Below are 90827 nucleotides of genomic sequence, written 5' to 3' on the forward strand. Positions count from 1 at the left end.
GTGCTGGACGATGGTGCGACTTCCCTCTCCGCGAGGAGAGGGTGCCCGGCAGGGCGGGTGAGGCGGGCGATGTGGACATCTGCGGACTGGCGCCGCTGTTGCCAATCTCCAGGCGCGGCGTTTGCCCGCCTCATCCGGCGCTGCGCGCCACCTTCTCCTCACGGAGAAGGAAGGGTGTTGTGATTTTCGCCTACCTCAGCAGCTTCTCCTCACGGAGCATGAAGTGCGTAGAGCCTGTGCTGGACGATGGTGCGACTTCCCTCTCCGCGAGGAGAGGGTGCCCGGCAGGGCGGGTGAGGCGGGCGATGTGGACGTTTCAGGGCTGGCGCCGCTGTCGCTAATCGCCGACCTGGGCGTTTGCCCGCCTCATCCGGCGCTGCGCGCCACCTTCTCCTCACGGAGAAGGATAACGTTGCGCTTGTGAGGATTGGCGCCAGTCACCCCAACTCCAAAGCCCCCTCCACCAGCAATCTCGACCGGGTCAGCCCCCCGCTTCCGGCCGCCTGCTCCGGTTCAGGGTTGGGTCCGGGAGTTCGCCTTTGACCGGGCGGTCCGGCTGAGCCGGGCGCTGGGCTGCCGGTCCGCGCCCTCGACCGGCTTGATCTGCGACCGCTCCGCTGTCGGTGTCGGTATAGCCGGATGCGCCCGTGCCGGCGCTCGCCCCCCGGCCACGACCGGCCGGATCCGCCATTGCACCACTGTCCTGATCGGAAAAACCCTGTGCGCCGGTGCCGCCTGATCCACGGCCATTCCCGGCCGGATCTGCGGCGGCGCCGCTGTCACTATCGGTCAAGCCGGAGCCGCCTGCGCGCGCGCCGCCGCTGCGTCCATACCCGGCCTGATCCGCATAGGCCCCGCCATCCGAGTCCGATACGCCAGTATAGGTTTGTGCTGTAGCGCTACCGCCGATCAGTGCGCCGGCACCCGCCCCCAATACACCGCCGGTCACCTGCGTCAGAAATGAGCGGCGACTGAGTGTGCCCTTGCAAGCCATGCTATTCCCCCTCCAAGACAAGATCCGGCTCACCGGAGCAAGCCCATTCCTCATTCCTAGTTCGATCGGGCGAGACCGGCAAGCAGCCCCTGTCCGGACGCCTGGCGCAATGGCTGTCTACCCCAGCAGCCAGAGCCAGAACGGGATCGTGATGAAGCAGAACAGTGTCGACGCCGTGATGTCGCCGGCGGAATAGGGGGCGTCGCCGCCCATTTGCTGGGCCAGGACATAGGCCGAGCCGGCGCCGGGGGAGGATCCGGTGAGCAGGAGGATGGTGAGGGGGATGCCGTCCAGGCCCATGGCGCGGCCGACACCGTAGAAGACCAGCGGCCCGATCATCAGCTTGAGGAAGATGGACAGGGCCAGCAGGCGCGGCCGTGCGCGCAGGGTCGTGAAATTGAGGCCCGCGCCGACCGAGAGCAGGATCAGCGGCAGGGCGGCCTGGCCCAGCAGGGACAGCGTGTCGGTGATGGCGCCGGGCATCGGGATATGGGCGAGATTGACCACCCCGCCGGCAACCGAGCCGAGGATGAGCGGATTGGTGACGATGCGGTAGAGGATGGAGCGCCAATTGGGGGCGGCGCCTTCGCCCCACACCGCCAGTGCCGCGACGCATTCGATATTCACCAGCGGGATGGAGACGACCATCACCAGCGCGACGAGGATTTCGCCCTGGTCGCCGAACAGCGCGATGCCGAGCGCCAGGATCAGCATCCCGTTCCAGCGGCACACCGCCTGGACGACGCTGGTATAGGTCGGGTCGGGGATTTTCAGGGCCGGTTTGAGTGCCAGCATGATGACGGCCATCGCCAGGAAGCCGAGCACCGAGGCGATCAGGAAGGGGCCGAGCGTGATCGATGAGAGGTCGGCGCGGGCGATGGCGGTGAAGAGCAGGGCCGGGGAGAGGCCAAGATAGGCCAGGCGCGAGACCGGTCCCCAGCTATTGTCCGGCAACAGGCCGGAGCGGCGCAAGAGCCAGCCGATTGCAATGACGCCAAAGATCGGGAAAAGGGCGGTCAGGATCGGATCCATGGCTCAGATATGCTCCAGCCGGTCGAGGACACTGCGCAATATATTGGCGGCAGCATGGGCATCGATCACCTGTTTGCGGCGATCCCTGCGCATGCCGGCGGAAATCAGCGCTTCGGTCGCCTCGAAGGTGGACAGGCGCTCATCCTGGAAGATGATCGGGATATCGCGCAGCCCCAGGAGATTGCGCGCCAGCGCCCGGCTCGACTGGGCCCTCGCGCCTTCGGTGCCGTCCATATTGTAAGGCAGGCCGATCACCAGACCGACGGCCTTGCGCTCGTCATAGAGCTGGAAGATTCGCGCGGCATCCGCTGTGAATTTGGTGCGCTGGATGGTTTCCACCGGTGTGGCGAGACCGCGCGTGGCCCCGCATGACGCGACGCCGATCGTCTTGGAGCCCGGATCGAGCGCAAGGAGCGGGCCTTGCGGGAGTTCGGAAAGGTCAATCAGCGCCATGGGGTCGAGATGCTCCGAGTGTGGTTTGCCGTCAAGCTTTCTTGCACCTGCGAAGGCGTATTGCTACTCAGTCGGCTTCGATTATCCGGAGCTGATTTTAATGTCCGTCACCGCTGATGATGTGCGCCGCATTGCCCGGCTCGCACGCCTTGCCGAACCGAAAGACCGTATCGACACGCTGGTCGGCGAGTTGAACGGGATTCTCGCCTGGATCGAACAGCTCGACGAGGTCGATATCGAAGGCGTCGAGCCGATGACGACGCCGGTCAAATTCCCGCTGCCGCAGCGCGCGGATGTCGTCAATGATGGCGGTGTGCGCGACAAGGTGCTGGCCAATGCGCCCAGTAGTGAAGACGGGTTTTTCGTTGTGCCCAAGAGCGTGGAATAGAGACCATGAGCGATCTCCTCAAACTCTCCCTTGCCGATGTCACCGCCAAGCTGCGGGCGCGCGAAGTTTCCGCGACCGAGCTGGCCACCGAAGCACTCGCCGCCTGTCAGTCGGCCCAGGGCGCGTTGAATGCCTTCACGGCGTTTGACGAAGCCAAGACGATGGCGATGGCGAAGGCCTCCGACGAGCGCCTGGCGCGCGGCGAGGGCGGTCTGCTTGAAGGCGCGCCGCTGGCGATCAAGGATTTGTTCGCGGTCGAAGGCGTTTCCACGACGGCCTCCTCGAATATCCTCAAGGGTTTCAAACCGCCCTATGAGAGCTCGGTCACCCGGTCCTGGTGGAATCAGGGCGGCGTCTTCCTGTGCAAGACCTCGATGGACGAATTTGCGATGGGCTCGTCCAACGAGACCTCCAATACCGGCCCGGTCAATAATCCCTGGAAGGGCGCCAAGGGCGAGATGCTCACGCCAGGCGGTTCCTCGGGTGGCTCTGCGACGGCGGTTGCGGCTGACCTTTGCTTTGGCGCCACCGGCACCGATACCGGCGGCTCGATCCGCCAGCCGGCCAGCTTCACCGGCACGGTCGGCGTGAAGGGCACTTATGGCCGCACATCGCGCTGGGGCGCGATTGCCTTTGCCTCCTCGCTCGATCATCCCGGTCCCTTTGCCAAGACGGTCAAGGATGGCGCCATGCTGCTGCAGGCGATGTCCGGCCATGATCCCAAGGATTCGACGTCCCTGCCCAATGCCGTGCCCGATTTCGTCGCCGCCTGTGGCCGCTCGGTCAAGGGCCTGCGCATTGGCGTGCCCAAGGAATATCGCGTCGACGGCATGCCGGATGAAATCGAGAAAGCCTGGCAGCAGGGCATTGAATGGCTCAAGGCTGCCGGCTGCGAGATCGTCGATATCTCCTTGCCGCACACCAAATACGCCCTGCCGGCCTATTACATCGTCGCGCCGGCAGAGGCCTCGTCCAATCTGGCTCGCTATGACGGCATGCGCTATGGCAATCGCGTCGAGGGCAAGGATCTGACCGAGACCTATGAGAAGACCCGCGCCGCCGGTTTTGGCAACGAGGTCCAGCGCCGTATCATGATCGGCACCTATGTGCTCTCGGCCGGCTATTATGACGCCTATTATCTGCGCGCCCTGAAAGTGCGCACGCGCATCCTGCAGGATTTCGATCAGGCGTTTGAAAAAGTCGATGCCATCCTGACGCCCTCGGCGCCGTCGGCGGCTTTCCCGCTGGGGTCCAAGTCGAATGACCCGATCGCGATGTATCTCAATGACGTCTTCACCGTGACCGCCAATCTGGCCGGTGTGCCCGCCATGTCGGTGCCCGCCGGGCTCGACAAGGATGGCCTGCCGCTGGGGCTGCAGATCATCACCAAGGCGCTCGACGAGGAGACCATGTTCACAGTCGGTGCGGCGCTCGAGGATGCGGCGGGCTTTACGGCCAAGCCGGCCAAGTGGTGGTAGGGCGATGAGCGACGAGATTCCTGTCGGAACGCCCGAGGAAACACCGGCAGCCAAGCCCAAGAGCGTGATGGATCGCATCATGTTCGCGGTGATCGCCCTGATGTGCGCGATGTTCGGCCTGCCGATGGTGTATTCCAGCGGTACGGTCGTCGGCGCGATGTTCGCCGGGACGATGCCGAGCCTGTGGACCATCGCGCTGGCACCGATCGGGCTGGCGCTGGTCTATGCCGCGATCCGCCTGACCATGGTGGCGCTGGCACCCGACAAGCGCGCGCCATGAGCCCGGCGCCGGCACCGGCAGGGGTCAAGCTGATCCGCCCGGCGATCTATGCCGGCGTGCTGGTCTGTCTGGTGGGTGCGGCGCTGGTCGCCGGCAAGCTGGAGCTTGGTCTGCCATTGGTGGTCGAGATCATCCTGCTGGCGGTCGGCGTGGCGATATTGGCGTTCGGCCTGCTGGCCTCGCTGTCCTGGCGCGGCCTGCAGGCGGCGATGGCGAATGAGGCGGCGGGAATTGCGCCGCCGCCTTTTGATGACGATGAAGATGATGCGGACGACTAGTTCGTCCGGACTTGTGGATGTGGGCGATAATCCGGATGGCGTTGACGCGCATCCGAGAAGGCTTTGAAGAGGCAGACCGACATGAGTGAACACACCTATCGCATCACCGGGTCCACCGGCGAGTGGGACGTCGTGATGGGGCTTGAAGTCCATGCCCAGGTCGTTTCCAATTCGAAGCTCTTCTCCGGCGCCTCGACGGCTTTCGGTGCCGACCCCAATACCCAGGTCTCGCTGGTCGATGCGGCGATGCCGGGCATGCTGCCGGTGATCAATCACGCCATCGTCGAACAGGCGGTTAAGACCGGGCTGGGGCTGAACGCGCAGATCAATCTCTTCTCGCGCTTTGACCGCAAGAATTACTTCTATCCCGATCTGCCGCAGGGTTATCAGATCTCGCAATTCGAGTTCCCGATCGTTGGCGAGGGCGAGCTGGAATGCGAACGCGATGATGGCTCGCGCTTCACGGTCGGGATTGAACGCCTGCACCTGGAACAGGATGCCGGCAAGTCGATCCATGATCTTGATCCAAGCTCGACCTATGTCGATCTCAACCGCTCCGGCGTCGCGCTGATGGAGATCGTCTCCAAACCGCATATCCGCACCCCCGACGAGGCCTCGGCCTATGTCTCCAAACTGCGCTCCATCCTGCGCTATCTGGGCACATGCGGCGGCGATATGGAAAAGGGGCAGCTGCGCGCCGACGTCAATGTCTCGGTCTGCCGGCCCGGCGGCTATGAGAAATTCCGCGAAACCGGTGATTTCAGTCATCTCGGCACGCGTTGCGAGATCAAGAATGTCAATTCCCTGCGCTTCATCCGCCAGGCGATCGAATTCGAGGCCCAGCGCCAGGTCGATCTGATCGAGGATGGCGGCACGGTGATCCAGCAGACGCGTCTGTTCGATGCCGGCACCGGCGAAACCCGCGCCATGCGCTCCAAGGAAGAAGCGCATGATTACCGCTACTTCCCCGATCCCGATCTGTTGCCGCTGGAGCTGCAGCAGTCCTGGGTCGACGAGATCAGGAGCAATCTGCCTGAATTGCCCGACGAGAAGCGCCATCGCCTGGTGAAAGATCTCGGCCTGTCCGATTACGACGCGTCCGTGCTGGTCGCTGACAAGGACCGCGCCGATTATTTCGAGGCCGTCGCGGCGGGCCGCGATGCCCAGCTGGCCTCGTCCTGGGTCAATAATGAGCTGTTCGGCCGCCTGAACAAGGAAGGCCTCGCCATCACCGAGAGCCCGGTTTCTGCCGAGCAACTCGGTCAGCTCGTCGCCCTGATCAGTGACGACACCATCTCCGGCAAGATCGCCAAGGATGTGTTCGAAATCCTGTGGGATGAGGGCGGTGATCCGGCGCAAATCGTCGAGTCGCGCGGCATGAAACAGGTCACCGATACCGGCGCCATCGAAGCCGTGATTGACCAGCTCATCGCCGAAAATCCCGACCAGGCCGCCCAGGTCAAGGAAAAGCCCAAGACGATGGGCTGGTTCGTCGGCCAGGTGATGAAGGCGATGCAGGGCAAGGCCAACCCGCAAGCGGTGAATGAGATTTTGGCGAAGAAGCTGCTGGGATAATTCCCTCTCCGTGAGGAGAGGGTGCCCGAAGGGCGGGTGAGGCGGGCCTGCGCAGCCTCTCAGGCCTGGCACCGCTCCCGCTAATCACCAACGTCGGGATTGCCCGCCTCATCCGCCCCGGATCAAGTCCGGGGCACCTTCTCCTCACGGAGAAGGAAGGGCGCCGGGTATTTCGCGAACTGCTGTGAGCTTTCCCTCTCCGTGAGGAGAGGGTGCCCGGCAGGGCGGGTGAGGCGGGCTATGTGGACATCTGCGCACTGGCCCCCACCGGCCCAATAATGCTATCGCTACGTCAACGAAGCCCGGAAAAACACTCATGATGCAGACACAGGATGACTCGGCGCTGGACGATATCGTGCCGGTCGAGGTCTTGCAGGAGCACCTGCTGGCGGTCTGGCACTGGTTTCTCCAGGCCATCCTCAATCTCGATATCGCGTTGCAGATCGGGCTGATCGCGGCGGCGATTATTCCGGCTTTGATGTTCGGGCCGCGTTTGCGGCGCCTGGTGGAGCATCATACCTCCACACGTATCCGCAGCGGTCTGGCGCGGCGCCTGCTCTCGGCGGCGCTGGCACTGGCGACGCCGCTGGCCCTGCTGATGGTGCTGGCGACCATCCGCATCGTGCTGGGCAGTCTGGAGCGGCCCTACGGGCTGATCGACGCGGCGATGAGCCTGATGTCGGCGTGGCTGGTGGTCCGCGCCGTGACCCTGATCATTCGCTCGAGATTCTGGTCGAGTGTCGCCTTCTACATCATCTGGCCGGTCGCGGCGCTTGATGTTTTCGGCCTGCTCGATGATGTCGTCATTCAATTGCAGGCGCTGGCCATCCCGCTGGGCGAGACGGCGGAGGGGGCGCCGGTCGATCTCAGCCTGTTCGATATCCTGCGCACGGTGATCTATTTCGCCGCCCTGTTCTGGCTCGCCTCGCTGGCCGGGCGGGCCGTCAATGCCCAGCTGGAAAAGGCCGAGGAGATCTCACCGGCCTTCCGCGCGCTGATCGCCAAGGTTCTCGGATTCGTCCTGCCGGTCGCGGCCCTGCTGATCGCGCTGCAGCTGACCGGCTTCAATATCGCGACGCTGGCCATCTTCTCCGGTGCGGTCGGTATCGGTGTCGGCCTGGGCCTGCAAAAGACGGTCGCCAACTTCGCCGCCGGCTTCACCCTGCTGGCCGACAAATCGATCAAGCCCGGGGACGCGCTCGAGATTGACGGCACGTTTGGCTGGGTCACCGAGATGCAGTCGCGCTATGTCTCGATCCGCACCCGGGACGGCACGGAAATGCTGATCCCCAATGAGCGCTTCATCGTCGAGGGTGTCATCAACTGGTCGAAATCCGACCGCGCCGTGCGCGTTCACGCCCCGTTCGGCGTCAGCTATGGCACTGACGACATCGAACAGGTCCAGCGCGTCGCCATCGAGGCGGCCCAGAGCGTCGAGCGGGTGATCGCTGACAAGACGCCGGTGTGCAATCTGATGGCCTATGGTGCCAGCTCGGTCGATTTCGACCTGCGCTTCTGGATCACCGATCCGGAAAACGGGCTCTCCAATGTCCGCAGCGCCGTCAATATCGCCCTGTGGAAGGCCTTCCACGCCCACGGCATCGAATTCCCTTTCCCGCAGCTGGACATTCACGTCAAGGAATTGCGGCGCAGCCCTGCCAGTGCTGGGATCGCGCCGCCGGAATAGCGGCCACAGGCCCCGGCTAGTCCTCTGCCTCACCCTCATCCGGGCTCAGCGCGGTGAGATAGCGCTGGACGCCGCTATGGGCGTCGATCATCTCGCGGAAACGCATCTTGACGACGGCATTGATGACGGCGTCCCAGGCGGCGCGCTCGGCATCCTCATCATCCTGGATGCGGCCATCCTCCTCATGCAGGAAGTGCAGGCGGCCGAACTGGCGGTAGGGCCATTCGGGCAGGGCCTTGATCGCGTCCTCGACCAGCATCAGCTTCTTGGCTTCGTCGAGCCGTTTCTCACCGTCCAGCCATTGCCGGATATCCGGGCCGCCGGGCAGGTAGGGCACCGGATCGAGCGCGTTCTGGAACCGGTCGGTGCGTGCCAGCAGGCCGTCCCTGTCATAGCAATCGATGAAATCCTGGTCGGCCGTCATCGGCGCGGCGAAACTGCACACCTCGATGCGGCGGTCGGGATATTGCTCCCGGATCAGTGTCGCGCCCAGACAGGCCATCGCGCCGCCCTTGGAATGGCCGGTAATCCGGATAGCGCTGGCCGAACCGGCATTGAGGGTTTCCAGGGTCTCGAGCAGATCCCGGGCCAGGCTTGAGACGGCAATCCCGAAGGCGCTGGCCACCTGGCCATAGTCGCGCTCGCCGACGGTCCACGGCATCGGTACGGTCTGGGCGTCGTGCAGCCAGTCAGCAGCCCAGCGCCAGAAAATCATGTCTTCCGGCGGCAGGGTACCGCGAAACGTCACCAGCAGGCCGTCATCATCGGTACGGCAGACGAAGCCGGCATGCACATCATGAATGCCGCTGACAAAGACCAGTGGCCGCGTGCCCTTCTGCATGCCGGCCTCTTCGAGCAGAGGCAGGCTTGAGCCGAGCCGGCGGTCCGAGATCATGTAGGCCGCATTGCAGGCATTGATCAGCCGACGTGGCCAGGGATTGCCGCCCAGCGCGTCCAGCACCGGATCGATCAGCTCGCTGGCGGCACTTTTGATGTCATCGAGGATCGGACTGTCGGACGGCGGCATAGGCGGGGCGAACTCGCGTTGTCAGTGGAGCAGGGCTAGAGCAGGCCAATCTCGCGCAGGCGCTGATTGAGGAAATCATTGGCCCGCATGGCGTCCGGGTATTTGTCGGGATGCTCGGCGCTGGCGCAGCCGGGCAGGGTCTCGATCATGTAATCGGGCCGGTAGTGCAGGAAGAAGGGCATGGAATAGCGTGAATGCCCGGTGCGCGCGCCGACCGGATTGATGACGCGGTGCTGGGTCGAGGGCAGGAGATCATTGGTCGAGCGCGCCAGCATGTCGCCCATATTGACGACGAGACAGCCGGCGGGCGGATTCATGTCGATCCATTGCCCCGAGCGTGTTTTCACCTGCAGGCCGGGCTCTTCGGCACCGAGCAGCAGGGTGATGGTGTTGATATCGCCGTGGGCTTCGGCGCGGATCGAGCCGCCCGGATCACCGGCGACGGGCGGGTAATGCAAGAGCCGCATCACCGAATTGCCGTCCTTCACCGTGTCGTCGAAGAAGTTGTCCGCGAGGCCGAGATCGAGCGCGATAGCGCTGAGCACGCGCCGGCCCAGCGTATCGAAATCCTGGTAGAGGCCGTGCACGCTCTCCTGCCAGCCTTCGACCTCGGCCGGAACCAGGTTCGGCGCCATATCGGCTTCGTATTTATGGCCCTTCGGCAGATCGCGCCCGACATGCCAGAATTCCTTCAGATCGACATGTTTGGCGTCCTTGGCGATTTCCTTGCCGAACGGCGTATAGCCCCGCGCGCCGCCGCCGCCCGGGATGAAGTATTGCTGTTTCACCGCCTCGGGCAGGGCAAAGAATTCCGCCGCTTTGGCATAGGCGCGGTCAATCCGGGCCGGGTCGAGACCATGGTCGGAGATGGCGGCAAAGCCGAATTCGCGAAAGCTCCGTCCCAGCTCGGCTGCGAAGCCTTGCGGGTCGCTGGCCTGGCGGGCCATGGAGACCGGTGTGAAGCGCGAGAGGATTTCATTGGCGGACATGATGATCGGACCTGTTCTGGTGTGGCGACGGGAATAGGACTTTGCTGCCCGCCTGCCAAGCAGTCAGCAGCAAGTGACGCGCTCGTGATCACAGCCCCGCTTGAAAGCACGGGCTTCCTCACCATCTCCCTGTCCTGAGGAATACCCGCAACCTGTCACGATGGAGACCCGCCATGTCCGCGCCGATCGAACTCTATTACTGGCCAACCCCGAATGGCTGGAAAATCTCCATCGCCCTTGAGGAGATGGGCTTGGCCTATGATCTCAAGCCGGTGAATATCGGTGCCGGCGAGCAGTTCGAGCCGGCCTTTCTCAAGATCAGCCCCAATAACCGCATGCCGGCCATCATCGATCCCGATGGTCCCGATGGCGAACCGATCTCGATCTTTGAGAGCGGCGCCATCCTGCAATATCTCGGGCGCAAGTCCGGTCAATTCTATCCCGCCAATCCGCGCGCCCGCGCCGAAGTCGAGCAATGGCTGTTCTGGCAGATGGGCGGGCTGGGTCCGATGGCCGGTCAGGCGCACCATTTCCGTACCTATGCCAAGGCGATCGAGCCCGATGAGAGCAAGCTGGAATATGGCAAAAAGCGTTACACCAACGAGGTCAACCGCCTTTATGGCGTCATCGAACGCGCGCTTTCGGACGGGCGCGACTATATCGCCGGCGAGTATTCCATCGCCGATATGGCGATCTGGCCGTGGATCCTGCCGGAAGGCCAGGGCCAGGATCTCGCTGATTTCCCACGTCTGTCGGCCTGGATGGAGCGGGTCGGTGCGCGGCCGGCCGTCAGGACGGGCCGGGCGCTCCATCAGGAATCGCGCCGGGCGCTCGACGAGGACAGCGCCGACGGCAAGATAGCGCGTGATCTGCTATTCGGCCAGAAGGCGCGCGTCTGAGGCCCGTGACCGAGGTTTTGCGGCGCGCGAATTCGCCTTGCACGCGTAAGGGCTTGCGTCTGCGGGTGGGACATTCAATGCTGCGGCGGGGAAGCAAGGGGGCAGGCCCATGGCTGACGTCTCTGACGCGGTTCGATCCGACACGCCTGAAATCGAAACCCGGCCCCGCAACGGGCTGACCGGGGCGGAGAGCGTGCGGCTGGCGGCGACCGATGCCTGCCGTGCAGAGACCTGTTCGCCCTGGGAGGCCTCGCCACCCGGCCTCGGGGTCTGGTTGCTCTGGCGCGCGCTGTTCAAGGGCTTCAGGCCCGCCTGGCTGCTTGCATCGCTGGCGGTTTCGGCCTGGTTTGGCGCCCAGGTCGTGATCGAAAGCGGCGGCATCGCCGCGATGACGCGCACGGCCGCCGATCTCGAAACCCGCATTCAATCCGCGCTGGCGGCCTCGGTGCCCGAGGGCGTTGAGGCGCAGGATTACTGGGTCGACCGCATGTCCGAGGCGCTCGATGGCGATGCACGCCGGCGCGCAGATCTTGATCGCTTCCGGGCCTGGGCGGTGATTGGTCCCGACCTGATCGGGCGTGACCGGCTGGCGCTGGAACATTTGGCGGGCCCCGCCGGGCCCGAGGCCCTCAATGCCCGCCTGATCTCTGCCCCGCCCTGGGTGCGAGCCGACACACTGGCGAGCGGCTATAACGAGTTGATCGGCAGTGCGGCGGCACAGCGGCTCGATCCACCGCAACTCGTCTTTGCACCGCCAGCCCTGCTGGCGCGTCAGGATGCGGCACAATTCCATTGGTCGATCGCCGAGCACAGTGCCAATGCCTTCTTCAGCGGCCAGCGCAGCGGTCAGTTCGAGCTGACCATGGTGCCCGGACTTGTCGTCGGCCGGGGCGGCGATACCCGGCTGTATGGTGGGGTGCGGCAGCTCTTCATGCAGGCTTGCGCCGCGTCGCCCGGCATTGACGGCTGTGAGACCGGCATGGTTCCGGCCCAGGATTTCGATCCGGTTCGCTATGCCCTGGCGGCGCTCGAAGCCGGCCTCGTTGATCTCAACCTGCCCGACAGCGTCGTGCATGACGGTGCCGAGGTGCTGCAGGCGGCGCGCGAAGCCGGTCGCCTGCAGCCACAGCTCGAGGCGCAATTGCGCGACTGGGTGGAGACGCTCCTGCCACCGGCGGAGATTTCCGGCGCCTTGCAGGCATTGGAATTGCGGGCGGATTTTGCCTTTTCGGCGCCGAGCCAGGCGAGCCGGCAGCTCGCCGGACAAGTGGAGCGACGCTCCGGCGCCGAGGCGGCGGCGCTGTCACGCCTGCTCGGTGACCTGGCCCGGATCCGGCGTGCCTCATCGGTCATGACAGCGATCCGCGTCGTGTCCTCGATCGGCGACCTTAACCAAGCCGACTATCTTGTGCGTATCTCGAACACCGCTGGCGACCGACTTCTGGCGCTGCATTTCGCGTTGGGTGACGGGGTGTATCAATTGCTGGATTCACCCGAAGGCCACCCCCGCGCAAGTGCCCGGTCCGTCAATCTGGCCTATGCCGGCCTGCTCTCTGCGGCGATTGTCGTGTTTTTGACCCTGCTGCGGCTGGCGACTTCGCCCGAGGTGAGGAGGGCGAGTCGCCTGACAGCGCTGGACGCGCGGGTTTCGCGTTTATTCCTTGGTAGGAAAACCTAACCGATTTAAAGGCTTATGGCGTATTTTTCCTGAATCCTCTTAACCTTAAAGCAATTCTCTTTGCGCAGGATCGGTCTCGTTCGAAAGGCATTCGGACAGGATGGTGGCGCGGATGACAGATCCATAAGGATCGCATCCGCCGGTGTTACAGGGGAATGATCATGGCGTTTACCGACGTTGAAACCGCACAAGTGCATGAAGCCGTTACCAGCGACCCGACAGGCGAAGATCTGTGCAAGCTGGGTATTCTGTACTCAACTGGCCAGGGCGGCGAAGTCGATTATGTCGAAGCCCATAAATGGTTCAATCTCGCGGCCCTGATGGGCTCCGAGCCGGCGAAATACTATCGCCAGGAAATCTCCGACCAGATGTCGACGTTTGAAGTCGCCAGCGCGCAGCGTGCCGCTCGCGAATGGCTCTCGACGCGCCACTAGTCACGCCACCAGACTGTCTGAAGGGTCGGCGGGTGAAACCCATCCGCTGACCGCCCCGACAGTTTACCGGCGTGGCTGATGGCCCGGGGTTCGGGACGGATGTCCCGAGGCGTCAGTTATTATTGATCGCGTTGGCGATTGCGTAGGACATGGCCTGGTCGAGCGGCAGGATCGAATTCACATATTGCTCGATGAAGACATTGATCTCGGCCACTGTGGTCCGGGGCACGAAGACAATATCATTGCGGCGCAGCTGCAGCGCGTCGGCGCCATCGCGTCCGCGTAGCGCGTCTCGCAGATTGACGGTGCGCAGCATCAGGCCGCCGCCGGCTCCACGGCGCAGGATCGCGACCTCGCGCGATGCCGTATCCCGAAACCCGCCCGCCAGCATCACCGCCTCAAGCGCCCCGATCGGGCTGGGCAGGGCGATCAGGCCGGGCGAATTGACCTCTCCACCGACGATAATGTTCTGCGGCCCCAGTGTGGCGCGTCGAACTTCGACGATTGGCGAGACCAGGACATTGCGTGCATAGGCGTCAGCGATGACGGTCGCGATCTCGTAATCGGTCTTGTTGGCGACCATCACATTCGCGAGCATGGGAAGATTGATGCGGCCATCAGGGCCGATCTCGGCCGTGCTCGACAATTCCGGTGCCGAATGCACCGTGACATCGACGCTGTCGCCCGGAAAGAAGCGGTATTCCGGGTCGCTATCCTGCCAGGCAAGGAAATGTTGCCCGCCCCATTGCGCGGCGTCAGCCGCCGGCGCAGGCGCCCGGGTGGCACAGGCACCGAGCCCGAATGAAGCCGCAAGGCACAGGCCCAGACTGATCGCACGCATAATTATCCCTCGGATTCGCTGACGAGCTGATTTCAGACCCGTTTGGATAAGAAAAAATTAAGCGCGACGAGGCCTTTATGGAGGCATGACACGTGATCAGGATATTGCTGGCTCGACCGAGGGCCGGGTGACCGGGCTTGGCTCGGGTGCCCGCGGTGATCTTGACCTGTTCGATGTTATTGCCCTGGCATGGTCGGAGAAGGGTTTTATCGCCCTGATTTTCGCGCTTGTGTTTGCCGTCGGGGTGGCGCTCTCGCTGACCATGCTCAAGCCGAGCTATGAGGCGCGCTCGAGCCTGATGATTCTCCAGGATGACAATCCAACGCCGGCCACGGCCGGTTCCGGTGGTGCGTTTACGCTCGCCCAGGTGATGCAGTCGGAGAGCCAGTTGCTCAGCTCGGCGACGGTTCTGCGGCGGGCCCTGGCCGAAATAGGCCCGGATATGGTGCTCGGTACCGGTGCGGGCGGCGATGCCGGGACTTCGGCCCTGCGCGCCATGTCCAATTCCTTCTCGCTGTCACGTGAACCCAATTCAACCGCGATCAATGCCAGCTATACCGCGGACACCGCTGAGCGTTCGGCCCTGGTCCTGAATGCGATCATCGACGCCTATCTGGACTATCGTGAGGAAGTCCTGATCGAAACCGGTGTGCGCGGCCTGTCCGTCCGGCGCGAACAGGCCAATGCCGCCGTCGAGGAAGCCCAGGCAGCGCGGGATGCTTTCCTGTTGCGCCATGATTTGTCGAATTTCGAGATTGAACAACAGACCACCGATGCGCTCGTTGGCAATCTGACCGACCGGGTCAATACGTCCAGCGCCAACCGGGACTCCGCACTTGCCGGCGCCCTGGCGATACGCGAACGCCTTCGCAGCGTTCCGGAGAACATTGAACTTTATGTCGAAAATGGCGTCGATGCGGTTCTGCTCGATCGCCAGTCCGAGCGCGCGAGGCTGTTGGCCCGTTATCAGCCCGGCGCCCCGGCCGTTATTGCGCTGGACCGCGAGATCGCGGCGATCGAGGCTTTTCTGGCCAGCGGCGCTTCGGATGGGCGCGGCCAGAGCCGCACGGGACCCAATCCGGTCCGGCAATCGCTCGAGACCGATCTGGCGACCCGCGAGGCCAATGCCCGGGCCGAAGCGTCCATGCTGGCCGCGCTGGAGCAGCAATTGCGCGTCAATCGCGATGAGGCCGCCCGCCTGCGCCAGCTCGAGCCGGAATTTACCCGGCTTGAACAAAATGTGGTGGCCGCCGAGGAAGCCGCCGCGATCGTCGCCGGCCAGGAAGCAACCGCGTCGGCCCGCCGTTCCTCGACTTTGGGCGGTGCGGATGCGGTCCGCCTGATTGACCGCGCCATGCCGCCCTTGCAGGCCAAGTCGATGAAGAAGCTGGGCCTGATCGCGGCCTTCGTGCTGGCCGCCGGCGTCGCGTTGTTCGCCGGGCTGATGCGCGGTTATTGGCGTGTCTATATCGCCGCCGGCGGGATGCCCGCGACGCGCGCTGCGCCGCAAACCCGGCCCGCAGCCACTCCTGAGCCCGAGGCCGTGGCTCCGCGCCATCCGGCCAATGACTTGCCGGCTGATATTCCGATCCTGGCGCGCGTCGCAGAACGCACCGCGTAAGCAGCGCGTTAACCGTGTTGGCCGCAATCTGATGCGATTGCCAATGGAATCAGGCCGGACGCGACCCCGCTCATGAATTTGACAGCCGAATTGTCCCAGCTGATTGATCAGCTTGAACCGATCGCCCGGCCGGGCGGGCAGGGCCGTGCCCTGATGGTGATGGGCTCACGACCCGGTGCCGGTGCCTCCACGGTGGCACGTGAACTGGCCCGGCTGGCGGCCTTGCGCTCGCAGCGCGGTGTCTGGCTCTACGATCTCGATTTCGCCGCAAATGCGCAATCGCGCGCCGCCCGTGTTCAGGGCCCGGCGTTTGATGCGGCGCTGGGACGCGACCCGTTCTGGGCGCTCCAGACCGGCACTGGCCGGGCGCGCATCGTCGCGCGCCAGTCGGTCGTCGCCAATCTTTTCGTGACCGAGTTGCAGACTGAGCCGGGTGCGCTCCAGGGCGTGGCCCTGCGCGCGGCGCCCGATTACTGGACAGCCGTGCGCCAGTCGATTGATCTGGCGATCATTGATGCGCCGAGCCAGTCCACCGCACCGCTCAACCTGGCCGCCGATCTCGATGGCGTGATCCTGGTGGCCGATGCGCGCGATCCCAATGGAGCCGGTTTGCTGGCGCGGCGCGCCGCGATCGAGGCGAGGGGCGGTGTCGTGGCCGGCCTGATCCTCAACCGGACGGAACCTATCCAGAGCGCAGCATGAGCCCGATCGCCGCCCGCGAACCTCTCTTTCTGAGCGTGTTGCGGCAGGCGCCCGGATTGCGCTCGGTGCGCGTCGTCGAGGCCGGATTTACGGTTCTCGGTCTGTTTCTCTTCTCCCAGGCCCTGATCGGGCCGCTGTTTGCGCCGTCCGGTAGCGAGGAAACATCGGTTATTCTGCGGCTGATGTGGTTGCCCGTCTATGCGGTCACCCTCGTTCTGATGCTGGCACGGCCGGGCCCGATCTTGCGAACCCTGAGCGGCAATGTCCTGATCCTGCTCCTGGTCGGTCTGATGGCTGTGTCGGTGCTGTGGTCGGTCGCGCCGGACGTGACGGTCAGACGGTCCTTCGCCCTGGCGATGAGCACTTGTTTCGGCCTCTGGATGGCATCGCGCTGGAGCTGGCGCGAGATGATCCTGTTGATCGCCTCGACCTTTGTCTTGCTGGCGCTTGCCAGTGCAATGATGGCCTTGGCTGTCCCTTCAATGGGTGTCGACCATGAGGTTCACTTCGGCGCCTGGAAGGGTGTGTTCTGGGAGAAAAACACCCTCGGCGCAGTGATGGCCTGGGGCGCTGTCAGCGGCTATGCCGCCAGTCGGGTCGATCCAAAACACTGGCTTTTCTGGATGGGATGCGCGGTGATGTGCGTTGCTCTCGTTCTGCTCTCCACTTCCAAGACTGCCCTCTTGTCCTGCCTGCTCGGAACCGGCATCGCAGTCGGGATCGCCCTGTGCCGGCGCGGTTTCGGCTTTGCGTCCCTGATGATGTTTCTGGGGCTGACGGGCGGCATCACCATTGGGATGATCCTGCTGGTCGCACCGGTTGAGGCGCTGCAGGCGCTTGGCCGCGACGCGACGCTGACGGGGCGGACCGATATCTGGGGTGTCCTGATCGAGGAAATCCGCAGCGTGCCCTGGACCGGCTATGGCTATCGCGCTTTCTGGGTCGCCGATAACGGGCCGGTCTTCTGGGTTCGCCAGGCGACGAACTGGGATGTGCCTACGGCCCATAATGGCTGGATCGAGATCGCATTGGCGATCGGCATACCCGGCGTAATTCTGACCGCCCTGGTCTATCTGCAGGCCTTCCTGCGCGGGATTGGACGGATATTCCGCGGCCCGGAAACCTATTGGGCGCTGGCCTTTGTCGCCATGCTTTTTCTGGTCAGCATCAGCGAGAGCAATCTGGTACAGCAGAACTCGCTGGGCTGGGTCCTGTTCGTGGCAACCTCCGCCAAACTGGCCGAGCGACGCGCCCGGTCGGCGAGCCCTTAGGCCTGCCCGGTCCGGATCCTATCCAGACCGGTCTCCGCACTCATACCATTGCCTGTCAGGCGGCCGCGCTTTCGGCGTCCTGCGCTGCGGCTGTGCCGGACTGGCCATAGAATTTGGGCTCCAGCCCTTTGAACCAGAACACTTTGCCCGCGCCCTGAACGGCCTTGTCGAGCGCCTTGACCGCAAAGGCCCGGCGCAGCGGAAGGCTCAGCAGGGCGAGCGGCGCGAAGACCAGGATCTGGCCAAGACCGACAGCCATCCAGAACGCAATCCCGGCCCGATTGACGGCGTCAGCCCGGGCGCAGTTCTGCGTTGCGCCCTGGCCAAAGGCGAAGCTGCGCGAGAGCAGGTGTGACCAGTTGGTCCGCGCCTCGCCGACCACTTCGACGGCCTTGGCGCGCGCCGACCAGCCGAAGCGGGCTCCCTGCGCGGCGAGCAGGGCGAAGAAGGCGTCATCCTCGCCGCCGATCTGGTTGAGCGCCGGATCGAAGGGCTGATCGGGAAGGTTGAAGGCCTCGCGATCAATCAGGGAATTGCCACTGCCGAAGGGCTCCTCGAGCAGGGTGTCCGTGGCCGGGCCGGTGCGCGAATAGAGGCGCGTGGCGAGCTGACCAGGCAGGCTCGCCGGTGCGCTGACTTCGGCGCGCAAGGGACCGAAAACCACGTCTGCTTCGAGCGTGCGGGCGGTGTCCATCAGGGCTTTGAGCCAGTCAACGCTGGCAACTTCGTCATCATCGAGCAGGGCGATAAAGCGACCGCTGGCGGCGGCAAAGCCGGCATTGCGGGCATTGGAAACGCCCGGCCGCGGCTCGTGCACATAGATGACCGGGCAACGCGCGACGGCATTGGCATTGGCGGCAATCGCGCGTGCGGACGCCTCCGGCGAATTGTCGACGATGATGATTTCATCGGGCCGGTGCGATTGCGCCAGCACGCTCTGGACAGCCACGCGCAGGCCTTCCGGCCGGCGAAAAGTCGGGATCATCACGGAAATACTCATGCGGGGTCTCCAATCTCTGCCATCGCTGCGGCAACCGTCAGCACGCGGGCGCCACTGCGCTCGACGGCGCCGCAAACCCCTTCGAGCTGGGCGGGCGTACAGCCCCACTGGGTTGGTTCGTCCTGCACATCATGCAGGTAGAAGATCAGCCATCCCGGATGTTCGACCAGGCCTTCAGCCGCGTCGACCGCACGGGCAATGCCGGCCTCTCCGCCATCGACGGGAACCGATTTGAGCAGGCTGCGATCGCTCATGCCGCGATTAATCGCGGCGTGGACGCCTCGCAGCGAGGTGAAACGCTTCGCCAGCAAGCGCTTGGCGGCAGGCGTTGTCTCGCCATAGGGATAAGCGAAACTGTCCAGCTTGCCGTCATATCCGAGCGCGCGCAGGGCCTGGTGATTGCGTTCGATATCGGCCAGCAGCGCATCGGCGCCGACGCGCGAGCCGTCGATATGGGTATGGGTGTGACAGCCAATTTCATGACCCGCCGCGACAAGGCGTTGCAGGTCGCCGGCATCGAACATGGCACCGTGATGGGTGCATGTCCCGGCATAGCCGGCCGAGGCGTAATAAGTGCCACGCCAGCCATGGTTTTCCAGGATCGCGGCACCGCTCAAGGCGGCGGATTTCGGGAAATCATCGAAGCTGAAGCTGACGATGGCATGGTCGAGATCGACGCTCAGCGGTGCGCGCGCAGCGAGCCGCGCCCAGCGACGGTTCAGCTTGGAGACCAGGCCTCCACCAGGATTATAGGGCGTGTCCATCAGATCGCCTCCGCGGCCCAGCTGGCGCGCCAGAGTTTGAGCGCCGCGGTGCGCAGCCGCACCGGCAGGCCCTGGCTATTGGCCAGCCGCGCCCACAAACCCCGAAACAGGGCCTGAAAGGGGATGGTGCCGAGCGTGCGCGCGGCGCGGGCGCCGGGCAGCACCGCCAGATGCGGGTGCTTTTCCAGCAGCCGGGCATAATTGACGGCGCCATCGCGGAATTTCTGCAGCAGGGATTCGCTGGTCTGCAAGCCGGCATGGCTGGCCGGATTGTCAAAATGGATCAGATTATGGTTGCGCGCCGCACGCACGGCCCAGTCAACATCCTCAAAGCCCCAGCCGGTGAAGCCGGTGTCGAACGGCACGCCGCGCATCACACTGGCGCGCACCAGAAGATTGCTCGAGCAATAGGCGGTGGGACCGATCAGGGCGCGAGCCGCCGCGTCTTTCTCGTCGCTGGTGCGGGCGAGAACTGCGTGCAGATGATAGCGCTGGTCTTCAGGCTCGGCCGTCTCATAGCCGCCGAAGGCCGCGTCGAAATCATCCAGCTCGATGCGCTCGAGATAGGCATCGAGAAAGCCGTCATCGCCCGGCTGCATGTCGGCATCGAGATAGAGCAGCCAGCGCCCGCGTGCCTGGCGGGCCAGCAGATTGCGTCCGGCCGAGCGGCCAATATTTTCTGCCGCAGTCAGGAGCCGGGCCGGGGCGCTCAGCGCCCGGACTGTGCGCGATACGGCTTCGTTGAGACCCGGATCGGGACAGCCGTCATCGAGCAGAAGGATCTCGATATCGCGGCGCACGCCGATCAACGGGTTGAGCGCGGCGGCGAGGGCCGTCGGATCATCACCATAGAAGGGCACCAGAATGGACAGGACGGTGCGGTCGGATCGCTGCCAGGCGGTATTGGCCAGTTCGCTAAATGACGTCTGTGTTGTGTCGGTCATGATGGGGCCCCCGCCGGTTTCATCAGTGCACGTGCATCGGCCAGCCAGCTGCGGCAGTCCGCGATATTGAAAGCCAGCGCGCTGGCGACATAGACAATCGCGCCGGTCATCGCCTGGGCGACAAGCATCAACCATGCCGAACCGAGGACCGGCAGCGCGTAGACAGCCGCTGCCATGATCCCGGTCGCCGCAGCGGCCTTGATCCAGTCAGTCCAGGGCAGGGGCAGCGGGAAATGTTTGCGGCCCAGCCAGGCGCAGATGAGCAGGGCAATGAAATAGGCGATCACGGTCGCGGCTGCGGCGCCGGCAATGCCAAACATCGGTATGAAGACCAGGTTGAGCCCGAGATTGAGCACGGCCGCCCCCGCCATGATGGCCGCCATGCTGGCGGTGCGGCGCTTCAACGTGAAGGCTTCGTGGAAATAATAGGTCATCATCCCCTTCATCAGGCCCGACAGGGCAATCCAGGGCATGATAAGGGCGGCCTGTTCGCGCAGGCTCTCACCAATGATGATCGTGGTCAGCGGCACGGCGACCAATGCCAGCCCGGCGGCGGCGGGGAAGGCGATCAGGGCCATCAGCCCGGCCGCACGGCCGGCCACGTCGCGGGCGGCTTCGGGGCCCTGGCTTTCCAGCGCCTTGATCGTTAGCGGCCAGACGGCGGCGCCAAACCAGATGAAGATGACATCGAGCAGCCGGTCGGCGAGACCGTAACCGGCCGCATACATGCCGACTGCGCCCTGGCCGAGGAAGGCGGCGATCAGGAATCGGTCGCCCACCGAGAGCAATTCCTCGAACACGAGCGACGCCGAGACCGGCGCGCCATAGCGGGCATAGACCTGGGCGCGCACGATCTGGCGCCGGCCCCTGGCGGCGCGGCGCAGCATGACAGGCAGGTCGACGATCAGGGCGATCGCGGCGGCGATGGCCGAGCCCATGAAAATCCCGGCAGCCCCGAGGTCCGTCGTGAAAATAATCCCGACGCCAATGATAAAGCCGCCCATCAGATAACCGGCCTCCAGAGCGGAGAACCGCGCGACCTCGCCAGCGGCGCGGTGCGTCACCAGACCGATCTGCATCAGGGCACGCAGCAGCAGCGCCATGGCCGCGAAAGCCAGAACGGTTTTCAGACGTGCATCGAACGGCAGAAAAACCAGCGCCGCGACAATCAAGACTGTGCCGGCCAGCGCCATCATCAGGAACAGGCCATAGGCCGTGGCCAGATGGTCGCCGAGGCGGCGGCGCGCTTCAGCACGGGCGTGGAAACGGGCGATCGCGGCTTCCAGCCAGGTGAATGTCGTGATGTGAAACAGCGAGAGGGCGGCCAGCGCCAGCGCGTACTGACCATAATCATCCGCCGATAACAGACGTGTGAAAATCGCCACGCCGCCGAAGCCGACAATCACCTGGGTCAGTTGTACGGGAAGATATCCCAGAAGATGCCGTCCAAGCATGAAACGCTCCGCTCGCCTGTAACGCGAAGCTTGCAAGATGAGTGCCGCGTGAAAGGTGATTGTCGCGGCTTTCGCACGCGTTCACCCCGCGATAAGGGCTGGTGCGGTATCAAGGCTATGGCGACGGTCCAGCGGGGCCGGAAGTACAAGCGGAATCAAGTCTATGGATATTGGATCAAAACGACCCAGTGAATTGTCTCCCGCCGAGAAACAGGCCTGGAGGGCCTTTGTCGCGGCCGATGAGGCGCTGGCCAGTCCGTATTTCGCGTTTGAATTCGCGGAATGTTGCGAAGAGGCCCGCGATGACACGCGTGTGCTTGTGATACGCAAGGCGGGACAGATCATTGGATTTCTACCCCTGCACACGGGCAAGCTGGGTTATGCGCGGCCGCTGGCGGGGCCGATGGGTGATGTGCAGGGACTGATTGTCGAACCGGGTGTCGACATCGATTTGCGAGCCGTGCTGCGGCGGGCGGGCCTTCCGCTGTTTGCCTTTCATTCCGCATTGGCGAGCCAGAAAGTCTTCCACGACAATGCCGACGAATTCTGCGGCTCATGGATGATTGATCTCTCCGAGGGATTCGACGCCTGGGAAGCGCGCCGCGGCCAGGTCGTTCCCAAGGCCATGCGGACCTTGCGCTCTCGCCGCCGCAAGCTGGACGAGCTGGAGGGCGGCCATCGCTATGTGATGGAAGACAGCAATCCGGAAGTCTTCGACCGGATGCTCGAATGGAAACGGCAACAATACGACTCAACCCATGTTTTCAACGTGTTTTCCGTTGACTGGACCCGCGATCTCCTCAAAGCCGTGCTGCGCCGCAAGGGCGAGTTTTTCTCGGGCAGTTGTTCATCGCTCTATGTCGGTGACGAGCTGGTGTCGGTCCATATCGGGATGGAGAGCGATCGGCTCTCGCATTACTGGTTTCCGGCCTATCACGCCGATTACGCCCGCTTGAGCGCCGGTGTGCTCCTGCTCACCGAGGCCGCGCGTGCGGCGGCCGCCAAGGGACATCTGGCAGTCGAGCTCGGTCCGGGCGATTTTCAGTTCAAGCGCGATCTGTCGAGTTTTCAGGTCGGTCTGGCGAGCGGTTGTATCGCCCACAAGTCATTGCTGTGCGCAACCCGCGATGCTGGCCAGGCGTTGACCCGGGCTGCGGAATCCTCACCGCTTGGCCCGATCCGGCACTGGCCGGGCAAGCTGATGCGCAAGATTGACCGGCTCAGCGGGTTCTACGCGCTGTGACCGGCCCGAGCCGCCGATCTCTCATCGCCGCTGCCGGGCTCGCTTCGCTCGGTCTGCCCGGGTGCGCCCGGGCCCGGACCAATCGGCTGGAATTATGGAATAACCACACCGGGCCGCATTTGCGCGGGGCTGTGCTGGCGCAAAGACGGGTCTTTCCGGAACTCGACGGCCCGGAATTTCTCGGCTCCGGCGCGGTCGGCGTCCCGGTCACCGATGCATCCCTGCGTGAGCTCGCTGCCAGCGGTGCCAATCTGGTTGTCCTGTCCCATCCCGGGACGGTCGCCGAATGGGCACCCTATGTGCCCGATCTGGCGGTTGAGGATCATCTCAACGACATGGTTCGGCGCTGCGAACTGGCCGGCCTGTATGTCGTGATCGGGTTTCGCACCGGGCCCGGGCGCAGCGAATTCACCTTCCATCGCGGCGGCGCCGATGGCTGGTTTCCCGCTTCAATGATCAATGATGATGTCTGGGTCTCGACCGAGGCCCAGGATGGCTGGGACATGATGTGGCGGCGCACGGCAAGCCGTTTTCGCGACCGCGCCAATGTCGCCGGCTATCTCCTGATGGTCGAGCCGAATGCCAACCAGGCCGCGCCGGGACCCGATGGCGGCGATCTCGATCAATGGGACCCGGCTCTCCTGGCGCAACAGGTCGCCGGCACCCCGGCCGACTGGCCGGCGCTGGCCCGGCGCCTGGCCGCGGTTATCCGCGAGCATGACACTGACACGCCCATCCTGATCAATCCGGACGGTTACGGGCATAGCAGTTTTGCCGGGCTGCTGGACCTCAACAGTGCGCCGGGCCTGGTGCTGGCCCTGCATGATTACTCACCGCGCGCCTATACACACCAGGGTCGCGGCGCCAATCTCGGCTTCGACCGCGGCGAGGCTGAATTCATGCCGCCTGACGCTGCGCGGTGGATGATGGGTGAGTTCGGGGTCGCACGCTGGGCGCCTGATGCGCCGCGCTATCTGCGCCGGCGGGCAGCGTCGCTGGAGCGGGCCGGAGCGGGCTGGGCGATGTTTCGCTGGGATAGCGGCTGGCGCCTCTATGAGGACCGCGAAAACATGTTCAATCCGGTTTACGGCGCCGATCCTGACGCGGTCAGCCCGGCGGCGGATGCGCCCATGTTGACGGCATTGCAGGATTTGTGGCGCCGCAACCGGATGCGCCCGCAATCACTGTTGCGGCGCTAGGCTGCCCCGTTTTCGCCGGGTCATACCGTGCAGGCGGCCACCCCTATCCATCGTCGCGCATTCGCTCTCGCCGCAACTGGACGGCGCCAGCCCGGTCAGACGCTAGCGAATATTGAGTTTGTCGCCGAGCAGGGCAGGCAGGGTCCGCAGCATGATCATCAGGTCGAACCAGAAATCGGCGCGCGCAATATAATCGACATCCCACTGGATCCGCTCGCGTGCGGCTTCCGGTGAATGCAGGGGCCCACGCGAGCCATTGACCTGGGCCCAGCCGGTAATGCCCGGCTTGACGCGGTGACGGTGGGCATATTCGGCCACCAGTTTGGAGGTCTCGGTGCCGCCCGTGCGCATGCCCGGAGCGTGCGGACGCGGACCGACCAGCGACATCTCGCCGCCGAGCACATTCCACAATTGCGGCAATTCATCCAGGCTGGTGCGACGCAGAAAACCTCCAAGCCGGGTGACCCTTGGGTCATCAAATTCGACCTGGCGCACGGTCTGGGTCTGGCGGTCCGGCGAGTGTCGCATGGACCGGAATTTGTAGACAGTGATCATGCGGCCGTTAAAGCCTTCGCGCTGCTGGCGGAAGATGGCCGGGCCGGGGCTTTCCAGCCGGACGGCGATGCCGATGATCAGCATGAGCGGCAAAAGGCCCATGAACATCAGCGAGGCGAATACCAGATCCTGAAGGCGTTTGGCGATCATGTGACCGACGCGTTCCTCAAACCCGCTCATCCGTGCCGCCTGCACGCCGACCACATCTTCAAGGCTGGTCGTGTCGGGGTCGAAATGATCGAGGTCGAGCAACAGGCAGACCGGTTGCGGCAGGGCGCGCAGCTTGCCGAGCAGAATCCGCACGCGATCTTGCGCCTTGGGCGTCACGGTCAGGATGATCCGGTCGACATCGGGCAGAGTGCCCCATTTGAACAGGTCATCCGTATCGCCCAGATAGGGTGTGCCGGCGAGTTGCGACGGGCTCCGTGCCTTGCGGTCGTCGAAAATGCCGACGACATTGACCGTGCCCGAGCCCTTGTTTGCGGCGATCAGCTTGCGCGCATTGGGCGTCGCGCCAACCAGCACGACATTGCGCGCCAGCCGTCCGGCCTTGGCCCAATGCTCGATGAAGCCGGCATAGATAATGTGCAGGATTGTGACGGCCGCCGTCGCGGTGATGGCAAATCCGGCGACCAGGTCGACGGTGCGCGGTGCGGTCAGATGCGCCAGTGCGATGATCGCCGCGCCGCTCAGCCCGACGGCGATGAAGGCGGTCAATACGCGATAGACGACGATGCCGCGCGGATCGACGCGGTAGAGTTTGAACATCAGCAGCAGGGCGGGGGTCAGGGCCGCGAAAGCGGCCAGCGGCAATAATTCGCCCGATGGCACCTGGTTCACGGCGCCGCCGGAAATGGCAAAGGCGCCGGCCGTACTGATGATGGCGATGGCAAGAATATCGATCGTCTGCATCAGATGACCGAGCGCCTTGCGGTTGACGCGGTGTTGCGGCGCCCGGGCCTTGGCCCGCATATGGGCGCGGGTGAGGGCGGCCGCATCGGCCATTGCCGGGCGGACATTATCGGTCATATCATTGGCCGGTCCGCTCTGCGGCTGACGTCGTGAACTGGAATATTCCAAGGCCTAACCCCTTATTCGATCCGGGCAAGCTAGCGCATTGAACACAATATTCCGTTGAGAAGCGTGGTTAGCGGAGTCTTGATGCGCGGCTCGCTGGACAGAATCCGCACTGGCATTTTGTTGCGTTGCAGCATAGAAGCCCGGTCTGGCATGCGCGCGGTCACGCGCCGATACCGAATGGATACATCTGATGAACCGATCTCCCCTCGCCGTGTTCGCGGAACGCGTGTCCGCAACCATTCTCAATCGCGGTGCCGGGCCGGACCTGAATCCAACCCGGATCCGGATCGAGCTTCTGGCGGGTCTGACGGTTGCATTGGCGCTCGTACCTGAAGCGGTGGCCTTTGCCTTTGTCGCTGGCGTGCCGCCGCTGGCCGGGCTCTATGCCGCCTTTATCGTCGGCCTGATCACGGCCGTTTTCGGTGGCCGTCCGGGAATGATTTCCGGTGCGACCGGTGCACTTGCCGTGGTTATCGTGCATCTCGTCGCGACACACGGGATTGAATATCTGTTCGCGACCGTCGTGTTGATGGGCCTGATCCAGGTCACGGCCGGCGTTCTGCGCCTGGGCAAGTTCATCCGAATGGTCCCGCACCCGGTGATGCTCGGCTTCGTCAATGGCCTGGCGATCGTGATTTTCCTGGCCCAGCTCGACCAGTTCAAGATTATCAATGAGAGCGGCGAACATGTCTGGATGACCGGCATGCCCCTGATCCTCACCCTCGGACTGGTGGTGCTGACCATGTGCATCATCCAGTTCTGGCCAAAAATCTCCAAATCCATTCCGGCACCGCTGGTGGCGATCGGGATCGTGGCGGCGCTGGTGATCGGCTTCAATATCCCGGTTTCGCGGGTCGGCGATCTCGCCTCGATCGCGGGCGGCCTGCCGCAATTCCACATTCCGGAAATGCCGCTCACTCTGGAATCGCTCCAGGTGATCCTGCCCTACGCCTTCATCCTAGCCGCGATCGGTCTGATCGAGAGCCTGCTGACGCTTAACCTGGTGGGCGAGATTACCGGCCAGCGTGGCGGGGCCTCACGCGAATGCGTGGCCCAGGGCGCGGCCAATATCGTCACCGGTTTTTTCGGCGGCATGGGCGGCTGTGCGATGATCGGCCAGTCGATGATCAATGTGAAATCGGGCGGCCGCCTGCGTCTGTCGGGCATTTCCGCCGCGCTCTTCCTGCTTGTTTTCATCCTGTTCGGCTCGGGCCTGATCGAGCAGATCCCGCTCGCCGCCCTGGTCGGCGTGATGTTCATGGTCGTGATCGGCACTTTCGCCTGGCAGAGCATTCTCGTGCTGCGCCGTATCCCGCGCAATGACGCCTTCATCATCCTGCTGGTCACCGGCGTGACGGTGTATAGCGATCTGGCGATCGCTGTGATCGTCGGCGTGATCGTCTCGGCGCTCTTCTATGCCTGGAATGCGGCCTCGCGCATCCATGCTATCACCGAGATCAACGAGGCCGGCGCCAAGGTCTACAAGGTTGAAGGTCCGCTCTTTTTCGGGTCATCGACCGGTTTCATGGAGCTCTTCGATGTTGCGGGCGATCCGCAGCGCGTCATCGTCGACTTCAACGAATCGCGCATTGTCGACCAGTCGGCCCTGCAGGCGATCGAAGATCTCGCGGCCAAGTATGATGCCGCCGGCAAACAGCTGGAATTGCGCCATCTCAGTCATGATTGCCATCAGCTTCTGACCCGTGCCGGTCAGTTGATGGTCGATGCCGATGATGACCCGGAATATGCGCTGGCGGTGGATTACCAGGTCCGTCTTGGCCGTATGGGTGGCGCCCACTAGCAGGGCTCAATCGCGGCGCTGGCCGGCGCCCACTCACGTTACAAAACCGTTAGTTTGTCGCTTTGGCCGCGGCACTCTACTCTCCCCCATAATCTTTGGACTCATTGGGGAGCGTAATATGAGCCGATACCTTCTGGCACTCGCTGCATCGACCATTCTGTGTACTTCGCCTGGCCTGGCCTGGCAGGATGGCGAGGCCGCTGACGACGCGGCTCCCGCCGGATGGGATGTCGCCAATCCCGGCCTCGACATGCGCCAGGTGCCGCTCAATGTCACAGAAGGCACGTGGATGAGCCTCGATGTCAGCCCGGACGGGCAGACCATCGCCTTCGATCTGCTCGGCGATATTTACACCATCCCGGTGGCCGGCGGCGAAGCGACGAATATCGCGTCCGGCATGCCCTGGGAAATCCAGCCGCGCTTCTCGCCGGATGGCAGCCAGATCGCCTTCACTTCCGATCGCGGGGGCGGCGATAATATCTGGATCATGAATGCAGACGGGTCAGATGCCGCAGCGCTGACCGATGAGAGCTTCCGCCTCCTCAATAATCCGACCTGGCATCCCAATGGCCGCTATATCGCGGCGCGCAAGCATTTCACCACCCAGCGTTCGGCCGGTGTGGGCGAAATCTGGATGTATCATGTTCTCGGCGGCGGCGGCGTCCAGCTGGTCGAGCGGCCCAATGAGAGCTTCCAGAAGGAACTCGGCGAACCGATGTTTTCGCCGGATGGGCGTTATGTCTATTACACAATGAATGTGACGCCGGGTAACAGCTTCATCTATGCCCAGGACTCCAACACCAATCTGTTCGATATCCTGCGCTATGACCTGGAAACCGGCGAGACTTCCACGGCCGTTTCCGGTGCCGGCGGCGCGGTGCGCCCGACGCCATCGCCGGACGGGCGCTATATGGCCTTCGTGCGCCGTGAGCGCATTCAGTCGACACTGTATATCAAGGATTTGCACAGCGGGGAGGAACGCCGTCTGGTCGGCAATCTCGACCAGGACATGCAGGAGACCTGGGGCGTCACGGGCATGTATCCGAATATGGACTGGATGCCTGACAGCCAGTCCATCGTCTATTGGGCCGGTGGCCAGATTCATCGCGTCGACCTGGCCAGCGGCACGGTCAGCGACATCCCGTTTTCCGTCAATGATACGCGCGATATCGTCGATCCACCGCGTCCGCAGGTCGAAGTCGCACCGGCAAGCTTCGAAACCCGCATGCCGCGCTTTGCCACGGCCTCGCCCGATGGCAGCCAGATCGTGTTTGAAAGCCTCGGCCAGCTCTGGGTGCGCGCTGCCGCGGGTGATGCGGCACCGCGCCGTCTGACCAATAATAATGGTGATCGCCGCGAGCTCTTCCCGAGCTGGTCGGCCGATGGCCGTTCCATCGTCTTCGCGACCTGGGATGACCAGGCGCTCGGCTCGATCCGCACCATTTCGGCGCGTGGTGGCCGTGAGACGGTTGTCACATCCGAGCCGGGTCATTATCGCCGGCCGCGCTTCTCGCCCGATGGCAATACCATCGTGTTTGAGAAAGGTTCGGGCGGCTATCTGACGGCGGCGGAATGGTCCGAAGCGCCGGGCGTCTACACCATTCCGGCACGCGGCGGCGCCATGTCGCTGGTGACGGACAGCGGCTCGAGTCCGCAATTCGCCCATCGCAATGACCGGGTGTTTGTCACGCGCGGCGGTGATGGTGCCTCACTGGTCTCGATGGATTTGAACGGAGCCAATGAGCGTATTCACGCCACCGGTGAGCTGGTGACGGAATATGAAGTGTCGCCAACCGGCGATCACGTCGCCTTCCGGCAGAATTACGATGTCTTCGTCACCCCGCTTCTGCCCGGCCCGCAAGCGGTCGGCGGCAGCCGGACCAGCGGCGCCCTGCCGACCTCCGAACTGTCGGGCAATGGCGGAACCTATTTCCACTGGAGCGATGGTGGTCAGCAGGTCAACTGGACGATGGGTCCGGTCTTCTATTCGGCCCGGATCGAGGATTTCCGTCCCAATCCGAATGCCGGCGAGGGCGAGGGTTATACTCCGCCGACAGAAGGCGTGAATCTCTCCATGACGGTCACCGCCGACCAACCCACCGGCATCACGGCCCTGGTCGGCGCGCGCATCATCACCATGGCCGGTGAAGATGGCGGCGTGATCGAGAACGGCACGATCCTGATCGACGGCAATCGCATCAGTGCGGTCGGCGCCGACATCGAAGTGCCCGAAGGCGCACGCGTGGTCGATGTTGCCGGGCGCACCATCACGCCGGGCTTCATCGATTCCCATGCGCATGGTCCGCAAGGCACGGATGATCTCATTCCCGAGCAGAACTGGTCGGAGATCGCCCATCTCGCCTTCGGCGTCACCACGACGCACAACCCGTCGAGCCGCGCCAGCCAGATCTTCTCGGCCAGCGAATACCAGCGTGCCGGCCGGCTGCTGGCACCGCGCATCTATTCCAGTGGCGAGATCGTCTATGGCGCCCGTGCGCCCTCGGTCTATGCCGAGATCAATAGTCTCGATGATGCCGAGCAGCATGTCTTCCGCCTCGCGGCGCAGGGCGCGCATTCGATCAAGAACTACAACCAGCCACGCCGCGACCAGCGCCAGCAAGTCGTGGCTGCGGGCATGGAGGCCAACCTGCTGGTCGTGCCCGAAGGTGGGTCCAATTATCATATGGACATGTCGCTGATCGCCGATGGCAATTCCTCGCTGGAGCACAACCTGCCGGTTTCGATGATCTATGATGACGTTATCAGCCTGTTCTCCCAGACTCATGTCGCCTATTCGCCGACCCTGGTGGTCAGCTATGGCGGTCTGGCCGGGGACCCTTACTGGCGCCAGGCGACGGATGTCTGGCTGCATCCGATCCTGTCGCGGCATGTGCCGCCGACCATTCTGCAAGCCAATAATGTTCGCCGCACCACAGCGCCGGAATCGGACTTTGTCGATGATGACAATGCCCGGGTCTCGCATCTCCTGATGCAGGCCGGGGTCGATGTCGTAATCGGGGCTCATGGCCAGGAAGAAGGCCTGGCGTCGCATTGGGAAATGTGGTCGCTGGCGCGTGGCGGATGGTCGCCGCTCGAGGCCTTGCAGGCCGCGACGGTGATGCCGGCCCGCCATCTCGGCTTCGACGCTGATATCGGTTCGCTCGAGGTCGGCAAGCTCGCCGATCTGGTCATCATGCGCGCCAATCCGCTCGATGATATCGGCAATACCGACGAGATCGATTTCGTGATGCTCAACGGGCGGCTCTATGATGCTGCGACGATGAATGAGACCGTCACGGGCGATCATGACCGCCAGCCCTATTTCTGGGAGTAGGTCCTTGCGGTATTGAATGAGAAGGGGCGCTCCGACGGGGCGCCCCTTTTTTGTGCGCTTGCGGCTGCGCCGCGCTGGGATAGACTTGCGGCCAAAGGGGAAATCTCATGAAACTGTCGAAGTTCTGGGGCCGGATTGTCATGGCCGTCACTCTGCTGGTGATCGCGGCCACCTTGGTCAATATGGGGTCGCAATATCTCAGCCTGCAGGTTTTCACGCGGCAGGCTTTCGAGGTCGCCGAAACCTATTCGGTTCGCATTGTGCGCGACGAGTTTGGCGTGCCGCAGATATATGGCACCACTGATCCCGATACCGCCTTCGGTCTCGGCTATGCCCAGGCCGAGGATGACTGGGCGACCTTGCAAACCACGCTGGTGGCTGCGCGTGGACGTCTGGCGCGCTATGCCGGAGCGGACGCCGCGCCGACGGATTACATCGTGCAGCTGCTGCGCATTCGTGAACTGGTCGAGGCGCGCTATGAGAGCGACCTGTCGCCGGCGACGCGTGCGCTCGTCGAAGCCTATGCCGACGGGCTCAACCTGTATGCCGCCGAACACCCCCGGCACACATGGTCCGACGAACTGCCGGTGCGCGGACAGGATATCGTCGCCGGCTTCGTCCTGCGCACGCCCTTCATGTACGGGCTCGACGCTGATCTGGCCGAACTGTTCGAGGATGAGCGTCAGCGCACCGTGTCGATGGGCTCCAGCGAGACCGCGTTTCAACTGATCGAGGGCGAGCGTCTGCCGTTCGGCTCCAACGCCTTCGCCATTGCGCCCTCGCGCTCGGCGGATGGCGCCACGCGCCTCTTGATCAATTCGCACCAGCCCTTCGAGGGGCCGGTCGCCTGGTATGAGGCCCGCCTTCACTCCGAGGAGGGCTGGGACATGGCCGGCGCAACCTTCCCCGGGGCACCGCTCATCCTGCACGGTTTCAATCCCGATCTCGGCTGGGCGCATACGGTCAATAAACCGGACCTGTCAGACATTTACGTGCTGGAGACCGAAGGTGATCGCTATCGGCTCGATGGCGAATGGCTCGATCTCGAGCACAGCACGGCGCGCCTGACGATCGGGATTTTCGGACCGATTCGCTGGACGGTGACGCGTGACATGTGGTGGTCGCGTCATGGCCCGGTCGTGCGCACCGATCATGGTGATTACGCCATCCGCTATTCCGGCATGGATCAAATCGGCCAGGTCGAGCAATGGTATGCGATGAACCGCGCCACGGATTTCGACAGCTGGATGGCGGCGATGGAGATCAATGCCATCTCCTCGCTCAACGCCGTCTATGCCGATCGCGAAGGCCATATCGCCTATGTCTATAATGCCCGCATGCCGGTGCGCGAGGAAGGCTATGACTGGCTGCAATACCTGCCGGGAGACCGCTCCGAACTGATCTGGGATGAATATTTGCCGCTCACCGCCATGCCGATCTATGCCGATCCGCGGAGTGGTTGGCTGCTCTCGGCCAATCAGACACCCTTTGATGCCACCGAACAGGCCGACAATATCGACGCGGCCGGCTATTCTCCCACATTCGGCATTCAGCCACGCTATTCCAACCGCGCCTGGCGCGGACTGGACCTCTTGCGGGCACAGGGCCGGATCAGCCGTGCAAGCTTGCTGGAGATCAAGTTCGACAAGGTCTACGCGGCCCAATCACCGGTCGCGCGCCTGGTCGACGAACTTCTGGCTGCCGATTTCTCCGCCGATCAGGATCTGGCCCGGGCGCAGGCCGTTCTGGCGCGCTGGGACTTATCGACCGATACCGCCAATCGCGAGGCGGCACTGGGCGTGCTGGTCGCGGTGCGCTGTATCGGCAACCTTCATACCGATGATCCCTGGTTGATGGATCCGGTCGAGGCCTTGCGCGAAGCGTCTGCCGATCTCATCGCGCATCATGGCCGGCTCGACCCGCAATGGGGCGAGATCAACCGGCTGGTTCGCGGTGAGCTCAATATCCCGATCGGCGGCGGACCGGATGTGCTGCGGGCGATCTATGCCGGCTCGCCTGATCTCGACGAGAATGGCCAGCTGAGAGCGGCGGCCGGCGATACCTCGATCATGCTGGTGGAATGGCTCGCCGATGGTTCACTCGACGCCTCGGCCATCATCCAGTATGGCGCCGCCACGCTGAACGAGAGCTCGCCGCATTATGCCGACCAGGCACCGCTTTTCGCGGCCGAGCAATGGCGCACACTCGATCTGTCGATCCGCGAGGGTGGTTACCGGCCCGGCGAGCCGCACTGAAGCCGGCGCGCGCTGTCAGCGGGTCTCGCTGAACTCGGCCATCAGCGTCGGCATGTCCTCCATGGGCGGAAAGGCCTCGAAGCTGTGGCGGGCCGGCGTCGTCGCCCAGGTCAGCTTGTCCTGCGTCATGGTCTCGATGAAGGGGGTGAACCAGCTGGTATCGTCAAACATTGTCGGGCGGACATTGACGAAATACTCCAATCCGGTGATGCGGGTGAAGATCCATGTCAGGCAGCTTGGGCAGAACTGGTGGTCCAGTTGACCGTCACCGAGACCGCCGCGTTGGGTCCGGCCTTGGGTGACGGCAAAGCCTTGTGGCGGCACCATCGCCGTCAGTGAGAAAGCGCTGGCGCTCATTTTCTGACAGCCGGTGCAGTGACAGGCCGCTGTCATCAGGGGCGCCGCGCTGATTGTGACATGCACCGCGCCGCATCGGCAGGCGCCATGAAGCGGCAATTTGGGTGTGGTCATGGCTCTCGTCCCGCAATGGTGTGGCTTGTTGTGCCGTTCTACACAGCGTGGCCAGGCCATTCCATCTGAAAATAGAGGGGCCGCCGCCTGTCGGCCGGTGAGGTGGTGCAGACACAGGGGTCCCGAACGTAAATCCCGGGCCGGCCTGGCGGTGAGTGTGGCGATCTATTCGTCCGTGACGAGCACATAGCGGCGATTGAGCGGCTGCACCGGGCGGAAGCTCTCGGGGTGGCGGGTCTCGAAGGTCTCGATCTGCCCCGGCGTCGCCGTGACCGGATGGGTCAATACGGTCCAGGAAACGATCTCGCTGCAGGGCGGCGTCGTCAGTGAGCCCTGATAGCGGAAGGATTCGCGGTCGACGGGCAGAAACTCATTGAGGTGCAGGCGCGCGGCAATGCCCGGCGAGGCATGGCTGTCGGCAGGCATGGCGGCCCACACCGAGTCGAGGGTCGCCAGCGCATCGCCGCGCTCGACCATCACGCCGATCACGGCGAGGTCGCCGGCTTCGGACTGGTGTACGAAATGCACTTCCATCGGCGCCTGGCGGCCATTGATCCTGTGTTCGCTGGCGGCATGGAAATGGAATTGCAGCAAGTTGTAGAAACGCCCGCCGATGGTCACCCCGCCGGCATTCTCGACGCCCACCTGCACGGTGTGACCATTATCGACCACGATGCCGGCGGTCTCATCGGCCCACTCGATCATGGCGGGCGCGAAATTCGCCTGAAGGGCATTGGTGAGATTGATCGGGGATTGTTGCTGGCCGGCGGCGCAGACGGCCCAGTCGGGATTCATCGCCTGCCAGTGCTGTGGCCCTTCATGGCCGTCATAACCCCAATGCTGGGCGTGGGCAGGGGCGGCGGCGCAGAGGGCGGCGGCGAGTGGAATCCAGATACGGTTCACGGGTGATCTCCTGATCCTGGGCGGGGCGGACATGGCGGCCGGGCGGCTGTCTGTTCGCCCGCCAAATTGCACGCGTGATTATGGAGCGACCCTTAACGCTTCGCCATCGGCGTCGCGATCGGCCGTCCAGACCGGATATTTCTGCATCACGCCGGTAAAGATCGCCGAGGCCAGATGCGCGGCGAGCCAGGCTTGCAGATGCGGCAGGGCCTGTTGTGCAAACCACTCACGGTCGGTGTGCGCGAACTGGCGCACGAAGGGGAAGATGGCCGCATCGGCCAGGCTCATCTCCGCGCCGCACAGACAGGGCGAGCGCGCCAGACGCGCCTCTAGTCCGGTCAGGATTTCCAGCCCGCGGGCGCGGTTTTCCAGCGCGCCCTCATCGGGATAGCGGTTGGGGTATTTATAGCGGTCCAGCGCCGCCTTGAACGGCCCGTCATTGATGGCCACCAGCTCGAACATCGCCTCACCGGGCGCCAGCCAGCCACGCGGGTCATTGCGGTCCAGCGCCCAGCGCATGATGTCGAGGCTTTCCGCGATCACCTGGCCGTCGGGCAGGACCAGAACCGGCACCGTGCCCTTGGGCGAGGCGGCGAGCATTTGTGCCGGCTTGTCGCGCAGCAGGACTTCGCGATGCTCGACTTGTGTCTCGCTCGCGGCCAGCGCCAGCCGGGCCCGCATCGCATAGGGGCAGCGGCGGAAGGAATAGAGGATGGGGAGGCGCGCGCTCACCTGGTCTCGCTTTCGCTGGCATCGTCTTGATACACGCGTCCGAGATGTTTCTCGCCGCGCTTCGCCGCCAGTTGTGACTGGCGATGACGTTCGGCAAAGCGCTCACGGTCGGCAGCGGTCATGCGGTCATGGCAATGCGGGCAGGAGACGCCCGGCACGAATTTCTCCGAGCGCAGATCCTCCGGCCCGAGCGGTTCGCGGCAGCCATGACAGAGCGTGTGGGTGCCTTGCTCCAGCCCGTGCACGACGGCGACGCGGCGATCAAACACGAAGCATTCGCCGCGCCACAGGCTCTCCTCCGCGGGCACGGTCTCGAGATATTTCAGAATGCCGCCCTTGAGATGGAAGACCTCGTCTATCCCCTCCGCCTTGACGAAACTGGTCGCCTTCTCGCAGCGAATGCCGCCGGTGCAATACATCGCGACGCGGGCATTGGGACGGCCCTGGCGGAATTGCCGGAACCATTCGGGGAATTCGCGAAAGCTCACCGTCTGCGGGTTCACCGCGCCCTCGAACTGGCCGATCCGCACCTCGTAATCATTGCGCGTATCAATCGTGACGACATCGGGCGAAGCGATCAGGTCATTCCACTCGCCCGGATCGACATAGGAGCCGACCAGTGCATTGGGATCGACGCCGGGAATGCCCATCGTCACGATTTCGCGCTTGAGCCGGACTTTCAGGCGCAGGAAGGGCTGGTCTTCCGCCCAGCTCTCCTTGTGTTCAAGATCGCCGCAGCCGGGCAGGGAGCGGATCGCATCAAGCATGGTGGCGATCCCGGCGGCGGGGCCGGCAATGGTACCGTTAATGCCTTCGGAGGCCAGCAGGATCGTGCCGGTGATCGCATTCGCCTCGCCGACCTGTTTGAGCGTCGCCTGCAGGGCGTCGAGCCCGGCCAGCGGGGTGAATTTATACAGGGCGGCGACGGTAAAGCGGGGCATGGGGGCAATCCGGTATGATTTGGCCTTGCTATAGCAAGTTTGGGCGCCTGGGCGGAGTCTCAAGCTGCGCTTCGGGTCCTTGAATCCCTGTACCATCACCCGGGACCATGATCGCCATGCGGTGCGATTGCGAGCTGAGGACGTGTGCGATCAAGGTCTTGGCGTTTCATGAGACGATATGTATATGGTTCATATATAAATCGTAGAGGGGTGCCGCAATGGGTATCGTGAATATTGATGATGATTTGCACGATCAGCTGCGCCGGGCGAGCAAGGTCTCGTGCCGTTCGATCAACGCGCAGGCCGCCTACTGGATCAAGATCGGTATGCTGTGTGAGGCCAATCCGTCGCTCGGCTTCACCGAAATCATGAAGCGCGAAATGCACGCCGCCGGTGTTGAGACCCACCCTTTGACCCAGAGTGCCGCATGACCAAAACGTCCGAGGAACTGGCCTTGATGGCTGAGTCCGGCCGCTTGCTCGCGTCCGTCTTCGCACTGCTGGATCGAACCGCTCTGGCGGGCCTGTCTACCCTGCAGGTCGATGAACTGGTCGAGGATTATATTGTCCACGACCTTGAGGCGCGGCCCGCAAGCCTGGGGCAGTATGGCTATCAATTCGTGTTGAACGCCTCTGTAAACCAGGTGGTCTGCCATGGCGTTCCCTCGCAATCAGACGTCCTTCGGGAGGGTGATATTGTCAATTTCGACATCACGCTCGAGAAGAACGGCTATATCGCGGATTCCAGCAAGACCTATCTCGTTGGCGCGGTGAAACCGGCCGCGCGCCGGTTGGTCAAGACGACCTATGATGCGATGTGGAAGGGCATTGAGGCGGTGAGGCCGGGCGCGCATCTGGGTGATATCGGCTGGGCGATCGAGCGCCATGCCAAGCGCAATGGCTACTCCGTCGTGCGCGAATATTGCGGTCACGGTATTGGCCGGGACATGCATGAGGAGCCGCAAATTCTTCATTTCGGCAAGCCTGGAACAGGTCTCGCCCTGCGTGAGGGCATGGTGTTCACCATCGAGCCGATGCTCAATCATGGCCGACGCTATGTGCGGACCGAGCCCGACGGCTGGACAGTGGTGACGAAGGATGGCTCGCTATCAGCGCAGTTCGAGCACACGGTCGCCGTGACAGCGAGCGGTGTTTCGGTGCTGACGCTGCGTCCAGAGGAAAAGGCGCGCATGGCCAGCTAGGCCGTCCTCATCGCCAAGCCCGGCTCAGTCGTAAATCGAGACGATCGTGCCAACCAGCTTGTAAATCGGCTGATTGCCGCCGGGGTGATCCGGGGTGAAGGCATCGCAATAGCTATACCCGGCGCCCCCGCCCATTCCCCATCGCATGGAGCCGGTGCCGCCGGCCACGCTGCAGATGTGCAGCTCCCGGTCCCCGTACGCGCTATAGCCACCGGACAGCGCGTCGGTGTGCCAGTCAGGCCGGGCCCGCCCCCCCATCTCGATCCAATGCGTGGAATGACCCGGCGTTGGAACCAGAAACTCAATCCGGGTCGAAGCGGCCGGGAAAACCTCGCGTCCGGAATCGTCAGCCAGGCAATTCGTGCCGTCGAACCATCCGAGAAAATAGCTCCCGCGGGAGGCCTGGTTGCCCCGATTATCGGTGGCGCGGCACAGGGGGCGGTCCGTCCGGCCCTGAGGGGTTACCGCATCGGCCGGCGCCGTGCTCTGGCGGACCCAAATATATTCGTCCTGGGCCTGGGCGGCGGCACTCAGGGCGCAGGCCCCCAGGGCGGCGGTTGCGAGTGACAGCGCGATGGCACGCAGGCGCGAGGGTCCGGGGCGGTTCGGGGTCATAAGGTCTCCTGATGTCAATGAAAACAGGGCCACACAAGTGGCGCGCGACCTAGACCCGGCATTGGTAAGTCAAACTGATGTGTATGGCGAACGGAATCGCAAAAACTGACATCCGGATTTCCTGTGGTCAGCGGCAGAGCCGGGCTGAACGGCCCGCGCTTGACCTATTCGGAAATCGGCCTGACCTCTTCGGAAACCGGAATGATGATGTCGGTCAGGACGTAGATCTGACCCGCAGTCTCCTCTTCCCACGGCGGCGTGGCGGCACACCGGGTAAGGTCCGCGGTCCCACCGGCACTCGCCGTTGCCCAACGGATCGAACCGGTGACCCCGTCCTGACTGCAGATCACCAGGTCTTCGCCGTGACGGCGGCCGCCGAGCAGCGCTTCGGGTGGTGCGGTGGTCAGGTCCCCGGCGGGCAAGGGGATCCAGTACGGGAAATGGCCAGGCGCCGGCATCAGAAACTCCCGCTCGCTGTGAGCTTCGGTCGAGACGGTCTCAACCCGGCAGTCCGTGCCATCAAACCATCCGAGCCATTGGGTGTCGTGGTCCGGGTGGCCGGGTTGATCAAGGGTGATGCGGCATAGCGGGTGCTCCGGGAAATCCAGCGCGCCCACGGTCCCGAGCGGCGGCAGGCTCTGGCTGATCCAGATATAGCTGTCCTCGGCCTGGGCGGCGGCGCTCAATGTGATGCCCGCGAAAGCGGCGGTGGCGAGCGAGAGCGCTGCTGTGCGCAGGCGGGGGGGTGTGGGGCGGTGAGGGGGCATGCGGTCTCCTGATTGAACGAAGCTGGCGGGTCGTACAATCGTGCGCGTCCTTGCGCTCGGCCGCGATGGCGTAGATGTCCCCAAACTGCGCATCAGCCGAGCGTGTCTGTTGCGGCCTTGCGCTGACGGCCCAGCACATAGACCGGCAGTCCGGCCAGCAGCAGCACCATGCCCCAGAACATCACGTCCAGCCCTGACCCGTAAATGGCGAAGGCGGCATAGAGCGTGGCCAATATGGCGATGATTGCCCAGGAGCGGGCCGAGGCCCATGAATGGCGCAGCTCGGCCAGGGCGCTGACCAGCAAGGGGGCGAGCACCGTCACGGTGCTCATCATCAGCAGAAATTCGAAGGTATCGATCAAACTGCCCGAAAAATTCGCGAGCAATAATGCCGAACCCAAAATCAGCGACACCAGCAGGGAAAGCTGTGGCGCGCCGCCGGAATTGCGCTTGGCGAAGGCTTTGGGGGCGAGCTTGTCGATGGCGACGGCCATGGGCAATTGCCCGGCGATGAAGATCAGCCCGTTCAGGCAGCCGGCGGTCGAGATCAGGGCGCCGACGGCGATCATTTTCGGAGCCCAGGGGCCCAGTCCGGCCGCAGCGTCTGCGAAGGGTGAGGTCGAGTCGGCGAGGTCAGCGGCGGGCACCAGCATCATCACTGCGGCGGTCGAGGCGATATAGACAATGGCAACGGTGATGGTGCCGGCCATGGTGGCGCGCGGGATGGTCTTTTGTGGATCGCGCACATCGCCAGCCGGTATGGTGGCGCATTCGAGGCCGGAAAAGGCCCACATGGTCAATAATGCCGTGGTGGCGAGCACCGATATGAAGGGCGTGCCCGATGGATTGAGTTCCGGCAGATTCTCGACCCGGCCGGCGACGGCGCCGAAGCCGATGATCGCCAGGATGGGCAGGAGTTTGAGCAAGGTCATCGCGATCTGCACCAGACTGGCTTCGCGCACCCCGCGCAAGGAGACCAGACCAAGCAGCCAGATCAGCCCGAGGGCGACGCCGGCCTGGGCCATTGGCGCCTGGCTGAGTTCGGGAAAGAAGACCGCGAGATAGCCGACAAAGGCGATGGCGACGGTTGGAATGGCGATCCAGTAGGAGGCCCAATATCCCCAGATGACGAGAAAACCGGGCAGGTCCCCAAAGGCTTCACGGGCATAGACATAGGGGCCGCCGGAACGTGTGGTGCGCAGGGCCAGCCGGCTCATCACAAGGGCGAGCAGGATGGAACCCGCTGCCGTGAGAATCCAGCCGCTGAAGCCCATCAGGCCGTAGGGCGCCATCACCGAGGGCAGGAGAAATATCCCCGAGCCGATCATCACGCCGACGGTGAGCGACTAGGCGCCCCAGAAGCCGATTCTGCGCGGCGGCGTTACCTCGTCTGTCGCATGGCTCATGAGTTTATTCCCCCGTGGCGCGGGTATAGGCTCCGCGCAGCAAATTCTGCCAATGCCAGACCCCGGCCTCCTGGCTGGGCGACAGCCGCCCCGGGCTGTAGGCCCCGCTATTCAGCCCGTGCTGGACACGTTCGCAAATCAGCCGGTCTTCTTCCTGGATCTCGTCGGAGAAGGCGTCATCGGCCTTCGCCATGCCCTCAAGGCCCGGCGCGTAGTAGAAATCGAACTCGATCCGGCAATGCGATGGCCCGTCGGGTACGACGCGATTGGTCTGCATCCGGCCGGGCAGGATATTCAGCATCGTGTTGGGATAGATAAAGAAATACAGCGCCTCTCCCTCGGCATAGAGACCATCGGGGTCGCTCACCGGTGCGCGTTGCAGCGACCAGAAGTCCGCCAGTTCGGTGCGGTATTGCGGATAGCTGACAACACCGCTCAATCCGGGATGCACGAAGGGCAGGTGATAACCCTCCAGGTAATTGTCGACATAGGTCTTCCAGTTGGCGGCGACCTTGTAGATGCGGCTGTGATGATGGCGCATGCCGGCCAGATCACAGGGCGCGGTGAGGGCGTCGATGCCGGCCATGACCGTGTCGAAATCCGGTCCGTTTCGGCCGGCGCGGGCAAACACCATGCCCTGCCACTGGCGCAGCTCGATCGGCGCCAGACGGATGCCGTCGCGATCAAAACCGGCGGCATCCTGCATTTCCGGCGCGGTCCGCAATTGACCATCCAGATCATAGGTCCAGCCGTGATAGGCGCAGCGCAAGCGTTTCGCGCCCTTGCCGTCGCAGGTCGCCAGTGGTCCGGCACGATGGCGGCAGACATTGACGAAACCATTGAGCACGCCGTCGGCAGCGCGCACGATCAGCACCGGGACGCGGCCAATCTCGCGCACGACATGATCGCCCGGCTGCGCCACATCCGTGGCCGGGCACAGGACTTGCCAACCCGGTTCGAGAACCGCCGCCTGATCGACCCCCAGCCAGTGCGCGCCCGAATAGAAGTCCGGAGCGAGGGCGGAGGCTTGATCAAGCGCCTGCGGCTGCAGGCGCGGGTCCGTGGGGCTGGGTGAAATTCCATCGCTCATTGCAGGACGTTAGGGCGGCCCACCTGTGGCGGCAAGGGTTTTGACGATGTCGCCCGGGCGACCCGGGCTTTCGGGGTTGGTCTGACCGCCGCTCTATTCCGCCACCACCGACACATCCACGCCGGCTTCTTGCGCCTGGGCTTCGAGCTGTTTCGACATCCAGTTGGGGGTCTTGGTGAAACGGCCCAGCGTGGCATAGGCGATCGGGACGACGAAGAGGGTGAAGAGGGTCGCCACGGTGACGCCGGTGAAGATGACGATACCGATGGTGATGCGGCTTTCCGCGCCGGGTCCAGACGCGATCACCAGCGGGAAGGCACCGATCGCGGTCGAGATGCCGGTCATCAGGATCGGCCGGAATCGCGTGGTCGCGGAGTCCAGCGTCGCCTCGAGCAGGTCCTGGCCTTCCTCGCGCAGCTGATTGGCAAACTCGACGATCAAAATGCCATTCTTGGCGGCCAGACCGATCAGGATGACCAGCCCGATTTGCGAGTAGATATTGAGGCTGGATCCGACCAGTTCGAGCCCGAACAGGCCACCGACCACGGCCAGCGGCACGGTCAGCATGATGACGAGCGGCTGGATCAGGCTCTCGAATTGTGCCGCCAGCACCAGGAAGACAATCAACAGCGCCATGCCGAAGGCAAACAGCATCGCCGAATTGGCGTTGAGGAATTCCTTGGCGCCGCCGAGATAGCTGGTCGACAGGCCTGGTGCGAGTTCACGCGCCGACCATTCATCGAGCCAGGCGACGGCATCGCCCAGCGTGTAACCATCGGCGAGGGTGGCCGAGACGGTGATCGAGCGCTGCCGGTCGACCCGGTTGCGCGAGGAGGCTTCGCCAACTTCGCGCACGCTGACCAGGTTGGACAGCGGGATGAGCTGGCCGCCGCGTCCGGAGACATAGAGCGATTCCAGATCGCCGGCGCTGGAACGGTCTTCGCGCCGGTTCTCCATGATCACATTATAGGCCTCACCGCGATCAATGAACTGGCCGACCCGGCGCGAGCCGAGATGGGTTTGCAGGGTCTGGCCAATCGCGGCGATGGAGACATCGAGCGCGGCCGCGCGCTCGCGGTCGATATCGACCACCAGACGCGGGCTGTTGGGCTGATAATCCTTGCGCGCCCGGACCAGATTGGGATTGCCATCCGTGATCGCGGCAAGCAGGCGTTCGGCCTCGGCATCGAGGGCTTCATATTCCGGGCCCTGCAGCACGAACTGGATATCGTCGCCGCCGCCACCGCCGCCCAGTGAGGAGCGCATCGAGGCGAAGGCCTGCACGCCGGTCAGCTGGCCAAGGCGGCCATTGATCTCATCGAGGATCTCGCCGCCCGGACGGCGGTCATCCCAATCGACCATCGTGCCGATGACGAAACCGGAATTATAGCCGCCACCACCCCAACCGGGCGAAATGACGAGGGCGCGGCGCAATTCGCCGGCCTCAAGATAGTCCAGCATCACGTCTTCGACGGCGCCGGCCTGCTCGGCCATATAATCAAAGCTCGCGCCTTCCGGACCGCTGAAACGGCCAAAGAAGGAGCCGCGATCTTCCGGCGGCGTCAGTTCCGAGGGCAGGCGGTCGAGCAGCACGCCAGAGCCGGCGAGTGCGACCGCAATCACCGGCAGGACCAGCACGGGCATCTTGATGACGAGTTCGAGGCTGCGGCGATAGCTGTCGCGGGTCGCATTGACGATCTGGTTGACCCATTTGGCCAGTCCGCGCGCCTCGCGCGCCGGGCGCAGGAGTTTGGAGGCCATCATCGGCGACAGGGTCAGTGCCACGAAGGAGGAGAGGATGACGGCGCTGGCAATCGTCAGCGCCAGCTCGGTGAACAGGCGGCCGATAAAGCCAGGCAGGAAGACGAGTGGCACGAAGACCGCGATCAGCACGGCCGTGGTGGCAATGACGGCGAAGAAGACCTGACGTCCGCCGCGCAGGGCTGCCAGGGCCGGACCTTCGCCGAGATCGATCCGGCGCTGGATATTTTCCAGAACGACGATGGAATCATCGACCACCAGGCCGATGGCCAGCACCAGGCCGAGCAGGGTCAGGATATTGATCGAGAATCCGGCCATCGACAGGATGGCAAAGACGCCGATCAGACAGACCGGTACCACGGCGGCCGGGATAATGGCGGCGCGAAAACTGCCGAGGAAGAGATAGATCACCAAGACGACAAGGGTCGCGGCGACCGCCAGGGTGCGCCAGACTTCCTTGATTGATTCCTCGATGAAAACGGTGTCGTCGGAAGCCTTGATCAGCTGCATGCCTTCAGGCAGGCCGGCGGCGATGCGTTCGGCCTGCTCGCTGATGCGTTGGGCGACATCGACCGAATTGGCCTGGCTCTGGCGCACAAAGCCGAGCCCGATCATGTTCTGGCCATTGCCCCTGAACAGGGTGCGCGATTCTTCGGCTTCCAGCACCACGTCGGATATCTCGCCGAGGCGCACGACATGGCCGGCATCGCCGGCGCGAATGGGCAGGCGGGCGAAGCTCTCCGGATTGCCAAACAGGCGTTCAACGCGGACCACGATCTCGGTGTCGGCGGTCTCGACGGAGCCGCCGGGTACTTCAATATTCTGGGCCCGCAGCGCGGTGTCGATATCGGCCACGGTGATCCCGCGCGCCGCCATGGCTTGCGGATTGAGCCAGATTCGCATCGCATAGCGCCGCTGACCACCAATGCGGACCTGGGCGACGCCATCGATGACACTGAATCGATCGAGCAGGACCCGGTCGGCATAGTCGGACAATTCCTCCGAGGTCAGCCGGTCTGACATCAGCGACAGCCACAGGAAGGGCCGGGCATCGCTGTCCTGCTTGCGGACTTCGATCTCCTCGACATCGGGCGGCAGACGATCGACGATGCGCGACACTGCATCACGCACATCATTGGCGGCTGCCTCGATATTACGGCTCAGGGCAAAGGTGATGGAGATGCGCGCATTGCCGTCGCGCGAGGATGAGGTGATGATGTCGACGCCATCAATGCCGGACAATTGATCCTCGATCACCTGGGTGACCCGGTTTTCCACCACTTCGGCATTGGCACCGGGATAGCTGGCCGAGACCGAGACGATGGGCTGATCGACATCGGGCAATTCGCGCAGCGGCAGGGCGCGCAGACCCAGAATACCAAACACCACGATCATCGCGCTGGCGACGAAGGCGAGGACGGGACGGCGAACCGCGACATCGGAGAGCGTCATGGCTGGGTCACCGCTGCCGGGCTGGCGGATCCGCCGCCGCCACTGCCGTATTCGCGGCGTGTTGCGATGCTGACCGGCATGCCCTCGCGCACCCTGTGCACACCTTCAGCGATGATCAGATCGCCGGGCACCAGCCCTGAGGTGACCTCGACGACATCGCCGTCGCGCAGGCCAAGCTCGACGGTCCGCTGACGCACGGTTGCGGTTTCGCCGTCTTCCTCGAGCACATAGACGAAGCTTTCGTCGAGATAGCGCGTGACCGCCGATCCCGGCACGGCGGGGCTGTTGCGGATATCGCGGCGCACTTCGACCACCATCAGCTGGCCCGGCAGGATACGGCCATCGGGATTGTCGATTTCGGCGCGAACGATGACGGCGCGGGCGATGGGATCAACCCGGCTGTCGATCTGGGAAATTGTGCCGAGGAAGACCTGGTCGGGATAGGCATTGGTCGTCGCCTCGATCACCATGCCGGGACGGATCGTGGCAAGGAAGCGTTCGGGCACGGTGAAATCGAGCCGGATGGCGCTGATATCATCCAGCGTGGTAATCGGATCACCCGGGCGGATCAGTTCACCCAGGCTCACTTCACGCAGCCCCACCACACCGGAAAACGGTGCGCGGACGATGCGGTCGGCCAGCTGGGCCTCGATCGAGGCGACCCGCGCCTGGGCCCGGTCGACGGCGGCGCGCGCCTCGTCCTGGCGCTGTTGCGGAACGACGCCGCGGGCGATCAGGTCATTGACCCGCGTCAGGTCGCGATTGGCTTCACGCAAGGTCGTGCGCGCCTCGCGCAGGCCGGCAGCCTCTTCGGTATCGGTCAGCTCGATCAGGATGTCGCCGGCTGAAACCTGCTGGCCACTGTCGAAATTAATCACCGAGATGGTGTCGGAGACTCGCGCCGAGACGATCACACTCTCCCGGGAGCGCGCCGTGCCAAGGGCTTCGACAATGTCCGCGAATTCAAATTGCGCCACGCTGTAGGCCGCGACCGGCACCATAGGGCGCTGCATCCGGCCCTGCTCCGGCCCGCCATCCGTGAGTACACGAAATGCGACGATTCCGGTCATCAGCGCGAAGGCCACCAAGGCTGCAATCAAAAAACTGTAACGGCGCATCAAAAACTCCAGCAGGCGATGTTGCAGCTCAGTCTGGTAAGGGGTCAATGCCTTGCTGGCAATGGGCGCGCTTGCCGCATCTCACAGGTTAGAGCTGGTGGTGTTACGTTCGTTCAGCGTGATCGGATCTCTGCGTCGCAGGAATGAAATGCAATATGACGGGACGCGCCGCCCGGGCCAGCGCCGTGTGACCTGCCCGAGCCCGCATGCCTTTGATCGAGGGCGCGCTGCGCGGGCGTGATGCCGGCCCCGCCTGGCCCTGATCGGTGTGAGCGGCTACCGCTTTGATTTAAGTTCACTTTTCGCAGCAGCTCCCGCCATTGCTTGCGTCTCGGAGAGGTGGGCAGGGCGCTGGAATGGGGCACTAGACCACCGCCCATTGGCGCATCAGATTATGATAGATCCCGGTCAGGCTGTTGAGGCGGGGATCATTGTCGTCATGGTCCTGGCGAAGTTGCTGGATGGTGCGGTCGAGATCGTAGAGCATTTCGCGCCGGGCGCCGTCCTGCACCATGCTCTGGATCCAGAAGAATGAACTGATACGGGCACCGCGCGTGACCGGGGTGACCTGGTGCAGGCTGGTCGCCGGGTAGAGTACAAGATCGCCGGCGGCGAGCTTGACGGGCTGGGCGCCATAGCTGGTTTCGATCACCAGTTCGCCGCCGTCATAATCCTCGGGCTCGGTCAGGAAGAGGGTGGCGGAGAGATCCGTGCGCACGGTCATGTTGGCGCGATCGACATGCATGATGGCGCTGTCGATATGGGCGCCATAAGTGCCGCCGCCGGCATAATTGTTGAACATGGGGGGGTAGATTTTCTGCGGCAGGGCCGCGGAAATGAAGGTCGGGTGGCGGCCGAGAATGCCCACAATGTGATTGCCGAGCGCGATCGCGGTATCGCTGTTCTGGTCGAGTTGGCGATTGCGCTTCACGGCCCGCGAGACCGAACCGGCCGACGCCTTGCCATCAACCCAGTCGGCCGGGTCGAGCCGGTCGCGCAGGGCCTGGACACCAGCCTTGTCGAGCACGTTTTCGATGATGATCAGCATGGCAAAAATCCGGTACGGGCCGCGATGATGCCAGTCATCGGCAAGCCGGCTGCGGGTGTCAACCAGCGCCGGGGCGCTGGCCGACACCCGCCAGGGGTCAGAAGGAGGAGACGAGGGTCAGGCGGACATTGCGGGCATCACCGATATAGGTGAAGGCACCGCTGCGATAAGCCGCCGTGTAGTAATTTTCGTCGGTGAGATTACCGACATTCAGCCGCACGCTCGTCTGCCCGGTGAATTCCCAGGTCGCGAAGGCGTCGAGCACCGTATAGGCGGGGATTTCATAGCTGCCGCCAGCGGAATCGGGCTGACCCGAGAACATTTCGCTGGAATAGGTCATGGCACCACCGAAGGAGAGTTGCGGCGTCGCCTGGTAGCGCAGCTGAAGATAGGCGCTGTTATCGGCAAAATTGCTCAGCGTGCCGCCGATCTGGGAGGCCGTGATCGATTCTGTCACTTCCGACGACATGAAGGCGGCGCCAAACTGGACGGAGAGTTCGTCGGTTATGTTGCCGACAAGACCGAATTCAATCCCGGTGACCTGGTTTTCGCCGGTGTTGAGCGTTCCGAGCGCCTCATAGTCGCTGCCGACATTTTCCATCACATTGGACTTGGTGATCTGGAAGGCTGCCACCGTGAACAAAAGCTGGTCGTCGTAGAAGCTCCACTTGCTGCCGAGCTCGATATTGAGGGTGTCTTCCGGCTCGCTCAGCACGACCTGGTCCGGCGTGCCGCACAGCCCGCCATAACCACAGCTGCCGCCGACATCGGATTCGCCGCCATTGATATTGCTCGACGTCGAGAGGCTCAGATAGATATTGGCATCGTCGGTGACGTCAAAGACCAGACCGATATGGCCATTCCACAATTCGTCAGAATAATCATACGCGGTTGTGGTGCCGGCCCGGGTCAGCCCATTGCTGTAGTCGAAACTGTCGAGGCGCACGCCGGCGAAGAGCGAAAGCTGATCGGTCAGCTCGACCGTGTCCATCGCGTAAAGCGAGAGCGTGTCGACATTATAGTCTGAATCCTGGTCGCCGCGGCTGATATCGCGGCCCATCAGCGTGTTGAGATCGGCGACCGTATCGCCATTGGCGTCGAGAATGCAGTAATTCGGCTGGGCACCGCCGCGGCCGGACGTCACGCAATTGGTCGCCCCGGTATTGGTGATGTCATAGACGCCATTGATAACGCTGAGATCGGAATACTCGACGCCGAACACAAAGCTGTGCGACAGGCCCGCCAATTCGGTATCCCAGAAGGCATTGGCCTGGTTGACGAGATATTCCACTTCCTGCCAGCCCTGATGGGTGCTCAGACCAATGGTCGGCACGCCGGGGGCGAAAGGATCGGTCGCGTCGCGATCCGTGCCGCGTGCGCCGGTCGCGACATAGCCGTTGTCCGTGGTGCCATAGCGCAGCGCATTCTCGATCCGCAGATTATCGGTCGCGTCCCAGCTGGTGCGGAAGGTGAAGACATTGACCGTGGATTCGAGGAAATCCTCGTTCTGCAGATAGACCGGAATATCGTCGACCGGCGCGCCGCCACCGGGAATGATATAGGTCCCCAGATCGGCATCGCCCGAAGCGTCGAGATAATAATAGTCGGCGACGAAGTTCAGCGTGTCGCTGGCCTCGATAGCCAGTGAGAGTGCGGCACCATTGCGCTCACGCTCGGCCGGGCCGCGATCGGGCACTTCCTCATAGGCGTGCAGGAGATTGGCCCGCAGCGCGACCGTGTCACTGAGCGGCATGTTGGAATCAAGTGTGAAACGGCGATAGCCGTCCGTGCCGATGCCCAGCTCCAAATTGTTGAAATCATAGTCCAGGCCGGCCTGTTTGGTGATGGAGTTGATCGCACCGCCGGTCGAGCCGCGCCCGGCGAAGGTCGAGCTTGGCCCTTTGGTGATCTCGATCTGCTCGACCGCGAAGCTTTCGCGGATCGTCATGCCCGGATCGCGCAAACCGTCGACGAAGACATCGCTGCGCGCTTCATGGCCGCGGATGACATAACGGTCGCCGAAGGCATTGCCATTCTCGCCGGTGCCCAGCGTGATGCCCGGCTGACGGTCGAGGGTTTCGCGCAGATCGGTGGTGCCCGCTTCCTGCAACGCGGTCTGGGTCAGAACGCTGATGGTCGCCGGGGTTTCGGCGATGGTTTCGGTACGGCGGCTATCGCCGGAAATGCGGGCCTTGTAGGGCGCGCCGTCTTCCGCATAGGGATTGGTGTCGAGCGTGCGCTCTTCAATCCGCAGCGTGTCGAGCTCAAGCGTGCCTTCCTCGCCCGCCTGCTGCGCCATGGCCTGGCCGCCGAGCAGCATCGCCGATGCGCCCAGTGCCAGCATGGCTTTGGGGCTGCCGGCCTTGGTTGTGGTGGTGTGGCGCAAGCTGACGGGGCGCCGGATGGCGGGGGATGTTCGGGTCATTGGGGTCTCCGGAAAATCAGTTGGTGATGAGTGAAAATTCGATGGGAAGGGTGATGGTGAGCCGTTCAAGGCCCATGGAATCGGGAATGGGTGGCAGCGGACTGGCGCGCTGAAGAACCGCCAGCGCAGCCTGGTCAAGCCCGGCATGGCCGGAGGTTTCCGCCAGTTCGGCCGAGAGGACATGCCCCGCCCGATCAATCGTGAAGCGGACACGGACAACGCCTTCGACATGGGCGCGCATGAGTTCGGGCGGGTAGACGCGATGCTCAACGAGCGCCGCCATCAGGGCGCGGATATAATCGCGTTGCTCGCGCGCCGCGCGGCGGCCTTCGCGGCCGGAACGCGCGCCCTGTCTGGCGGACGGCTCCTGGCTGGTGGCCTCGCTGCTGGCCGGGCCGTCCTGCTGCGCAGTGCCCGGCTCGCTTTGGCCGTCAGTGGCTGTGGCGGCAGGATCTGGTGGCGTCTCGGATTCGGGCAGGGGCTCGACCGCTTCGGTGGGTTCAGGTTCCGGCTCCGGCTCCGGCTCCGGCTCTGGTTCCGGCTCCGGACGCGGTGGCGATGCCGGACGGACCGGTTCGGGGCGCAGCTCGATCACGTCCGGCAGAATCGTGTCGGACACGGCATCGACCGGCATAATCTCCGCCTCGACCGGTTGAGACCGGGGTTCCGGCGCCGGCGCGGGCGGGGTGAAGCGAACCAGATTGACCTGACGCATCGCCGCCGGCGCGGCCGTTTCGGCACCCCCCTGAGGTCCGGCAATACCAGCGGGGGCGGATAGCAGGAGCACGGCCGTCAAACCGGCAACATGCAGCAGGGCTGCGGCAAGCAGGGCGGAGACCTTATCCATCGACGGGTGTCTCGCGCGCGGTGATCAGCAAAACTCCCTGCGATCCCGCGGTCTCATAGGCCCGCAACACCGCGTTGATGCTGGCACCAGGGGTCTCGGAATCGGCGAACAGGACACCACGATCTTCGACCAGTGTTCCAGCAATATCAGCGAGTTCGACCGCGTCGCCGCGAAAAACGAGACGGCCGTCAGCGGCGAGATAGAGCCAGTCGGCAGGGACAAATTCGACATCATCGAAACTGACCGCCTGGCTCGGTGCCATGATCGATTTTTCGATCGGCGATTGCATACTGCCCGCCATCAGGAAAAAGATGAGCAGAAGAAAAACGATATTAATCAAAGGCAAAGCCGCCTCAACCGGCGGCCGGCGCGTCTCATGGCGCGCGATGAAATCGGCCCCGCGACTCATGGCTGTTGCACCGCGTCAGCCAGGCCGAAACTGACATCATGGCCGCGCTCGATCAGGCGGGTCTGAAGGTCGATGGCCTCGCCCAGTGTCGCCGTATCGGCGATGCCGAGGACGACCGGATTGGCCAGGCGCTCCGGCAGGGCAGCCAGTGCCGCATCGCAGGACATTTCGACCTGGCGCAGGCGGCAGGCGCCACCCCCGGCGGCGGTGATGATCCAGTTGTCCTGATTGTCCTGGACGGGCCCCGTTGTCGTCGTCACGACCGTCATCGGAACTTGCTGATACTCGCTGAACTGCACCACAAGCATGAAGAAAATCAACAGGATGAAGACGACATCAATCAGCGGCGTCAGGCCGGTGGCGGGTTTGCGCCGTGTGGTGGATTCGGGGATCATGGCGCCGGCCCTAATTGGCGGAACCGGCGCGCTCGCTGGCGCGCAAGGCGTTGGAAATCCGCGCCAGAAGCGCATTCATCGCGATGCGGGCATTCTCCAGGCCGCGATCAAAATGGTGCCAGGCGATCAGCGCAGGCAAGGCCACGATGAGACCGGCAGCGGTCGTCAACAAAGCCTGCCAGATCCCGCCGGACAGGACGGAAGGGTCAATCTGGCTGCCCGCCATTTCGAGCTGTTTGAAAGCCTCGATCATGCCGAGCACCGTGCCCAGCAAACCCATCAGCGGTGCCGCGCCGGCAATCACTTCGAGCAGGCGCATGCCGGTGCGCAACTCGTTCAATTGCTCGGTTGCAAGAATCGTCAACTCGTCGAGGATATCCTGACGCGGCGTGCCGGCGCGGCGCAGCTTGCTCGCCATTGCCGCCAGCACTTCATAGGGCGCCCGCGCAACATGGCCCTCAGGGCCGAGCGCGGCGGCGAGGAGGGCCTCGGTCCGGCGCGGGGTGAGGGGGAGTTTCGCCGCGGAATGGCGCGCGAAAACATAAAGAATCGCGGCGATCGAGATGACCGATCCGACGGCCAGAATCCAGATCACCCAACCGCCTTGCACCAGCCAAACTGGAACCAGATCCATCGTCATATGCTCGCCCTTAACCTGTGGATTTTGTGAATGCGAATAAGTCGCATTGACGGTCCGGGGTCAAGTCCGGTGTTCAGGGACGATCGCCATTCTGGCAGGACGGACAGGAAGGCAGGCCAATCTCCAATCGGGCTGGCATGGCCGGATCTGCCCTATTTGAGGGCGTAATATCCACCTTCAGGCGGCTCGAACGCCGTCAGCGGCCGTATATCAAACGGTGTCTCGGTCGCGTTGGCGGCCAGAATACGGTCACACCGGAAGACCCGGCACGCCGCTCGGAGCTTGTCGAAGGCCAGCACGTACCAGACTGGATAATTCAGCACGAGATAATGTGCCTCGATCTCGCGCGCGGTCGTTTTGCCGCTCTCGGCCTTGTAGCGGATGCGAATGGCCGTCTGGTCGAGAAAGCCCTGGTGGAGCGGTTGAATGGCACGCAGATCGGCCGCGCCCATGGTGTTCTGGACTGTCGCTGATGCCGTGTATCCGATCAGTATTCTGGACTTCAGCCGCTCCACGCGTTCGCGCCTGTCGGACGAAAAGGACGCGATGAGTTGTCGCCTGATCGAGGCGAGATTGCCGAGAAAGAGCGGCGATTGCATCTGCTCGGCGACCGCGATGCTGATCAGCAGATCGACCGCCTCGGCATAGCTGAGACTTAGTCGCCCGACGCCCCAGTTCCGGGCGATCCGGATACCACCTCCGCGCCCCCGGTCGGTCTCGATGGGGAGGCCTTGCTCGTCGCGCATCAACTGAAGGTCACGCGCGATCGTGCGGTCGCTCACCTGGTGCGCTTCGGCGAGGTCCCGGATCGTGCAAAAGCCCTCCTGCTTGAGCTGGGCGGCCAGAAGCTCGAGGCGTTTCAGGCGGGAATAAGAGTTTGTGCGGGTCACGCAACAAATATGACATAAAATGTCATGATCACCAATAAACCCCTCTGTGCTGCACCAACATATCGAGGCGGGACGCAGCCTGCGTCGCCTCGAGCCCACACAGAGGAAACGCAATGTTCGATCCAACCGACATCCCTGAACCTGTCATCATCCCGGTCAATGGCGTGGAGCTGGAAGTCTTCGAGGCCGGCCGGGAAAACGCCGGAAACCCGATTATCCTGTGTCATGGGTGGCCGGAGCACGCCTATTCCTGGCGGCACCAGATGCCGGCGCTTGCCGCGGCAGGCTATCATGTGATCGTCCCGAACCAGCGCGGCTATGGCCATTCGTCGAGCCCGTCCCGCATCACCGATTATGACATCACGCAATTGTCCGGCGATCTCGTCGGGCTGCTGGATCACTTCGGATACGCCGAGGCGGTCTTTGTTGGCCATGACTGGGGCGCAATGGTCGTGTGGGGGCTGACCCTCTTGCATCCGGCGCGGGTGAAGGCGGTGATCGCCTTGAGCGTGCCCTATATGGACCGGGGCGAGAAACCCTGGGTCGAATTTCTTGAAGACCTCATGGGGTCTGACAATTATTTCGTCCATTTCAACCAGAAACCGGGTGTCGCAGACGCTGTCTTCGATGCCCATGCGCATCGTTTCCTGCGCAATATCTTCCGCAAGAACCAACAGCCCGGTGAGCCGGAGCCGGGGATGGCATTGATCAATCTTGCAAGGCAGGAAACACCCGCGGGCGATCCATTGATGTCCGATAGCGAGCTGGCCGTCTTCGTTGAGGCTTTTGAAGGATCCGGCTTCACGGGGAGCGTCAACTGGTACCGCAATCTCGACCGCAACTGGCACATACTGGCCGATGCGGACCCGATCATCCACCAGCCCGCACTCATGATCTATGGCGATCGGGATGTGGTGCAAAAATCGCAAACCCTGGCGCATTTCGTGCCGAATTCGGATGTCGTGACACTCGATTGTGGCCATTGGATCCAGCAGGAAATGCCGGAGGAAACAACGCAAGCCATGCTGAACTGGCTGCAGCGTCTGCATGCCGGCTAGTTCCCGGTGCGTCTACGGGGCAGGGGCGCTTCAGTTGCCGCCGCGGCGTGGTGTTGGCCGGCGCGCCGGGGTCAGCGCGTTCTGGCCCGGACGAATTTGACGGCGCGTTGGCAATCGGGACCTGTCGACCGGTTCGCCACGCGCCGCGGCCATCAGTGCCTGGAAGGTCTGCGCGAGCCCCGCCTGCGTCACAGCCGAGTTCTCCTGATAGGCCACGGCCCCGATCTGGGCGGCCAGGGCCTCGCACTCCTCGCGCGGGACCGGATCGCTGAACACCCAGCTCGGGTCATGGCGCAGGTCGGCCTTCATGCCGATCAGTATGATCGGGGCCCCGGGCAGGTGGTGGCGAATTTCGGGCAGCCACCTTTGGGTCACGGCCTCAAAACTGCTGCGGTCGGTAAGCGAAAAGCCAAGCCCGACCACGTCCGCACCCGGATAGGATAGCGGACGGACGCGGTCATAGTCTTCGGCGCCGGGCGTGTCGGTCAGTTCCAGCTGCGTCGGCTGGCCCTGATAGACGAGATGGGCGGTCAGGGTATCGAAACCGGTGGCGATGCCCTCAACCGGAAACCGGTTTGTCGTATAGGAAACCAGCATGCTGCTCTTGCCGATATGATGATCGCCGACAAACACCATCTTGATCATGGAGATGCCGGTGCGCGCGGATGCCGGGCGCGGCAGCGCCAGTGTGAGCGCGCTCGCGCCGCCAAAGGCCAGTAAGTCGCGTCGGTTCATTGCAAGCCCCCGGATCTGTTCACAAACGTGATGCTAGCACAGACAAGCCGGTGTTTTCACTATGAAACCGCCCGAAGGATCTGAGACGCCGCGATTGCAGTCCTGTCGCACTGAATGTCGGGCAGTCCAGTCTGGCCTGATAACGCTCGTGCCATGGAATTTTGAATTCCACCTGAAAAGACTCTGCCAGTCTGCCAGTCTGCCAGTCTGCCATTCTGCCATTGCAGGGCGGCAGGCCTGTCTGGACAGGACTGAACGCCGTGACAGGGCCGATGGCCGACTCTGCCAGTCTGTCACCCGCTGCACCGGGCGGCAGCAAGGGCGCTCGGGCGGTGCGGGCGAATTCTTGACGGATCGACGATGTCAAAGAGCGGGTCTGGCGCGATTATAACCGCGCCGGGACAGGGGCGGACAAGGTGCATCTGGATGCGCCATGCTGCGCCACTGATTTCAAACCTCGCCCCGGGACGCGGTCCGGCTTTGCCGGTGCGTGTCCCGACGGGATGCGCGCACCGGCCGAGCCGGGACAGGCACAACGGCATTGGGCCAAACCTCGCAAATGCAGGCCCGGTTTTGGTAAACCCAAATCGGGACACGCACCGGCAAAGCTGGACCATGTCCCGCTCGTGCCAGCGTCATCACCGTTCTGGGAGCGGTCGCGGGTGCGCATGGCTGGATGATCGTGCGCGCTTAGGCCTCACGATGATTTGATTGGGTTACCGCTGGCGCACATGGGCCGCCTCGACGGCCACCACTCGGCGTCGTGAGGACAGGGGATCGTAGCTTGTTTCAGCGGGATCGTGTCTGGATCAGGAACGAAGGTCACTGGCGCGATACGCCCGCGGACACAGCCCGCACAATTCGTCTGTACCCTGACCGGGACACCGTTTTCGTTCGGGGGGTAGTGGCGGAGAGGAAGGGATTCGAACCCTCGGTACGCTTTTGGCGTACACTCCCTTAGCAGGGGAGCGCCTTCGACCACTCGGCCACCTCTCCACTTGCGGGTTTAGAATGCCCGGGCGGGGCTATCAAGCGGGAGTTGCGGCGATTTGCGATCCGATTGCAGGCGCGCGGCGCGTGAAGGCTGCAAGCGCTCGCCTGGCGACGGGGGTGACGGCGGGTCGGACGGCAGGTTTCGGGGCCAGGCGGGGCAGGCATGAAGTCGCAAGCTTTCGATTGACTCGCACGTTTAGGTTGCACACTGTGATGGAGTTCAATCTATGGGTAATGGGGAAATCTTATGATCTCAGGAAAATCGATACTCGTGGCCGGCGTCGCTGCCGCCCTGTCAATGGTGGCTGGACCATCGGCGATTGCCGGTGCTGGTCAAGCGGATGCGTTTCAGGATGTCGCCCAGCCAAGAATGCTCAGCGCGGCCGAGCTTGAGGCTTACCGCACCGGGCAGGTCCAGGGCGTGCCCGATGGGTGCTGGGTGTATTACAACCACTTCACCGGTGAATGCTCTGCCGTGATCTGCATTGCACCCGGCGGGGGCCAGTCGATCCATGAATGCTCCGAGTTCGGCCTCTAGCCGAAGGCGCTGCCAGACCGACAAAAAACACCCGGCTCGATCCTCGAGCCGGGTGTTTTCATTGCCGGTTCTTGATCGCCCGCGCCGGCGCGGGGGATGCAGGTGCACCCGTCCTTGCCGGACCGGGCGGCTCCGCCTGGTGCCCTAGAAAAACGCCTGCAGACCGGTCTGGGCCCGGCCCAGGATCAGGGCGTGGACGTCGTGGGCGCCTTCATAGGTGTTGACGGTTTCCAGATTGACCATGTGGCGCATCACCTGGAATTCTTCCGAAATGCCATTGCCGCCGTGCATGTCGCGGGCCTGGCGGGCGATATCGAGGGCCTTGCCGCAATTATTGCGTTTGACGATCGAGATCATTTCCGGTGCCGCTTTGGCTTCATCCATCAGGCGTCCAACGCGTAGGGAGGCCTGCAGGCCCAGCGCGATCTCGGTCTGCATGTCGGCGAGCTTTTTCTGGTAGAGCTGGGTCTGCGCCAGCGGGCGGCCGAATTGATGGCGGTCGAGCCCGTACTGGCGCGCGGCGTGCCAGCAGAATTCCGCGGCCCCGAGCACACCCCAGGAAATGCCATAGCGGGCGCGATTGAGACAGCCGAACGGGCCTTTCAGGCCGGAGACATTGGGCAGGAGCGCGTCCTCACCCACCTCGACATTATCCATCACGATCTCGCCGGTGATCGAGGCGCGTAGCGAGAGCTTGCCGCCGATCTTGGGGGCGGAGAGGCCTTTCATGCCCTTGTCGAGCACGAAGCCGCGGATCTTGCCGTCATGGGCGTCGGATTTGGCCCAGACGACGAAGACATCGGCGATCGGCGAGTTGGAGATCCACATTTTCGCGCCATTGAGGCGGTAGCCGTCAGCGGTCTTTGTGGCGCGGGTTTTCATGCCGCCGGGATCGGAGCCGGCATCCGGCTCGGTCAGGCCGAAACAGCCGATATATTCACCGCTGGCGAGCTTGGGCAGGTATTTCATCCGTTGCTCTTCGGAGCCATAGGCATAGATCGGATACATCACCAGCGAGGACTGGACCGACATCATCGAACGATAGCCGCTATCGACGCGTTCAACCTCGCGCGCCACCAAGCCGTAGGCGACATAGCCCAGCTCGGCGCCGCCATAGGCTTCCGGAATGGTCGAGCCGAGCAGGCCGAGCGCGCCCATTTCGCGGAAGATTTCCGGATCGGTCTTTTCTTCGCGATAGGCTTCGATCACGCGCGGCTGCAGCTTGTCCCGGGCATAGGCACGGGCGGCATCGCGGACCAGGCGTTCTTCCTCGGTCAGCTGGTCGTCGAGACGGAAGGCATCTTCCCAGTCGAAACGGCCCAGATCGGGTGCATCCTTGGCTTTAAGCGTGGTCATTGGTCTTTAATCCCTGTGCCTGGTGCCGCTCGTACGGCGCTGAAATCCGGCTTTCGCTTCTCCAGGAAGGCGCGATAGCCCTCGTTGAAATCTGCGTGGCTGAAAGCCCCGGCGAACAACGCTTTCGTTGTCTCACTGTCCTGGTTCTGTCCCGCGAGAACGCGGGCAATCATCTGCTTGGTGAATTCGGCCGAATGCGGCGACATGTCCAGTAGTTGATCCATATAATCGCTCACCAGACGGTCCAGCCCCGAGGGCGAGGTGACGCGGCTGGCCAGTCCGCAGGCCAGCGCTTCGGCGGCGTCGAGCGTGCGGGCCGAGAACAACATGTCCTTGGCCATTGCCGCGCCAACGGCATCAACCAGGCGTTTGGTATCGTTGAAGGGATAGATCAACCCCATCTTGGCGGGCGTAATGGCGAAGCGGGCGCTCTCATCGGCAAAGCGCAGATCACAGGCCAGCGCCAGGGCGCAACCGCCGCCGACGCAGGCCCCGCGGATCATGGCGATTGTCGGATGCGGGAAAGCGGCGAGGGCGTCGAGCGCGGCGGCGATCTGGCGCGAGTAGGTTCCGGCGCGCTCGGGCGTCGCGTAAACTTCGGCGAATTCGGAAATATCGGCGCCCGAGGCGAAGGCATTGCCGGCGCCGCGCACGATCAATACGCGGCAGTCACGCGCTGCGGTTTCCAGCAGGCCGGGCAGGGCGGCCCACATCGCCTGGGTAAAGGCATTGCGGGTGTGCGGCCGGTCGAGCAGGAGTTCGGCCACTGCACCGCGGCGCTCCAGGGTCAGGCCTTCAACAGGAGGCTGGGTCATTGCGGGGTCAATTCTCGTTGCGGACCGGCGTGGCGCAGCGAAGCCTTGGTATCGCCGACCAAACCAGCATAAACCTGTGGCCCTGAGTCATAAAAGCGCCGCGCTGCGTTTTGCGTAGCGATGCCGGGGAGGGCGTTATGAACCAACAGACAATCGTCGTGCTGATCACGCTGGTGATCTATAATTTCATTCTGATCGGGGTTGGCGTCTGGGCCAGCAAGCGTAACCGGAATGAATCCGACTTCTTCGTCGCCAGCCAGGGATTGGGGGCCTGGGTTGCGGGCCTGTCCTATGCGGCCTCGACCTCCTCGGCCTGGGTGCTGCTGGGTTTTACCGGCTTCGTTTACGCGACCGGTTTGTCGGCCCTGTGGATGGTGCCGGGGATCTGGGGCGGCTATGTCGCGGTCTGGCTCTGGTTCGGCAAGCGCCTGCGCGAGGAAACCGCCGAGCGCGGCCACGTCACGCTGACCGATTTTCTCGCCGCACAGACCTCCGGCCGGACGCGGGTGCTGATCACCGGTCTGGCCTCGATCCTGATCGTGTTCTGTTTCGTCTTCTATATCGCGGCCCAGTTTGGTGCCGCTGCGGCCGCCTTCGAGACCCAGTTTCCCGTCAACCAGACCGAAGCCGTAATGATCGGCGCGGCGGTGATCCTGATCTATTCCCTGCTCGGCGGTTTCTGGGCCGTCAGCGTCACGGACATGCTGCAAGGCTTCATGATGGTGCTGGTCGCGCTCACCCTGCCAGTGGCGGCCCTGATCGCGGCGGGCGGTCCGGCACAGGTTTTCGCGACCCTCGCGGTCGAAGCGCCGCCGCAATATCTCCAGATTTCCGGTGGCCGCGCCGGCTTCATGCTGGCCGGTTTCGTGCTCGGCGTCTGGGGCGTGGGTATCGGTGCGCTGGGACAGCCGCAACTCATGTCGCGTCTGATGGCCATCAAGGACGAGGCCGCGCGCTATCGCGGCTTCGCCATCGCGATCGTCTGGGCCGTGATCATGTTCACCGGCATGACGGTCCTGGCGCTGGCCGGGCGGGCCCTGGTTGGCGGCGCGGAAAATGGCGAGGATTTATTCTATCTGCTGGCCGGTGATCTCTTGCCGCCGGTTCTGGCCGGGATTGTGCTGGCCGCGGTGCTCTCGGCGGTGATGTCGACGGTCGATTCCATCCTGCTCGTCGCGGCCGCCGCCATCGCCCATGATATGGGCTTGTCGCGCCGTTTCCCGGGCAGCGAGTTGACCGTATCCCGCATCGTCATGCTGGCCATTGCGCTGGTGGCGATCTGGATGACCCTGGCCTTGCCGAGCACGATCTTCGCCCGCGTCCTCTTCGCCTGGGCGGCACTGGGGGCTGCCTTCGGGCCGATCATCATCATGCGGGTCATGCACATCGAGCCAAGCGGCCGGGCCACACTCGCCGCCATGGCGACCGGTTTCGCGCTGACGGTGTTCTTTAACGCCCTCGGTGCCGTCGATCCGGCCGGGCTCGACGGCGTGATGCAGACGCTGGCCGAACTCGCCCGCCTGCCGGGCGACCCGTTCGAGCGCGTTGTGCCCTGGGTGCCGGCGCTGGTGATCCTGTGGCTGGGCCGGCAGCGGAAGGTGTAATTAAATCAAAGGCGGGCGCGGTTTTGGTTCACCGGCATGCGCCTGCCGCGGGGATGTCGGGCTCTGCCCCGCATTTTAGTTCCCGGTCCGGGTGTGGAGTACACCTTAGCCGTCAGGGTTCGCCGGGCCCGAACGGGCAGGCAATCAAGTTTTATCTTGCTACGACAGCCCGAAACGTTAACATAATGACACTATAGTTTTATCGTGTAAGGGGGGTTCCGTGACATTTAAATTCAAACTCTTGACCGCTACAATTTGTAGCGGCCTGATGCTTGCCGGTGCAGCAGCGCCGGCTTTTTCGCAATCCAACGCTTCCGTCGAGCGTGAGCTGGCTGATGCCCAGCGGCGCATTCGCGACCTGGAAAACCAGCTCAATAGCTCGGCTGATTATCCACCCGCGCTGACCGATGGCCAGTGTTTCGCACGCGTTCTCGTGCCGATCTCGACCGAGCCGGTGACGGAATCGATCCTGGTCCAGGCCGAAGCAACCGAAACGGTCGTGATTCCGGCGACCTATGAAACGGTCACCGAGAACGTGCTGCTGGAAGCGGAACGTATCGAGCTTCGGGTGATCCCGGCGACTTACACGACCGTGTATGACACCGTGATCATCGAACCCGAGCGCGTTGAGCGCCGGATTATTCCTGCGACCTATCGCACGGTGACTGAAACCGTCGTTGTCGAGCCGGCCCGGACCGAACGCCGCGTTGTTGACGCCGGCCGCCGTACCGTGACCGAAACGGTTACCCTGCAGGCCGAACGGGTCGAGCGGATTGTGGTGCCAGCGGTTTACGAAAATTATTCCGAACAGGTTCTGGTCCGCGATGCCTACACCACCTGGCAGCCATCGGCACCGCTCTACCAGCGGGCCCGCAGCACTGGTGCTGCAGGCGATGCCTCGTCGCCCGAAGAATTTGCCCGGCGCAATTTTTCGCGCTCGGAGCTGCGTGAACTGCCAACCGGCGAAATCCTCTGCCGCGTCGAAGTTCCTGCGGAATATGAGACCGTTACCCGTCGTCGTCTGGTCCAGGCCGAGCGCGTCGAAGAGCGGGTCATCCCGGCTGTGACCGAACTGGTCGAGCGCAGCGTTCTGGAAACGTCGTATTCCGGCACGGCGACCTCTCCTGGTGGCACACGTGAGGATGCTTATTCCCGCGTGGTCGAGCAGACCATCCCGGCCGTGACCCAGACGGTTACCCGTCAGGTTGTCGATACACCGGAACAGGTGATCGAAGACGTCATCCCGGCTGTCACCCGTCAGGTTCCGCGTCAGGTTGTCGATGTGCCTGAACAGGTGATCGAGGACGTCATTCCTGCTCGTTACGAGTCGGTTCGCGTTCAGCAGGTTGTGGTTCCCGGTCGTACGGAAACCCGCGTTGTGCCTGCGGTTTATGAAACCCGCGTCCGTCAGGTCGTCACCGGCGGCGGCAATCTCGATTGGCGCGAAGTGCTGTGCGAAATCAATGCGACTCCGGAAGCGATCCGTCAGATCCAGCGTGCCCTGCGCGATCGCGGTTATGACCCGGGTCCGATTGACGGCATCATCAATGAGCGCACCTTCTCCGCGCTCGAAGATTACCAGCGTGCCAATAATCTGATCGTTGGTCAGATCACCCGCGAGTCCGTGGAACATCTCGGCGTGCCTTACGCACCGCTGACGGTGAACTTCTACTCGCCTGGCGTCGAATAATACTGGCGGGACCGGTCGGTTTATCCGGCCGGTCCCGGCAAATTAGAGCCTTACATCAACACCGTTTTCATCACCCGACCGGGCCGATGGAGGCGGTGTTTTTGTATGGCGGAACGCTCGGCTTTGGCGGCCGCGCCGCCAGCGCAGCAGCGCGGCAGTCTGCCGTGATAACGGCTGCGCCGGTCACTACAACCCCTGCGGTCAATCCTCACGTCTCCCCGCGCCGGTCGCTGGACCGGCGCATGCGAAACAGCCTACCGCTTGTGGCGTGTTGTCGGGGCTTGGATCTTGCGTAAACTTCTAGTGGCGGCCCTGGCCGTAGTCTCGGGCATGGCGGGCGCACTGCCGGCCGGCGGCCAGGACATTCATATCGTCCATTGTTATCGCGGTGCCTGTCCCGCCGGCACGCCGATCAGCAATGATCTGGTCGTGCGCGAGATCTATGCACTCTCGGCCAATGATGACACCAAGCTGGCTGATTGGGTGGCCTATCGGGTGACGCGCGAAACCATGGGGTCATCAGCGGACCTGAACCGCAATTGGCGGACCGATGAATTCCTCGCCGAGGATGAGACGCTGGAGGCTGGCCGCGGCGCGCGCGATGATTATCAGGGCGCCAACCGGGCGCATGGATATGACCGGGGCCATCAGGCGCCGCTGGCCTCCTTTGCCGGCACACCGTTCTGGCGTTCGACCAATATTTATTCGAACATTACGCCGCAGGGCGCGGCGCTCAACCAGGGGGCCTGGGTCGCGCTGGAAACCGCCGTACGCGATCTCGCCTGGGTGCAGCGCGAGCTCTATGTCCTGACCGGCCCGCTTTATGAGCGTGACATGCCGGGCTTGGCCAATGCCGGTGAAACGCACAGCGTCCCGTCCGCCTACTGGAAGCTGGTGATCGATGCCGCGGGCAATTCCACCGGCTTCCTGTTTGACCAGGAAACGCCGCGCGATGCGGATTATTGCGATCATCGCAGCACGCTTGCCGAGATCGAGCGGCGCTCGGGGCTGGTTCTCATTGGTGAAGGTCTGGCCTGGGCCGGCGGCGATCTGGGCGCGGCGCTGGGTTGTGTTGTCGCCTGAACCAAACGCTGATCGGGGCATGGCTTGCCGGTCCAGCGTGCGCGCTATAGCCTGCACCGCATGACAAGGCGTCCATCCCGTCCTCAGCCTGCCAGCGCAGGGCAGCGAATTACGGACCCGGTCCCGCATTGCGGGCCGGGTTATTCGTGTTTGATCTGAAGGGATGCCTGCCGCGCTCTGGAGCGCAGGCGTCCGCCACCCCGTGGAGCGCCCATGCCAAATCCACCCACACTCCATCTCGTCTGCGGCAAGATCGCAGCGGGAAAGTCCACCCTGTGCCACCAACTGGTCGCGGCACCGGCCACTATTCTGCTCGCCGAAGATGACTGGCTGGCGGGCCTCTATCCCGGCGAAATCACCAGCCTGGACGACTATGTGCGCTGTTCCCGCCGCCTGCGTGGGCTGGTCGGATCGCATGTCTCAGCCCTGCTGCGCGCCGGTGTCAGCGTCGTGCTCGACTTTCCCGCCAATACGCTCGCTTCGCGCAACTGGATGCGGTCCATCATCGAGGAGTCAGGGGCCGGTCATCGGCTGCACCTGATTGAGCTCGACGATGCGACCTGCAAGGCACGGCTGCGGCGCCGAAATGAGGCGGGCGAACACGCCTATCAGGCCAGTGATGCGGAGTTTGACCTGTTCACACGCTATTTTGAGCCGCCGGGACCGAACGAGGGGTTTGATATTGTGGTGCATCCGGGGTGAGCAACGGACCTTTACCTGCGCGAGCCGGGTGAGGGCCGCTGTCCCGATGGCGCGCGCAACTCCCCCTGCGACACCGAGGCCCTTGACGCAGCGGCCGTCCCGTAAGACCAACCACCCATGATCGCTGAACTCGGCCAGGCCGCCCTCATTCTCGCTTTTGTTGTCGCCCTCTTGCAGGCCGTGCTCGGCTTTGCCGGCGTGGCAGTCCGCGACCCGGTTTTTCACGGCTTTTCGCGGGCCGGCGCGCTGGCCCAGTTCGTGCTGGTCGCTTCCGCCTTCGCCTGTCTGACAGCGTTGTTTGTGGTGTCGGATTTTTCCGTGCTTGTGGTGGCCCAGAACTCGCACACGCTGAAGCCCTTCCTCTACAAACTCTCCGGCGTCTGGGGCAATCATGAAGGTTCGATGCTGCTCTGGGCCTTGATCCTGACCGGCTATACGGGGGCGTTGGCCGTGCTGGGGCAACATGTGGCGCCGCGCCTGATCACGCTGACCTTTTCGGTACAATCGCTGATCACCGCGGCCTTTCTCGCCTTCCTGATCTTCACCTCCAACCCCTTCGCGCGGCTGTTTCCGGTGCCGCTTGACGGGGCCGATCTCAACCCTCTGCTCCAGGACCCGGGTCTCGCCTCGCATCCGCCCATGCTCTATGCCGGCTATGTCGGGTTTTCGATCACCTTCTCCTTCGCGGTCGCGGCCCTGATCGAGGGGCGGGTTGATGCGCGCTGGGCGCGGATCGTGCGGCCCTGGGCGCTGACGGCCTGGACCTTCCTGACGGTCGGCATCGCGCTCGGCGCCAGCTGGGCCTATTACGAGCTGGGCTGGGGCGGCTGGTGGGCCTGGGACCCGGTGGAGAACGCCTCGCTCATGCCCTGGCTGGCGGGCACGGCCTTCATCCATTCGCTGCGGGTGATGGAAAAGCGCGACACGCTCAAGGCCTGGACCATATTGCTGGCGCTGCTCACTTTCTCGCTGTCGCTGGCGGGAACTTTCCTGGTCCGTTCCGGTATCATTACCTCCGTCCACGCCTTTGCGGTCGATCCGGAGCGCGGTGTGTTTATTCTTGGCATTCTGGTCCTGGTGATTGGTGGTTCCCTGGTGCTGTACGGCCTGCGCGCCGGCCATCTCAAACCGACCGGCGTGTTTGCGGAGGTCAGCCGCGAAAGCACGCTTCTGGTCAATAATCTCTTCCTCGCCGCAGCCTGCGCCCTGGTCTTTTTCGGTACTTTCTACCCGCTCTTCATCACGACGGTTTCCGACGAGACGATTTCGATCGGCGCACCTTTCTACCACGCCACCTTTATCCCGATGATGGCGGTATTGTTCTTGCTGGTCCCGGTCAGCGGCATGCTGGCCTGGAAACGCGGCAAGCTCGGTCCGATCGCCAAAAAACTCACGCCGGCCTTCATCGCGGCCCTTGTCGCGGGGTTGATCGCGTTGTGGATCGCCGAACGCGAAGCCGTTGCCGGCTCTATCGGCACAGCTCTGGCGGTCTGGGTCGGTCTGGGGATTTTCCTCGATCTGAAGTCGCGGGTGAAACTGTTTGAGGTCGATCTCGCGGCCAGCTGGGCGCGGGCCAGACGCCTGCCGGCCGGGATCTGGGGCATGATCGTGGCCCATTTCGGGCTCGCAGTCCTGATTTTCGCGGTGACCGGCGTCAGTGCCTGGAAGGATGAAGCCAGCGCGTTCCTGATGCCTGGCCAGTCATTTGAGCTGGACGGGTTTTCGATCGAGCTGGTCGATGTCGTGCGCAGTGACCGTGAGAATTTCGTCTCCCAGGCCGGTACGCTCGCGGTTTCGCGCAATGGTCGCGAACTGGGCGAGATGGTCGCCGAGCGGCGCTTCTATCCGGTGCGCGAAATGGCGACCACCGAATCCGCGATCCGCGCCCGGCTTGATGGCGATCTCTACGTCACGATCGGTGAGGGGGTTGAGGGGCGCGGCTGGGCGGTACATGCCTATATCTATCCGCTGGCGGTCTGGCTCTGGATCGGTTCGGCCCTGCTCACACTCGGTGGGTTGCTCGCGCTGGGAGATCGTGGCCGGCGCGCCCTGACATCGCGCGATCTGGCCAAGCGCAAACCCGGCGCAGGCGCCGATGCGGTGACGCCGTGACGGGACGCTGGCTCGCCTTCACCCCCGTGCTCCTGTTCGCCGTGATGGCAGTCTATTTCGGCATGGGCTTGCGCGAGGACCCGGGTGCCATTCCCTCGCAATTGATCGACGAGCCACTGCCGGCTTTTGATTTGCCACCGGTTGCCGGTTCAGCCGAAGGCCTGTCCAATCGTGATCTGGCCGGGCATGTCAGCCTGGTCAATGTGTTTGGTTCCTGGTGTCCGCCCTGTGCGATCGAGCACCCGATGCTGATGCAGATCGCGCGTTCGCAGATCGTGCCGATTTATGGCGTTGACTGGCGCGACACGCCCGAGGCCGGCGCCGCCTGGCTGGCGCGGCATGGCAATCCCTACACGGCCGTTGGTCTTGATCCCGAGAGCCATCTGGCGATCGATCTGGGCATCACCGGCGCGCCGGAGAGTTTTCTGGTCGATGCCAGCGGGCGTGTGCGCTACCGCCATGTCGGTATCATCACGCAGCAGGACTGGGACGAAACCCTCCTGCCGCTGATCCGCGAGCTGGAGGCTTCATGATGCGCGCCCTGATCGCCTGTCTCGCCCTGTTGCTCTCGCCTGTCGCCCTGGCCGCACCATCGCCGGACGAGGCCTATACCGATGCGGCGATGGAACGCCGTGCCCGCGGCCTCTATACGCAATTGCGCTGCGTCGTCTGCCAAAGCCAGAGTATTGACGAGTCCAACGCCTCGCTAGCGCAGGACATGCGTATCGTCGTTCGCGAGCGCCTCGCCGCCGGCGATAGCGATGCCGAGATCCTTGCCTATATGCAGGCACGTTATGGTGACTACGTGCTTATGCTCCCGCCCTTTCAGGCCAATACGCTGGTCTTGTGGGGGCTGCCATTCTTCATCCTGCTCGCGGGCGGCGGTTTGATCATCGTCTATGTCCGGCGCCAGGCGAGGGGGCTGCCCGAGGCCTTGACCCCGGAAGAAGAAGCCGGGCTGGCCGCGCTGATGGATGAGGAGGGCCAGTGATGCTGTGGATCCTGATTGCCGTAATGACCAGCCTGACCGTCATCGTCCTGGTGATGCCCTTCATGCGACGCGATGCTGTGGTCGAACAGGACGGGCTGGGCGCGTTTTCCGGCCAGCTTGAAGAATTGATGCGTGACCGGGAGCTTGGCCTGATCGGCGCTGACGAGGCGCGCGCCGCGGAAATCGATATCAAGCGCCGTCTGCTGGCGGCCTCTGATGACCGGGGCGATGTCGAGAAAGCCAATCCGGTGCTGCGTCAGGTCGCGATCATCACCTGCGGTCTGGGCGGCATCGCAGCGGTGGCGCTCTACATGGCGATCGGGACGCCGGAGCCGGTCATCGCGGTCGAGCCGGAACCGGTCGAAGCGTCCGACGAGATGCGCGCCGTACTGGATCAGGTCGAGGCCCTGGCGGCCCGGTTGGCGGCCAATCCCGACGATGCCCAGGGCTGGGCCGTGCTGGGTCAATCCTATCTCAGCCTCGGCCGCTATGACGAGGCGGCGCAGGCCTTCGATCAGGCAATCGATATCGTTCCGGATTCGGCGTTCCTGTTCGCGTCCCTGGGGCAGGCCCTGTTGTTCGAGGCCAATGGCATGATGACGCCGGCTGCGCGCGAAGCCTTTGCCCGCGCGCTTGATCTCGAGCCGACAGATGTCCGGTCACGTTTCTTCATGGCCGAGGCCCGGTATCAGTCGGGTGAGACCGCCGCCGCGCTGGCGGCCTGGCAGGCCTTGTTGGCCGAAGCGCCACCGGAGGCGAGCTATCGAGGCATGATTGAGGCGCGGCTGGCCGCTATCGCGGCAGAGCCGGGCGAGCCGGAATAATCGGTCCGTTCGTTTCAGGCCGTCCGGCCCGGCTGGTATCGCTGTGAGTGGTGCGCGCCGCGGCGTCAGTACAGATCGCGCTCGTTGAGATCGTCCACCGGGCGGGCCCGGTCATCGCGTGCCCAGCTGACGAACATCGCCATTTGCCGGTCAGCTTCGAGATGGAATTCTTCGGGAAGCTGGGTCGCTTCGGCGACCCGGTCACGGACAGAAGCGGGACATGCGAAGGCCAGCCCCCATGCGACCGCTATAACCGCGACCAAAAAAATACCGTTCTTCATCAACGCCTCCCCAGCCGTGAATCACGTCAAGTGATGGGTTACAGAAGCGTAATAATCGGGGCGGATCCATCCCGAGCATCGATAAATAAGCCCGTTTTTGGACGAATTCCGGCCGAACCAGCCGATAATCGCCGCGCGCAGGGCGGCTGCGCCGACTGCAACCAGTCATATTTGATCGCCGCAATCTTGCCGGCGGCTTTGGAAATGCGAAAGAGTGCCAGTATAACCTGCACGGCCCAGAGGCGCGATTCGAGTGAATGGCTGCGGTATTGCCGGACGGAAACTTAATGGTGGCAGACACGAAAATCGGTGACGCGGCGGGTGAGGCCCAGGCCTACCGGACGGTGCTCGATCTGGTTCACCTGAGTTCAGTCGGCAATTCCGACCACGAACAGGCCATCCTCCAGATATTGGGGCGCGTCAAAACCCATTTCGAATTGCCCCGGGTCGCGGTCTGCCAGATCGCGCCGGACCGATATTCGGTTGAGTATCTCCTGGACGATACCGGTCGGTACAAGGTCGGTGACGCGCCGGAGCTTGCCGGTAGCTGGTGCCAGCTGGTCGTCGATCGCAATCAGACCGTCATGGCGTCGCGCATCGCCGACGAGGTGGCTGACGCCTATCCTGGTCTGTCCGCCAACGGCCCGCAGATTTATGCCGGCGCGCGCATTCTGGTGGATGGCCGTCTGCACGGGACGTTGACTGTCACAGCCGATGAAGCGGTTGAAAAGCGTTTCGATGATGATGACCGAAATGTTCTGGAGACGGCCGCCGCTTTGGTCGGGCACCACGTCTCGCTCCTGCGTGCGGAATCCCGGTTCGACCTCGCGGTGCGCGGATCCAGTGTCGGGCTGTGGGAGTGGAATGTCGCGGATGATTCGGTCTATTGGGCGCCGCGTTGCTTTGAAATAGTCGGGCTGGACCCGGTCGAGCATACGCCCGATGTCAGCGATTTCACAGAATTGCAGCATCCCGATGACCGCGAGGCGCAGGCCGCTGCGATCCGGCAACATCTCAAACATGGAACGCCGTATCAGATCGAGCACCGTATCCGTCACCGGGACGGGCATTATGTCTGGGTTCATTCCCGCGGGCAGGCGGTCTGGAACCGGGCGGGTGTGCCGCAACGCTTCGCGGGCTCGATTGAGGATATTACTGAGCGCAAGCGGGTCGAGGAGGCTTGGCATCGCAGCGAGGAACGCCATGAACTGGCTGTTCGAGGCACCGGCGTCGGGGTGTGGGACTGGGATGTCGGCAGCGGCGTGGTGTACTGGTCCGAGCAGCTCAAGCGGATCCTGGCGCCGGACTTGCCCGAGCCCGAGCTTTCAATCGAAGCGTTCGCCGCGCGGATCCATGATGACGACCGCGAACGGGTGCTCGGCGCGCTGCAACGCCACCTGGCCCATGAAGGCGAATATCGGGCGGAGTATCGCAGCTGCCGCCCCGATGGGAGTTTCATCTGGGTGCACACGCGCGGGCAGGCGGTCTGGAACGAGAATGGCGAGCCGGTTCGCATGGCCGGATCCTGTCACGACATCACCGAGCGCAAGGAATACGAAGTGCGCCTGGCTGAGCAGGCGGAGGAATTGCTGCGGACCAATCGCGAACTGGAGCAATACGCCTCGATTGCCTCGCACGATCTGCAGGAGCCCCTGCGCAAGATCAATAGTTTTGGCGAACTTTTATTGCGTGACTATGCCGACCGGCTCGACGAACGCGGCCATCTCCTGGTCGACCGTATGGTCGACGGGGCACAGCGTTTGCGCGCGTTGATTCAAGACCTTCTCAGTTATTCGCGGTCATCGAACGACGACATGAAAATTGTAGAAGTCGGGTTGGCGGACCTGGTCGCGCGGGTGTCGAGTGACTTCGAGCTTGCGATAGCGGAAACGGACGCGACCATCACCTGCGAGAATGATGTTGTTTTGCGCGGTGACGAAATGCTGTTGCGGCAGCTATTCAATAACCTGATCGGCAATTCATTGAAGTATCGCGGCGATGCGCCGCCGCATGTGCGCATTGCCGCCACGCGGACCGACGATGAGGCTCGCTGGCACCTTACCGTCCGCGATAACGGGATCGGCTTTGCTCCCCGTTATGCCGAGCGCGTTTTCGACATGTTCAAGCGGCTGCATCCGCGCGACGCCTATCCTGGCACCGGAATCGGTCTGGCACTCTGTCAACGGGTCGTCGAACGTCATGATGGCCGGATCTGGGTCGAGAGTGAGCCCGGGGTGGGCTGCTGCTTTCATATCGAGCTGCCGCTATCGCCGGTGGAGGCGCATCCTGCCGCCCTATCCGGCTCCGAAACCGGGGATGGGCGGTAAACCAGGGTTTGACCTTTGCAGTGAGGTTGTCGACATTTCATGCGGCCCGCCCCATGGTGTCGTTATCCGAAATCCAGCAATGAGTTTGACCCTATGAAGCTTGAAAGCCCTGCCGTGACGCGGTCCATGACGATTGTCAGAACTTGGGGTACGCTCAATTGGGCGAGTGTCTTTTCGGTTATTCTCTATCCGGTTCTGGGGGTTGGCCTGCTGGTGACCATGATCATTCTCGGTCTGGCGCTTGAAGGCCTCACCCTGCACTGGTGGTACGCGCCGCTTGGCCTTGGCGTCATGGCGGCGACGATTTTCCTCTGCAATATGGGGATCGGTCCGCTGCACCGGATCTGGCAGCATCGTGCCGGCGAGATCAAATGGCCGGCCCAGGTCATTTTCATGTTCAATTGCATTCTCGCGATGCAGGGTTCGCTCAAGGACTGGGTCAATTATCATTCCCAGCATCACCGGTTTGCCGATAATCCCGGTGACCCGCACAACCCGCTCGAGAGCAAGGTCTGGGCGTGGATGGGCTGGATCCTGTGGCGCGACAGCGCCGATCTGGAGCGGCCCATGCCTATGTGGCTGAAGGAGAACAAGGTTGTCCTGTTCGCCGACCGGTTTCACATCTCGCTGTCGCTGGCGATGCATTTCCTGGTCCCGGGACTGGTCTATCTTGCGGTCGCCCTGGCGGGCGGCTCGCTGATCCTGGTCGCCCTGCTGCATGCCTGCGTCATCATCGGCCGTGGCATCCAGTTCCACGCCACGACACTGGGCGTGAATGTCTTTGGCCATCTCGATACGCCCAAATGGGTCGATTATCTGTTGGCGCTGCTGACCGGCGGCGAGGCCCTGCACGACCATCACCACGAATTTCCACGCAGCGCGCTGCATTTGCCCAAGCGGGGCATCTGGAATCGCATCGTCGACTATAACGGGACCATGCTGCTGGTTCTGCGCCGGCTCGGCCTGGCAAAAAATCTGGAGATTGCCCCTCAATTCGCTTGACCTCGCGCAGGCGAGGGCGGGCAATGGCGGGGATTTCACGCCTAACAAGTTGACGTGAGCGTAAACGTCACGCCGACAAGACAAACAAGGGGAGAGACATGCCGGATCTGGAAACATTTCGCGCCGAGACGCGCACCTGGTTTGAAGCCAATTGCCCGGAGGAAATGCGCCGCCCGATGAAGGGTGAAAACGACGCTGTCTGGGGCGGTCGCAAGGCTGTTTTCGACCTCGAGGCCCAGAAGACCTGGCTTGATCGCATGGCGTCAAAAGGCTGGACGGTGCCGGAATGGCCGGTCGCCTATGGCGGCGGTGGCTTGTCCAAGGCCGAGGCCAAAGTCCTGCGCGAGGAAATGGGGCGCATCAAGGCGCGCTCGCCGCTGATGTCCTTTGGCATCTGGATGCTCGGGCCTGCGCTGCTCAAATATGGCAATGAAGATCAAAAGCTCGAGCATTTGCCGAAGATTGCCCGCGGCGAAATCCGCTGGGCCCAGGGCTATTCCGAACCGAATGCCGGCTCCGACCTGGCAGCCCTGATGACCAAATGCGAGGACAAGGGCGATCACTATCTGGTCAATGGCCAGAAGATCTGGACCTCTTATGCCGATCAGGCTGACTGGATCTTTGTGCTGGTGCGCACCGATTTCTCGGCCAAGAAGCATGAAGGCATCAGCTTCATCCTGGTCGACATGGACCAGCCCGGCGTCACCACCAAGCCGATCAAGCTGATCTCGGGTAAATCACCCTTCTGCGAGACTTTCTTTGACGATGCCCGTGCCGAGAAGAAAAACCTGGTCGGCGAGCTCAACAAGGGCTGGACCATTGCCAAATACCTGCTCACCCACGAGCGCGAAATGATTGGCGGAACCGGTGCCGGTTCCGGTGCGATGCGGCCGATGGGTGATGTCGCCATCCAGCAAGTGGGGCTGAATGAGCATGGCCAGCTGGCTGATCCTGTCCTGCGCACCGATGTCGCGCGCGCCGAGATTGATGGTCTCGCCTTCCTGTCGACGCTGGAGCGCGTCACCGAAGAGGCCAAGTCCGGCCAGGGCGTTGGCTCCAACTCCTCCATGCTGAAATATTACGGCACCGAGCTCAACAAGCGCCGCCTCGAATTGATGATGGACGGATCGGGCCATGACGGGCTGGAATGGGATGGCGATGGCGATGTGGCGCGGCACTGGTTGCGCACCAAGGCCAATTCCATCGAGGGCGGAACCTCCGAGGTTCAGCTCAACATCATCTCGAAACGCATTCTCGACCTGCCGAGCGCCTGAGGGGGAGACACATCATGGCAATGCTGCTGAACGAAGAACAAGGCATGCTCAAGGATGCCGCCAAGGGCTATCTCAAGACCTCGGCGCCCATCGCCCAATTGCGCCAGTTGCGCGATAGCGAAAGCGCTGACGGTTTTGACCGCAAGACTTGGAAAGACATGGCCGAAATGGGCTGGGCCAGCGTGCTGGTGCCCGAAGAACATGGCGGTGTCGCCATGGGTCATGTCGCCGCCGGCGTCATCGCCGAGGAAATGGGCCGTACCCTGACAGCCTCGCCCTTCCTGTCGACCGCGATCCTGGGCGCCACGGCGCTGTCGCGTTTTGGCAGCGAGGCCCAGAAGGCCGAATATCTGCCGCGCCTGGCCGCCGGTGATTTCCTCACCGCCCTGGCCGTCGACGAGACCCACAAGCATAATCCATCGACCGTGACCACGACAGCGCAGCGCTCCGGCAATGGCTTCAAGCTCGACGGGCGCAAATCCTTCGTCGCCGAAGGCCATGTCGCTGACATGTTGATCGTCTCGGCCCGCACGGCCGGCGGCGATGGCGAGCCGGACGGGATAACGCTCTTCCTGGTGCCACGCGAGGCCGCCGGCGTTTCGGTGGAACGCGCCTCGATGATTGATAGCCGCAACTCGGCCGTGATCACGCTCGAGGGCGTGGAAGTCACCGCCGATGCTGTGCTCGGAGATGTCGATGGCGGTTATACGGCGCTGGAAGCCGTGCTCGATGCCGGCCGCGCCGGTCTGGCAGCGGAAATGTCCGGCTCGGCGCAGGAATGCCTGGGCCAGACGCTGGGCTATCTGCGCGAGCGCAAGCAATTCGGTGAGATCATCGGCACATATCAGGCGCTGCAGCACCGCGCGGCGCATCTCTATACCGAGATCGAACTGGGCCGATCCATCGTGCTCAAGGCCCTGCAGACGCTGGATATGGCGCCCGACCATGCCGCGATGATGGTCTCGGCCGCAAAGTCGAAACTGGGCCAGGTCGCCCAGCTCGCCGCCCGCGAGGCAATCCAGATGCATGGCGGGATCGGCATGACCGACGAATACGATATCGGCTTCTTCATCAAGCGCGTCCGCGTCGCCGAAGCGCTGTATGGTGATGCCAATTACCACACCGACAAGTTCGCGCGTTTGCGCAAATACTAAGCCGGTCGAGACCGGGGAGGGTCGATATGGATTACACAGGAAAAGTGGTTGCCATCACGGGCGGAGCCCGCGGTATCGGCCTCGCCATGGCCCAGGCCTTTCATGATCGCGGTGCGAAAATCGCGCTGGCCGATCTGGAGGGAGCCGAAGCGGCGGCCAAGGCGTTTTCGGGCTATGGTGCCCGCGTTGATGTCACCAGAGAGGCTGATATTGCGGCCTTCCTGATCCAGACCGAGGAAAGGCTCGGACCGGTCGATATCTATGTCTCCAATGCCGGAATTTTGCGCACCGACGAACCGAGCTGGGATGCGGCCGGGGCCGATGACAAGGCCTGGCACGACAGTTTCGAGGTCAATGTGATGGGCGCGGTTCGCGGTGCACGTCAGGTCTGGCCGCGGATGAAACCGCGCGGCGGCGGGATTTTTGTGCTCGTGGCATCCGCTGCCGGCCTGCTCGCCCAGATCGGGGCCTCGTCCTACAGCGCCAGCAAGCATGCGGCCGTGGCCTTCGCGGAAAGCCTCGCTGTGGCGCATGGTGATGACGGGCTGCAGGTCGTCTGCGTCTGTCCGCAGGCGGTGCGTACTGACATGCTTGGCGGAAGCGAGGATGGCGGCATTGCCGGCGCAGACGGGATTGTCGAGCCCTCAGCCGTCGCCGAAGCCATGCTGGCGGCAATCGAGAACAAGCATTTTCTGGCCCTGCCGCATCCGAAAGTCGCCGAATATGAAGCCCTGCGGGCTACCCAGCGTGATCGGTGGCTGGGCGGGATGCGCAAGTTTCGACGTATGATGGTCAGTGAACGCGGCAGACCGGTCTAGAATTTCGCAGCGCCTACGCAGCACACCTAACCAGATATTCACGGGAGAGATGAGATGGATTTAGGGATTTCCGAGCGGGTCAAGCCGCTGATCGAGCAGGTTCGGGCCATGGTGCGCGACGAGATCCTGCCGCTTGAGGACGAGTATCACGCCGAAGTTGGCAAGGCCGCCGGCGGGGACCGTTTCACCTTCACCGATCGCCAGATCGAAATTCGCGAGACCCTGAAAGCCAAGGCGCGCGAGCGCGGCCTGTGGAATTTCTGGCTCACCGGCTCGGATCGCGGCTATGGCCTTTCGACACTGGAATATGCCTACCTCGCCGAGGAAATGGGCTGGTCCTTCCTGGCGCCTGAAGTCTTTAACTGCTCCGCGCCGGACACCGGCAATATGGAAGTCATCGAACGCTATGGCTCGACGGCGCAGAAACAGCGTTGGCTCGCCGACTTGCTCGAGGGCAAGAAGCGCTCGGCCTATCTGATGACCGAGCCCGATGTCGCCTCATCCGACGCCACCAATATCGCTTTCTCGGCTGTGCTTGAGGGCGATGAGTGGGTGCTCAATGGCGAGAAATACTGGGCCTCTGGTGCCGGCGATCCACGCTGTGCCGTTTATGTGCTGATGGCGCGGACCGAGGGCGAGGAGGCCGGCCGTCATGGCCGCCACTCGCAATTCCTCGTCGACGCCGCCACACCGGGTATCGAGATGCTGCGCCCGATGACCGTGTTTGGTCATGACGATGCGCCGCACGGGCATATGCATATCCGCTTCACCAATGTGCGCGTGCCGAAAGACACGATCATTCTGGGCCGCGGCAAGGGATTTGAAATCTCCCAGGGCCGGCTTGGACCTGGGCGCATCCATCACTGCATGCGCGCTATCGGCCAGTCGGAGCGGGCGATGGAGTTGATGTGCCGCCGCTCGGTCTCGCGCACCGCATTTGGCCAGAAACTGGCCCGGCTCGGTGCCAATAAGGACATTATCGCTGAACGCCGCATGGCGATCGAACAGGCGCGTCTCCTGTGCCTGAAAGCGGCCTGGATGATGGATCAGGGCGATCCACGCGCGGCCGCGCCCTATATCTCCCAGATCAAGGTCATCGCTCCGCGCGTGGCGCTGGAGACGGTCGATGAGGCGATGCAGATGCATGGCGGTACCGGTGTCTCCCAGGATACGCCACTGGCCGGGATGTGGGTTGCGCTTCGCACCCTGCGCTTCGCCGATGGTCCTGATGCGGTCCATCGCATGGTGATCGCCCGCCAGGAGCTCAAGCGCTACGTCAACGAAGCATTGGAGGGCTGAATGACGGATCGTAAACCGGGCCCGTCACGGGAGCAGGTCGACAAGGTCATCGAGTTTATTGTCGCCAATGAACCCTTGTTCGCTGTCGGCGAGATCGAGAATTTTGGCGTCAGGCAACGCGGCTATGTCAATGCGCCGCCGGATTTGCGCTTTCTCATGGCCGCAGCGATGGAGCACAAGGACAAGCCTGCCGTCGTGTTCGAGGATCAGCGCTGGACCTATGGTGAGCTGATCGGCAAGGCCGTCGCCGTCGCCAATGGCCTGGTCGAGCGCCACGGCGTCACGCCGGGCACGCGGGTCGTGCTGGCGATGCGCAATTGTCCGGAATGGATGGCCTGCTTCCTCGGCATTATTGCGGCGGGCGGTGTCGTCGTGCCAATGAATGGCTGGTGGACCAGCGAAGAGATTGGTTATGGCCTGCGCGATTGCGGCGCCAAGCTGATCATTGCCGGTTCGCGCCAGGCCGAGCGCATGCTGCCGCATCTCAAGCCTCTGGGTCTGACTCTGGTCGGTATCCGTGAGGGCGTTGAGGGCTGTTCGGACAGTTTCGATGGTCTTGTTGCGGCCGGTGCCGGCAAACCGGCGCCGGAGCTGGCGATCAAGCCGGATGATGATTTCGCGATCTTCTACACATCCGGTTCGACCGGCGCGCCGAAAGGCGCCGTCCTCTCGCATGGGGGTGCGGTGACGGCGATCATGTCCTACGCGCTGATCGGCGCCGGGATGAAACATGCCAATGGCGGCGAGGAATTCTTCGGCGAGACGCCGGGCGTGCTCGTCGCGGTTCCGCTCTTCCATTGTACCGGCTCACACGCTGTCTTCATGACCTCGCTCCTGTCGGGCCGCAAAATGGTGCTGATGCGCAAATGGGATGCCGGCGATGCCGTCGACCTGATCGAACGCGAGCAATTGACCAATGTGGTCGGCGTGCCGACCATGTCGCACGAGGTAACGCTGGAAGCGGAACGCCGCGGCACCAAGCTGACGAGCCTGATGGATATGGGGTCTGGCGGCGCCAAGCGTCCTGCAGCCCATGTCGAGCGGCTGGCCAAGGTTTTCCCGCAGGCCTGGTCGAGCTCGGGCTATGGCCTGACCGAAACCAATGCCCTGGGCGCGTATAATAATATGGCCGACTACCAGGCCAGGCCGAACTCGTGCGGCCGGGCCGTTCCAGCTGTGACCGAGATCAAGATCGTGCATGAAGATGGTTCGACCGCACCGACCGGCGAGCCGGGCGAGGTCTGGATCAAATCGCCTTGCCTGTTCAAGGGCTATCTCAATCAGCCGGAAGCCACGGCCGCTGTGCTGACCGAGGATCGCTGGTTCAAGACCGGTGATGTCGGCGTGCTCGATGAGGATGGTTTCCTGTCGATTGTGGACCGGCTCAAGGACATGGTGATCCGCGGCGGCGAGAATATTTCCTGCCTTGAAGTCGAGGGCGCACTGGCGCGCCATCCCGACATTGTCGAGGCCGCCGTGATCGGGATTCCCGATGAGCGGCTGGGCGAGCGCGTTGGTGCGGCAATCCTGCTGCGCGACGGCGCGACGCTGCACAATGATGAGATCGACGACTTCCTCAAACCGCACCTGGCGGCCTTCAAACGTCCGGCGCATTACTGGCGGCTCGACGCGCCGCTGCCACGCGGCGGCACGGGCAAGGTCGACAAGCCAGGTCTGAGAAAACAGCTTTTGAGCGATGGAGACATAGACTGATGGCCACAGTTAAACCCGCCGATCTCGCCAGCCAGGTCGGCACGGAAATCGGTCTGTCCGACTGGATCGAACTCGACCAGTCGCGCATCGACCAGTTCGCCGATGTCACCGAAGACCACCAATTCATCCATCTCGACGCCGAGCGCGCCGCGAAGGAGACCCCGTTCGGCGGCACCATTGCCCATGGCTTCCTCTCGCTCTCCATGCTCTCGCGCATGGCGATGGATATCGCTTTCGTGCTTGAGGGCATGGCGATGGGCATTAATTACGGCTTCGACAAGGTGCGCTTCCTGACCCCGGTCAGCTCCGGCAAGAAGATCCGTGGCCGCTTTGTGCTCGAGGATGCGGTCGAGAAAAGCCCTGGTCAGTGGATGCTGCGTTTCGGCGTTACCGTCGAAATCGAGGGCGAGAAAAAACCGGCCCTGATTGCACAATGGCTGACGATGCAGGTCGTCGCCTGACACCTCTTTTCGGAGACTTGATATGAGTGAAATTCGCTTTGATGGCCGCGTTGCCATCGTGACCGGTGGCGGCAATGGCCTTGGACGCTCCCACGCGCTGGCGCTGGCCTCACGCGGTGCCAAACTGGTCGTCAATGATATGGGCGGATCGGTCGACGGTGTCGGCTCCGGTTCGGCGGCCGAGGACGTCGCTGCGGAGATTCGTTCCGCCGGCGGCGAGGCGATCTCGCACAAAGCCAATGTCACAAAGGAAGACGAAGTCGCCGACATGGTCGCCGAGTCGATGAAGGCCTTCGGCCAGGTCGATATCCTGGTCAATAATGCCGGCATTTTGCGCGACAAGAGCTTCGCCAAGATGGATATGGCAGACTTCAATGCGGTCACATCGGTCCATCTCACAGGCTCGGCGATCTGCACCAAGGCGCTCTGGGATCACATGCGCGAGCGCCAGTATGGCCGCATCGTGATGACCTCGTCCTCGTCGGGCATTTACGGCAATTTCGGTCAGGCCAATTACGGTGCCGCCAAAATGGGCCTGGTCGGCTTCATGAATGTGCTGCACCTGGAAGGCGCCAAATACGGCATCCGCGTCAATGCGCTCTCGCCGACGGCGGCGACACGGATGACCGAGGGCCTGATCCCGGAAGAAGCGCTCAAACTGATGACGGTCGAGAGCGTCAGCGCCGGCCTGGTCTATCTGGTCAGCGATGACGCGCCCTCGCGTCTGGTATTGTGCGCCGGTGCGGGTGGTTTTGCCGCGACACGCGTCTATGAGACCGATGGCATCTATCTGCCGCCAGAGCAGCAAACCCCGGAACATGTCGCCGCCAATATCGATGCCATTATCGATCCGGCCGGCCAGCAGATGTTTGAGCAGGGCGGTCAGCAGACGATGAAATTCCTCGCCAAGGCTGCCGCTCATTTCGGCGTAAAGCTGGGCTGACCCGTGCATCTTTTTGACCAGACCACAGCTCTGAAGCGGACCTCCGGCGATGCGCCCGAGGTCCGTTTCGAGGGCAGGGCGAGCGAGCATTTCAAGAATATGATCGGCCCCTATGGCGGCTGGAGCGCGGCGATACTGGCCAAGGGGCTGATCGAGGCGGCCGGTCCGGAGATGGAGCTTGTCTCGATCACGACCGATTTCCTTGCCGGGGCCCGCGAAGGACCGATTGCGCTGGACGTTGTTTGCGATCGTGGCGGCAGGAATACGCAATTCTGGAATGCTTCGCTGACGGCGCAGGGCGATAAAAATCCGTCCAACCGGGCGATGGGGATTTTGTCGCGCCGCCGCGAGACGGTGGCCTGGACCGAGGGCCAGCGCCCCGACGCCCCGGCGCCGGAGGATTGCGACCGCGCCAACCTGCCCATGGCCTGGTCACGCACGGTGGAAATGCGGCCGACCCGCAGCCCGCCCTTTGCCAAGGGCGATGGCCGCACGGACAGCCTGGCCTGGATCCGGCTCGACCCGGCCCGTCCGCTTGATGCAGTGGCGCTGGTGGCGCTGGCCGATACGCCGACGCCGCGCCTGTTTCATGTCACCGGCGAATTTGGCATGGTCGCGACGGTCTCGATGACCGTCTATCTCCATGCCGGGCCTGAAGATTATGCCGCTGTCGGCACCGACTATATGCTGATCGAAACCCATGCTGCCCGCGGCGGACGTGGTTTCTACGACCAACATGCGCGGATCTGGAGCCGCGACGGGCGCCTGCTGGCCACGACCCAGCAGATCGTCTGGTACAAAACAACCAATGAGGAGTGAGACCCATGCGTGAAGCTGTCATCGTATCCACGGCGCGTACCCCGATCGGCAAGGCCTATCGCGGCGCTTTCAATGCCACCTCCGGCCCGACCCTGGGCGGTCATGCCATTGGCGAGGCGGTCAAACGCTCCGGTGTCGATCCCAATGAGATCGATGATGTTGTCATGGGCTGTGCCATGCAGATGGGCACGACCGGTCGCAATGTCGCCCGCAACAGCCTGATCCGCGCCGGCCTGCCTGACACGGTCGCCGGCATGTCGATGGACCGTCAGTGCGCCTCCGGCATGATGGCGATTGCCACAGCCGCCAAACAGATCATCACCGATGGCATGAAGGTCACCGTCGGCGGCGGGCTGGAGAGCATTTCCCTGGTCCAGACCGACAAGATGACCAAGAATTGGGATGTCGATCCCTGGATCATCGAGAACAAGCCCGAGCTCTACATGTCGATGCTGGAAACCGCCGAAGTGGTGGCCGATCGCTATGGCATCAGCCGCGAGGCCCAGGACGAATACGCGGCCCAGTCGCAGGCCCGTACCCATGCGGCGCAAGCGGCCGGCCGTTTCGACGCCGAGATCGTGCCCTTGCCCTCGATCATGAAGGTGATGAACAAGGAAACCGGCGAAATCGAGGACCGCTCCGTGACGCTGGAAAAGGACGAGGGCAATCGTCCCGGCACCACAGCGGAATCGCTCGCCGGTCTGAAACCCGTCTTCGCCAATGGCATGCGCATCAAGGAAGGCAAATTCATCACCGCCGGCAATGCCTCGCAGCTCTCCGATGGCGCCTCTGCGGCCGTGATGATGGAAGCGAAAGACGCGGAACGTCGCGGCATTGCCCCGCTCGGCATTTATCGCGGCATGGCCGTGGCCGGCACTCATCCCGACGAAATGGGCATTGGCCCGGTCTTCGCAATCCCGAAACTCCTCAAGGCCAATGGCCTGAAAATGAGCGATATCGGGCTGTGGGAGCTGAATGAGGCCTTCGCCGTGCAGGTCATCTATTGCCGCGACAAGCTGGGGATTCCCGATGAATTGCTCAATGTCGATGGCGGGGCGGTGTCGATCGGCCATCCCTATGGCATGTCCGGTGCGCGCATGGTCGGTCACGCCCTGATCGAGGGCAAGCGCCGCGGTGCCAAATATGTCGTCTGCACCATGTGTGTCGGCGGCGGCATGGGTGCAGCCGGCCTGTTTGAGGTGGCATGATGCGCGCGCTTTATTGCCGGGAATTCGGCCCGGAAGCCGATATGAAGGTCGAGGAGATCGACACGCCGGCCCTGCCGGACGCGCATGTGATGGTCGACGTCAAGGCGGCGGGGCTCAATTTCCCCGACCTGCTGTGCGTGCGCGGCGACTACCAGTTCAAACCGCCTTTGCCATTCGTGCCGGGCGGTGAAGGGGCTGGTGTCGTCACCGCACTGGGCGAGGGCGTCACCAATCTCGCTATCGGCGACCGCGTCTGCTTCAATGGCCTGACCGGCGCTTTCGCCGAGCAGGTCGCCGCGCCGGCCGGAGCTGTCGTCAAAATCCCTGACAGCATGTCCTTCGAGGAAGGTGCCGGGCTGACGGTGGTCTATGCGACCTCCTATTACGCGCTCAAGCAACGCGCCAAGCTCCAGCCGGGCGAGACCTTGCTGGTGCTCGGCGCGGCCGGCGGTGTCGGACTGGCCACAGTCGAACTGGGCAAGGCGATGGGCGCGAAAGTCATCGCCTGCGCTTCCAGCGACGAAAAGCTCGCAGCCGCCAAGGCCCATGGTGCCGACGAAGGCATCAATTATACCAGCGAAGACCTGCGCGCCCGGATCAAGGAGATCACCGGCGGCAAGGGCGTCGACGTGATCTATGATCCGGTCGGCGGCGATTTCGCTGAAACCGCCTTCCGTTCCATCGCCTGGGAAGGCCGCCATCTGGTGATCGGCTTTGCTGCCGGGCCAATCCCCAAACTCCCGCTCAACCTGCCGCTCCTCAAGGGCGCCTCGGTGGTCGGCGTGTTCTGGGGCGCATGGGCGATGCGCGATCCGGCGGCGCATTATCAGAACATGGACGAGCTGTTCGAGATGTTCGAGGCGGGCAAGATCAAGCCGCATGTCGCCGGGCGCTACAAGCTCGACGATTTCCTCGGGGCCTTTGGCGAGCTGTCCGGCCGCAAGGCAATCGGGAAAGTGGTGCTGGTTCCGTAAGGACTGACAGCGACCTATTCGGGTTCGGAAACGGCGTCGGTGCTCACCGGCGCCGTTTCTGTTTTCATGCGGATCAATGGCCAGATCAATTGCTCGCCAACACTGGTCGGCGGCAGGTTCTCGACGCCGAGCTTGTCGGGATAGCGCCGTGTGATCTTGGCGGTGCCGAACAAGACGTCCCAGAAGAACAAGAGATTGCCGAAATTGCCCTTGTAATGGGTGACGCCATCATCGCCATGCTTGCCGTGATGGGCACTGTGGGTGGCGGGGGTCGAGATCGTGCGCTCGACGACCCACATCAGCGGGGAGAGCCATTTGATACGATAGAGAGGCTCATCCCAGCGCACGTCGGAATGGGCGGCGAAGATGACGCTCATCTTGACCACGAGATAGGCGGCATAGACCCAGCCAAGCCCGAGATAGATCAGCGCGCCCGAGGCCCACAGGCCCGGCATCAACATGTAATAGAACAGGTTGTTGCGATAGACGACGCGGATCGAGAGATATTCGGCATTGTGATGCGGCCGGTGCAGCTTGTAGAGCCAGGGCAGGCTGTGCGAGGCGCGGTGCCACCAGTATTGCGACAGATCATCGAAGATCAGCAGCAGCGCCAGTTGCGCCAGGACCGGCCAGCCCGCGAGCATGCCCTGCGCCTGCGGCGCGACCAGGCTGGCGATCAGACCACCGCCGAATACCGCCATCGGCTGGATCAGCAGGATCAGCCCGAAGCCGGAGACCAGCTCGACCCAGACATCATCGCGCGTCTGGCCCGGCTTGCGGAAGAAACCGGTGAGCAGGATTTCCAGCACCACGAAGGTGAAGAAGACGGCGAGGACGGCGAGATATTCCGGTTTCATGATGCGGATCCGTCGGTGAGGGTGGCATTGGGACTGTCCATCTTGCTGTAGAGGCTCCGGCTGCATTAGAATGCCAATAAGTTATCAATTGGATTTGCCGTGTCCGATCTCACTGATTTTGGTGTGCCCTCGCTGGGCGATCTGCTGACGCCGCGCCTGGCCGGATTATTGCGCAAAAGCGGAACGCCAGTGCGGTATCGCGACCAGGCCTTGATCCATGCCCGCGGTGATATCAAGCCGGGCCTGTCGATGGTGCGCGCCGGTGCGGTGCGTATCGGCAATCCGGGGCGCAGCGGCTCCTATGTCGTCACCACCGTGCTGGGGCCGGGCCAGTGTTTTGGCGAGTTCTCGCTGTTCGCCGCTTTGCCGCGCACCCATGATGCCGTGGCGCTCGGCGATACCGTGATTGACCAGATCAGCCGCGCGGCGTTCGAGAGTGTGCTGGCCGCCGAACCGGAATTGTCGGGCATCATGCTCGGTGCGGTGACCCATCGCCTGCACGCAGCGACCGAATTGATCGACGATATGCGGCGCCTCTCCTTGCCGGTTCGGGCGGCGAAACTGATCTGGCAGATGGCCAGCGCATCGGGCCATTTCGACGCCGTAATCTGCACCCAGACCGAACTGGCTTTCGCGCTCGGCGTCTCGCGGGTCTCCAGCGGCAAGGCGTTGGCACGGTTGCAGGCGCACACTTTGATTGAGCCGGGCTATGGCCGGATTCTCATTCCCGACTTTACGCGTCTGGCACGCTGGGTGGAAGCGAAAGCCGAACTGGCACCGCTGGCGCGTGCGCGCCCGGTCGTCAAAACGCAGTAGCGCGCCATTGCCGCACGCCGGCACGCCTTGACCCGGGGCCTGCACGCGCAAAGACTGTGCGCAGCAATGAATTGAATGGGGAGATGCACAATGCGAAAACTGGTTTTACTCGGAACGGTCTTGCTGATGCCAGGCTTGTTGATCGCCGGCACGGCCCAGGCCCAGACGCCGCAACACGCACCGCCCTCGGAAGTCCTCGCGGTGCATGATTATGTCGCGGCCGTTTCACCCGACCGGATCGAGGCAGATATCCGCACATTGGTTGGTTTCGGCACGCGTCACACCCTGTCGGAGACGCAAAGTGAGACGCGCGGCATCGGCGCGGCGCGGCGCTGGATCCATGACGAGTTTGAGCGCATTTCCGCGGACTGCGGCGGCTGTCTCGAAGTCATGTATGTCTCTGACACCATTGCCGGCGAGACCCGCATTCCCGAGCCGACAGACGTGGTCAGCGTCATCGCCATCCAGCGCGGCCGCATTGATCCGGACCGCTATGTGCTGATGTCTGGCGATATCGACAGCCGCGTCACCGATCCGCTCGACGGCACTTCCGACAGTCCCGGCGCCAATGATAATGCCTCCGGCATGGCCGGTGTGATCGAGGCGGCGCGCGTGCTCAGCCAGCATGAATTCGATGGTTCGATCATCTATGCCGGCCTGTCCGGTGAGGAACAGGGTCTGTTCGGCGGCCAGATCGTCGCCGCCCACGCGCTCGAGAATGGCTGGCGCATCAAGGCTGTGCTCAATAACGACATGATCGGCAATATCTCCGGCATTAATGGCGTCACCAATAACGCCACCGCCCGCGTCTTCTCTGAAGGCACGCGCGATGTCGAAACGCCGGAGGAGGCCCGCGCCCGCCGCTTCACCGGCGGCGAGGTCGACAGCCCCTCGCGCAATCTGGCGCGCATGGTTGACCGCACCGCCGACCAATACATCCCCAATCTCGATGTGATGATGGTCTATCGCCTCGACCGCTTCGGACGCGGCGGCCATCACCGTCCCTTCAATGCCGTCGGCATTCCCGGTGTGCGCATCATGGAAACCAATGAGCATTATGACCGCCAGCACCAGGATTTGCGCACCGAGGATGGCCGCCCCTATGGCGATACGATTGACGGCGTGGATTTCGATTATGCTGCCAAGTTGACGGCGCTCAATATCGCCGTCATGGCTCAGATCGCCGGTGCGCCGCCGATTCCGGCCAATGTCTCGATTGAAGGCGCGGTCCAGCCCTCGACGCATCTCAGCTGGACGCTGGCGACGGGGCCGGCAGCGGCCAATCTGGCCGGCTATCGCGTCCATTGGCGCCTGACCGATCAACCGCAATGGACCCATAGCCGCTTTGTCGGTGCAGTTGCCGAATACACGCTCGAAAACGTGGTGATCGACAATTATTATTTCGGCGTCTCGGCCGTGGCGCTCGATGGCTCGGAAACGCCGGTGGTCTTCCCCGGCGCTGCGGGAAGTTTCGGCGAGTAGACCAACCGGCATCCAGACATGAAAAACCCCGCGGATCAGGCGATCCGCGGGGTTTGTTCTGGCCGGTCGGAGCCGGATTATTTCTTGGCGAGCAAATCGCGGATTTCCATCAGCAGAACCTGGTCCGTGGATGGTGCGGCGGGGGCTTCCGGAGCCGCGGCTTCCTTTTTCTTCATTGAATTGATGCCCTTGATGATGAGGAAAAGCGCGAAGGCGACGATGATGAAGCTGATCACATTGTCGATGAAAATGCCGTAATTGATCGTCGCGGCACCGGCTTCCTGAGCGGCTTCGAGGGTCGCATAGCTCTCATTGTTCAGCGAGATGAAGAGGCCGGAAAAATTGACGCCGCCCATTAGCATACCGATGATCGGCATCAGGATATCGGTGACCAGCGATTTGACGATGGTCGAGAAGGCACCGCCGAGAATGAAACCAACGGCGAGATCGACAACATTGCCACGCATGGCGAAGTCTTTGAATTCCTTAAACATGATTGTTCTCCCTGTCCTTTGTATTAACTGGTTTTAACCATGTTGCCTGTTCGCCTGTGAAGTCAATTGGTTGCATCACGGAGTCATTGCTTTCAAACACCGCCCCGGGACACGGTCCGGCTTCGCCGGTGCGTGTCCCGTTCGCGGAGGGCGGTAGATGCGCGCCATTGCCTTGCCGGCACCGGGACCTGCCCGCTGGCTTGTCCACCCCCATCGCGGTGCGGGTATAATCGTCGGGCTTTGCTCTTTGACATCGTCCATCCAAGGGGAACCGGTCCGGGCCGTTCGGGGTCTGCAACCGGGCCCGATCGTGCGGCCAGGCCGGTCCGGTGATGACAGGCTGGCAGGCCCTGTCTTGCGGTCTGCCATGGCCTGTTGGCCCGTGCAGGCAGGGGTGCAGCCCTGCAATGACAGAGTGACAGACTGGCAGAGTGTTTGCTGCGATATGAAAAAAACCCCGCAGGCTGGCGGGCCTGCGAGGTTCCACACTTCCGGGCGGGCCGGCGCAATGCGATCGGCGCAAATGCGTTAGCGCGCCACAACCGTATAGGTCACCGTCGCGCCGGTGGCCGGGTTTGTGCCCGTCCAGCTATCGCCGACAGCGAGCGTATCGGCGACCGGCTGGCAGCCGCTCTCGCCGGTGCTGCGAACAACGCACATTTCACCATCAACCAGGGTCCAGGTGCCAGTGATACCGATATCGGTCGTATAGCTGCCATCGGCTTCGAAAAAGGTGGTGTAGGCCATCTCGCCCGCCTGGATATGCAAGGCGTTCTCGACCAGGGTTTCGGCCGGTGTGGACAGCAGGGCGAAGGCTGCTGCAATCATCGTCAATGTCATCAAGTTTCTCCCCCGAACTGGCGCGACCGGGATGGCGCGCCATGGGCGTCAACTCTATCGCGGCCCGCGGTGCCTCTCAAGAGAAGAGGTTGGAGAAATTCGCCTGCCCGGTGAAATTCGGTCAGCGCCGCACAATCAGGCCCGCGCCGCACGGGTCCATGGCCAGGCGTCTCAGCGGGCCGAGGCGAGCTCGATGGCCGGAAGGCGGGGCAGGGTGCAGCGGTGCTGTTCTGTCGTGATGGCCGGCGCGGCATAATCGTTCGGACCGTCGGCATTGACCAGTTCGGCCTCGCCATTATCGAGACAGATGCGCAGATCATCCGGCATCGCGCCATCGACCTGCCTGGACACGTCCTGATACCCGTCCCACCACACGTCCGGCATGCGGCCGAGCGGTCCGGCGACGAGGAGTTTCAAACCCTGCAATTCAAGCCCGTCAGGATTATCGCCGCCCCCGGAAAACCGGTTGGAGTGGATGTAGATACCCTCCGGATAGGGGTCGAAATCTGCCTGTACCGAATAGCTGGAATAGCCCGTCGAATGCAGGCTCGAGATGATGATATTGGCGGTGCGGTTGTCGGATATATCATTGTCGAAAATCTCGACCTGATCATTGGAATTCACGACAATGCCCGAGCCCGCCGGGATGCTCGCGACCGGCGTCCCGGCATGGCCGAAATTGCCGGTATTATTGGCGAAAATATGGTTGTTGAAGACCCGTGTCCGGGAGCCGGGCTGGGGTAGATTGGGCATGTTGAAGACCAGTATGCCGCCGGTATTTTCCGTGGCGACATTGTCATAGACATCGGCACCGATCGTGTTTTCGACCTCGATGCCGGCGACATTGCGCTCGGTGCGATTGCGGCGGATCACGACATTGCGGGACTGGCCGACATAAATGCCGGCATCGGACGCACCGATCGCGATGGAATCCTCGACCAGCACATCGCGCGTCTGCACCGGATATATGCCATAGGCGCCATTTTCGGTCCGTGGCCCGGCGGTCCATTCGACGCGGACGCCGCGCACAATGATATTCTCGCCGCCATTGACCTTGAGCCCGTCGCCGATCGTGTCCTCGATGGCGACGTTTTCAATCGTGAAATCGCTGGCGGTCACCAGCAGGCCTTCGGCGCCCTGCACCTGGTCCTGGAAGGTCAATATGGTGCGGTCAGGGCCCTGGCCCCGCACGGTGACGCCGTCAACCGTGAGGCTGAGCGAGCGGTCGAAGGCAAACACGCCTTCGGGAATTTCAATCACATCGCCGGGCCGGGCGTCGATCAGGCGTTCGATCAACTGGTTCTGATAACTACGGTCAGCTCTGGCCAGATCGCGTTCCCGGGGCCCGCCGCACGCGGCCAGGCCGGCCGCCAGTCCCGCAGCCAGCGCCACAAGCCCTGCGCGCTTCAAGGTCATGGACATGCAACATCCCCTCCCGGATTATCAATCCAGAATAAGCGGCGAACGGCGCTTGTGTCGATGCTGTCCCTGCCTCCGGGCCGTCCGGCTAGCTCGTGCCGTTGGCTGCGCGGTATTCTGTTACGGCAGCACACTCAGGCACCGAACCGATATCGTGATGGGTGACCGCGGCGCCGCTCTCATTGGCAACGGCCAGGGGCGCGATTTTCTCGCCGGTACGGATATCGATCAACTCGACCGGGCGATTGCCGTCACCATAGACCCATTGATCGCCCCATTGCTGCATGGCGATCAGGATCGGGAGCAGGGCTTCGCCGCGCCGGGTGAGGATATATTCCTGGCGGTGACCACGCACGCCGACTTCCTCGCGCGCCATGATATTGTTTTCGACCAGCTTGTTGAGCCGGTCCGTCAGGATATTCTTGGCGATGCCTGTGCTTTCATGAAAATCACTGAATCGGCGGGCGCCTTTCATGGCATCCCTGACGATCAGCAATGTCCACCAATCGCCAACTTGATTCAGGGTTTGCGCGATCGCGCAGGGCATCTCGTCAAATCGTTTGCGTCCCATGAAACAGTCCCCCAAAGACCGTGGTGTGCTGGATTCATTTTCATCGCACACCGCTCATCCAGGCCAGATGAAGCCTTTGAGATCCCGTCGCCCAATCGACCGTTTGCAGCAGCAAGCTTGTTTGCCGTGCAGACCTCTATCTGTGTGCGGACGGACGATAGGCGAGGCAGACAATCTTGGCGACCTTTTTTGTCGCGCCAAAGGTTACAGGGCTGTAACGCGCGCTGAGGTCAGCAATTGCCGGACCGGCGTTTCCCTGCACACTGCCGGATCAGCGGGGAAGCGGGGCCGGTATTGATGGAAGCTGTTGCGATTGACGACTTGAGGGTTGTCCTGAATGACGAAATACGCGGCGCCATCGCGCTGATCCTGATCGGGATGATGTTTACCGTCGCGCTGTCCTTGCGGCTGGAGGATTTCCACGCCGTCCGGCGCCAGCCCGTGCGGATCCTAGGTGGCGTGCTGGCCCAGATCCTCGGCCTGCCACTGGTGACGATGGGACTGATCCTGGTCATCTCGCCGCCGGCCAGCGTGGCGCTGGGCATGATCATCGTCGCCAGCTGCCCCGGCGGCAATGTCTCCAATATCCTGACCCATTTCGCGCGCGGCAATACCGCCTATTCGGTCTCGTTGACCGCGATTTCCAGCGTCAGCTCGGCGATTGCGACACCGGTCTCCATCCTGTTCTGGTCGAGCCTTTACCCGCCAACGGCTGCCCTCGTGCACACGCTGCATGTCGATGTCATCCCTTTTTTGGTTCAGACCCTCTCGCTCCTGGCCCTGCCACTGGCGGTCGGCATGCTGGTCGCGGCGAAATTCCCGGATACGGCGGCGCAGATGCGCAAATTCCTGTCTCCGCTCTCCCTGCTTTCGCTGGTATTGCTGGTAGCTGTCGGGGTGCAGCAGAACTGGAATGTCCTGCTCGTCGCCGGTGCGACCGTGGTGCCAATCGCGATCATCCATAATGCCAGCGCCTTTGCGCTCGGGGCCGGTTCGGCTCGGATCCTGCGCCTCGATATTGCCCGGCGGCGGGCCCTGACTTTTGAAGTCGGGATCCAGAATAGCGGGCTGGGTCTGCTCATCCTGCTCAGCCAGTTTGACGGGATTGGCGGCGCCGCGGCGATGACCGCGACCTGGAGCATCTGGCATCTGATATCCGGCGGGGCGCTGGCGGGCTTGTTCCGCGGCCTCGATCGGGTGAAAAAGAGTAACGCACACGAAGCGATGTAATCGACGCGGCCAATTGAGCGTCAGGGGAGATGAAGTGATGTTTGATCTGAAAATCGAGGGCGGTCTGGTCTTTGACGGCACTGGCGGACCCGCCGTGTGGACCGATATCGGCATTACCGGTGGGCGTATTGCGGCCATCGGCCATGATATCGGCGAGGCGAAACGCACCATCGACGCCAAGGGCCAGATCGTCACGCCGGGCTTTATCGACGTTCACACCCATTATGACGGCCAGGCGAGCTGGGACGGCGATCTGCGTCCCTCGATTGATCATGGTGTCACCACGGCCGTGATGGGCAATTGCGGCGTTGGTTTCGCGCCTGTGCGTGAAGCCGATCACGACAAGCTGATCAAGCTGATGGAAGGCGTCGAGGATATCCCCGGCACCGCGCTGGCGGAGGGCCTGACTTGGAATTGGGAGAGCTTCCCCGATTATCTCGACGCGCTGGCCGCCGTGCCGCGTACCATCGATATCGCCGCCATGCTGCCCCACGACCCCTTGCGTGTTTATGTCATGGGCGATCGGGCGATCCATTCCGAGCCGGCCAATGATGCGGATATCGCCGAGATGCAGCGCCTGACGCGCGAAGCGCTGGAGGCGGGTGCCATCGGATTCGCCACTGGCCGCTCCGACGTCCACAAGAGCGCCGATGGCGACTGGACACCCTCATCCGAAGCCACCCGCGCCGAACTGACCGGAATCGCGAAGGCCTTCAACGGTCTCGATTACGGCGTCGTCCAGGCGGTCAGCGATTTCAATCTCGAGCGCGGCGAACAGGATTTCGACGAGGAATGGTCGATCATTGCCGATTATGCCAAGGCCTCGGGCCGGCCCTTCTCCTTCTCCCTGATGCAGCGCGATTTCGCGCCCGATCAATGGCTCAAGCTGATCGCGCGCACCGAGACCCTCAAGGAAGAGGGCGTTGATGCCCGCATGCAGGTGGCGCCGCGCGCTATCGGCGTCTTCCTCGGCTTCAATTGCACCTTCCACCCTTTCATGGGCTATCCAAGCTACAAGACCATCGCCGACCTGCCGCTGGCCGAGCGGGTCAAGCGAATGAAAGATCCGGCGTTCAAGGCGCAAATCCTCAGCGAGAAGACCGAAAAACTCGCCGGTCCCGGCTCCTCGGTGCCGCCGCTGGCCGACATGCTGATGGAGCATATCGATTTCGTCGCCGAGAAATTCTTCCAGCTCGGCAATCCGCCGGATTATGAGCAAAGCGCCGACAGCTCACTCGCCGCCAAGGCCCGCGCCAAGGGCGTCTCGCTGATGGAGATGATCTACGACACCCTGCTTGAGCGCGACGGTCACGAGCTGATCTATCTGCCGCTCTATAATTACACCGAGATGAATTACGACAATGTCCTCAAGATGATGCAGCATCCGCAGGCGCTCTACGGCCTGTCCGACGGCGGCGCCCATGTCGGCACGGTCTGCGATGCCTCGATGCCGACCTACATGCTCACCCACTGGACGCGTGACCGCAAACGCGGCGAAAAACTCTCACTGCCCCATGTCGTGCGCATGCTCACCGGTGCCCAGGCCGATTATCTCGGCATGTCCGATCGCGGCTATATCCGCGAGGGTCTGAAAGCCGACATCAATGTCATCGATCTCGACAATCTCCAGATGGAACCACCCCACATGGTCCAGGACCTCCCCGCCGGCGGCCAGCGCCTGCTGCAGGGCGCAAACGGCTATACCGCGACAATCGTCGCCGGCGAGGTCGTGATCGAGAATGGCAAGCTGACGGGGGCGAAACCGGGGACGGTTTATCGGGCTGGTCGGGTGCTGGCGGCGGCGGAGTAGCCAAACCAAAGCCAGATCCATGATTCACAGTCATCCTGACTTTCGTCCACTACTGTCCGGGATTCTGGATAGCGGATCATATTCCTAGCTCCATCTGAGAGCGAGCTGGGGTGATGGCGGTCGGCTGGCGGGGTTTTTCGGGGGTGGTTTGGATCGGCCTGTCAGGT

The 90827-nt window shown here is 63.1% G+C and carries 81 protein-coding genes and 1 tRNA gene; 45 read left to right on the forward strand and 37 right to left on the reverse strand.

The window, feature by feature from the left end; translation table 11 throughout:
- Positions 1–1111: 1111 nt before the first annotated feature.
- The gene (locus tag ACN0YJ_RS07675; RefSeq protein WP_417495829.1) at positions 1112–2026 is read right to left on the reverse strand and encodes an AEC family transporter; all 915 of its coding nucleotides are present in this window, start codon (positions 2024–2026) and stop codon (positions 1112–1114) included.
- 3 nt (positions 2027–2029) lie between these two features.
- The gene (ruvX, locus tag ACN0YJ_RS07680) at positions 2030–2479 is read right to left on the reverse strand and encodes a Holliday junction resolvase RuvX (protein ID WP_417477083.1); all 450 of its coding nucleotides are present in this window, start codon (positions 2477–2479) and stop codon (positions 2030–2032) included.
- A 100-nt stretch (positions 2480–2579) separates the two neighbouring features.
- Here ruvX and gatC point away from each other — a divergent pair, with 100 nt between their 5' ends.
- From gatC to ACN0YJ_RS07710, 6 genes are all read left to right on the forward strand, one after another.
- On the forward strand, positions 2580–2867 hold the full coding sequence (gene gatC, locus ACN0YJ_RS07685; RefSeq protein ID WP_417477084.1) for an Asp-tRNA(Asn)/Glu-tRNA(Gln) amidotransferase subunit GatC: 288 nt from the start codon (positions 2580–2582) through the stop codon (positions 2865–2867).
- A 5-nt stretch (positions 2868–2872) separates the two neighbouring features.
- Complete coding sequence (gene gatA, locus ACN0YJ_RS07690; protein WP_417495830.1) at positions 2873–4345, forward strand: Asp-tRNA(Asn)/Glu-tRNA(Gln) amidotransferase subunit GatA; 1473 nt, start codon at positions 2873–2875, stop codon at positions 4343–4345.
- A gap of 4 nt (positions 4346–4349) precedes the next feature.
- Positions 4350–4625: a hypothetical protein gene (locus ACN0YJ_RS07695; RefSeq protein WP_417477086.1), complete on the forward strand. Its 276-nt coding sequence runs from the start codon at positions 4350–4352 to the stop codon at positions 4623–4625.
- Entirely contained in the window at positions 4622–4903 is a 282-nt protein-coding gene (locus ACN0YJ_RS07700) for a hypothetical protein (RefSeq protein ID WP_417495831.1), read from the forward strand. Before ACN0YJ_RS07695 ends, ACN0YJ_RS07700 begins: the two co-directional genes overlap by 4 nt.
- Before the next feature lie 81 nt (positions 4904–4984).
- On the forward strand, positions 4985–6478 hold the full coding sequence (gene gatB / locus ACN0YJ_RS07705; protein ID WP_417495832.1) for an Asp-tRNA(Asn)/Glu-tRNA(Gln) amidotransferase subunit GatB: 1494 nt from the start codon (positions 4985–4987) through the stop codon (positions 6476–6478).
- Between the two features lie 316 nt (positions 6479–6794).
- Positions 6795–8165 carry a mechanosensitive ion channel family protein gene (locus tag ACN0YJ_RS07710; RefSeq protein WP_417489584.1) on the forward strand — a complete coding sequence of 457 codons (1371 nt, stop codon included), beginning with the start codon at positions 6795–6797 and terminating at the stop codon, positions 8163–8165.
- Positions 8166–8181: 16 nt separating this feature from the next.
- On the opposite strand, the gene ACN0YJ_RS07715 is transcribed toward ACN0YJ_RS07710, so the two are convergent.
- Positions 8182–9192, reverse strand: coding sequence for a lipase family protein (locus tag ACN0YJ_RS07715; RefSeq protein ID WP_417495833.1), 1011 nt, complete (start codon positions 9190–9192; stop codon positions 8182–8184).
- A gap of 35 nt (positions 9193–9227) precedes the next feature.
- A complete protein-coding gene (locus ACN0YJ_RS07720) occupies positions 9228–10181 on the reverse strand; it encodes an isopenicillin N synthase family dioxygenase (protein ID WP_417495834.1) in 954 nt (317 codons plus the stop codon).
- Between the two features lie 173 nt (positions 10182–10354).
- Here ACN0YJ_RS07720 and ACN0YJ_RS07725 point away from each other — a divergent pair, with 173 nt between their 5' ends.
- The 3 genes from ACN0YJ_RS07725 to ACN0YJ_RS07735 all read left to right on the forward strand — a co-directional run bounded on the left by ACN0YJ_RS07725 (position 10355) and on the right by ACN0YJ_RS07735 (position 13192).
- Complete coding sequence (locus ACN0YJ_RS07725; protein ID WP_417495835.1) at positions 10355–11080, forward strand: glutathione S-transferase family protein; 726 nt, start codon at positions 10355–10357, stop codon at positions 11078–11080.
- A 109-nt stretch (positions 11081–11189) separates the two neighbouring features.
- Positions 11190–12758, forward strand: coding sequence for a hypothetical protein (locus ACN0YJ_RS07730; protein WP_417495836.1), 1569 nt, complete (start codon positions 11190–11192; stop codon positions 12756–12758).
- Positions 12759–12919: 161 nt separating this feature from the next.
- A complete protein-coding gene (locus tag ACN0YJ_RS07735) occupies positions 12920–13192 on the forward strand; it encodes a sel1 repeat family protein (protein ID WP_091770506.1) in 273 nt (90 codons plus the stop codon).
- Between the two features lie 112 nt (positions 13193–13304).
- On the opposite strand, the gene ACN0YJ_RS07740 is transcribed toward ACN0YJ_RS07735, so the two are convergent.
- Positions 13305–14033, reverse strand: coding sequence for a polysaccharide biosynthesis/export family protein (locus ACN0YJ_RS07740; protein WP_417477094.1), 729 nt, complete (start codon positions 14031–14033; stop codon positions 13305–13307).
- A gap of 85 nt (positions 14034–14118) precedes the next feature.
- On the opposite strand from ACN0YJ_RS07740, the gene ACN0YJ_RS07745 reads away from it, so the two are divergent.
- From ACN0YJ_RS07745 to ACN0YJ_RS07755, 3 genes are all read left to right on the forward strand, one after another.
- Positions 14119–15654: a GumC family protein gene (locus ACN0YJ_RS07745; RefSeq protein WP_417477095.1), complete on the forward strand. Its 1536-nt coding sequence runs from the start codon at positions 14119–14121 to the stop codon at positions 15652–15654.
- 72 nt (positions 15655–15726) lie between these two features.
- Positions 15727–16356, forward strand: a complete 630-nt coding sequence (locus ACN0YJ_RS07750) for a hypothetical protein (protein ID WP_417495837.1) — start codon at positions 15727–15729, stop codon at positions 16354–16356.
- A complete protein-coding gene (locus tag ACN0YJ_RS07755) occupies positions 16353–17627 on the forward strand; it encodes an O-antigen ligase family protein (protein ID WP_417477097.1) in 1275 nt (424 codons plus the stop codon). Before ACN0YJ_RS07750 ends, ACN0YJ_RS07755 begins: the two co-directional genes overlap by 4 nt.
- Positions 17628–17682: 55 nt before the next feature.
- Here ACN0YJ_RS07755 and ACN0YJ_RS07760 read toward each other — a convergent pair whose 3' ends face one another.
- The 4 genes from ACN0YJ_RS07760 to ACN0YJ_RS07775 are packed head-to-tail and all read right to left on the reverse strand — an operon-like array spanning position 17683 to position 21789.
- Positions 17683–18627 (reverse strand): glycosyltransferase family 2 protein, encoded by a 945-nt coding sequence (locus ACN0YJ_RS07760; RefSeq protein ID WP_417495838.1) that lies wholly within the window; start codon positions 18625–18627, stop codon positions 17683–17685.
- The gene (locus tag ACN0YJ_RS07765; RefSeq protein WP_417495839.1) at positions 18624–19391 is read right to left on the reverse strand and encodes a polysaccharide deacetylase family protein; all 768 of its coding nucleotides are present in this window, start codon (positions 19389–19391) and stop codon (positions 18624–18626) included. The genes ACN0YJ_RS07760 and ACN0YJ_RS07765 overlap by 4 nt, the downstream gene beginning before the upstream one ends.
- Positions 19391–20335, reverse strand: a complete 945-nt coding sequence (locus tag ACN0YJ_RS07770) for a glycosyltransferase family 2 protein (protein WP_417495840.1) — start codon at positions 20333–20335, stop codon at positions 19391–19393. The genes ACN0YJ_RS07765 and ACN0YJ_RS07770 overlap by 1 nt, the downstream gene beginning before the upstream one ends.
- Positions 20332–21789 carry a lipopolysaccharide biosynthesis protein gene (locus ACN0YJ_RS07775; RefSeq protein WP_417477101.1) on the reverse strand — a complete coding sequence of 486 codons (1458 nt, stop codon included), beginning with the start codon at positions 21787–21789 and terminating at the stop codon, positions 20332–20334. Before ACN0YJ_RS07775 ends, ACN0YJ_RS07770 begins: the two co-directional genes overlap by 4 nt.
- 163 nt (positions 21790–21952) lie before the next feature.
- Here ACN0YJ_RS07775 and ACN0YJ_RS07780 point away from each other — a divergent pair, with 163 nt between their 5' ends.
- Together ACN0YJ_RS07780 and ACN0YJ_RS07785 are read left to right on the forward strand one after the other, a co-directional pair.
- Positions 21953–23032 (forward strand): GNAT family N-acetyltransferase, encoded by a 1080-nt coding sequence (locus ACN0YJ_RS07780; RefSeq protein ID WP_417477102.1) that lies wholly within the window; start codon positions 21953–21955, stop codon positions 23030–23032.
- Positions 23029–24231, forward strand: coding sequence for a glycoside hydrolase family 5 protein (locus tag ACN0YJ_RS07785; RefSeq protein WP_417495841.1), 1203 nt, complete (start codon positions 23029–23031; stop codon positions 24229–24231). Before ACN0YJ_RS07780 ends, ACN0YJ_RS07785 begins: the two co-directional genes overlap by 4 nt.
- 102 nt (positions 24232–24333) lie before the next feature.
- Here the strand turns inward: ACN0YJ_RS07785 and ACN0YJ_RS07790 are convergent, their stop codons facing one another.
- Complete coding sequence (locus ACN0YJ_RS07790; RefSeq protein ID WP_417490015.1) at positions 24334–25815, reverse strand: exopolysaccharide biosynthesis polyprenyl glycosylphosphotransferase; 1482 nt, start codon at positions 25813–25815, stop codon at positions 24334–24336.
- 241 nt (positions 25816–26056) lie between these two features.
- Between ACN0YJ_RS07790 and ACN0YJ_RS07795 the strand changes: the two genes are divergently transcribed.
- The 3 genes from ACN0YJ_RS07795 (at position 26057) to ACN0YJ_RS07805 (ending at position 33256) form a co-directional block, all read left to right on the forward strand.
- Positions 26057–27667, forward strand: coding sequence for a SulP family inorganic anion transporter (locus ACN0YJ_RS07795; protein WP_417477105.1), 1611 nt, complete (start codon positions 26057–26059; stop codon positions 27665–27667).
- A gap of 118 nt (positions 27668–27785) precedes the next feature.
- Positions 27786–31001 carry an amidohydrolase family protein gene (locus ACN0YJ_RS07800; RefSeq protein WP_417495842.1) on the forward strand — a complete coding sequence of 1072 codons (3216 nt, stop codon included), beginning with the start codon at positions 27786–27788 and terminating at the stop codon, positions 30999–31001.
- Between the two features lie 107 nt (positions 31002–31108).
- Entirely contained in the window at positions 31109–33256 is a 2148-nt protein-coding gene (locus ACN0YJ_RS07805) for an acylase (protein ID WP_417495843.1), read from the forward strand.
- A gap of 15 nt (positions 33257–33271) precedes the next feature.
- Here the strand turns inward: ACN0YJ_RS07805 and ACN0YJ_RS07810 are convergent, their stop codons facing one another.
- The 4 genes from ACN0YJ_RS07810 to ACN0YJ_RS07825 all read right to left on the reverse strand — a co-directional run bounded on the left by ACN0YJ_RS07810 (position 33272) and on the right by ACN0YJ_RS07825 (position 36303).
- Positions 33272–33727 carry a GFA family protein gene (locus ACN0YJ_RS07810; RefSeq protein WP_417495844.1) on the reverse strand — a complete coding sequence of 152 codons (456 nt, stop codon included), beginning with the start codon at positions 33725–33727 and terminating at the stop codon, positions 33272–33274.
- A gap of 165 nt (positions 33728–33892) precedes the next feature.
- Complete coding sequence (locus tag ACN0YJ_RS07815) at positions 33893–34630, reverse strand: carbonic anhydrase (protein ID WP_417495845.1); 738 nt, start codon at positions 34628–34630, stop codon at positions 33893–33895.
- Between the two features lie 78 nt (positions 34631–34708).
- A complete protein-coding gene (locus tag ACN0YJ_RS07820) occupies positions 34709–35311 on the reverse strand; it encodes a glutathione S-transferase (protein WP_417495882.1) in 603 nt (200 codons plus the stop codon).
- Between the two features lie 47 nt (positions 35312–35358).
- Positions 35359–36303: a rhodanese-related sulfurtransferase gene (locus tag ACN0YJ_RS07825; protein ID WP_417495846.1), complete on the reverse strand. Its 945-nt coding sequence runs from the start codon at positions 36301–36303 to the stop codon at positions 35359–35361.
- Between the two features lie 218 nt (positions 36304–36521).
- Here ACN0YJ_RS07825 and ACN0YJ_RS07830 point away from each other — a divergent pair, with 218 nt between their 5' ends.
- Together ACN0YJ_RS07830 and map are read left to right on the forward strand one after the other, a co-directional pair.
- The gene (locus tag ACN0YJ_RS07830; protein ID WP_417495847.1) at positions 36522–36734 is read left to right on the forward strand and encodes a ParD-like family protein; all 213 of its coding nucleotides are present in this window, start codon (positions 36522–36524) and stop codon (positions 36732–36734) included.
- Entirely contained in the window at positions 36731–37504 is a 774-nt protein-coding gene (gene map / locus ACN0YJ_RS07835) for a type I methionyl aminopeptidase (protein WP_417495848.1), read from the forward strand. The genes ACN0YJ_RS07830 and map overlap by 4 nt, the downstream gene beginning before the upstream one ends.
- Before the next feature lie 24 nt (positions 37505–37528).
- On the opposite strand, the gene ACN0YJ_RS07840 is transcribed toward map, so the two are convergent.
- The 13 genes from ACN0YJ_RS07840 to ACN0YJ_RS07900 form a co-directional block, all read right to left on the reverse strand.
- Entirely contained in the window at positions 37529–38119 is a 591-nt protein-coding gene (locus tag ACN0YJ_RS07840) for a hypothetical protein (protein ID WP_417495849.1), read from the reverse strand.
- 164 nt (positions 38120–38283) lie between these two features.
- Positions 38284–38886, reverse strand: a complete 603-nt coding sequence (locus tag ACN0YJ_RS07845; protein WP_417495850.1) for a hypothetical protein — start codon at positions 38884–38886, stop codon at positions 38284–38286.
- 92 nt (positions 38887–38978) lie between these two features.
- Entirely contained in the window at positions 38979–40217 is a 1239-nt protein-coding gene (locus ACN0YJ_RS07850) for an amino acid permease (protein ID WP_417495851.1), read from the reverse strand.
- 79 nt (positions 40218–40296) lie between these two features.
- Positions 40297–41382 (reverse strand): aromatic ring-hydroxylating oxygenase subunit alpha, encoded by a 1086-nt coding sequence (locus tag ACN0YJ_RS07855; RefSeq protein WP_417495852.1) that lies wholly within the window; start codon positions 41380–41382, stop codon positions 40297–40299.
- A gap of 93 nt (positions 41383–41475) precedes the next feature.
- Positions 41476–44595 (reverse strand): efflux RND transporter permease subunit, encoded by a 3120-nt coding sequence (locus tag ACN0YJ_RS07860; RefSeq protein WP_417477118.1) that lies wholly within the window; start codon positions 44593–44595, stop codon positions 41476–41478.
- Positions 44592–45713: an efflux RND transporter periplasmic adaptor subunit gene (locus ACN0YJ_RS07865; RefSeq protein ID WP_417495853.1), complete on the reverse strand. Its 1122-nt coding sequence runs from the start codon at positions 45711–45713 to the stop codon at positions 44592–44594. Before ACN0YJ_RS07865 ends, ACN0YJ_RS07860 begins: the two co-directional genes overlap by 4 nt.
- Positions 45714–46077: 364 nt before the next feature.
- Positions 46078–46761, reverse strand: a complete 684-nt coding sequence (locus ACN0YJ_RS07870; RefSeq protein WP_417495854.1) for a Fe2+-dependent dioxygenase — start codon at positions 46759–46761, stop codon at positions 46078–46080.
- A gap of 97 nt (positions 46762–46858) precedes the next feature.
- Complete coding sequence (locus ACN0YJ_RS07875; protein WP_417495855.1) at positions 46859–49186, reverse strand: TonB-dependent receptor; 2328 nt, start codon at positions 49184–49186, stop codon at positions 46859–46861.
- Positions 49187–49202: 16 nt separating this feature from the next.
- Complete coding sequence (locus ACN0YJ_RS07880; protein WP_417495856.1) at positions 49203–50033, reverse strand: energy transducer TonB; 831 nt, start codon at positions 50031–50033, stop codon at positions 49203–49205.
- On the reverse strand, positions 50026–50442 hold the full coding sequence (locus ACN0YJ_RS07885; protein WP_417489128.1) for an ExbD/TolR family protein: 417 nt from the start codon (positions 50440–50442) through the stop codon (positions 50026–50028). Before ACN0YJ_RS07885 ends, ACN0YJ_RS07880 begins: the two co-directional genes overlap by 8 nt.
- Positions 50439–50837, reverse strand: a complete 399-nt coding sequence (locus tag ACN0YJ_RS07890; protein WP_417495857.1) for an ExbD/TolR family protein — start codon at positions 50835–50837, stop codon at positions 50439–50441. The genes ACN0YJ_RS07885 and ACN0YJ_RS07890 overlap by 4 nt, the downstream gene beginning before the upstream one ends.
- Positions 50838–50847: 10 nt before the next feature.
- Positions 50848–51477, reverse strand: a complete 630-nt coding sequence (locus ACN0YJ_RS07895) for a MotA/TolQ/ExbB proton channel family protein (RefSeq protein WP_417495858.1) — start codon at positions 51475–51477, stop codon at positions 50848–50850.
- 152 nt (positions 51478–51629) lie between these two features.
- Positions 51630–52367: a helix-turn-helix transcriptional regulator gene (locus tag ACN0YJ_RS07900; RefSeq protein ID WP_417495859.1), complete on the reverse strand. Its 738-nt coding sequence runs from the start codon at positions 52365–52367 to the stop codon at positions 51630–51632.
- A gap of 113 nt (positions 52368–52480) precedes the next feature.
- Between ACN0YJ_RS07900 and ACN0YJ_RS07905 the strand changes: the two genes are divergently transcribed.
- Positions 52481–53425 (forward strand): alpha/beta fold hydrolase, encoded by a 945-nt coding sequence (locus tag ACN0YJ_RS07905; RefSeq protein ID WP_417495860.1) that lies wholly within the window; start codon positions 52481–52483, stop codon positions 53423–53425.
- A gap of 30 nt (positions 53426–53455) precedes the next feature.
- On the opposite strand, the gene ACN0YJ_RS07910 is transcribed toward ACN0YJ_RS07905, so the two are convergent.
- Both ACN0YJ_RS07910 and ACN0YJ_RS07915 read right to left on the reverse strand, forming a co-directional pair.
- A complete protein-coding gene (locus ACN0YJ_RS07910) occupies positions 53456–54160 on the reverse strand; it encodes a Rho family protein (protein ID WP_417495861.1) in 705 nt (234 codons plus the stop codon).
- Between the two features lie 905 nt (positions 54161–55065).
- Positions 55066–55156: transfer RNA gene (locus ACN0YJ_RS07915), tRNA-Ser, on the reverse strand.
- A 244-nt stretch (positions 55157–55400) separates the two neighbouring features.
- Between ACN0YJ_RS07915 and ACN0YJ_RS07920 the strand changes: the two genes are divergently transcribed.
- Positions 55401–55691, forward strand: a complete 291-nt coding sequence (locus tag ACN0YJ_RS07920) for a hypothetical protein (RefSeq protein WP_417495862.1) — start codon at positions 55401–55403, stop codon at positions 55689–55691.
- Positions 55692–55835: 144 nt separating this feature from the next.
- Here ACN0YJ_RS07920 and ACN0YJ_RS07925 read toward each other — a convergent pair whose 3' ends face one another.
- Positions 55836–57047 carry an acyl-CoA dehydrogenase gene (locus ACN0YJ_RS07925; RefSeq protein WP_417495863.1) on the reverse strand — a complete coding sequence of 404 codons (1212 nt, stop codon included), beginning with the start codon at positions 57045–57047 and terminating at the stop codon, positions 55836–55838.
- On the reverse strand, positions 57044–57862 hold the full coding sequence (locus ACN0YJ_RS07930) for an enoyl-CoA hydratase/isomerase family protein (protein ID WP_417495864.1): 819 nt from the start codon (positions 57860–57862) through the stop codon (positions 57044–57046). The genes ACN0YJ_RS07925 and ACN0YJ_RS07930 overlap by 4 nt, the downstream gene beginning before the upstream one ends.
- A gap of 137 nt (positions 57863–57999) precedes the next feature.
- On the opposite strand from ACN0YJ_RS07930, the gene ACN0YJ_RS07935 reads away from it, so the two are divergent.
- The 8 genes from ACN0YJ_RS07935 to ccmI all read left to right on the forward strand — a co-directional run bounded on the left by ACN0YJ_RS07935 (position 58000) and on the right by ccmI (position 66868).
- The gene (locus ACN0YJ_RS07935) at positions 58000–59466 is read left to right on the forward strand and encodes a sodium/proline symporter (RefSeq protein ID WP_417477132.1); all 1467 of its coding nucleotides are present in this window, start codon (positions 58000–58002) and stop codon (positions 59464–59466) included.
- Between the two features lie 220 nt (positions 59467–59686).
- The gene (locus ACN0YJ_RS07940) at positions 59687–61156 is read left to right on the forward strand and encodes a peptidoglycan-binding domain-containing protein (RefSeq protein ID WP_417495865.1); all 1470 of its coding nucleotides are present in this window, start codon (positions 59687–59689) and stop codon (positions 61154–61156) included.
- A 288-nt stretch (positions 61157–61444) separates the two neighbouring features.
- Entirely contained in the window at positions 61445–62239 is a 795-nt protein-coding gene (locus tag ACN0YJ_RS07945; RefSeq protein ID WP_417495866.1) for a DNA/RNA non-specific endonuclease, read from the forward strand.
- 213 nt (positions 62240–62452) lie between these two features.
- Entirely contained in the window at positions 62453–62941 is a 489-nt protein-coding gene (locus tag ACN0YJ_RS07950) for an AAA family ATPase (RefSeq protein WP_417495867.1), read from the forward strand.
- Between the two features lie 117 nt (positions 62942–63058).
- Entirely contained in the window at positions 63059–65053 is a 1995-nt protein-coding gene (locus tag ACN0YJ_RS07955; RefSeq protein ID WP_417495868.1) for a heme lyase CcmF/NrfE family subunit, read from the forward strand.
- Positions 65050–65586 (forward strand): DsbE family thiol:disulfide interchange protein, encoded by a 537-nt coding sequence (locus ACN0YJ_RS07960; protein ID WP_417495869.1) that lies wholly within the window; start codon positions 65050–65052, stop codon positions 65584–65586. Before ACN0YJ_RS07955 ends, ACN0YJ_RS07960 begins: the two co-directional genes overlap by 4 nt.
- Complete coding sequence (locus ACN0YJ_RS07965; protein WP_417477138.1) at positions 65583–66044, forward strand: cytochrome c-type biogenesis protein; 462 nt, start codon at positions 65583–65585, stop codon at positions 66042–66044. Before ACN0YJ_RS07960 ends, ACN0YJ_RS07965 begins: the two co-directional genes overlap by 4 nt.
- Entirely contained in the window at positions 66044–66868 is an 825-nt protein-coding gene (ccmI, locus tag ACN0YJ_RS07970) for a c-type cytochrome biogenesis protein CcmI (RefSeq protein ID WP_417495870.1), read from the forward strand. Before ACN0YJ_RS07965 ends, ccmI begins: the two co-directional genes overlap by 1 nt.
- 65 nt (positions 66869–66933) lie before the next feature.
- On the opposite strand, the gene ACN0YJ_RS07975 is transcribed toward ccmI, so the two are convergent.
- Positions 66934–67149 (reverse strand): hypothetical protein, encoded by a 216-nt coding sequence (locus ACN0YJ_RS07975; RefSeq protein WP_417477140.1) that lies wholly within the window; start codon positions 67147–67149, stop codon positions 66934–66936.
- A gap of 287 nt (positions 67150–67436) precedes the next feature.
- Here ACN0YJ_RS07975 and ACN0YJ_RS07980 point away from each other — a divergent pair, with 287 nt between their 5' ends.
- From ACN0YJ_RS07980 to ACN0YJ_RS08035, 12 genes are all read left to right on the forward strand, one after another.
- Entirely contained in the window at positions 67437–69476 is a 2040-nt protein-coding gene (locus ACN0YJ_RS07980) for a PAS domain-containing protein (protein WP_417495871.1), read from the forward strand.
- Positions 69477–69602: 126 nt separating this feature from the next.
- Positions 69603–70478 (forward strand): acyl-CoA desaturase, encoded by an 876-nt coding sequence (locus ACN0YJ_RS07985; protein WP_417477142.1) that lies wholly within the window; start codon positions 69603–69605, stop codon positions 70476–70478.
- A gap of 98 nt (positions 70479–70576) precedes the next feature.
- The gene (locus ACN0YJ_RS07990) at positions 70577–71752 is read left to right on the forward strand and encodes an acyl-CoA dehydrogenase family protein (protein WP_417477143.1); all 1176 of its coding nucleotides are present in this window, start codon (positions 70577–70579) and stop codon (positions 71750–71752) included.
- A 14-nt stretch (positions 71753–71766) separates the two neighbouring features.
- Positions 71767–72906 carry an acyl-CoA dehydrogenase family protein gene (locus ACN0YJ_RS07995; RefSeq protein ID WP_417495872.1) on the forward strand — a complete coding sequence of 380 codons (1140 nt, stop codon included), beginning with the start codon at positions 71767–71769 and terminating at the stop codon, positions 72904–72906.
- Positions 72907–72932: 26 nt separating this feature from the next.
- The gene (locus tag ACN0YJ_RS08000; protein ID WP_417477145.1) at positions 72933–73724 is read left to right on the forward strand and encodes an SDR family oxidoreductase; all 792 of its coding nucleotides are present in this window, start codon (positions 72933–72935) and stop codon (positions 73722–73724) included.
- Between the two features lie 54 nt (positions 73725–73778).
- Complete coding sequence (locus ACN0YJ_RS08005; RefSeq protein WP_417477146.1) at positions 73779–75023, forward strand: acyl-CoA dehydrogenase family protein; 1245 nt, start codon at positions 73779–73781, stop codon at positions 75021–75023.
- Complete coding sequence (locus tag ACN0YJ_RS08010) at positions 75024–76736, forward strand: class I adenylate-forming enzyme family protein (RefSeq protein WP_417495873.1); 1713 nt, start codon at positions 75024–75026, stop codon at positions 76734–76736. It abuts the gene before it with no gap.
- On the forward strand, positions 76736–77197 hold the full coding sequence (locus ACN0YJ_RS08015; protein ID WP_417477148.1) for a MaoC family dehydratase: 462 nt from the start codon (positions 76736–76738) through the stop codon (positions 77195–77197). Before ACN0YJ_RS08010 ends, ACN0YJ_RS08015 begins: the two co-directional genes overlap by 1 nt.
- A 22-nt stretch (positions 77198–77219) precedes the next feature.
- Positions 77220–78140, forward strand: a complete 921-nt coding sequence (locus ACN0YJ_RS08020) for an SDR family NAD(P)-dependent oxidoreductase (protein ID WP_417495874.1) — start codon at positions 77220–77222, stop codon at positions 78138–78140.
- Positions 78141–78143: 3 nt separating this feature from the next.
- Positions 78144–78959, forward strand: a complete 816-nt coding sequence (locus ACN0YJ_RS08025) for an acyl-CoA thioesterase (protein ID WP_417495875.1) — start codon at positions 78144–78146, stop codon at positions 78957–78959.
- 5 nt (positions 78960–78964) lie between these two features.
- A complete protein-coding gene (locus tag ACN0YJ_RS08030) occupies positions 78965–80167 on the forward strand; it encodes an acetyl-CoA C-acyltransferase (protein WP_417495876.1) in 1203 nt (400 codons plus the stop codon).
- Complete coding sequence (locus tag ACN0YJ_RS08035) at positions 80167–81141, forward strand: NADPH:quinone oxidoreductase family protein (protein ID WP_417495883.1); 975 nt, start codon at positions 80167–80169, stop codon at positions 81139–81141. The genes ACN0YJ_RS08030 and ACN0YJ_RS08035 overlap by 1 nt, the downstream gene beginning before the upstream one ends.
- Positions 81142–81155: 14 nt before the next feature.
- On the opposite strand, the gene ACN0YJ_RS08040 is transcribed toward ACN0YJ_RS08035, so the two are convergent.
- A complete protein-coding gene (locus ACN0YJ_RS08040; RefSeq protein ID WP_417495877.1) occupies positions 81156–81998 on the reverse strand; it encodes a sterol desaturase family protein in 843 nt (280 codons plus the stop codon).
- Positions 81999–82097: 99 nt separating this feature from the next.
- Here ACN0YJ_RS08040 and ACN0YJ_RS08045 point away from each other — a divergent pair, with 99 nt between their 5' ends.
- Together ACN0YJ_RS08045 and ACN0YJ_RS08050 are read left to right on the forward strand one after the other, a co-directional pair.
- Positions 82098–82814 carry a Crp/Fnr family transcriptional regulator gene (locus ACN0YJ_RS08045; RefSeq protein ID WP_417489105.1) on the forward strand — a complete coding sequence of 239 codons (717 nt, stop codon included), beginning with the start codon at positions 82098–82100 and terminating at the stop codon, positions 82812–82814.
- A 90-nt stretch (positions 82815–82904) separates the two neighbouring features.
- Positions 82905–84296 (forward strand): M28 family peptidase, encoded by a 1392-nt coding sequence (locus ACN0YJ_RS08050; protein WP_417495878.1) that lies wholly within the window; start codon positions 82905–82907, stop codon positions 84294–84296.
- A gap of 77 nt (positions 84297–84373) precedes the next feature.
- Here ACN0YJ_RS08050 and mscL read toward each other — a convergent pair whose 3' ends face one another.
- From mscL to ACN0YJ_RS08070, 4 genes are all read right to left on the reverse strand, one after another.
- Positions 84374–84790, reverse strand: a complete 417-nt coding sequence (mscL, locus tag ACN0YJ_RS08055) for a large conductance mechanosensitive channel protein MscL (protein WP_417477155.1) — start codon at positions 84788–84790, stop codon at positions 84374–84376.
- A 528-nt stretch (positions 84791–85318) separates the two neighbouring features.
- On the reverse strand, positions 85319–85630 hold the full coding sequence (locus ACN0YJ_RS08060) for a hypothetical protein (RefSeq protein WP_417495879.1): 312 nt from the start codon (positions 85628–85630) through the stop codon (positions 85319–85321).
- Between the two features lie 171 nt (positions 85631–85801).
- Positions 85802–87052 (reverse strand): parallel beta-helix domain-containing protein, encoded by a 1251-nt coding sequence (locus ACN0YJ_RS08065; RefSeq protein WP_417495880.1) that lies wholly within the window; start codon positions 87050–87052, stop codon positions 85802–85804.
- Positions 87053–87137: 85 nt separating this feature from the next.
- Positions 87138–87620, reverse strand: coding sequence for a winged helix-turn-helix transcriptional regulator (locus ACN0YJ_RS08070; protein WP_417490144.1), 483 nt, complete (start codon positions 87618–87620; stop codon positions 87138–87140).
- A 297-nt stretch (positions 87621–87917) separates the two neighbouring features.
- Here ACN0YJ_RS08070 and ACN0YJ_RS08075 point away from each other — a divergent pair, with 297 nt between their 5' ends.
- Together ACN0YJ_RS08075 and ACN0YJ_RS08080 are read left to right on the forward strand one after the other, a co-directional pair.
- On the forward strand, positions 87918–88850 hold the full coding sequence (locus tag ACN0YJ_RS08075; RefSeq protein WP_417495884.1) for a bile acid:sodium symporter family protein: 933 nt from the start codon (positions 87918–87920) through the stop codon (positions 88848–88850).
- Positions 88851–88887: 37 nt separating this feature from the next.
- Positions 88888–90660 carry an N-acyl-D-amino-acid deacylase family protein gene (locus ACN0YJ_RS08080; RefSeq protein ID WP_417495881.1) on the forward strand — a complete coding sequence of 591 codons (1773 nt, stop codon included), beginning with the start codon at positions 88888–88890 and terminating at the stop codon, positions 90658–90660.
- The last annotated feature ends 167 nt before the right edge of the window (positions 90661–90827 follow it).

Origin of the sequence: Maricaulis sp. (assembly GCF_048270095.1) — a bacterium.
GTDB lineage: Bacteria > Pseudomonadota > Alphaproteobacteria > Caulobacterales > Maricaulaceae > Maricaulis.

Bases quoted from the DNA above. Each gene is read 5' to 3' on its own strand.
- ACN0YJ_RS07675 (WP_417495829.1), bottom strand. From the start codon at position 2,026: ATGGATCCGATCCTGACCGCCCTTTTCCCGATCTTTGGCGTCATTGCA.
- ruvX (WP_417477083.1), bottom strand. From the start codon at position 2,479: ATGGCGCTGATTGACCTTTCCGAACTCCCGCAAGGCCCGCTCCTTGCG.
- gatC (WP_417477084.1), top strand. From the start codon at position 2,580: ATGTCCGTCACCGCTGATGATGTGCGCCGCATTGCCCGGCTCGCACGC.
- gatA (WP_417495830.1), top strand. From the start codon at position 2,873: ATGAGCGATCTCCTCAAACTCTCCCTTGCCGATGTCACCGCCAAGCTG.
- ACN0YJ_RS07695 (WP_417477086.1), top strand. From the start codon at position 4,350: ATGAGCGACGAGATTCCTGTCGGAACGCCCGAGGAAACACCGGCAGCC.
- ACN0YJ_RS07700 (WP_417495831.1), top strand. From the start codon at position 4,622: ATGAGCCCGGCGCCGGCACCGGCAGGGGTCAAGCTGATCCGCCCGGCG.
- gatB (WP_417495832.1), top strand. From the start codon at position 4,985: ATGAGTGAACACACCTATCGCATCACCGGGTCCACCGGCGAGTGGGAC.
- ACN0YJ_RS07710 (WP_417489584.1), top strand. From the start codon at position 6,795: ATGATGCAGACACAGGATGACTCGGCGCTGGACGATATCGTGCCGGTC.
- ACN0YJ_RS07715 (WP_417495833.1), bottom strand. From the start codon at position 9,192: ATGCCGCCGTCCGACAGTCCGATCCTCGATGACATCAAAAGTGCCGCC.
- ACN0YJ_RS07720 (WP_417495834.1), bottom strand. From the start codon at position 10,181: ATGTCCGCCAATGAAATCCTCTCGCGCTTCACACCGGTCTCCATGGCC.
- ACN0YJ_RS07725 (WP_417495835.1), top strand. From the start codon at position 10,355: ATGTCCGCGCCGATCGAACTCTATTACTGGCCAACCCCGAATGGCTGG.
- ACN0YJ_RS07730 (WP_417495836.1), top strand. From the start codon at position 11,190: ATGGCTGACGTCTCTGACGCGGTTCGATCCGACACGCCTGAAATCGAA.
- ACN0YJ_RS07735 (WP_091770506.1), top strand. From the start codon at position 12,920: ATGGCGTTTACCGACGTTGAAACCGCACAAGTGCATGAAGCCGTTACC.
- ACN0YJ_RS07740 (WP_417477094.1), bottom strand. From the start codon at position 14,033: ATGCGTGCGATCAGTCTGGGCCTGTGCCTTGCGGCTTCATTCGGGCTC.
- ACN0YJ_RS07745 (WP_417477095.1), top strand. From the start codon at position 14,119: ATGACACGTGATCAGGATATTGCTGGCTCGACCGAGGGCCGGGTGACC.
- ACN0YJ_RS07750 (WP_417495837.1), top strand. From the start codon at position 15,727: ATGAATTTGACAGCCGAATTGTCCCAGCTGATTGATCAGCTTGAACCG.
- ACN0YJ_RS07755 (WP_417477097.1), top strand. From the start codon at position 16,353: ATGAGCCCGATCGCCGCCCGCGAACCTCTCTTTCTGAGCGTGTTGCGG.
- ACN0YJ_RS07760 (WP_417495838.1), bottom strand. From the start codon at position 18,627: ATGAGTATTTCCGTGATGATCCCGACTTTTCGCCGGCCGGAAGGCCTG.
- ACN0YJ_RS07765 (WP_417495839.1), bottom strand. From the start codon at position 19,391: ATGGACACGCCCTATAATCCTGGTGGAGGCCTGGTCTCCAAGCTGAAC.
- ACN0YJ_RS07770 (WP_417495840.1), bottom strand. From the start codon at position 20,335: ATGACCGACACAACACAGACGTCATTTAGCGAACTGGCCAATACCGCC.
- ACN0YJ_RS07775 (WP_417477101.1), bottom strand. From the start codon at position 21,789: ATGCTTGGACGGCATCTTCTGGGATATCTTCCCGTACAACTGACCCAG.
- ACN0YJ_RS07780 (WP_417477102.1), top strand. From the start codon at position 21,953: ATGGATATTGGATCAAAACGACCCAGTGAATTGTCTCCCGCCGAGAAA.
- ACN0YJ_RS07790 (WP_417490015.1), bottom strand. From the start codon at position 25,815: ATGACCGATAATGTCCGCCCGGCAATGGCCGATGCGGCCGCCCTCACC.
- ACN0YJ_RS07795 (WP_417477105.1), top strand. From the start codon at position 26,057: ATGAACCGATCTCCCCTCGCCGTGTTCGCGGAACGCGTGTCCGCAACC.
- ACN0YJ_RS07800 (WP_417495842.1), top strand. From the start codon at position 27,786: ATGAGCCGATACCTTCTGGCACTCGCTGCATCGACCATTCTGTGTACT.
- ACN0YJ_RS07805 (WP_417495843.1), top strand. From the start codon at position 31,109: ATGAAACTGTCGAAGTTCTGGGGCCGGATTGTCATGGCCGTCACTCTG.
- ACN0YJ_RS07810 (WP_417495844.1), bottom strand. From the start codon at position 33,727: ATGACCACACCCAAATTGCCGCTTCATGGCGCCTGCCGATGCGGCGCG.
- ACN0YJ_RS07820 (WP_417495882.1), bottom strand. From the start codon at position 35,311: ATGCGGGCCCGGCTGGCGCTGGCCGCGAGCGAGACACAAGTCGAGCAT.
- ACN0YJ_RS07825 (WP_417495846.1), bottom strand. From the start codon at position 36,303: ATGCCCCGCTTTACCGTCGCCGCCCTGTATAAATTCACCCCGCTGGCC.
- ACN0YJ_RS07830 (WP_417495847.1), top strand. From the start codon at position 36,522: ATGGGTATCGTGAATATTGATGATGATTTGCACGATCAGCTGCGCCGG.
- map (WP_417495848.1), top strand. From the start codon at position 36,731: ATGACCAAAACGTCCGAGGAACTGGCCTTGATGGCTGAGTCCGGCCGC.
- ACN0YJ_RS07840 (WP_417495849.1), bottom strand. From the start codon at position 38,119: ATGACCCCGAACCGCCCCGGACCCTCGCGCCTGCGTGCCATCGCGCTG.
- ACN0YJ_RS07845 (WP_417495850.1), bottom strand. From the start codon at position 38,886: ATGCCCCCTCACCGCCCCACACCCCCCCGCCTGCGCACAGCAGCGCTC.
- ACN0YJ_RS07855 (WP_417495852.1), bottom strand. From the start codon at position 41,382: ATGAGCGATGGAATTTCACCCAGCCCCACGGACCCGCGCCTGCAGCCG.
- ACN0YJ_RS07860 (WP_417477118.1), bottom strand. From the start codon at position 44,595: ATGACGCTCTCCGATGTCGCGGTTCGCCGTCCCGTCCTCGCCTTCGTC.
- ACN0YJ_RS07865 (WP_417495853.1), bottom strand. From the start codon at position 45,713: ATGCGCCGTTACAGTTTTTTGATTGCAGCCTTGGTGGCCTTCGCGCTG.
- ACN0YJ_RS07870 (WP_417495854.1), bottom strand. From the start codon at position 46,761: ATGCTGATCATCATCGAAAACGTGCTCGACAAGGCTGGTGTCCAGGCC.
- ACN0YJ_RS07875 (WP_417495855.1), bottom strand. From the start codon at position 49,186: ATGACCCGAACATCCCCCGCCATCCGGCGCCCCGTCAGCTTGCGCCAC.
- ACN0YJ_RS07880 (WP_417495856.1), bottom strand. From the start codon at position 50,033: ATGGATAAGGTCTCCGCCCTGCTTGCCGCAGCCCTGCTGCATGTTGCC.
- ACN0YJ_RS07885 (WP_417489128.1), bottom strand. From the start codon at position 50,442: ATGAGTCGCGGGGCCGATTTCATCGCGCGCCATGAGACGCGCCGGCCG.
- ACN0YJ_RS07890 (WP_417495857.1), bottom strand. From the start codon at position 50,837: ATGATCCCCGAATCCACCACACGGCGCAAACCCGCCACCGGCCTGACG.
- ACN0YJ_RS07895 (WP_417495858.1), bottom strand. From the start codon at position 51,477: ATGACGATGGATCTGGTTCCAGTTTGGCTGGTGCAAGGCGGTTGGGTG.
- ACN0YJ_RS07905 (WP_417495860.1), top strand. From the start codon at position 52,481: ATGTTCGATCCAACCGACATCCCTGAACCTGTCATCATCCCGGTCAAT.
- ACN0YJ_RS07910 (WP_417495861.1), bottom strand. From the start codon at position 54,160: ATGAACCGACGCGACTTACTGGCCTTTGGCGGCGCGAGCGCGCTCACA.
- ACN0YJ_RS07920 (WP_417495862.1), top strand. From the start codon at position 55,401: ATGATCTCAGGAAAATCGATACTCGTGGCCGGCGTCGCTGCCGCCCTG.
- ACN0YJ_RS07925 (WP_417495863.1), bottom strand. From the start codon at position 57,047: ATGACCACGCTTAAAGCCAAGGATGCACCCGATCTGGGCCGTTTCGAC.
- ACN0YJ_RS07930 (WP_417495864.1), bottom strand. From the start codon at position 57,862: ATGACCCAGCCTCCTGTTGAAGGCCTGACCCTGGAGCGCCGCGGTGCA.
- ACN0YJ_RS07935 (WP_417477132.1), top strand. From the start codon at position 58,000: ATGAACCAACAGACAATCGTCGTGCTGATCACGCTGGTGATCTATAAT.
- ACN0YJ_RS07950 (WP_417495867.1), top strand. From the start codon at position 62,453: ATGCCAAATCCACCCACACTCCATCTCGTCTGCGGCAAGATCGCAGCG.
- ACN0YJ_RS07955 (WP_417495868.1), top strand. From the start codon at position 63,059: ATGATCGCTGAACTCGGCCAGGCCGCCCTCATTCTCGCTTTTGTTGTC.
- ACN0YJ_RS07965 (WP_417477138.1), top strand. From the start codon at position 65,583: ATGATGCGCGCCCTGATCGCCTGTCTCGCCCTGTTGCTCTCGCCTGTC.
- ccmI (WP_417495870.1), top strand. From the start codon at position 66,044: ATGCTGTGGATCCTGATTGCCGTAATGACCAGCCTGACCGTCATCGTC.
- ACN0YJ_RS07975 (WP_417477140.1), bottom strand. From the start codon at position 67,149: ATGAAGAACGGTATTTTTTTGGTCGCGGTTATAGCGGTCGCATGGGGG.
- ACN0YJ_RS07980 (WP_417495871.1), top strand. From the start codon at position 67,437: ATGGTGGCAGACACGAAAATCGGTGACGCGGCGGGTGAGGCCCAGGCC.
- ACN0YJ_RS07985 (WP_417477142.1), top strand. From the start codon at position 69,603: ATGACGATTGTCAGAACTTGGGGTACGCTCAATTGGGCGAGTGTCTTT.
- ACN0YJ_RS07990 (WP_417477143.1), top strand. From the start codon at position 70,577: ATGCCGGATCTGGAAACATTTCGCGCCGAGACGCGCACCTGGTTTGAA.
- ACN0YJ_RS07995 (WP_417495872.1), top strand. From the start codon at position 71,767: ATGGCAATGCTGCTGAACGAAGAACAAGGCATGCTCAAGGATGCCGCC.
- ACN0YJ_RS08000 (WP_417477145.1), top strand. From the start codon at position 72,933: ATGGATTACACAGGAAAAGTGGTTGCCATCACGGGCGGAGCCCGCGGT.
- ACN0YJ_RS08005 (WP_417477146.1), top strand. From the start codon at position 73,779: ATGGATTTAGGGATTTCCGAGCGGGTCAAGCCGCTGATCGAGCAGGTT.
- ACN0YJ_RS08010 (WP_417495873.1), top strand. From the start codon at position 75,024: ATGACGGATCGTAAACCGGGCCCGTCACGGGAGCAGGTCGACAAGGTC.
- ACN0YJ_RS08015 (WP_417477148.1), top strand. From the start codon at position 76,736: ATGGCCACAGTTAAACCCGCCGATCTCGCCAGCCAGGTCGGCACGGAA.
- ACN0YJ_RS08020 (WP_417495874.1), top strand. From the start codon at position 77,220: ATGAGTGAAATTCGCTTTGATGGCCGCGTTGCCATCGTGACCGGTGGC.
- ACN0YJ_RS08030 (WP_417495876.1), top strand. From the start codon at position 78,965: ATGCGTGAAGCTGTCATCGTATCCACGGCGCGTACCCCGATCGGCAAG.
- ACN0YJ_RS08035 (WP_417495883.1), top strand. From the start codon at position 80,167: ATGCGCGCGCTTTATTGCCGGGAATTCGGCCCGGAAGCCGATATGAAG.
- ACN0YJ_RS08040 (WP_417495877.1), bottom strand. From the start codon at position 81,998: ATGAAACCGGAATATCTCGCCGTCCTCGCCGTCTTCTTCACCTTCGTG.
- ACN0YJ_RS08050 (WP_417495878.1), top strand. From the start codon at position 82,905: ATGCGAAAACTGGTTTTACTCGGAACGGTCTTGCTGATGCCAGGCTTG.
- mscL (WP_417477155.1), bottom strand. From the start codon at position 84,790: ATGTTTAAGGAATTCAAAGACTTCGCCATGCGTGGCAATGTTGTCGAT.
- ACN0YJ_RS08060 (WP_417495879.1), bottom strand. From the start codon at position 85,630: ATGACATTGACGATGATTGCAGCAGCCTTCGCCCTGCTGTCCACACCG.
- ACN0YJ_RS08065 (WP_417495880.1), bottom strand. From the start codon at position 87,052: ATGTCCATGACCTTGAAGCGCGCAGGGCTTGTGGCGCTGGCTGCGGGA.
- ACN0YJ_RS08070 (WP_417490144.1), bottom strand. From the start codon at position 87,620: ATGGGACGCAAACGATTTGACGAGATGCCCTGCGCGATCGCGCAAACC.
- ACN0YJ_RS08075 (WP_417495884.1), top strand. From the start codon at position 87,918: ATGGAAGCTGTTGCGATTGACGACTTGAGGGTTGTCCTGAATGACGAA.
- ACN0YJ_RS08080 (WP_417495881.1), top strand. From the start codon at position 88,888: ATGTTTGATCTGAAAATCGAGGGCGGTCTGGTCTTTGACGGCACTGGC.